Origin of the sequence: Microbacterium sp. NPDC059771 (assembly GCF_042732495.1) — a bacterium.
Classification (GTDB): domain Bacteria; phylum Actinomycetota; class Actinomycetes; order Actinomycetales; family Microbacteriaceae; genus Microbacterium; species Microbacterium sufflavum.
Genome location: NZ_JBHWHK010000002.1, coordinates 111,359 through 220,130 on the forward strand (window position 1 = coordinate 111,359; position 108,772 = coordinate 220,130).

General features: G+C 71.7%; 111 protein-coding genes (1 of these 111 only partly in view). 50 read left to right on the forward strand and 61 right to left on the reverse strand.

The window, feature by feature from the left end; genetic code table 11:
* The 4 genes in view from ACFV3I_RS14260 to ACFV3I_RS14275 are tightly spaced (at most 25 nt apart) and all read right to left on the reverse strand, a layout consistent with a single transcriptional unit that may run on beyond the window.
* A protein-coding gene (locus tag ACFV3I_RS14260) for a PLP-dependent cysteine synthase family protein (protein ID WP_136029448.1) crosses the window boundary here: on the reverse strand, positions 1-893 show its 5' portion. 166 nt of this gene lie to the left of the window's left edge; only the first 893 of its 1,059 coding nucleotides appear in the window; the start codon lies at positions 891-893; the stop codon falls past the left edge of the window.
* 25 nt (positions 894-918) lie between these two features.
* Positions 919-1,731 carry a GntR family transcriptional regulator gene (locus ACFV3I_RS14265; RefSeq protein ID WP_247982289.1) on the reverse strand — a complete coding sequence of 271 codons (813 nt, stop codon included), beginning with the start codon at positions 1,729-1,731 and terminating at the stop codon, positions 919-921.
* Positions 1,731-2,135, reverse strand: coding sequence for a D-ribose pyranase (gene rbsD / locus ACFV3I_RS14270; RefSeq protein WP_136029452.1), 405 nt, complete (start codon positions 2,133-2,135; stop codon positions 1,731-1,733). The genes ACFV3I_RS14265 and rbsD overlap by 1 nt, the downstream gene beginning before the upstream one ends.
* A 16-nt stretch (positions 2,136-2,151) precedes the next feature.
* Positions 2,152-3,114, reverse strand: a complete 963-nt coding sequence (locus ACFV3I_RS14275) for a ribokinase (protein WP_136029454.1) — start codon at positions 3,112-3,114, stop codon at positions 2,152-2,154.
* A gap of 118 nt (positions 3,115-3,232) precedes the next feature.
* Between ACFV3I_RS14275 and ACFV3I_RS14280 the strand changes: the two genes are divergently transcribed.
* Entirely contained in the window at positions 3,233-3,895 is a 663-nt protein-coding gene (locus tag ACFV3I_RS14280; RefSeq protein WP_378823337.1) for a transaldolase family protein, read from the forward strand.
* Between the two features lie 30 nt (positions 3,896-3,925).
* On the opposite strand, the gene ACFV3I_RS14285 is transcribed toward ACFV3I_RS14280, so the two are convergent.
* On the reverse strand, positions 3,926-4,603 hold the full coding sequence (locus ACFV3I_RS14285; protein ID WP_136044854.1) for a FadR/GntR family transcriptional regulator: 678 nt from the start codon (positions 4,601-4,603) through the stop codon (positions 3,926-3,928).
* 47 nt (positions 4,604-4,650) lie between these two features.
* Between ACFV3I_RS14285 and ACFV3I_RS14290 the strand changes: the two genes are divergently transcribed.
* Positions 4,651-5,541 (forward strand): amidohydrolase family protein, encoded by an 891-nt coding sequence (locus tag ACFV3I_RS14290; RefSeq protein WP_378823339.1) that lies wholly within the window; start codon positions 4,651-4,653, stop codon positions 5,539-5,541.
* Positions 5,542-5,715: 174 nt separating this feature from the next.
* Here ACFV3I_RS14290 and ACFV3I_RS14295 read toward each other — a convergent pair whose 3' ends face one another.
* Complete coding sequence (locus tag ACFV3I_RS14295; RefSeq protein WP_378823341.1) at positions 5,716-6,483, reverse strand: SDR family NAD(P)-dependent oxidoreductase; 768 nt, start codon at positions 6,481-6,483, stop codon at positions 5,716-5,718.
* A complete protein-coding gene (locus tag ACFV3I_RS14300) occupies positions 6,465-7,325 on the reverse strand; it encodes a fumarylacetoacetate hydrolase family protein (protein ID WP_247637841.1) in 861 nt (286 codons plus the stop codon). Before ACFV3I_RS14300 ends, ACFV3I_RS14295 begins: the two co-directional genes overlap by 19 nt.
* A gap of 122 nt (positions 7,326-7,447) precedes the next feature.
* Here ACFV3I_RS14300 and ACFV3I_RS14305 point away from each other — a divergent pair, with 122 nt between their 5' ends.
* The 3 genes from ACFV3I_RS14305 to ACFV3I_RS14315 are packed head-to-tail and all read left to right on the forward strand — an operon-like array spanning position 7,448 to position 10,131.
* Positions 7,448-8,743: an L-fuconate dehydratase gene (locus tag ACFV3I_RS14305; protein WP_136029466.1), complete on the forward strand. Its 1,296-nt coding sequence runs from the start codon at positions 7,448-7,450 to the stop codon at positions 8,741-8,743.
* The gene (locus ACFV3I_RS14310; RefSeq protein WP_247637839.1) at positions 8,730-9,695 is read left to right on the forward strand and encodes an aldo/keto reductase; all 966 of its coding nucleotides are present in this window, start codon (positions 8,730-8,732) and stop codon (positions 9,693-9,695) included. Before ACFV3I_RS14305 ends, ACFV3I_RS14310 begins: the two co-directional genes overlap by 14 nt.
* Before the next feature lie 16 nt (positions 9,696-9,711).
* Positions 9,712-10,131, forward strand: coding sequence for an RbsD/FucU domain-containing protein (locus tag ACFV3I_RS14315; RefSeq protein ID WP_247637838.1), 420 nt, complete (start codon positions 9,712-9,714; stop codon positions 10,129-10,131).
* 129 nt (positions 10,132-10,260) lie between these two features.
* On the opposite strand, the gene ACFV3I_RS14320 is transcribed toward ACFV3I_RS14315, so the two are convergent.
* The gene (locus ACFV3I_RS14320) at positions 10,261-11,262 is read right to left on the reverse strand and encodes a LacI family DNA-binding transcriptional regulator (protein ID WP_378823346.1); all 1,002 of its coding nucleotides are present in this window, start codon (positions 11,260-11,262) and stop codon (positions 10,261-10,263) included.
* 186 nt (positions 11,263-11,448) lie between these two features.
* On the opposite strand from ACFV3I_RS14320, the gene ACFV3I_RS14325 reads away from it, so the two are divergent.
* The 5 genes from ACFV3I_RS14325 (at position 11,449) to ACFV3I_RS14345 (ending at position 16,889) form a co-directional block, all read left to right on the forward strand.
* Positions 11,449-12,318, forward strand: a complete 870-nt coding sequence (locus tag ACFV3I_RS14325) for a sugar phosphate isomerase/epimerase family protein (RefSeq protein WP_378823347.1) — start codon at positions 11,449-11,451, stop codon at positions 12,316-12,318.
* 190 nt (positions 12,319-12,508) lie between these two features.
* Positions 12,509-14,011, forward strand: coding sequence for a sugar ABC transporter ATP-binding protein (locus ACFV3I_RS14330; RefSeq protein WP_136029476.1), 1,503 nt, complete (start codon positions 12,509-12,511; stop codon positions 14,009-14,011).
* Positions 14,011-15,045 (forward strand): ABC transporter permease, encoded by a 1,035-nt coding sequence (locus tag ACFV3I_RS14335; protein ID WP_206252545.1) that lies wholly within the window; start codon positions 14,011-14,013, stop codon positions 15,043-15,045. The genes ACFV3I_RS14330 and ACFV3I_RS14335 overlap by 1 nt, the downstream gene beginning before the upstream one ends.
* 158 nt (positions 15,046-15,203) lie before the next feature.
* Positions 15,204-16,208: an ABC transporter substrate-binding protein gene (locus tag ACFV3I_RS14340; protein ID WP_136029478.1), complete on the forward strand. Its 1,005-nt coding sequence runs from the start codon at positions 15,204-15,206 to the stop codon at positions 16,206-16,208.
* Between the two features lie 126 nt (positions 16,209-16,334).
* The gene (locus tag ACFV3I_RS14345; RefSeq protein ID WP_136029480.1) at positions 16,335-16,889 is read left to right on the forward strand and encodes a glyoxalase/bleomycin resistance/extradiol dioxygenase family protein; all 555 of its coding nucleotides are present in this window, start codon (positions 16,335-16,337) and stop codon (positions 16,887-16,889) included.
* Between the two features lie 125 nt (positions 16,890-17,014).
* Here ACFV3I_RS14345 and ACFV3I_RS14350 read toward each other — a convergent pair whose 3' ends face one another.
* The 9 genes from ACFV3I_RS14350 to ACFV3I_RS14390 all read right to left on the reverse strand — a co-directional run bounded on the left by ACFV3I_RS14350 (position 17,015) and on the right by ACFV3I_RS14390 (position 24,819).
* A complete protein-coding gene (locus ACFV3I_RS14350) occupies positions 17,015-17,560 on the reverse strand; it encodes a hypothetical protein (RefSeq protein WP_378823350.1) in 546 nt (181 codons plus the stop codon).
* A 224-nt stretch (positions 17,561-17,784) separates the two neighbouring features.
* Positions 17,785-18,324 (reverse strand): hypothetical protein, encoded by a 540-nt coding sequence (locus ACFV3I_RS14355; protein ID WP_378823351.1) that lies wholly within the window; start codon positions 18,322-18,324, stop codon positions 17,785-17,787.
* Positions 18,325-18,402: 78 nt separating this feature from the next.
* Positions 18,403-18,699, reverse strand: coding sequence for a putative quinol monooxygenase (locus tag ACFV3I_RS14360; protein WP_136029484.1), 297 nt, complete (start codon positions 18,697-18,699; stop codon positions 18,403-18,405).
* A gap of 48 nt (positions 18,700-18,747) precedes the next feature.
* Positions 18,748-19,716 (reverse strand): phosphotriesterase, encoded by a 969-nt coding sequence (locus ACFV3I_RS14365; RefSeq protein WP_136036283.1) that lies wholly within the window; start codon positions 19,714-19,716, stop codon positions 18,748-18,750.
* A complete protein-coding gene (locus ACFV3I_RS14370; RefSeq protein ID WP_136029488.1) occupies positions 19,716-20,675 on the reverse strand; it encodes a shikimate dehydrogenase in 960 nt (319 codons plus the stop codon). The genes ACFV3I_RS14365 and ACFV3I_RS14370 overlap by 1 nt, the downstream gene beginning before the upstream one ends.
* Entirely contained in the window at positions 20,672-21,637 is a 966-nt protein-coding gene (locus ACFV3I_RS14375) for a phosphoglycerate dehydrogenase (RefSeq protein ID WP_247637832.1), read from the reverse strand. Before ACFV3I_RS14375 ends, ACFV3I_RS14370 begins: the two co-directional genes overlap by 4 nt.
* The gene (gene xylB, locus ACFV3I_RS14380) at positions 21,637-23,127 is read right to left on the reverse strand and encodes a xylulokinase (RefSeq protein ID WP_247637831.1); all 1,491 of its coding nucleotides are present in this window, start codon (positions 23,125-23,127) and stop codon (positions 21,637-21,639) included. The genes ACFV3I_RS14375 and xylB overlap by 1 nt, the downstream gene beginning before the upstream one ends.
* A 9-nt stretch (positions 23,128-23,136) precedes the next feature.
* A complete protein-coding gene (locus ACFV3I_RS14385; protein ID WP_247637830.1) occupies positions 23,137-23,712 on the reverse strand; it encodes a glucose-6-phosphate isomerase family protein in 576 nt (191 codons plus the stop codon).
* Between the two features lie 132 nt (positions 23,713-23,844).
* Positions 23,845-24,819: an acetylxylan esterase gene (locus ACFV3I_RS14390; protein WP_378823354.1), complete on the reverse strand. Its 975-nt coding sequence runs from the start codon at positions 24,817-24,819 to the stop codon at positions 23,845-23,847.
* Positions 24,820-24,926: 107 nt separating this feature from the next.
* Between ACFV3I_RS14390 and ACFV3I_RS14395 the strand changes: the two genes are divergently transcribed.
* Positions 24,927-25,736 carry a DeoR/GlpR family DNA-binding transcription regulator gene (locus ACFV3I_RS14395; RefSeq protein WP_136029496.1) on the forward strand — a complete coding sequence of 270 codons (810 nt, stop codon included), beginning with the start codon at positions 24,927-24,929 and terminating at the stop codon, positions 25,734-25,736.
* 11 nt (positions 25,737-25,747) lie between these two features.
* Here the strand turns inward: ACFV3I_RS14395 and ACFV3I_RS14400 are convergent, their stop codons facing one another.
* The 6 genes from ACFV3I_RS14400 to ACFV3I_RS14425 form a co-directional block, all read right to left on the reverse strand.
* Positions 25,748-26,707 (reverse strand): substrate-binding domain-containing protein, encoded by a 960-nt coding sequence (locus tag ACFV3I_RS14400; protein WP_206252565.1) that lies wholly within the window; start codon positions 26,705-26,707, stop codon positions 25,748-25,750.
* The gene (locus ACFV3I_RS14405; RefSeq protein WP_378823356.1) at positions 26,704-28,965 is read right to left on the reverse strand and encodes an FAD-dependent oxidoreductase; all 2,262 of its coding nucleotides are present in this window, start codon (positions 28,963-28,965) and stop codon (positions 26,704-26,706) included. The genes ACFV3I_RS14400 and ACFV3I_RS14405 overlap by 4 nt, the downstream gene beginning before the upstream one ends.
* 64 nt (positions 28,966-29,029) lie before the next feature.
* Positions 29,030-30,439 (reverse strand): BNR-4 repeat-containing protein, encoded by a 1,410-nt coding sequence (locus ACFV3I_RS14410; RefSeq protein WP_378823357.1) that lies wholly within the window; start codon positions 30,437-30,439, stop codon positions 29,030-29,032.
* A gap of 10 nt (positions 30,440-30,449) precedes the next feature.
* A complete protein-coding gene (locus ACFV3I_RS14415; RefSeq protein WP_378823360.1) occupies positions 30,450-31,781 on the reverse strand; it encodes an ABC transporter substrate-binding protein in 1,332 nt (443 codons plus the stop codon).
* A 49-nt stretch (positions 31,782-31,830) separates the two neighbouring features.
* Positions 31,831-32,736 (reverse strand): carbohydrate ABC transporter permease, encoded by a 906-nt coding sequence (locus ACFV3I_RS14420; RefSeq protein ID WP_136029501.1) that lies wholly within the window; start codon positions 32,734-32,736, stop codon positions 31,831-31,833.
* On the reverse strand, positions 32,733-33,587 hold the full coding sequence (locus ACFV3I_RS14425; protein ID WP_205828223.1) for a carbohydrate ABC transporter permease: 855 nt from the start codon (positions 33,585-33,587) through the stop codon (positions 32,733-32,735). Before ACFV3I_RS14425 ends, ACFV3I_RS14420 begins: the two co-directional genes overlap by 4 nt.
* A gap of 331 nt (positions 33,588-33,918) precedes the next feature.
* On the opposite strand from ACFV3I_RS14425, the gene ACFV3I_RS14430 reads away from it, so the two are divergent.
* From ACFV3I_RS14430 to ACFV3I_RS14440, 3 genes are read left to right on the forward strand one after another with little or no spacing between them, the layout of a single operon-like run.
* A complete protein-coding gene (locus ACFV3I_RS14430; RefSeq protein WP_378823362.1) occupies positions 33,919-37,989 on the forward strand; it encodes an Ig-like domain-containing protein in 4,071 nt (1,356 codons plus the stop codon).
* Positions 37,980-38,585 (forward strand): SGNH/GDSL hydrolase family protein, encoded by a 606-nt coding sequence (locus tag ACFV3I_RS14435; RefSeq protein WP_136044535.1) that lies wholly within the window; start codon positions 37,980-37,982, stop codon positions 38,583-38,585. Before ACFV3I_RS14430 ends, ACFV3I_RS14435 begins: the two co-directional genes overlap by 10 nt.
* Positions 38,586-38,604: 19 nt before the next feature.
* Complete coding sequence (locus ACFV3I_RS14440) at positions 38,605-39,261, forward strand: GntR family transcriptional regulator (protein ID WP_136044536.1); 657 nt, start codon at positions 38,605-38,607, stop codon at positions 39,259-39,261.
* Positions 39,262-39,324: 63 nt separating this feature from the next.
* Here the strand turns inward: ACFV3I_RS14440 and ACFV3I_RS14445 are convergent, their stop codons facing one another.
* The 8 genes from ACFV3I_RS14445 to ACFV3I_RS14480 all read right to left on the reverse strand — a co-directional run bounded on the left by ACFV3I_RS14445 (position 39,325) and on the right by ACFV3I_RS14480 (position 47,772).
* Positions 39,325-40,134: an amidohydrolase family protein gene (locus tag ACFV3I_RS14445; protein ID WP_366626498.1), complete on the reverse strand. Its 810-nt coding sequence runs from the start codon at positions 40,132-40,134 to the stop codon at positions 39,325-39,327.
* 92 nt (positions 40,135-40,226) lie between these two features.
* Entirely contained in the window at positions 40,227-41,171 is a 945-nt protein-coding gene (locus ACFV3I_RS14450) for an aldo/keto reductase (RefSeq protein WP_136045051.1), read from the reverse strand.
* The gene (locus tag ACFV3I_RS14455) at positions 41,141-41,920 is read right to left on the reverse strand and encodes a ribonuclease activity regulator RraA (RefSeq protein WP_136029516.1); all 780 of its coding nucleotides are present in this window, start codon (positions 41,918-41,920) and stop codon (positions 41,141-41,143) included. The genes ACFV3I_RS14450 and ACFV3I_RS14455 overlap by 31 nt, the downstream gene beginning before the upstream one ends.
* A complete protein-coding gene (locus ACFV3I_RS14460) occupies positions 41,917-43,833 on the reverse strand; it encodes a hypothetical protein (RefSeq protein WP_378823365.1) in 1,917 nt (638 codons plus the stop codon). The genes ACFV3I_RS14455 and ACFV3I_RS14460 overlap by 4 nt, the downstream gene beginning before the upstream one ends.
* Positions 43,830-44,684 carry a carbohydrate ABC transporter permease gene (locus ACFV3I_RS14465; RefSeq protein WP_378823367.1) on the reverse strand — a complete coding sequence of 285 codons (855 nt, stop codon included), beginning with the start codon at positions 44,682-44,684 and terminating at the stop codon, positions 43,830-43,832. Before ACFV3I_RS14465 ends, ACFV3I_RS14460 begins: the two co-directional genes overlap by 4 nt.
* Positions 44,684-45,667 carry a carbohydrate ABC transporter permease gene (locus ACFV3I_RS14470; protein ID WP_206252580.1) on the reverse strand — a complete coding sequence of 328 codons (984 nt, stop codon included), beginning with the start codon at positions 45,665-45,667 and terminating at the stop codon, positions 44,684-44,686. Before ACFV3I_RS14470 ends, ACFV3I_RS14465 begins: the two co-directional genes overlap by 1 nt.
* 99 nt (positions 45,668-45,766) lie before the next feature.
* Positions 45,767-47,035 (reverse strand): ABC transporter substrate-binding protein, encoded by a 1,269-nt coding sequence (locus ACFV3I_RS14475; protein ID WP_378823368.1) that lies wholly within the window; start codon positions 47,033-47,035, stop codon positions 45,767-45,769.
* Between the two features lie 200 nt (positions 47,036-47,235).
* Positions 47,236-47,772 carry a CGNR zinc finger domain-containing protein gene (locus ACFV3I_RS14480; RefSeq protein WP_247637820.1) on the reverse strand — a complete coding sequence of 179 codons (537 nt, stop codon included), beginning with the start codon at positions 47,770-47,772 and terminating at the stop codon, positions 47,236-47,238.
* Positions 47,773-47,811: 39 nt separating this feature from the next.
* Here ACFV3I_RS14480 and ACFV3I_RS14485 point away from each other — a divergent pair, with 39 nt between their 5' ends.
* The 6 genes from ACFV3I_RS14485 (at position 47,812) to ACFV3I_RS14510 (ending at position 54,742) form a co-directional block, all read left to right on the forward strand.
* A complete protein-coding gene (locus tag ACFV3I_RS14485; protein WP_378823371.1) occupies positions 47,812-48,783 on the forward strand; it encodes a DMT family transporter in 972 nt (323 codons plus the stop codon).
* Positions 48,784-48,831: 48 nt separating this feature from the next.
* Positions 48,832-49,497 carry a GntR family transcriptional regulator gene (locus ACFV3I_RS14490; protein ID WP_136029526.1) on the forward strand — a complete coding sequence of 222 codons (666 nt, stop codon included), beginning with the start codon at positions 48,832-48,834 and terminating at the stop codon, positions 49,495-49,497.
* A complete protein-coding gene (locus ACFV3I_RS14495) occupies positions 49,494-51,020 on the forward strand; it encodes an MmgE/PrpD family protein (protein ID WP_136045048.1) in 1,527 nt (508 codons plus the stop codon). The genes ACFV3I_RS14490 and ACFV3I_RS14495 overlap by 4 nt, the downstream gene beginning before the upstream one ends.
* Positions 51,020-51,922, forward strand: coding sequence for a methylisocitrate lyase (gene prpB, locus ACFV3I_RS14500; protein ID WP_378802856.1), 903 nt, complete (start codon positions 51,020-51,022; stop codon positions 51,920-51,922). The genes ACFV3I_RS14495 and prpB overlap by 1 nt, the downstream gene beginning before the upstream one ends.
* 2 nt (positions 51,923-51,924) lie before the next feature.
* Positions 51,925-53,115: a bifunctional 2-methylcitrate synthase/citrate synthase gene (locus ACFV3I_RS14505; protein ID WP_378823373.1), complete on the forward strand. Its 1,191-nt coding sequence runs from the start codon at positions 51,925-51,927 to the stop codon at positions 53,113-53,115.
* A 148-nt stretch (positions 53,116-53,263) separates the two neighbouring features.
* Entirely contained in the window at positions 53,264-54,742 is a 1,479-nt protein-coding gene (locus ACFV3I_RS14510; RefSeq protein ID WP_136029535.1) for an MFS transporter, read from the forward strand.
* Positions 54,743-54,745: 3 nt separating this feature from the next.
* Here the strand turns inward: ACFV3I_RS14510 and ACFV3I_RS14515 are convergent, their stop codons facing one another.
* The gene (locus ACFV3I_RS14515) at positions 54,746-55,345 is read right to left on the reverse strand and encodes an antibiotic biosynthesis monooxygenase (protein ID WP_205812669.1); all 600 of its coding nucleotides are present in this window, start codon (positions 55,343-55,345) and stop codon (positions 54,746-54,748) included.
* Positions 55,346-55,749: 404 nt separating this feature from the next.
* Between ACFV3I_RS14515 and ACFV3I_RS14520 the strand changes: the two genes are divergently transcribed.
* The 4 genes from ACFV3I_RS14520 to ACFV3I_RS14535 all read left to right on the forward strand — a co-directional run bounded on the left by ACFV3I_RS14520 (position 55,750) and on the right by ACFV3I_RS14535 (position 60,233).
* Positions 55,750-57,249, forward strand: a complete 1,500-nt coding sequence (locus tag ACFV3I_RS14520; protein WP_136029537.1) for a CoA-acylating methylmalonate-semialdehyde dehydrogenase — start codon at positions 55,750-55,752, stop codon at positions 57,247-57,249.
* 17 nt (positions 57,250-57,266) lie between these two features.
* The gene (locus ACFV3I_RS14525; RefSeq protein ID WP_136029539.1) at positions 57,267-58,448 is read left to right on the forward strand and encodes an acyl-CoA dehydrogenase family protein; all 1,182 of its coding nucleotides are present in this window, start codon (positions 57,267-57,269) and stop codon (positions 58,446-58,448) included.
* The gene (gene mmsB, locus ACFV3I_RS14530) at positions 58,445-59,332 is read left to right on the forward strand and encodes a 3-hydroxyisobutyrate dehydrogenase (RefSeq protein WP_136029541.1); all 888 of its coding nucleotides are present in this window, start codon (positions 58,445-58,447) and stop codon (positions 59,330-59,332) included. The genes ACFV3I_RS14525 and mmsB overlap by 4 nt, the downstream gene beginning before the upstream one ends.
* Before the next feature lie 124 nt (positions 59,333-59,456).
* On the forward strand, positions 59,457-60,233 hold the full coding sequence (locus tag ACFV3I_RS14535) for an enoyl-CoA hydratase-related protein (RefSeq protein WP_378823376.1): 777 nt from the start codon (positions 59,457-59,459) through the stop codon (positions 60,231-60,233).
* A 94-nt stretch (positions 60,234-60,327) separates the two neighbouring features.
* On the opposite strand, the gene ACFV3I_RS14540 is transcribed toward ACFV3I_RS14535, so the two are convergent.
* The 3 genes from ACFV3I_RS14540 to ACFV3I_RS14550 are packed head-to-tail and all read right to left on the reverse strand — an operon-like array spanning position 60,328 to position 61,775.
* Entirely contained in the window at positions 60,328-60,771 is a 444-nt protein-coding gene (locus ACFV3I_RS14540; RefSeq protein ID WP_136029545.1) for a YdeI/OmpD-associated family protein, read from the reverse strand.
* Between the two features lie 9 nt (positions 60,772-60,780).
* Entirely contained in the window at positions 60,781-61,239 is a 459-nt protein-coding gene (locus tag ACFV3I_RS14545; RefSeq protein ID WP_378823378.1) for an SRPBCC family protein, read from the reverse strand.
* Positions 61,239-61,775: a MarR family winged helix-turn-helix transcriptional regulator gene (locus tag ACFV3I_RS14550; protein WP_136029549.1), complete on the reverse strand. Its 537-nt coding sequence runs from the start codon at positions 61,773-61,775 to the stop codon at positions 61,239-61,241. Before ACFV3I_RS14550 ends, ACFV3I_RS14545 begins: the two co-directional genes overlap by 1 nt.
* Before the next feature lie 173 nt (positions 61,776-61,948).
* Here ACFV3I_RS14550 and ACFV3I_RS14555 point away from each other — a divergent pair, with 173 nt between their 5' ends.
* Genes ACFV3I_RS14555 through ACFV3I_RS14575 form a run of 5 tightly spaced genes read left to right on the forward strand, consistent with a single transcriptional unit; the run spans position 61,949 to position 66,828 of the window.
* Complete coding sequence (locus ACFV3I_RS14555) at positions 61,949-62,725, forward strand: electron transfer flavoprotein subunit beta/FixA family protein (protein WP_378823380.1); 777 nt, start codon at positions 61,949-61,951, stop codon at positions 62,723-62,725.
* Between the two features lies 1 nt (position 62,726).
* Positions 62,727-63,698 carry an electron transfer flavoprotein subunit alpha/FixB family protein gene (locus ACFV3I_RS14560; RefSeq protein WP_378823382.1) on the forward strand — a complete coding sequence of 324 codons (972 nt, stop codon included), beginning with the start codon at positions 62,727-62,729 and terminating at the stop codon, positions 63,696-63,698.
* A gap of 2 nt (positions 63,699-63,700) precedes the next feature.
* Complete coding sequence (locus ACFV3I_RS14565; RefSeq protein WP_378823384.1) at positions 63,701-65,581, forward strand: cytochrome b/b6 domain-containing protein; 1,881 nt, start codon at positions 63,701-63,703, stop codon at positions 65,579-65,581.
* A gap of 54 nt (positions 65,582-65,635) precedes the next feature.
* Positions 65,636-66,382 (forward strand): hypothetical protein, encoded by a 747-nt coding sequence (locus ACFV3I_RS14570; RefSeq protein WP_136034426.1) that lies wholly within the window; start codon positions 65,636-65,638, stop codon positions 66,380-66,382.
* A complete protein-coding gene (locus tag ACFV3I_RS14575; RefSeq protein WP_136034428.1) occupies positions 66,367-66,828 on the forward strand; it encodes a nuclear transport factor 2 family protein in 462 nt (153 codons plus the stop codon). Before ACFV3I_RS14570 ends, ACFV3I_RS14575 begins: the two co-directional genes overlap by 16 nt.
* Before the next feature lie 16 nt (positions 66,829-66,844).
* Here the strand turns inward: ACFV3I_RS14575 and ACFV3I_RS14580 are convergent, their stop codons facing one another.
* Both ACFV3I_RS14580 and ACFV3I_RS14585 read right to left on the reverse strand, forming a co-directional pair.
* Positions 66,845-68,005 carry an NADH:flavin oxidoreductase/NADH oxidase gene (locus ACFV3I_RS14580; RefSeq protein ID WP_206252593.1) on the reverse strand — a complete coding sequence of 387 codons (1,161 nt, stop codon included), beginning with the start codon at positions 68,003-68,005 and terminating at the stop codon, positions 66,845-66,847.
* Positions 68,002-69,366: an MFS transporter gene (locus ACFV3I_RS14585; protein WP_378823386.1), complete on the reverse strand. Its 1,365-nt coding sequence runs from the start codon at positions 69,364-69,366 to the stop codon at positions 68,002-68,004. Before ACFV3I_RS14585 ends, ACFV3I_RS14580 begins: the two co-directional genes overlap by 4 nt.
* A gap of 120 nt (positions 69,367-69,486) precedes the next feature.
* Between ACFV3I_RS14585 and ACFV3I_RS14590 the strand changes: the two genes are divergently transcribed.
* Positions 69,487-70,521 carry an MBL fold metallo-hydrolase gene (locus ACFV3I_RS14590; protein ID WP_247982254.1) on the forward strand — a complete coding sequence of 345 codons (1,035 nt, stop codon included), beginning with the start codon at positions 69,487-69,489 and terminating at the stop codon, positions 70,519-70,521.
* Here the strand turns inward: ACFV3I_RS14590 and ACFV3I_RS14595 are convergent.
* From ACFV3I_RS14595 to ACFV3I_RS14615, 5 genes are all read right to left on the reverse strand, one after another.
* Positions 70,508-70,942 (reverse strand): nuclear transport factor 2 family protein, encoded by a 435-nt coding sequence (locus ACFV3I_RS14595; RefSeq protein ID WP_136045339.1) that lies wholly within the window; start codon positions 70,940-70,942, stop codon positions 70,508-70,510. The two genes, ACFV3I_RS14590 and ACFV3I_RS14595, sit on opposite strands and share 14 nt — an antisense overlap.
* Positions 70,939-71,382 carry a thioesterase family protein gene (locus tag ACFV3I_RS14600; protein ID WP_168387243.1) on the reverse strand — a complete coding sequence of 148 codons (444 nt, stop codon included), beginning with the start codon at positions 71,380-71,382 and terminating at the stop codon, positions 70,939-70,941. Before ACFV3I_RS14600 ends, ACFV3I_RS14595 begins: the two co-directional genes overlap by 4 nt.
* Complete coding sequence (locus ACFV3I_RS14605) at positions 71,379-72,122, reverse strand: SDR family NAD(P)-dependent oxidoreductase (protein ID WP_136034051.1); 744 nt, start codon at positions 72,120-72,122, stop codon at positions 71,379-71,381. The genes ACFV3I_RS14600 and ACFV3I_RS14605 overlap by 4 nt, the downstream gene beginning before the upstream one ends.
* Positions 72,123-72,199: 77 nt before the next feature.
* Complete coding sequence (locus ACFV3I_RS14610) at positions 72,200-73,798, reverse strand: NAD(P)/FAD-dependent oxidoreductase (RefSeq protein ID WP_206252598.1); 1,599 nt, start codon at positions 73,796-73,798, stop codon at positions 72,200-72,202.
* Positions 73,795-74,718: an alpha/beta hydrolase gene (locus ACFV3I_RS14615; RefSeq protein WP_247637807.1), complete on the reverse strand. Its 924-nt coding sequence runs from the start codon at positions 74,716-74,718 to the stop codon at positions 73,795-73,797. Before ACFV3I_RS14615 ends, ACFV3I_RS14610 begins: the two co-directional genes overlap by 4 nt.
* Before the next feature lie 81 nt (positions 74,719-74,799).
* On the opposite strand from ACFV3I_RS14615, the gene ACFV3I_RS14620 reads away from it, so the two are divergent.
* Positions 74,800-75,372 carry a PadR family transcriptional regulator gene (locus ACFV3I_RS14620; RefSeq protein ID WP_247637806.1) on the forward strand — a complete coding sequence of 191 codons (573 nt, stop codon included), beginning with the start codon at positions 74,800-74,802 and terminating at the stop codon, positions 75,370-75,372.
* Between the two features lie 30 nt (positions 75,373-75,402).
* Here the strand turns inward: ACFV3I_RS14620 and ACFV3I_RS14625 are convergent, their stop codons facing one another.
* Positions 75,403-76,182, reverse strand: a complete 780-nt coding sequence (locus ACFV3I_RS14625) for an SDR family NAD(P)-dependent oxidoreductase (RefSeq protein ID WP_136034058.1) — start codon at positions 76,180-76,182, stop codon at positions 75,403-75,405.
* 132 nt (positions 76,183-76,314) lie between these two features.
* Here ACFV3I_RS14625 and ACFV3I_RS14630 point away from each other — a divergent pair, with 132 nt between their 5' ends.
* From ACFV3I_RS14630 to ACFV3I_RS14650, 5 genes are all read left to right on the forward strand, one after another.
* Positions 76,315-77,541, forward strand: a complete 1,227-nt coding sequence (locus ACFV3I_RS14630; RefSeq protein ID WP_136034060.1) for an ABC transporter substrate-binding protein — start codon at positions 76,315-76,317, stop codon at positions 77,539-77,541.
* Positions 77,542-77,651: 110 nt separating this feature from the next.
* Positions 77,652-78,509 (forward strand): branched-chain amino acid ABC transporter permease, encoded by an 858-nt coding sequence (locus ACFV3I_RS14635; RefSeq protein WP_136034062.1) that lies wholly within the window; start codon positions 77,652-77,654, stop codon positions 78,507-78,509.
* 2 nt (positions 78,510-78,511) lie between these two features.
* The gene (locus tag ACFV3I_RS14640; RefSeq protein ID WP_136034064.1) at positions 78,512-80,329 is read left to right on the forward strand and encodes an ATP-binding cassette domain-containing protein; all 1,818 of its coding nucleotides are present in this window, start codon (positions 78,512-78,514) and stop codon (positions 80,327-80,329) included.
* A complete protein-coding gene (locus ACFV3I_RS14645) occupies positions 80,322-81,041 on the forward strand; it encodes an ABC transporter ATP-binding protein (RefSeq protein WP_136034066.1) in 720 nt (239 codons plus the stop codon). Before ACFV3I_RS14640 ends, ACFV3I_RS14645 begins: the two co-directional genes overlap by 8 nt.
* A 41-nt stretch (positions 81,042-81,082) precedes the next feature.
* The gene (locus tag ACFV3I_RS14650; protein WP_136034068.1) at positions 81,083-81,544 is read left to right on the forward strand and encodes an ASCH domain-containing protein; all 462 of its coding nucleotides are present in this window, start codon (positions 81,083-81,085) and stop codon (positions 81,542-81,544) included.
* A gap of 44 nt (positions 81,545-81,588) precedes the next feature.
* Here the strand turns inward: ACFV3I_RS14650 and ACFV3I_RS14655 are convergent, their stop codons facing one another.
* The 3 genes from ACFV3I_RS14655 to ACFV3I_RS14665 are packed head-to-tail and all read right to left on the reverse strand — an operon-like array spanning position 81,589 to position 83,431.
* Positions 81,589-82,071, reverse strand: coding sequence for a nuclear transport factor 2 family protein (locus ACFV3I_RS14655; protein WP_247982247.1), 483 nt, complete (start codon positions 82,069-82,071; stop codon positions 81,589-81,591).
* Positions 82,068-82,601 carry a nuclear transport factor 2 family protein gene (locus ACFV3I_RS14660; protein ID WP_247982246.1) on the reverse strand — a complete coding sequence of 178 codons (534 nt, stop codon included), beginning with the start codon at positions 82,599-82,601 and terminating at the stop codon, positions 82,068-82,070. The genes ACFV3I_RS14655 and ACFV3I_RS14660 overlap by 4 nt, the downstream gene beginning before the upstream one ends.
* Positions 82,598-83,431 (reverse strand): SDR family NAD(P)-dependent oxidoreductase, encoded by an 834-nt coding sequence (locus tag ACFV3I_RS14665; protein ID WP_136034075.1) that lies wholly within the window; start codon positions 83,429-83,431, stop codon positions 82,598-82,600. Before ACFV3I_RS14665 ends, ACFV3I_RS14660 begins: the two co-directional genes overlap by 4 nt.
* 72 nt (positions 83,432-83,503) lie before the next feature.
* On the opposite strand from ACFV3I_RS14665, the gene ACFV3I_RS14670 reads away from it, so the two are divergent.
* Together ACFV3I_RS14670 and ACFV3I_RS14675 are read left to right on the forward strand one after the other, a co-directional pair.
* A complete protein-coding gene (locus ACFV3I_RS14670) occupies positions 83,504-84,322 on the forward strand; it encodes an SDR family oxidoreductase (RefSeq protein WP_136034077.1) in 819 nt (272 codons plus the stop codon).
* The gene (locus ACFV3I_RS14675; RefSeq protein WP_378823390.1) at positions 84,319-85,539 is read left to right on the forward strand and encodes an acetyl-CoA C-acetyltransferase; all 1,221 of its coding nucleotides are present in this window, start codon (positions 84,319-84,321) and stop codon (positions 85,537-85,539) included. The genes ACFV3I_RS14670 and ACFV3I_RS14675 overlap by 4 nt, the downstream gene beginning before the upstream one ends.
* A gap of 15 nt (positions 85,540-85,554) precedes the next feature.
* Here ACFV3I_RS14675 and ACFV3I_RS14680 read toward each other — a convergent pair whose 3' ends face one another.
* Both ACFV3I_RS14680 and ACFV3I_RS14685 read right to left on the reverse strand, forming a co-directional pair.
* Complete coding sequence (locus ACFV3I_RS14680) at positions 85,555-85,986, reverse strand: hypothetical protein (protein WP_378823392.1); 432 nt, start codon at positions 85,984-85,986, stop codon at positions 85,555-85,557.
* Positions 85,987-86,058: 72 nt separating this feature from the next.
* Positions 86,059-87,660, reverse strand: a complete 1,602-nt coding sequence (locus tag ACFV3I_RS14685) for an AMP-binding protein (protein WP_247637801.1) — start codon at positions 87,658-87,660, stop codon at positions 86,059-86,061.
* A gap of 110 nt (positions 87,661-87,770) precedes the next feature.
* On the opposite strand from ACFV3I_RS14685, the gene ACFV3I_RS14690 reads away from it, so the two are divergent.
* Positions 87,771-88,382, forward strand: a complete 612-nt coding sequence (locus tag ACFV3I_RS14690; protein ID WP_136034085.1) for a TetR/AcrR family transcriptional regulator — start codon at positions 87,771-87,773, stop codon at positions 88,380-88,382.
* 12 nt (positions 88,383-88,394) lie between these two features.
* Here ACFV3I_RS14690 and ACFV3I_RS14695 read toward each other — a convergent pair whose 3' ends face one another.
* Complete coding sequence (locus tag ACFV3I_RS14695) at positions 88,395-89,168, reverse strand: CoA-transferase subunit beta (RefSeq protein ID WP_136034087.1); 774 nt, start codon at positions 89,166-89,168, stop codon at positions 88,395-88,397.
* Complete coding sequence (locus ACFV3I_RS14700) at positions 89,165-90,031, reverse strand: CoA transferase subunit A (RefSeq protein ID WP_378823394.1); 867 nt, start codon at positions 90,029-90,031, stop codon at positions 89,165-89,167. Before ACFV3I_RS14700 ends, ACFV3I_RS14695 begins: the two co-directional genes overlap by 4 nt.
* A gap of 90 nt (positions 90,032-90,121) precedes the next feature.
* Here ACFV3I_RS14700 and ACFV3I_RS14705 point away from each other — a divergent pair, with 90 nt between their 5' ends.
* Together ACFV3I_RS14705 and ACFV3I_RS14710 are read left to right on the forward strand one after the other, a co-directional pair.
* The gene (locus tag ACFV3I_RS14705) at positions 90,122-90,856 is read left to right on the forward strand and encodes an SDR family NAD(P)-dependent oxidoreductase (protein ID WP_205812726.1); all 735 of its coding nucleotides are present in this window, start codon (positions 90,122-90,124) and stop codon (positions 90,854-90,856) included.
* Positions 90,853-91,731: an aldo/keto reductase gene (locus ACFV3I_RS14710; protein ID WP_308194334.1), complete on the forward strand. Its 879-nt coding sequence runs from the start codon at positions 90,853-90,855 to the stop codon at positions 91,729-91,731. Before ACFV3I_RS14705 ends, ACFV3I_RS14710 begins: the two co-directional genes overlap by 4 nt.
* Here the strand turns inward: ACFV3I_RS14710 and ACFV3I_RS14715 are convergent.
* The gene (locus ACFV3I_RS14715) at positions 91,713-92,174 is read right to left on the reverse strand and encodes a VOC family protein (protein WP_136034090.1); all 462 of its coding nucleotides are present in this window, start codon (positions 92,172-92,174) and stop codon (positions 91,713-91,715) included. The genes ACFV3I_RS14710 and ACFV3I_RS14715 overlap by 19 nt on opposite strands.
* Positions 92,175-92,218: 44 nt before the next feature.
* Here ACFV3I_RS14715 and ACFV3I_RS14720 point away from each other — a divergent pair, with 44 nt between their 5' ends.
* Genes ACFV3I_RS14720 through ACFV3I_RS14730 form a run of 3 tightly spaced genes read left to right on the forward strand, consistent with a single transcriptional unit; the run spans position 92,219 to position 94,016 of the window.
* The gene (locus ACFV3I_RS14720) at positions 92,219-92,959 is read left to right on the forward strand and encodes an SDR family oxidoreductase (RefSeq protein ID WP_206252610.1); all 741 of its coding nucleotides are present in this window, start codon (positions 92,219-92,221) and stop codon (positions 92,957-92,959) included.
* Positions 92,959-93,576, forward strand: coding sequence for a gamma carbonic anhydrase family protein (locus ACFV3I_RS14725; RefSeq protein ID WP_378823397.1), 618 nt, complete (start codon positions 92,959-92,961; stop codon positions 93,574-93,576). The genes ACFV3I_RS14720 and ACFV3I_RS14725 overlap by 1 nt, the downstream gene beginning before the upstream one ends.
* Complete coding sequence (locus ACFV3I_RS14730; RefSeq protein ID WP_378823399.1) at positions 93,573-94,016, forward strand: nuclear transport factor 2 family protein; 444 nt, start codon at positions 93,573-93,575, stop codon at positions 94,014-94,016. Before ACFV3I_RS14725 ends, ACFV3I_RS14730 begins: the two co-directional genes overlap by 4 nt.
* Positions 94,017-94,036: 20 nt before the next feature.
* Here ACFV3I_RS14730 and ACFV3I_RS14735 read toward each other — a convergent pair whose 3' ends face one another.
* Genes ACFV3I_RS14735 through ACFV3I_RS14750 form a run of 4 tightly spaced genes read right to left on the reverse strand, consistent with a single transcriptional unit; the run spans position 94,037 to position 98,143 of the window.
* Positions 94,037-95,149 (reverse strand): acyl-CoA dehydrogenase family protein, encoded by a 1,113-nt coding sequence (locus tag ACFV3I_RS14735; RefSeq protein WP_136034098.1) that lies wholly within the window; start codon positions 95,147-95,149, stop codon positions 94,037-94,039.
* Positions 95,149-96,114, reverse strand: a complete 966-nt coding sequence (locus ACFV3I_RS14740; protein ID WP_247982243.1) for an acyl-CoA dehydrogenase family protein — start codon at positions 96,112-96,114, stop codon at positions 95,149-95,151. Before ACFV3I_RS14740 ends, ACFV3I_RS14735 begins: the two co-directional genes overlap by 1 nt.
* Entirely contained in the window at positions 96,114-97,283 is a 1,170-nt protein-coding gene (locus ACFV3I_RS14745; RefSeq protein ID WP_136034102.1) for an acyl-CoA dehydrogenase family protein, read from the reverse strand. The genes ACFV3I_RS14740 and ACFV3I_RS14745 overlap by 1 nt, the downstream gene beginning before the upstream one ends.
* Complete coding sequence (locus tag ACFV3I_RS14750; protein WP_136034104.1) at positions 97,280-98,143, reverse strand: enoyl-CoA hydratase; 864 nt, start codon at positions 98,141-98,143, stop codon at positions 97,280-97,282. The genes ACFV3I_RS14745 and ACFV3I_RS14750 overlap by 4 nt, the downstream gene beginning before the upstream one ends.
* Positions 98,144-98,252: 109 nt before the next feature.
* On the opposite strand from ACFV3I_RS14750, the gene ACFV3I_RS14755 reads away from it, so the two are divergent.
* From ACFV3I_RS14755 to ACFV3I_RS14765, 3 genes are read left to right on the forward strand one after another with little or no spacing between them, the layout of a single operon-like run.
* A complete protein-coding gene (locus tag ACFV3I_RS14755; RefSeq protein ID WP_136034106.1) occupies positions 98,253-99,419 on the forward strand; it encodes an acyl-CoA dehydrogenase family protein in 1,167 nt (388 codons plus the stop codon).
* Positions 99,416-100,204 (forward strand): SDR family oxidoreductase, encoded by a 789-nt coding sequence (locus ACFV3I_RS14760; RefSeq protein ID WP_378823401.1) that lies wholly within the window; start codon positions 99,416-99,418, stop codon positions 100,202-100,204. Before ACFV3I_RS14755 ends, ACFV3I_RS14760 begins: the two co-directional genes overlap by 4 nt.
* Positions 100,205-100,224: 20 nt before the next feature.
* Positions 100,225-101,376, forward strand: a complete 1,152-nt coding sequence (locus ACFV3I_RS14765) for an acetyl-CoA C-acetyltransferase (protein ID WP_136034111.1) — start codon at positions 100,225-100,227, stop codon at positions 101,374-101,376.
* A 78-nt stretch (positions 101,377-101,454) separates the two neighbouring features.
* Here ACFV3I_RS14765 and ACFV3I_RS14770 read toward each other — a convergent pair whose 3' ends face one another.
* Genes ACFV3I_RS14770 through ACFV3I_RS14785 form a run of 4 tightly spaced genes read right to left on the reverse strand, consistent with a single transcriptional unit; the run spans position 101,455 to position 104,871 of the window.
* Positions 101,455-102,528, reverse strand: coding sequence for a nitronate monooxygenase (locus tag ACFV3I_RS14770; protein WP_206252617.1), 1,074 nt, complete (start codon positions 102,526-102,528; stop codon positions 101,455-101,457).
* The gene (locus tag ACFV3I_RS14775; protein ID WP_206252618.1) at positions 102,525-103,274 is read right to left on the reverse strand and encodes a CoA-transferase; all 750 of its coding nucleotides are present in this window, start codon (positions 103,272-103,274) and stop codon (positions 102,525-102,527) included. Before ACFV3I_RS14775 ends, ACFV3I_RS14770 begins: the two co-directional genes overlap by 4 nt.
* Positions 103,271-104,116 (reverse strand): CoA transferase subunit A, encoded by an 846-nt coding sequence (locus ACFV3I_RS14780; RefSeq protein ID WP_136037418.1) that lies wholly within the window; start codon positions 104,114-104,116, stop codon positions 103,271-103,273. Before ACFV3I_RS14780 ends, ACFV3I_RS14775 begins: the two co-directional genes overlap by 4 nt.
* Positions 104,113-104,871, reverse strand: a complete 759-nt coding sequence (locus ACFV3I_RS14785; protein WP_136037419.1) for an enoyl-CoA hydratase family protein — start codon at positions 104,869-104,871, stop codon at positions 104,113-104,115. The genes ACFV3I_RS14780 and ACFV3I_RS14785 overlap by 4 nt, the downstream gene beginning before the upstream one ends.
* 153 nt (positions 104,872-105,024) lie before the next feature.
* Between ACFV3I_RS14785 and ACFV3I_RS14790 the strand changes: the two genes are divergently transcribed.
* From ACFV3I_RS14790 to ACFV3I_RS14800, 3 genes are read left to right on the forward strand one after another with little or no spacing between them, the layout of a single operon-like run.
* On the forward strand, positions 105,025-105,927 hold the full coding sequence (locus ACFV3I_RS14790; protein ID WP_378823404.1) for an SDR family oxidoreductase: 903 nt from the start codon (positions 105,025-105,027) through the stop codon (positions 105,925-105,927).
* Positions 105,924-106,706, forward strand: coding sequence for a MaoC/PaaZ C-terminal domain-containing protein (locus ACFV3I_RS14795; RefSeq protein WP_136034123.1), 783 nt, complete (start codon positions 105,924-105,926; stop codon positions 106,704-106,706). Before ACFV3I_RS14790 ends, ACFV3I_RS14795 begins: the two co-directional genes overlap by 4 nt.
* Positions 106,703-107,617 (forward strand): NAD(P)-dependent oxidoreductase, encoded by a 915-nt coding sequence (locus ACFV3I_RS14800; protein WP_136034126.1) that lies wholly within the window; start codon positions 106,703-106,705, stop codon positions 107,615-107,617. Before ACFV3I_RS14795 ends, ACFV3I_RS14800 begins: the two co-directional genes overlap by 4 nt.
* Here ACFV3I_RS14800 and coaE read toward each other — a convergent pair.
* Positions 107,592-108,224 carry a dephospho-CoA kinase gene (gene coaE, locus ACFV3I_RS14805; protein ID WP_240744653.1) on the reverse strand — a complete coding sequence of 211 codons (633 nt, stop codon included), beginning with the start codon at positions 108,222-108,224 and terminating at the stop codon, positions 107,592-107,594. The two genes, ACFV3I_RS14800 and coaE, sit on opposite strands and share 26 nt — an antisense overlap.
* 24 nt (positions 108,225-108,248) lie before the next feature.
* Positions 108,249-108,758 carry a GNAT family N-acetyltransferase gene (locus ACFV3I_RS14810; protein WP_136034128.1) on the reverse strand — a complete coding sequence of 170 codons (510 nt, stop codon included), beginning with the start codon at positions 108,756-108,758 and terminating at the stop codon, positions 108,249-108,251.
* Between the last annotated feature and the right edge of the window lie 14 nt (positions 108,759-108,772).

The window sequence follows — 108,772 nt, forward strand, 5'->3', positions numbered from 1 at the left end:
CGCATGCGGGCGATGAGCTGGAACGCACCGGAGAGGTTGGTGCCGGTGGAGCCGCCCGCCCAGTGCAGTGTGCGCTCGCGCAGCAGGCGGATCGCGGCGATCGAGCCCGCGTCGGGCACCTGGATCATCTCGTCGATCACGGTCGGGACGAAGGATGCCTCCACGCGGGGGCGGCCGATGCCCTCGATGCGGCTCGGGCGCCCGGCGGGCGGGTCGACGGTCCCGGCCCAGCCGTCGTAGAAGGCGGAGCCCTCGGGGTCGACCACCGCGATCCGGGTGTCGTGCCGGCGGTAGCGCACGTAGCGGCCGAAGGTCGCGCTCGTGCCGCCGGTGCCCGCACCCATGACGATCCACCGCGGGATCGGATGCCGCTCCTGGGCGAGCTGGCTGAACACGCTCTCGGCGATGTTGTTGTTGCCGCGCCAGTCTGTCGCGCGCTCCGCGAACGTGAACTGGTCGAGGTAGTGGCCGCCGCACACCGACGCCAGGCGCTGGGCCTCCGGCGACATGTCCTCCGCGCGGTCCACGAAGTGACAGGTCCCGCCGTAGAACTCGATCAGGTCGATCTTCTCCTGCACGGTCGACCGGGGTACCACGGTGATGAACGGCAGACCGAGCATCCGCGCGAAGTACGCCTCGGACACGGCGGTCGACCCGCTCGACGACTCCACCAGCGTCGTGTCCTCGCGGATGCGCCCGTTCACCAGCCCGTACAGCAGCAGCGACCGCGCCAGCCGGTGCTTGAGCGAGCCCGTCGGGTGCACCGACTCGTCCTTCAGGTACAGGTCGATGCCCCACTCGGCCGGCAGCGGGAACAGGTGCAGGTGCGTGTCGGCGCTGCGGTTCGCGTCGGCTTCCAGCAGGGCGATCGCGGTGCTGGTCCAGTCGCTCATGTCTTCGAGCGTAGTGGGGCTGCCCTCAGCCGACGGTACCCGCGGGCGAGGCCCCGCCGTCGCCGTCGACGTGCAGCAGCGACGCCTGCGACTGCTCCTGCTGCAACTGGAACTCGAAGCGCGAACGGTCGCCGCGGTGGTAGGCGATGAAGTACTCGATGGGCGTGCCGTCCTCGCTGCGGCTGACGCTGCGCAGCCGGAGCAGGGCCGAGCCGGCGCTGACGCCCAGGTGCTGCGCCTGCTCGTGCGTGGCGACGGTCGCCTCCGCGGAGCGCACGCCGTGCGTCGCCACGATGCCGTGCATCGCCAGCAGCCGGTACAGCGACGCCTCGGTCAGGTCGGCGCCGAGCGTGACCCCGCCGACGGCCTCGGGCATCCACGTGGTCGACAGCGACCAGGGCTCCCCGTCGACGTGCCGCAGACGCTCGAGCGCCACCACGGGAGAGCCGACCGGCACTTCCAGCGCCAGCGCGACCTCCTCGTCGGCCACGGTCTGCTCGTGCCGCAGCACGTCGCTGTGCACGTGCCCGCCGCGACGCTCCACGTCGTCGTACAGGCCGACGAGGGTGTGCACCAGGCTCTCGCTCGTGCGCGGGCGGGAGACGAACGTGCCCTTGCCCTTCACCCGCTCGACCAGCCCCTCGTGCTCGAGCTGCGCGAGCGCCTGGCGCACGACCGTGCGCGAGATGCCGTAGCGCTCGCACAGGCGGTGCTCGCCGGGCAGCGGGTCGCCGGGCTGCAGGCCGTCGCGGGCGATGCCGTCGATGATCAGCTGCCGCAGCTGGTCGTACATGGGGGCGGCGGAGTGGCGGTCGATCGCGTCCTCGACGGTGGTCATCAGTACGCCACCCCCGCGTGCAGGATCACGTTCGCATACGGGGTGAACTCGCCGGAGCGCACGAACGCCCGTGCCGTGCGGGTGCGCTGCTTGAACTCGACGTGCGGCACCAGCTCGATCTCGAAGCCCATCCCGGCGAAGCGCTCGCGCAGAGCATCCAGCACCTCCGGGCTCTTCTCCGCGACCTCCGCGGATACCGTGGCGCCCTCCACCACGAGCTCGGCGAGCACGGTGTCGAGCACGTCGAGGAAGGCGGGGGCGCCCGGGCGGTAGGCCAGGTCGATGCGCTCCGACCCCGGGGGGATGGGAAGGCCGGCGTCGGTCACGACGATCGTGTCGGTGTGGCCGGTCTCGCTGATCACCCGGGACAGGGCGGGGTTGATCGTGGTGGACGTCTTGCGCATCGGTGCTCCTGGCTGGTCAGTTCGCGACGGGGGCGGTCTCGCGCTCGGTGAGGAACGCGTCGACCTCGGCGCGGTGCGGAAGGCTCGGCGACGCGCCCTGCTTCGTGACGGCGAGGGCGCCGGCGGCGGTCGCCAGGCGCACGGCGTCGGTGAGGGTGCTGCCGCTCGCGAGGGCGGCACCGAGGTAGCCCGCGTAGGCGTCGCCCGCGGCCGTGGTGTCGACGGCCTCGACGGGGAACGGCGGGACGACCGTCGCGCCCTCCGCGGTGACCACGCACGACCCCTGTCCGGCGAGCGTGACGACCGCGGCGCCCACGCCCTGGGCGAGGAACCAGCGGCCCGCGCGCTCGGCCGACGCCGCGTCGGTCACCTCGATGCCGCTGATGAGCGACGCCTCGGTCTCGTTGGGCGTGACGATGTCGATGCTGCGCCAGAGGGCGGGCGGGAGCTCCGCGGCGGGGGCGGGGTCGAGGATCACGGTCATGCCGTGCTCCCGCCCGCGGGCCGTGATGTGGGCGGTCAGCGCCGACGGCGTCTCCAGCTGGGTCAGCAGGACGGACGTGGTGGGGGCGAGGGCGGTGAGCGCCTCGTCGATCTGCGCGGTGCTGAGCGCGGCGTTCGCGAGCGGCACCATCACGATGTCGTTCTGCGCCGACGCGTCGACGCGGATGTGCGCGATGCCCGTGGGGCCGGGGACCGTGCGCAGGTGGGTGAGGTCGACGCCGGCGGCCGTGAGCCCGTCCACCACGAGGTCGTGGAACAGGTCGTCTCCCACGCAGCCGACGAAGCTCGTGCGTGCACCGGAGCGTCCGGCCGCGACCGCCTGGTTCGCCCCCTTGCCGCCGAGCATGAGCGTGAACTCGTCGCCCAGGATGGTCTCGCCGCGGGCCGGCAGCCGACCGGAGAAGGTGGTGACGTCGGCCGTGACGCTGCCGACGATGACGACGCCGGTGCGGTCGCCGGGGTGTGCGGGTGTCATCTCGCTCCTGATCCTCCTCGACAGCGCGGGCGCTCCGGTGGCGTTGACTAGGCTCGGAGCTGTCATTACATTAGCCGAAACCGAACCTGTAACGACAGGTTCCCGCGAGGAGACCCCGATGACCCCGATCGCGCCCCGCCTGTACGTCGACAGCGCCGACGTCGACCGCGTCTCCCGGCTGCTCGCCGCGGGCGTGGTCTACGGGGTCACCACCAACCCCACGATCCTCGAACGGGGCGGCCGCACCGCCGCGGAGATCCCCGACCTCTACGCCCGATGGGTCGAGGAGGGTGCCCGCGAGGTGTTCTTCCAGACCTGGGGTGGTGACACCGCCTCCTTCCTGCGCAACGCCGAGGGCATCCGGGCGCTGGGCGACCGGGTCGCGGTGAAGGTCCCCGCCACGCCCGACGGCTTCGCGGCCGCGTCCGCCCTCGTGCGCGACGGGGCGACCGTGCTCGTCACGGCCGTGTACTCCGTGGCACAGGCCCTCGCGGGCGCCGCGATCGGCGCCCGGTACCTCGCCCCCTACCTCGGCCGGATGCGCGACGCGGGCGTCGACGGCGAGGTCGTGATCGCGCGGATGCAGGAGATGTGCGCGGGGACCGACTCGAACGTGCTCGCCGCGTCGCTGCGGTCGGCGGAGGATCTGGTCGGCCTCCGACGCGCCGGCGTGCCCTACTTCACCGCCGCCCCCGACGTGCTCGACCAGGTGCTGTTCAACCCGGTCAGCGACACCTCCGCCGCCGAGTTCGACGCGGCCATGGTGCGCCTGGGAGCCTGACCCGCCCCGCTCGCTCCGTCGCGGTGCGGCTCAGGCGGTCGCGGCCTGCCGCAGCCAGCGCTCCACGCCCGCGATGTGGGCCGTGGCGAGCGACGTGGCGAGAGCGGAGTCGCGCTGGGCGATGGCGTCGGCGATCGCGCGGTGCTCCGACAGCGTGCGCTCGACCGCGCCGCCCTCGGTGAGCCCTCGCCACACGCGAGCCCGCACGGTCTGGCTGCTCAGGTGCTCGATCAGGCTGGCCAGATAGGCGTTGCCCGCCATCGCCACGATGTCGCGGTGGAAGCGGATGTCGTGGTCGACGAGCTCCTCGATGCTCACGCCGGCGTCGATGCCGGCGACCTCCTTCTGCACGGCCGCGATCGCCTCCTCGCTGCCGAGCGTCGCGGCGAGCCCGGTCGCCTGCGACTCGAGCATCCGCCGCACCGCGAACATCTCCAGCATCGAGTCGTCGTCGTGCATGTCGACCACGAACGCGATCGCCTCGAGCAGCAGATGCGGCTCCAGGCTCGTGACGTAGGTGCCGTCGCCGCGGCGCACGTCGAGCACGCGGATCACCTCGAGCGCCTTGACCGCCTCGCGCATCGAGTTGCGCGAGAGCCCGAGTCGTTCGGACAGCTCCTTCTCCGGGGGCAGGCGATCGCCGGGCGCCAGTTCGCCCGACACGATCATCGCCTTGATCTTCTCGATCGCCTCGTCAGTGACAGCCATGGCGTCATCCTTGCACAGTGATCGGATGTCTACGGCAGGATGGGGGCATGCGCACCCTCGACTCGCACCTGCACCTGTGGGACCCGGAGGTTCTGACCTACTCGTGGCTGGAGGGGCCCCTCGCCGCGCGGTTCGCCGCGGAGGAGATCGAGGGCGCCCGCATCGACGGGTCGACCGAGGAGCGCGCGATCTTCGTGCAGGCGGGCACCGCGGTCGACGACGAGCTCGACGAGGTGCGGTGGGTCGCGGGACAGGCCGAGCGGCTCGGGGTGGTCGGCATCGTCGCGGGTGCCCGACTCGACCGCGGCACCGACACGACCGTCCACCTGGAGAGCCTCACGGCGGAGCCGCTGGTGGTGGGCGTGCGGCACATCCTGCAGGACGAGCCGGATGCGGTGGCGCTGTCGTCCGCGTTCGTGACGGGCGCGCGAGAGGTCGCGGCCCACGGCTGGGCGTTCGACGCGTGCGTGCGGTCGTGGCAGCTGCCCGACGTCGCGCGGCTGTCCGCCGCGATCCCCGAGCTGCGCATGGTGCTGGATCACCTCGGCAAGCCCGCGGTCGGCACCGCACACGCTCCGCTGGCCCCGACCGCGGAGTGGGAGCGCGACCTCGCCGAGCTCGCACGCCACCCGCAGGTGTACTGCAAGGTGTCGGGCCTTCCGGCGGAGGCGGGTGGTGACTGGAGCCTCGCGCAGCTCGAGCCGTTCCTGGACACCGCGGCCGACGTCTTCGGGCCGGAGCGCCTGATGTGGGGTACCGACTGGCCGGTCTCCGCGGTCGGCCGGGCCCGCACGGACGCCGCCTCGGACGCCTCGTCGACGTATCAGCCCACCGCCCGCAGCCGCTGGGCCGACGCGGTCTCGACGTGGGCGGACTCCCGCGGCATCGCCCGGGCCGCCCTCTTCCACGACACCGCCGCCGCGTTCTACCGCCTCTGACCCCCCCGCCCCGTCCGCCCCATCCCGTCGCGCGGTGCGCGTGCGATATGTCACCCCCGAAGCTCCTGCGCGGCACGTTTTCGATCCCGCACCGACTCCGCACGGCAGCCCACACGCGAAAGGGCCCGGCGTCTCAGGGAGTCGCCGGGCCCTCTCGTCGAGGAGGGTGCGAGGTCACTCGGGGCGGAGCCGCAGCTGCGCCATCCCGCCGTCCACCTCGAGGAAAGTGCCCGTGGTCGAGCCCGCGCCCGGTCCCACCAGGTAGGCGACGGCCGCGGCGACCTCGTCCGGGCTGACGAGCCGTCCGTGGGGCTGTCGTGCTTCGAGGGCGGCGCGCTCGGCCTCGGGGTCGGCGGCGGAGTCGAGCAGCCGCCCGACCCAGGGGGTGTCGGCGGTGCCGGGGTTCACGGCGTTGACGCGGATGCCCTCGCGCAGGTGATCGGCGGCCATCGCGCGGGTGAGGGCCGACACGGCGCCCTTCGACGCGGAGTAGAGCGCGCGCTGCGGGAGGCCGGTGGTGGAGGCGATCGACGCGGTGTTGCACACGGCGGCGGCGGGCGACTTCCGCAGCCACGGCAGTGCGGCCGAGGTCACGCGGGCGATGCCGGTCACGTTGATCGAGAGCACGCGCGCCCACTCGTCGTCGTCGTTCGCGGCGATGTCGCCCTGCGCGCCGATGCCGGCGTTGTTGACCACGATGTCGATGCGGCCGAAGCGCTCGGCGACCGCGGCCACGGCCGCGTCGACGCTCGCGCGGTCGGACACGTCGGCGGTGAACGCGGCGAAGCGCTCGTCGGCGTTCGTCGTGTCGCGGTCGAGCACGGCGATCGTGGCGCCGTCGTCGTGCAGTCGGCGGGCGATCGCCGCGCCGATGCCGGAGGCTCCGCCCGTGACGATCGCCACCAGGCCGTCCATCGTTCCACTCACTTCTGCGCCTCCCATGCCACGAACTCCTGTCGCTGCCGGCCGAGGCCGTCGATCTCGATCTCCACCACGTCGCCCGGGGCGAGGTAGGGGTACTTGCCCGACAGGGCCACGCCCTGCGGGGTGCCGGTGAGGATCAGGTCGCCGGGCTCCAGCGTCACGTACTGCGACAGGTGGTGCACGATCTGCTCGACGGGGAAGATCATGTCGCTCGTGTTCGAGTCCTGCCGCGGCTCGCCGTTGACGAAGCTGCGGAGGCCGAGGGCCCGGTGGTCCACCTCGTCGGGCGTGACCAGCCACGGTCCGGTGGGGTTGAAGCCGAACGCGATCTTGCCCTTCGACCACTGCCCGCCCGACACTGCCATCTGAAAGTCGCGCTCCGACACGTCGTTCGCGGCGACGAAGCCGGCGACGTGCGCCATCGCCTCGTCGGGGGAGTCGAGGTAGGCGGCGCGGGCGCCGATCACGATGCCGAGCTCGACCTCCCAGTCGGTCTTCTCGCTGCCGCGCGGAATCGTGACGGTGTCGTTCGGGCCGACCACGGTGTTCGGGGTCTTGAGGAAGATGATCGGGATGGTCGGCGGCTCGGAGCCGGACTCGGCCGCGTGCGCGGCGTAGTTCATGCCGATGCAGATGACCGCGCTGGGCCGGGCGATGGGGGCGCCGACGCGCATCCCCGCGGCGTCGGGCAGCTCGGGGAGCTCTCCGGCGTCGCGCGCGGCGGCGACGCGGGCGGCGACGTCTCCGGCGAGGAAGTCGCCGTTGACATCGGATGTCAGTGGGCGGAGGTCGAGGTAGCGGTCACCCTCCACGAGGACGGGGATCTCCGCCCCAGGGGTGCCGAGCCGCGCGAACTTCATGATTCTCCTGATCGTTCGGGAAGCCGCTCTGCGGCGGCCGGTATCGTTGACAGTATAGACATCGGATGTTTACACTCCAAGGGATCCGCACGGAAGAAGTCCCGTGCATGGAGAGGAATCCCGTGAGCCGTATCGTCGCCCTCGACACCACCGACATCCGCTTCCCCACGTCCCTGAGCCTGGACGGGTCGGACGCGATGAACCCCGACCCCGACTACTCCGCCGCGTACGTCATCGTGCGCACGGATGCGGAGGACGACATCGAGGGGCACGCGTTCGTGTTCACGATCGGACGGGGCAACGACGTGCAGGTCGCTGCGATCGACGCCCTCGCGGGGCACCTGGTCGGCCGGGAGCTCGAGCCGCTGCTCGACGACATGGGCGGCACCTTCCGCGAGATCATCGGCGACTCGCAGCTGCGCTGGCTCGGGCCGGAGAAGGGCGTCATGCACATGGCCATCGGCGCCGTGATCAACGCGCTGTGGGACATCAAGGCCAAGCGCGCGGGCCTGCCGCTGTGGCAGCTCCTCGCCCGGATGACGCCGGAGGAGCTGGTCGACCTGGTCGACTTCCGCTACCTCACCAACGCCCTCACCCGCGACGAGGCGCTGGACATCCTCCGCGCCGCCGAGCCCGGCCGCGCCGAGCGCGAGCAGCAGCTGCTCGCCACCGGCTACCCCGGCTACACGACGAGCCCGGGGTGGCTGGGCTACTCCGACGAGAAGCTCGAGCGCCTGGCGCGCGAGGCGATGGCCGACGGCTTCACGCAGATCAAGCTCAAGGTCGGCGCCGACCTGCAGGACGACATCCGCCGCTTCCGCAAGGCGCGCGAGGTCTGCGGCCCCGACTTCCCGATCGCGATCGATGCCAACCAGCGCTGGGAGGTATCGGAGGCGATCGAGTGGGTGAACGCCCTCGCCGAGTTCCACCCCGCCTGGATCGAGGAGCCCACGAGCCCCGACGACATCCTCGGGCACGCCGAGATCGCCCGCGGGGTGGCGCCCATCCGCGTCGCCACCGGCGAGCACGCGCAGAACCGCATGATCTTCAAGCAGCTGCTGCAGGCCGACGCGATCTCCGTCATGCAGATCGACGCCGTGCGCGTGGCCGGGGTCAACGAGAACATCGCGAACCTGCTGCTCGCCGCGAAGTTCGACGTGCCGGTCTGCCCGCACGCCGGCGGCGTCGGGCTGTGCGAGGCCGTGCAGCACCTGTCGATGTTCGACTTCGTCGCCGTCTCGGGCACGCGCGAGGGCCGGCTGATCGAGTTCGTCGACCACCTGCACGAGCACTTCGTCGTGCCGACCGACATCCAGGGCGGCTCGTACATGGCGCCCACCGCGCCGGGTACCGGCATGGAGATGAAGACCGACAGCATCGCCGAGTACACCTGGACGGGTGCGCATGTCGGTGCCTGACCGCCTGGCCGTCCCGACGCTCGGCTACGGTGCCGCGAACGTCGGCAACCTGTTCCGGGAGCTGTCCGACGACGACGCCTGGGCCGTGCTGGACGCGGCGTGGGAGAGCGGCATCCGCTTCTACGACACCGCGCCGCACTACGGGCTCGGGCTGTCCGAGCGTCGTCTCGGCGCCTTCCTGCGCACGAAGCCCCGCGACGAGTACGTGCTGTCCACCAAGGTCGGACGGCTGCTGCGCCCCAACCCCGACCACGCGGGCGGTCTCGACACCGCGAACGACTTCCACGTGCCCGACGACCTGCAGCGCGTGTGGGACTTCTCGGCGGAGGGCATCCGCACGAGCCTCGACGAGTCGCGCGAACGCCTCGGCATCGAGCGCATCGACCTGCTCTACCTGCACGACCCCGAGCGCCACGACCTCGACCTCGCGCTGGCGGAGGCCCTCCCCGCGCTGGAGCAGGTGCGTGCGGACGGCGAGGTGACCGCGATCGGCATCGGCTCGATGGTGTCGGAGGCGCTCGCCGCGTCGGTGCGGGCCGCGGACCTCGACCTCGTCATGGTCGCCGGGCGGTACACGCTGCTCGAACAGCCCGCCGCGGTCGACGTGCTGCCGGCGTGCCGCGAGACCTCGACCGGCATCGTGGCGGCCTCGGTGTTCAACTCCGGGCTGCTCGCGTCGAACGAGCCGCGGCGCGACGGACGCTACGAGTACGGGCAGCTGCCCGACGAGCTGTGGGACCGGCTGGTGCGCATCGCCGCGGTGTGCGCCGACCACGGGGTGCCGCTGCCCGCGGCCGCGATCCAGTTCCCGCTGCAGTCCGACGTGGTGCGCTCGGTGGTCGTGGGCGGCAGTCGCCCCGCACAGCTGACGCAGAACGCCGAGTACGCTGCGCGGGAGATCCCGTCCGCACTGTGGGAGAACCTCGCCGCCGAGGGTCTCATCCCCGCATGACCAGAGAGGAGCCGTCGTGCTCGAAGGAATCCACCCGCTGCTGACGGGCGAACTGCTGCTGCACCTCGACCGCATGGGGCACTCCGACGCCGTGGTCGTCGCCGATGCGCACTTCCCCGCGTGGGGGCTGGGCGCCCGGGTGGTCGACCTCCCCGGCACGACGACGCCCGAGGTCGTCGCGGCGATCCGCACGGTGCTGCCCCTCGACGATGCGCCCGGCCTCGACCTGATGGCGTCAGCCGACGGCGAGGTGCTCGACGTGCAGCGCGAGCTCATGGACGCGGCGGGCACGGCGGTCGACACGACCCGGTTCGTGGAGCGCTTCGCCTACTACGGCGTCGCGAAGGACGCGTATCTCCTGGTGCGCACGGGCGAGACCCGCAAGTACGGCAACGCCCTGCTCCGCAAGGGCGTCGTCGGCCACCCCTCCGCCTGACGATCGGTTCATGACTCAGGGGAACAGCGGGGACACCCGGCCTCCCGCGCGCTACCGGCGCCGGACGCGCCCCTTCTCCGGAGGTGTGACCCGGATCCGGCGCCCACGGTGCGTGCGGTGTGATGCGGGTCAGCGGCCGCGGGTGGATTCGCGGATGATGAGCTCGGCGGGGAACGGCGGGGTCGCGGGCGGGGGAGCCGCGGGGTCGGCGAGCTGAGCCAGCAGCGCTGCACCGGCCGCGCGACCGATCTCGTAGCCGGGCTGGCGGACGCTCGTGAGCGGCACGACGCTCTGGTGCGCCTCGGCCACGTCGTCGAAGCCGACCAGCGCGATGTCCTCCGGCACGCGGACGCCGTGCCGCAGCAGCTGTGTCAGCACGCCGAGCGCCACCATGTCGTTCGCGGCGAAGATCGCGTCGGGCCGTTCGTCCGCGGGTTGCGCCACGATCTCCGCGCCCGCGGTCAGTCCGTCCTCGGTGGCGAGGTGCCCGACCTCCCGCACCTCGACCTCCGCGCCCGTGCCCGCCGTGGCGTCACGCAGTCCCGCCAGGCGGTCGTTCGACTCGGTCACCGCGGGGTTGCCCAGGAAGAGGATGCGCCGCCGCCCGAGGTCGACGAGGTGCTCGCCGGCGAGCCGTCCGCCCGCGCGGTCGTCGAACAGCACGGAGGCGACGGTGGCGGATTCGCGGATCGGCCCGACCACGACGGAGCGGATGCCGCGATCGGCGAGTCGCTCCAGGCGCGGCACCACGTCGCCGAGCGGGTAGATGACGATGCCCTGCACCCGATGCGCCTCGAACATGTCGATGTTGCGCTGCTCGCGGTCGGCATCCCGGTCGCTGTTGCTGAAGAAGAGCGACCAGCCGCCCTCGCGTGCCACGTCGTCGACACCGCGGGACAGCTCGTGGAAGTACGGCAGCCAGGCGTCGAGGAGGATCAGCGCCAGGGCCTTGCTCGACCCCGCCCGCAGCTGCCGCGCCGATTCGTTCGGCACGAAGCCCAGCTGCTCGATGGCCGCCCGCACCTTCTCCCGGCTGCCCTCCCCGAGCACGTGGGGGTGGTTGAGGTAGTTGGAGACCGTCGAGGAGGAGACGCCGGCGAGGGCGGCCACGTCTTTCACGCTGGCGGGCATCGGTCTCCTTCGTCGATACGGGCCGAGGCGACCCCGGCGGCGACACCAGGCTAGCCGAGGGATTGGAACGTGCCAAGAAAGTTCTTGACAGGCCGTCGTCGTCGGACCTAACGTGTGTCGAACCCGGAATTGGAACGTGCCAAGTCCGGACGGCGACGGTGCCGCACACCCGCCGGGAGAGGTCTCATGAACATCGGCTGTCACGGACTCGTCTGGACCGGAACCTTCGACGCCGACGGCATCCGCCTCGCAGTGGAGAAGACGAAGCAGGCCGGGTTCGACCTGATCGAGTTCCCGCTGATGGACCCGTTCACGTTCGACGTCGCGGCGGCGAAGGGCGCCCTCGCCGAGCACGGTCTCGCGGTCAGTGCCTCCCTCGGGCTCTCCGCGGAGACCGACGTCACGAGCTCCGACCCGGATGTGGTCGCGGCCGGTGAGGCGCTGCTGCTGCGCGCGGTCGACGTGCTGGCCGAGCTGGGCGGGACCCACTTCTGCGGCGTGATCTACAGCGCCATGCAGAAGTACATGGACCCGGTGACACCGGAGGGGCTCGCGTCGAGCCGTCGCACGATCGCCCGGGTCGCCGACCACGCCGCCGAGCGCGGGGTCTCGGTGTCGCTCGAGGTGGTGAACCGCTATGAGACCAACGTGCTCAACACCGCGCGGCAGGCCCTGGCGTACCTGGCGGAGGTGGACCGCCCGAACCTCGGCGTGCACCTGGACACGTACCACATGAACATCGAGGAGTCGGACATGTTCGCCCCGGTGCTCGACGCGGCTCCGGCGCTGCGGTACGTGCACATCGGCGAGAGCCACCGCGGGTATCTGGGCACCGGCACGGTCGACTTCGACACGTTCTTCAAGGCGCTCGGCCGCATCGGCTACGACGGGCCGATCGTCTTCGAGTCGTTCTCGTCGGCGGTGGTCGCTCCCGACCTCAGTCGCATGCTGGGCATCTGGCGCAACCTCTGGACCGACAACGACGAGCTCGGCGCGCACGCCAACGCCTATATCCGCGACAAGCTCGTCGCGGTCGGCTCGATCCGGCTGCACTGAGCCGGGTCAGCGGCGACGGGATCCTCGGTCGAGATCAAGATGTTATTACAGGTCTTCCCGATCGAATGATCTTTAGATACATTTAGATACAACTTGCACCAGCCCGGGTGCAGGACGCAGAATTGATCCGATGTTTACGGCGGAATGATCCGCCAATCGCGAGACGACCTCCAAGGAAGCAGGTGAGCGCATGAGTGGACCCATCCTCAGGGTCGAGGGGATCAGCAAGGGATTCCCCGGCGTGCAGGCGCTGAAGGATGTGCACCTCGAGGTGCGCGAGGGCGAGGTGCTCGTGCTCGTGGGAGAGAACGGCGCCGGCAAGTCCACGCTGATGAAGATCCTCTCCGGCATCTACACCAAGGACGAGGGCACCATCACGTTCGAGGGCCGCGAGGTCGAGCTCACCAGCCCGCTGCAGGCGCAGGAGCTCGGCATCACGATCATCCATCAGGAGCTCAACCTGATGCCCGACCTCACCGTCGCCCAGAACATCTACGTCGGCCGCGAGCCCACGACCGGCCCGTTCCTGTCGGAGCGCAAGCTCAACGCGCAGACGGCGGAGCTGCTCCAGCGCCTCGGCATCCACCTCAACCCGCGACAGCTCGTCGGCGAGCTCACGGTGGCCGAGCAGCAGATGGTCGAGATCGCCAAGGCGCTGTCGTTCAACGCCAAGGTGCTCATCATGGACGAGCCCACCTCGGCCCTCACCGACAGCGAGGTCGAGACGCTGTTCGTGCTGATCGAGCAGCTCAAGGCGCGCGGCACCGGCATCGTCTACATCTCGCACCGGATGGACGAGCTGCGGCGCCTCGCCGACCGCGTGACCGTCCTCCGCGACGGCACATACATCGGATCACTCGACAAGGCGGAGATCACGATCCCGAAGATCATCGAGATGATGGTCGGCCGCGTGATCGACGAGGGGACCCGCCCGCAGGCCCGCGAGCACCTGAACGACCCGGTCGTGCTCGACGTGCAGGGGCTGTCGACGAAGACCCTCCTGAAAGACGTGTCGTTCCAGCTGCACAAGGGCGAGATCCTCGGGTTCGCCGGCCTCATGGGCGCGGGACGCACCGAGACCGCCCGTGCCGTGATCGGCGCCGACCACCGCGACGGCGGCACCATCACCATCGGCGGGCGCCAGGCGCGGATCGCCCAGCCCGCCGACGCGGTCAAGCACGGCGTGGGCTACCTCTCCGAAGACCGCAAGCTGCTCGGGCTCATGCTCGAACAGGACGTCACGTTCAACACCGTGCTCGCCTCGCTCGGCAGCTACGCCAACGGCATCGGCTGGATGGGCGACGGCAAGGCCAAGAACCGCACCAAGGAGTACGTGCAGCAGCTGCGCGTGAAGACCCCCTCGGTCAACCAGGTCGTCAAGCTGCTCTCCGGAGGGAACCAGCAGAAGGTCGTCATCGCCCGGTGGCTGATGCGCGACTGCGACATCCTCATCTTCGACGAGCCGACGCGAGGCATCGACGTCGGCGCGAAGGAGGAGATCTACCGCCTCATGCAGCAGCTCGCCGACAGCGGCAAGTCCATCATCGTCATCTCGTCGGAGCTCCCCGAGATCCTGCGCGTCGCGAACCGCATCGCCGTGTTCGCGAACGGGCGCATCACCGGGACGCTCCGCAACGAGGAAGCCAGCCAGGAGAAGATCATGCAACTCGCAGCCCACGGGGAGGAAGACTGATGAGCACCCCACAGCAGCCCGGAGGGTCGACGACGACCATCATCCAGACGGCCGTGAACGAGAACACCGACAAGCGCGACATCGGCGGATTCCTGAAGCGCCAGTTCCAGCAGTCGCTGGCCTTCGGCACCCTGATCGTGCTGGTCATCTTCTTCTCGATCGCCAGCCCCAACTTCTTCACCTTCAGCAACATCGCCACCGTGCTGCTGTCGACCGCGGTCATCGGCATCCTCGCCCTCGGCACCACGTTCGTCATCATCACGGGCGGCATCGACCTGTCGATCGGCACCGGCATGGCCCTGTGCGCCGTGATGACCGGCGTGATCGTCACCAACCTCGGCCTCCCCGTCTGGCTGGGCGTGATCGGCGGCATCGCGACCGGTGTGCTGATGGGCCTCATCAACGGCGTGAACATCACGTTCCTCCGCCTTCCCCCGTTCATCGCCACGCTCGCGATGATGATGATCGCCGGCGGCCTCGCCCTCGTCATCTCGAACGTCGCGCCGATCTACTTCTCGACCTCGGCGCCCGACTTCAAGAAGATCGCGCTCGGCGTGATCATCCCCGGCATCCCCAACGCCGTGCTGATCACCGCCGCCCTCGCGATCGTCGCCTACCTCGTGCTGTCGAAGACGCTCCTCGGCCGCTACACCTTCGCGATCGGCTCGAACGAGGAGGCCACCCGCCTCTCCGGTGTGAACACGCGCCGCTGGACGATCCTCATCTACATGTTCGCCGGGGCCTTCACCGGAGTCGCGGGCATCGTGATCGCCTCGCGCCTCGACTCCGCCCAGCCGCAGATCGGCACCGGGTACGAGCTGCAGGCCATCGCGGCCGTCATCATCGGCGGCACCTCGCTCCTCGGCGGACGCGGCTCGATCCTCGGCACCGTGATCGGCGCGCTGATCATGAGCGTGCTCGTGAACGGACTGCGCATCATGTCGATCCAGACCGAGTGGCAGAACATCGTCGTCGGCGTGGTCGTGCTGCTGGCGGTCTTCCTCGACTCGCTGCGCAACCGGCAGCGCACCTGAGACCAGGGCGGCGGCGAAACCCGTGCCCGCCGCCGCCCCCACCCGGCCCCGGCCGGACCCGCGGAGTCCCTCCGCACAGGCACCAGGAATGTCCCACAGCCGGCCCCGGCCGGCATCACACAGAACCATCCGGCTCGTACTCAAACAATGGAGTTTTCATGAAATTCGGGAAGAAGACCGCCTTCGCAGCCCTCGTGGCCGCTTCCGCGCTCGTGTTCGCCGGCTGTGCCGGCGGTGGCGGCGACGTCATCGAGGAAGGCTCCGGCTCCGGCAGCGGCAGCGGCGACGGCGAGATGTACATCGCGCTCGTCTCGAAGGGCTTCCAGCACCAGTTCTGGCAGGCCGTGAAGAAGGGTGCGGAGCAGAAGGCCGAGGAGCTCGGCGTGAAGATCACGTTCGAGGGCCCCGCCGCCGAGACCGAGATCGCGCAGCAGCTCGAGATGCTGACCGCCGCGATCGACAAGAACCCCGACGCCATCGCCTACGCCGCGCTCGACCCCGAGGCGTGCGTCGCCCCGCTCGAGCAGGCGAAGTCGAAGGACATCCCGGTGGTCTACTTCGACGCCCCGTGCGACGGCGACGTGGGCCTGAGCCTCTCCGCGACCGACAGCAAGGTCGCCGGTGCGCTCGCGGCCGAGCACATGGCCGAGCTGATCGGCGGCGAGGGGCAGGTCGCGATCGTCGGCCACTCGCAGATCAACTCGACCGGTGTCGAGCGTCGCGACGGCTTCGTCGAGAAGATCGAGTCGGACTACCCCGACATCGAGATCGTCGACATCCAGTACGGTGACGGCGACCACCTCAAGTCGGCCGACATCGCCAAGACGCTGATCGCCGCCCACCCCGACCTCAAGGGCATCTACGGCACCAACGAGGGCTCCGCGATCGGTGTCGTGAACGCCGTCAACGAGCTGGGCCTGGAGAAGGGCAAGATCACCATCGTCGGCTTCGACTCCGGCGCCGCGCAGATCAACGCGATCAAGGACGGCACCATGGCCGGCGCCATCACGCAGGACCCGATCGGCATCGGCGCGCAGGTCGTGCAGGCCGCATACGACGCCGCGAACGGCGACGACGTCGAGGAGTTCTACGACACCGGTTCCTACTGGTACGACAAGAACAACATCGACGACGACAAGATCGCCGCGGTGCTCTACGAGTGACACCCCGCTGAATTACGGAGCCCCTCGCCTTGCGGCGGGGGGCTTCGTGTTTCCGGGACGGGAGGATCATCAGGACAGGATCTGACCGCGGTGCACGGCATCCTGTGCGGAACGAAAGGATGCACCATGCCCACACCTGCTCCCGTTCCTGCCGGGTCGAACACCGTCAACCCCTTCCTCATGACCGACGATGCCGCCCGCATCATCGATTTCGTGATCGAGGTCTTCGACGCCTCGGATGTGCCCCAGGCGCGAACGCTCGACACCGACGGCCTGATCCTGCATTCCGAGCTGCGCATCGGGGACTCGATGATCACGGTCGCCGACCGCAAGCCGGACTGGCCGTTCACCCCCGGGTTCCTCCAGGTGTACGTCGTCGACGTGGAGGCAACGCTGGCGCGGGCCGTCGCCCTCGGCGCCCGCGTCGTGACCACACCGACCGACTTCTTCGGCGACACGCTTGCGCGGTTCGTCGACCCCTCGGGCAACCTCTGGTGGGTCTACCGGCACGCCGCCCAGGAGCAGACCGACGACACGAGCGGTGAAGACGAGGCCTGGTCCACGGATGGCGCCGACACCGCCGAGGACTGGTCGAGCTTCACATCGCCGGAGTTGGACTACATCCACGAGAGCCTGGTCCAGGCGATCGCATCGCTCCGGGACCCGCGACTGCCGAGCTGAAGAGATTGCAGCCGTGTTGTTGATCCTCGCGCAGGTGCCCGTTGCCGAGTCGAACCGCCCAGCGGAGGTCGAAGGACATCCCGGCGGTCTCCTTCGACGCTCCGTGCGACGGCGACGGACGGGAGTCAGCAGCCGGCTGCGGTGGGCTGCTCGTCGCACGTGTAGCGGACCAGAGCGGACGTGGCCTCGTAGATGCGGATGCTCTGGGCGGGCCCGGCGACCGAGAGCTCTCCCGCGACGGGGAACCAGCCGTTGCCCAGGTCGACCTCTGCCGTGTAGCGGACCGTGGTGACGGCGGTGTAGGTGCCGCGGTCGCGGTAGACGTGGCTCGTCGGAGTCGGGGTGAACTGCGGCTGGTGGGCGGCGGCCCAGGTGCGGCCCCCGGTGGCGGTGGTGGCGCTGGTGCCGTCGCCGAACGTGGTGTCGAACGCGACGGGGGTGAAGCGCACCGTGACGGCCAGGTCGAGGATGGTGCCCTGCTGCGTGTGCGCGGTCGCGGCGGTGACGAAGTTCGTCGGAAGCCCCGCGACCCCGACCCCACCCGGCTCGGCCGCCGTGGCGACCGGCTCGGGAGCGAACCGGGCGAGATCCGAGATGGTGAGCGGGTCGCCGTCGGCGCTGGTGACACGGACACCGTAGATCCCGCACGAAGCCTTGTACGGGTACGGCACAGTGGCGCACGGGTCGGCCGGCTTCGGCGCGGCGCTGCCGTTCTTCCGACCGCGGGGAGCGCTGTCGCCGCGCGGTGCGGGGGTGGTCTGGGTTGCGGTGACGGTGAGGTTGGACGTACCGACGGTCGATAGCCAGGCTGATTCTTCACCGCCACCCGGGGGTGGCGATGTCGGCGGAACGGTGGTCGTCAGAGAAAGCAGGGTAAACAGCGCCACTGTCGACGTCAGCATTCGAGCTCCTTGGTTGCATCGCTCGAAACGATCGCCAATCCTGTGCTCGTCAGCGCAGGCTTCAATTGCAATTCCAGCGCCTGCCGAGGCTGCCGGTCGGGCGACACGACGGACGCTCCGGTGGAATCCAAGACATCAACGTGCGACACGTCAATGCACAGTCTGGCGGTCACGTCCTCGCCGTCGTAGGAGATGGGGGTGAAGTGATCGAAGGTGGTCTCGCCGACCCGCCTCCATCCCTCTGCGTCGTAGTAGCTGTACGCCTTCTTGGCAGAGGAAAGCGCGTCTGCTCGCAACCACTTGTAGACGTCCTCGAATGTCCTCGCGTCGGTCAGTACGGTCGCATTGCCGGCGTCGTTGTAGGCGCGATACGTGGCCTCGGCGGCGGCGAAGGCGTCCTTCTTCGAGGCGAACAGCGGGGTCGGCGTCGGAGACGGGGAGGGTTTCGGATCGGCAGTGCAGCCGGTGAGCAGGACGAGGGAGACGGCGAGGGCGGCGAGGGCGCGCGTCGAAAGGGAGTGGGGACGAGTCACCGGGCCACGGTACGTCCAACGACGGGGCCCCGGTTCGCGTTGTCCACAGGAGCCGCGCGCGCACCTCGGACAGAGGGGTCAGACGCGGCGGAGGAAGGTGAGGATCGAGGCCGGCTCGACGATCAGCTCCTGCAGCGCGGCGTTGAACGGGACCCCGGCGGACGCCGCGAGGTGCTCCTGGAACGCGGCCTCGTCGCGGTACACCTCGTATACGAAGAAGCGGTCGGGGTCGTCGACGAGTCGCGTGGCGTCGAACACCACGTTGCCCTCCTCGGCGCGGACGATCTCGGCGAACTCCCGCAGGAGTGCGGCGACCCGGTCGGCTGCCCCGGGCTTCGCGGTGAAGACGGCGTGCAGGATGGTGGGTTCGGTCATGGGGGCTCCTCGGGTGGAGGCGACGAGACGGCGTCGGGCGGCGCGGTCTCAGTGGTCGAGGGTGAGCAGTCGTGCGGGCGTGTGCACGAGCATACGCTGCACGGCCGCATCGCCGACCGCGTCGCGCAGTCGCGGCAGGTACCGGTCGCCGAGGTAGGCGAGCCCGGGCATCCCGCCGTAGGCGATGTACCGCCTGCGCCGGGCGACGTCGCCGCCGAGCACGATGCGGTCGCCCGCGCCGCGTTCCACCACGGCGGCGGTCAGGGCCAGCAGTTCCGCGTCGGATCGGGTGCGCGGACGGGCGAAGCCGTCGTAGCCGAGGTGGGCGCCGCGCTCCGCGAGCGACACGTGAAGTCCGGGGTCGGGGTCGCGGTCGGCGTGGGCGAGCACGACCCGATCGCTCGCCACGCCCTCGGCCGCGAGCAGATCGAGCACCTCGTGCGCCGCCGTGCAGAACTCCAGGTGCACCATGACGGGGGCACCGGTCTCGCGGTGCGCGGCCGCCACCGCGCCGAGGGTCGTGCGCTCGAACGGGCTGATGCGCCAATAGTCGATGCCCGCCTTGAGCATCCCCGCGCGCACCGGGGCGCCCGTGGGCGAGGTCGCGACGGGCACATCGGGCGCGGCGAACACCGCGTCGTCGGAGGCGGGCATGCCGCGGGTGAGGTCCGCCACGAACAGCGCGGACAGCCGCTCCGCGTCCCACACCTGCATCGGGTGGTCGTCGCCGTAGTGGGCTTCGCGGTGCCGCCCCGTGGTCGCGACGATGCCCAGTCCGGTCGCCGCGCTGATGCGGACCAGGGCCTCCGGGTTCCGGGCGAGCCCGAACGGCGTGGCGTCGACCATCGCGTCGAAGCCGCTCGTCTGCAACGCCGCCGCCTCGTCGCCCGACGCCTGCTCGTCGTCGAGCTCGTCGCCCGGCAGCAGCGGCGACACCTGGAACAGGTGCTCGTGGTAGTTCACGCGCCCGAGCTCCGACGCGTCGACGTCGCCGAGCACCGTGCGCACGACGGGCATCAGCGCACCGACTCCGCTGCCGCGGCCAGCCGCTCCACGGTCTCGGGCGTCAGCTCCAGCTCGAACACGTCGGCCACCACCTGCGACCAGCCGTGGATGAAGTAGCGCCAGCCGTCGACCACGTGCAGGTCGCGCGACGCGCGCTGCGCCTCGGCCTGGTGCAGGAACTCCAGCGACCCGCGGTAGTTGAACTCCCACGCGTACGCGCCCGCGGGGAACACGACCGCGTCGCTGAGCGGCGAGCCGGGACGGTCCTTGCCGAGCCCCGTGGCGTTCGCGATCACGGAACCCGCGGGCGCCGCCGCCACCAGCGCATCGGCCTCCTCCGGCGTCTCCGTCACCACGTAGCGCAGCAGGTCGTCGGGGGTGCCGTGCTGGCGGTGCACCTCGCGCAGGTGGTCGAGCTTGTCCTGCGTGCGCGCGGTCACCGTGATGCGGGCGGGGGCGTCGGTGCGCTCCGCAAGGGCCCAGCTGAGCGCGGTGCCCGAGCCGCCCGCACCCAGGATGACGACCTCCGCCCCGGTGCGGGCGAAGTGGTCGGCGGGCAGGAAGTCGTTCAGGGCGAGGTCGACCGTGATCGGATCCTTCGCGCGGCCCGACAGGCGCGAGCCCCGCTTGGCGATGCTGGAGATCTCGGAGCACGACACCGCGAACGGGTCGAGCTCGTCGAACAGGTCGGACGCCGCCGCGTACACATTCATCTTGTGCGTGGTCACCAGGGCGCCCCGGTGGTGGGGGTCGTCGCGGATCTGCTCCACCATCGCGCGGTACTGCGCGGGGTCGGCGTCCATCGGCAGGTCGTGGCCCACGAGCCTGCGGGTCGGGAGGTCGAGGATGTCGGCCCAGAGCGGGAACACCTTCATGATCGACGACGAGGCGGTGGTCACGCCCACGAACCCCATGTAGTCGGCGGTGGCGGTGTCCGCGGCGGGTGCGGCGGTGTCGGCGGTGGTGGTCATCGCATCTCCTGGGGAACGGGCACGGGGTGGGCGGGCTCGGCGCCGCGCAGCACGGCGATCACGTCGTCGAGCGACAGGGAGCCCATGTTGTCGACGGCCTGGGTGGTCTGCGCACCGAGGTGGGGGGTGACGATCACGCGGTCGACGAGATCGGCCGCGAGCAGCGGACTGTCGTGGGCGGCGGTGTCGCCGTCGAGCGTGTCCGCCGCGTAGCCGGCGAGCGTGCCGTCGCGCAGGGCCTCGGCCACCGCCTGTTCGTCGACCAGGTCGCCGCGAGCCGTGTTCACCAGCGCCGTGCCGCGGCGCATGTCCGCGAGGCGCTCGGCGTCGACCAGCCGCTGTCCGCCCGGCGCGTGCAGGGTGATCACGTCGGCCGCGCGGAACAGCTCGTCGAGCGGGACCGGCTCCGCGCCCTGCGCCCGCACGAGCTCGACGGGAAGGAACGGGTCGGCCGCGAGCACCCGGGAGCCGAAGCCGCTCAGGCGCCGCGCGACACCCTGGCCGATACGGCCGAAGCCCACGATGCCCACGGTCGCGGCGCCGAGCTCGCGGCCGCGCCGCACACCCCAGTCGCCCGCTCGCACCCGGCGGTCGCCGTCTGGCACGAACCGGAGTGCCGCGAGCATGAGTCCCACCGCGTGGTCGGCGACCGCGTCGGCGTTGGCGCCCGGGGTGTTCGTGACGGGGATACCGCGCTCCCGGGCCGCCGCGAGATCGACGGCCTCGGTGCCCACGCCGTAGCGCGCCACCACCTTGAGCTTCGGTGCCGCGGCGAGGTGCGCCTCGGTCACGGGACCGGTGCCCGCGATCCACGCGTCGGCCCCGTGCAGCAGCGACCGCAGCTCGTCGAGGTCGTGATGCGCGGGCCCGCGGAGGATGCGGTGCCCCGCCCGCGCCGCGCGCTCCACCAGGTCGAGGTCGCCGTCGGAGAACGAGCGACTGGTGACGAGGATGACGCCCATCAGCGTGGCCGTCCGGCGAACCAGGGCGCGAGCGCGGTGTAGGCGTCGGCGAACCGGGCATGCCGTTCGGCGTACACCGCGTGCCGGGCGGGGTCGGGCGTGAACTCGGCTGTGACCTCGCTCAGCGCCCGCGCCGCCGAGAAGTCGGTGAGCCCGAGACCCACGGCTCCGGTGACCGCCGCGCCGAGGCTGTTCGCCTCCTCCACGATCGTGCGCCGCCGCACGGGAACGCCCCACACATCCGCGAGCACGGAGAGGTACACGTCGCTCTGGGCCCCGCCGCCCACCGCGTCGATGCGGTCGATCACGGCGCCCGACTCCCGGAACGCCTGGATGCACGTGAGCAGGTTGAACGCGGTGCCCTCCAGTACGGCCCGCACCAGGTGTGCCCGGCCGTGATGGCGCGCGAGACCCACGAACGCCCCGCGGGCGTCCGGGTCCCACAGCGGAGAGCGCTCGCCGAGCAGATAGGGGAGGAAGTAGAGGTCGTCGGTGTCGACGTCGGCCGAGGCCTCGGCGGTCAGGCGCCCGGTCTCGGGGTGCGCGGGATCGGGCGACAGCGCCTCCGCGATCCACTGCACCGACGCGCCGCCCGCCTGCATGGTGGCCGTCGGGACGAACGAGCCGGGCACGACGTTGTCGAACGTGAAGGTGCGCATGGCCGGGTCGTGCAGCGGGGCGTCCGCCGCGAACGAGATCCACGACGAGGTGCCCAGGCAGACATAGGCGCCGTCCTCGGGGGCCACGACGCCGGAGCCGACCGCGGCCAGGGGTCCGTCGCCGCCGCCCATCACCACGCGCACGCCGGTGTGCAGGCCCAGGGCCTCGGCCGCCGCGGGGGTGAGGGGACCTGCGATCTGCGTCGACTCCAGGATCTCGGGGAACAGGGCCGGGTCGAGCCGAGCGGCTGCCAGCACCTCGCTCGACCACGTGCCGGCGGCCTGGTCGTAGGCGTTCATGCCCGAGGCGTCGGAGCGGTCGGTGGCCAGGCGCCCGGTGAGCCGCAGCACGATGAAGTCCTTCGCGACGCACACCCGGCGCACGCGCGACCACACGTCGGGCTCGTTGTCGCGCACCCACATGATCTTCTCGACCGAGTAGGTGGGGTTCAGGCGGTGGCCGAGGATGCCGTACGCCCGCTCGGCGCCGAGCACGGCCTCGAGCTCGCGCTGCTGCGCACCGGCGCGGGTGTCGGCCCAGATGATGGCGGGACGCGCGGGCTCGCCGTCGCCGTCGAGCAGCACGGCGCCCATCATCTGTCCGCTCACCACGAGCCCCGCGACGTCGGAGGGTGCGGTGGCCGTGCGTGCGAGCAGGTTGCGGGTGGCGGCGACGACCGCGTTCCACCAGTCGTCGGGGTTCTGCTCGGCGATCCCGCCCGCGGCGAAGTGTGCGGGATACGGCACCGTGACCGCGGCGATCAGGCGGCCGTCGTCATGGTGCAGCGAGGCCTTGTTGCCGGTGGTGCCGAGGTCGTGCGCGATCAGCATGGCCGGAGCCTATTCCGCGTACGGGCGCAGGTCGACGCCGGACTCCGCACGGTAGGCGCGCGAGCCCATGCCGTGCTCCAGCACCCACCCGTAGTCGTGCCCCGCGCCGCCCGGGTAGACGGCGAGGAAGGCGTAGGGCTCGTCGCCGGTGTTGACCGAGCGGTGCGCCCAGCCCGGGGGGATGTAGCCGATGGTGCCGGGGAGCATGTCGAGCCACTCGGTGCGCTCGCCGTCGAACATGAGCAGTCCGCCGCGGCCCTTCAGCGCCAGGTAGATCTCGCCCTGGTGGTCGGGGTGCTGGTGGCCCTTCGTCATCCACAGCTCGCCCGACGTGTCGCCGGGCATGATCGTCGTGATCGACTGCGGCAGCTCGCGGTCGACCTCGGGCACGGGGGAGCTGACGACGGTGTAGACCACCGGGTCGTCGCCCGATGCGGAGGCGGCCCAGGCGTCGTGATCCCGGAACAGGCCCTCGAGGTCGGACATCCGCCGCGTGAGCGTGGGGCCCTCGGGGGAGAGCGTCAGCTTCTCGGCGTCGAAGGTGATGGCCATCGGCGGGATCGGCGGGGTCTGGTACTCGGGCATCGATGCTCCTCGGACGGGATGCTGCGGCGCTGCGCAACCTGTAATGACAAGCTCACTGTACCTGTTATGACAGGTTGCGTCCAGTGCTCGCGTGCGCGGACCCGCGTGCGCGCCTGCGGCATCTCCGGGCGCTCACCGGGCGAGCACGCGCTCCAGATGTTCCCGGCCCTCGCGGATCGCCGCCGCCGTGACGGCCGCCCACCCGGGGTACTCGGCGTGCCCGGCTGGGAGTACGGCGAGCTCGACCTCGCGGGCACCGGCGGCCACGGCGAACTGCCCCTGCGGCGGCACGTACTGGTCCCACAGGGCGGCCTCCACGCGCACCGGCATGCGCGCGAAGCCGATGCTCGTGGAGGAGTCGAACCAGCGCAGCACCTCCCGCGCCTCGGGGTGGCGGCGCACGTGCTGCCGCACGGTCTCGCCGCTGCCGAGGCACCGCACGGCGAGGCGCTCGTCGTACTGCCCGAAGCTCGGCACGATGAGCGTCGCGCCCACGAAGCGCTCGTCCCAGGGCAGCGCCAGCGCACCGATGCCGCCGCCGAAGCTCTCACCGACGTAGTACAGCGGCAGCTCCCCGACGAGGGCGGACAGGGCGTCGGCCGCCAACCACAGGTCGCGCGCGCAGAGGCCGAGCACGTAGCGCTCCGGGTCGTCGATGCCGGCGAGCACGTGCTCCGCGGTCGACTCGGGTGCGCCCACCCCGGCGTTGAGGGCGCCGAGGCCGCGGGCGACCGGGAAGATCGCCGCGAGGCCCTCGGGCACGCGCGCGAGGTCGACCTCCTCGCGGCCGCCGTAGCCGTGGCTGTGGACGACGCCTGCCCGCGGTCGCCCGTCGAGGGGCTCCACGACCCAGGCCCGCAGACGCACGCCGTCGACGCCGCTGTGCTCGACCACCGACACCCTCCGCCCGTGCTCGACCGCCGACGACAGCACGACGGGAGCCGCGTCCACCGCGGCGGTCTCACGGCGCCAGCGCCGCCACCGCTCCGCGAAACCCGGCGGCGCGGGCGCGGGCGGGACCGCGCGGAGGTCGGCCTCGGTGCGTCCGTAGCGGCCGTCGAACGCGGCAGCGGGGAACCAGGTGGCGTAGGGCTCGGGGAGGGTCATGCGACGTCGGGGATCCTGTTCCGGGAGTGGGGCGGGCGGGGGTGCGTCGACCGCGGCGGGCCGTGGGGGCGCGTGGCAGACTGGAGGCCCCACCGGAAGGAGACCGCGTGCTGGTCACGGAGCGACGCGAGCGCATCCTCGCCCTCACCCGCGACCGCGGTACGGCCTCCATCGGCGAACTCGCCGCCACGCTGCAGGTGAGCGAGATGACGGTGCGGCGCGACATCGACCAGCTCGCCGAGGAAGGCGCCGTCGAGCGCATCCGCGGGGGCGTGCGCGTGCGCGGCCCGCAGCGGCTGCTCCCGGCTCCCGCGATCTCGGACGAGCGGCGCGCGATCGTCGCCGCGGCCGCCGCGCTCGTGGAGCCCGGCATGGCCGTCGGCATCTCCGGGGGAGCCACCGCGCTCGCCCTGGCCCGCGCGCTCGTGCAGGTCCCCGAGCTCACGGTCGTCACCAACGCGCTCCCGGTGTCCGACCTCTTCTCGCCGCCCGAACGCGCCGACGCGCCCTACACGCAGACCGTCGTGCTCACCGGGGGCGTCCGCACGCCGTCGCAGGCCCTCGTCGGCCCCGTGGCCGTGCGCGCGCTCGAGCACCTGCACTGCGACCTCGTCTTCCTCGACGCACACGGCCTCGACGTGCAGGCGGGCATGACCACGATGAACCTGCTCGAGGCCGAGACGAACCGCGCGCTCATGGCCGCCGGCCGCGAGGTCGTGGTGCTCGCCGAGCACGACCGCTGGGGCGTGGTCGGTCTCACGACGGTGGCCGACCTCAGCGACATCGACCGTCTCATCACCGACGACGGGCTCGACGACGCGGCCAGGGAGGCGCTCGACGCCCACGTCGGAACCCTGCACCTCGCGCCGCGCGACGCCGGCGACGAGCGGGCGCTCGCCACGGCCCTGGCGGACTGAGTCCGCGACGGTCATCGAGCCGTGCTCGCCCGACGGACGAGCCGGGCATCGACGGTCACGTGCCGCACCGGGAGGTCGGCTCCGGGCGGGGCGGCGATCTGACGCTCCAGCTCGGTGAACGCGGCATCGACGAGCTTCTCGTGGTCGGGGGCGATCGTCGTGAGCGCGGGGACCGCGAAGCGCGCGGCGCGGATGTCGTCGATCCCCACCACCGCGACATCGGCCGGCACCCGTCGCCCCCGCGCCTGCAGGGCAGCGAGGGCGCCGAGGGCCACCGAGTCGTTCGAGCACACGAGGCCGTCGAGGTCGGAGATCGCGGCGGCCATGGCGCCCGCCACCCGCTCGCCCTCCTCCGCCGTGAACGCATCGACCTGCGCGGTGAGGACGGGGTCGGCGGGAAGGCCCGCGGCCGCGAGGGCCTCCAGGTATCCGGTGTGCCGCCGGTCCGCCGCATCCGAGGGGCGCGCGTCACGGCGCCCGACGAAGCCGATGCGACGACAGCCGACCGCCAGGAGATGCTCGGTGGCCGTGAACGCCGCCGCGCGGTTGTCGATCGTCACGTGCGTGAACGGGCTCACCTGGATGTGCTCGCCCAGCAGCACGAGCGGGCCCGGCGACGTGCGGCGGGTGAGGTCGGCCACCGTGAGGGAGCGCGGGATGTGGATGAGACCGTCGATCGGCGGCAGCCCCACACCGTTCGCGACGTCGATCTCGCGGCCGTGGTCGCCCTCGGTCTGGACGATGAGCACGGCGAGACCGCGCTCATCGGCGGCGCGCACGATGCGCGACCCCAGCTCGGCGAAGTAGGGCTCCTCCAGGTGCGGCACCGCGAGCGCGATGAGGCCCGTACGGGTGGCGCGCGCGGCGGGGAGCACGCGGCCGCCGGGCGAGGTGGTCACCTGCGGCCTCCTGGAGGGACGACGGTCGCCGCCGTGCCGGCGGATGCCCTTCACGTTAGCGCTCTCCGTCACGATTGCACCCGGAACGCGACGACCCTGGCCTCCGCGGCGCCGTTCGTGCGCTCCACCACGAGGCGCGCCGCGGTGAACGGCCCGAGGTCGGCGGGGAGCGTGTGCACCCGCAGTCGATGGCGGTTGTCGTGCTCCTCGGCGACCACGCGCCACTCGTCCGCACCGGGCGCCTGCACCTCGACACGGTAGTCGCGCACGAGCGGGGGCATCACCTCGTCGGGGCTGCGGTGGTGGTGCAGCGTGTTGAGCTCGAGGTCGACGTCGTCGTCGAACACCAGACGCACCTCCGCGGCCTCGACGGGGTGCTCCCAGTCCAGGCGGAGCCAGGCGGGCCCGTCCGCCGCGGGGTCCGACGCCCACAGGTGGGGTCCGCCGAAGGGCCGGTTGTACCCCGACGTCGCCCGCTCCGGGGCCAGCGCCTCCGAGGGCGGGCTCGTGCGGAACACGGGGCTGCGTCCGCGCAGGGGCTTCGTCGGCCACTGCACCAGCAGGCCGTCGCGGTCGACCTCGACGTTGCGGTCGTCGTTGTCGACGCGGTGCACCAGCGTGAGCACGCCGGGCGGCAGCGGAGACGTCAGGTGCGCGTGCACGCCGGGGGCGGCCCTCACCACGACGATCGCGTTCTGGGGCTCGTCCGGGGCGAACGGGGTGTCCGCGCGCACCCACGAGGGTCCGCCGGCCGGAACCTCCACCACGGTGCGGTGCTCGAGCCGCGCGGGCACGACGTTCTGCGGGCGACCCGTCGACCACACCTCGACGGTGACCTGCGTGTCGGCCTCGGCGGAGAGCAGGAGCTCGGTCGTCTCCAGTCGCGGATGCACCGGAACCACGATGCCGAGGTCTTCGACGAGCGCGTGCGGGACGGCGTCCGCGGTGGCGCTCGCTGCGGTGCCGATGGTGCGCAGCGTGCTGGAGGCGGTCACGGCCGCGGTGCGGGCGAGGTCGGAGTCGTCCTCGTTGGCGACGCCGATGAGGCTGGCGTCGGCGCGCAGCAGCGTCTGGCGCAGCTCCGCGCGGTGCTGCTCGTACAGCTCGCGCGGGGTGGCGTCGAACGCATAGCAGAGGGCGGCGGCGGTGCCCGCGGCCTCACCCATCGCGGCGCAGGTGGCCATGACCCGCGCGGCCCCGAACGCGATGTGCGTCGCGGAGATGTCGCGACCGGCCATGAGCAGGTTGACGACGTTGACGGAGTACAGCGACCGGAACGGGATCTCGAACACCCCGTCGGAGAAGCGCTGCACCGCGCCGGCGCCCGTCGCGTACATGCCCTCGGCGGGGTGCAGGTCGATGGACCAGCCGCCGAACGCGATGCCGTCGTCGAACGACGTCTGCTCCAGGATGTCCTGCTGGCGCAGCGTGTAGTCGCCGATGAAGCGGCGGTACTCGCGCTTGCCGGGGATGTTCCCGATCCACTCCAGGGTGAGGGTGTCGGCGTCGAACTCGCCGGAGTTCTTGATGTGGTCCCAGATGCCCAGGATCACGGAGCGCAGCTCGTCGCGGATCGCCTCGTTGTCGTCGACGATGTCGAGCGTGCCACCCCATTCGATCCACCAGTAGTGGGCGCCGCTGTCGCCGCTGCGGATGATGCGGGAGGACGGGATCGGCGTCGTCGAGATGTCCTTCGCGCTCTCGGGGGCGACGTACTTGACCGGGTGCCCGAGGTCCTTCGTGTAGAACAGCAGCGTCGAGCCGAGGAACTCCCGCACCGGCTGCTCGGGGGCCCAGTCCTCGCCGAACTCGCTCCTGCTCTCCTTGCCGAGCCGGTGCCGCGCTCCGACCAGGCGCCCCACCAGGCCGTCGCCCGTGCAGTCGATGAACAGCGGTGCACGGAACACCGTGCGGATCTCCGAGCCCATCGTCCACCCGGTGACCGACCGGACCCGACGGGCGTCGTCGGGTCCGGTGGCCTCGGCCTCGAGCACCTCGGTGTTGAGGAAGAGGGTGAGGTGGGGCTCCCGGCGCACGATGTCGAGCACCACGTCGTCCCAGTACACCGGGTTGCCCTCGGGGTTGCGGTACTGGTTCTCGCGGTACATCTCGCCGATGATCCCGGTTTCGCGCGCCCAGCGCTGATTGCCGTGCGCGGTCGCCCCGCACACCCACACCCGCACCTCCGACGAGGAGTTGCCGCCGAGCACCGGCCGGTTGTTGATCAGCACGGTACGTCGGCCGAGGCGGGCGGCCGCGACGGCGGCGCTCACTCCGGCGAGGCCGCCGCCGACGACGATGATGTCGGCTTCGACGGTCTGGGTGCGCATGGGGGTCCTTTCGGGGGTGGGGAGAGGGGTGCCGCTCAGAGGGCGGCTGCGGAGGCGGCGGTGGTCACGAGCCCGTGTCCGTGCAGCCGCCGGCGTCGCCGCGCAGGGCGGACACGATCGCGGCGAGGGAGGTGCCGCCCTGCTGCCCGTCGCGCGGCACCTCGGCGTGGCGGAGGGTGCCGCCGCCCGGAACCGCGGGTGCGCTCAGGTACACCACATCGGTGCCGTCATCGCGCGTGGCCGCCCGCAGGCGCTGCTGCCCGGTGACCGGGTCGCCGACGGCCTCGACCGCCCAGCCCGACGCGCCGGACGTGTGCGACAGCAGCACCGTCTGCGTGCGGGTCACCCCGCAGTCCTGCACCGAGATCACAGCGTAGACACGGGTCTCGGAGCCCGCGGTCGTGGTGTCCAGCGCGGCGATCGTCTGCACGCCGCTGCCGAGGGCGCCGGTGTCCACGAGGGTCTCGCTCGTCCAGGCCGAGCCGTTCCAGGTGGCCCAGCGGACGTCGAAGTCGTTCTCGGTCGTGTCGGCGTAGCGGTAGGTGACACCGACCAGCGCGCCGTCGGCGATCGCCATCTTCGCGGTCTGCACGGCGGGCACGGCGTCGCCGATGGTCTCGCCCTGCTCGTACCCGCGCCACACGACCGCCCCGGGGGTGTCCGGACGGATCGGGGTGGGCAGGGCCTGGCCGGCGACGTCGCGGAAGCCGCCCGTGGCCGGGTCGTACACCGCGTACGAGCCGAGGTGACGGTAGGGATCGGCGGGCCAGGGCCCCCACTCCCACAGCACGTGCACCCTGCCGTCGGCATCGACCTCGAGGTCGTCCGGGTAGAAGGAGTGGTTGACGGCGGCGGCGATCACGGTCTCGCGGGCCCACGTGCCGACGGCGGGATCGTAGTGGTACAGCACGCCGTCCCTGCGGGCCTGCGGGTCGGCGCCGACGCGGACCATGAGCCATACGTCCCCGTCCGCGCCCTGGGCGGTCACCGGGTACGAGATCGCGGCACCGGCGTCGGGCATCTCGGCGCTGACGTCAACGAGCGAGGTGACGTCGAACGGCGTCGTGGAGCGGAAGTACTTCCAGGGCTCGTGGTGCATCGACACGAACGCGTGGATGTGTCCGTTCCCGTCGACGGCGAGCGACGGCTGGTTGTGGCCGTTGTCGTCGTCGTACTCGGCGCAGACGCCCGTGGCGAGCTTCAGGCACCCCGAGGTCCACGTGCCGTCCGCGGTGCGCACGGCGACGTTCACCCGGTGCTTCGCGGCGACCGAGCCCGGCACGTTGTAGGCGAAGAAGGTGCGGTCGCCGACGACGACGAGCGGGTTCCACCAGCCGGACTGGTTGGAGCTGTCGACCGTGACGGGCAGGGTCTCGACGGTGGTGGTCGTGACGTCGGCCTGTGCGGGCACGGCGAGCGCGACGGCGGCGACCACGGCGGCGACGGCGGCGCCGGTCTTCGAGCGGAAGGACATGGCGGCGGCCTCAGCCCAGCAGCTTCTGCGCTTCGTCGCCGGCCTGGGACATGGCGTCCTTGGCGCTCTGCTGGCCCACGAGCACGGCCTGCACGCGGTCGGCGATGGCGGTCTCGATCTGCGCGTACTGGGGGAACTGCCAGAACGGGTTGGTGGTGGCGGTCGCGGTGATCTTCTCCGCGAAGCGGGCACCGAACGTATCGGACGAGACGACCTCGGACGTCTGGGCCTCTTCGGTCACGGGCGGCAGGCCCCGCAGCTCGTAGTCGCCGAGCACGGCGTCGAGGTCGCTCGTGGCCCACTGCCCGAAGTCGGCGGCGGTGCGCGCGCTGTCGCCCTCGCCTCCGCCGACGATCGCGATCGCGCCGCCCCAGACGAGCGCGCGCGGGGTGTCGCCCTTCTTCAGGACCGGCCGCGACTCGGGCACGAGCTTGGACGCGAGGTCCGGGTCCGGCGAGTCCTTGGTGACGGAGCCGCGGCCCACCGGGGCGTCGTCGTAGATGGCGGCACGCCCCTGCGCGAACAGGGAGCGGGCGTCGAAGCGGTCGACGTCGGCGGCGATGAGGCCCTGGTCGTACAGCGACTTGTACCAGGACACCGCCTCGATGCTCGCGTCGTCGCCGATCGTGACCTCGCCGTCCTTGACGAGGTCGCTGCCGAAGGTCTGCATCCAGATGAGGATGTCCTTGAGCTGGGCGGCCTTGGTGGAGGCGGCGTAGGGGATGAGCCCGCCGCCGAGACCCTTGAGCTTCTTCAGCGACGACTCGAAGTCGTCGACCGTGGTCGGGAACTGCGAGATGCCGGCCTTGTCGAGGATCTCGGAATTGGTGATGAGGCCGATCGCGCCGATGGTCCACGGGAACGCGTACTGCACGCCGTCGAGCTGAGTGGCCTCGAGGCTGGAGGCCGTGTAGCCGCGGTCCTTCGTGAGCGCCGAGACGTCTTCGAGCTTGCCGAGGGCGGCGAGGGAGGCGAGCCAGGCGACGTCGACGTGGGCGGCGCCCGTGAACTGCCCGCCGCGCACCTGCAGCATGAGCTGCTTGAAGTACTCGTTGTAGGGGAACGACACCTCGGTGATGCCGACCTTCTGGGCGCTGGTGTAGCCCTCCAGCAGGGCGCGGGTGGCCGGGGCCGCGGCCTCTTCGGTGAGCGACCAGCTCGAGAACGAGAAGTCGGTGGCCGTGAAGTCGCCGGTGCCGAAGGCGGAGCCGGCGGACGACGCGGGGCTGGTGGAGCCGCTGCCGCCGCCGCTCGGCATGCAGCCGGCGAGCAGGAGGCCGGCGGCGCCGAGCCCGGCGAACTGGAGGAGCTGGCGACGGGAGACGGTGGTGTTCTCGGACATGGGGGTGCTCTCTCTTCTTCGAGGGACTGCGGGTGAGGGGTGGTGCGGGTCAGCCCTTGACCGCGCCGGCGGTGAGACCGCCGACGAGGAAGCGCTGCAGGGCGATGAACGCGATGGCCACGGGGAGCGAGACCACGAGCGAGGCCGCCATGAGCTCCGGCCAGGCGGTCGACGCCTCGCCGATGAACGTGTTGACGAGGCCGGGCGGCAGGGTCTGCTTGTCGGGTCCGGCCAGGGTGAGGGCGAAGATGAAGTCGTTCCAGCCGCGGACGAACGCGAACAGTCCGGCGGCGATGAGGCCGGGGGCCGCGAGGGGCAGGACGATCGAGTGGATGATGCGCATCCGGGAGGCGCCGTCGACGCGGGCGGCCTCGATGAGCTCGTCCGGGATCGTGTCGAAGAAGCCCTTCAGCATCCACACGCACAGCGGCAGCGTGAACGTGGTGAACGACAGCACCAGCGCCGTGTAGGTGTTCAGCAGCCCGTAGGCCGAGAACACCGCGTAGAGGGTGATGAGCAGCAGCGCCTGCGGGAACATCTGCGAGGCCAGCACGAAGTACATGAGGCTGCGGCGCCCGCGGTAGCGGAACTTCGAGAACGCGTAGCCCATGTAGGCGGAGACCAGCACCGAGAGGATCGCGGTGATGACCGAGACCACGATGCTGTTGCGGAGGTAGCCGAACAGCGCGGGGTTGTTCGCGAGCGCGGCATAGGCCTCGAAGGTGATCTCCGTGGGGAAGAGCTTGGGCGGGTAGCTGAACACCTCGGTGCGCGGGGTGAGGGAGGTCGCGAGCAGCCAGTACACGGGCAGCAGCGCGAACCCGCCGAACACGACCACGGCGATCCAGGCACTGATGGTGGAGGCGCGGCGGTCGGCGCGGGCGCGGCGGCGCCGCGGGGGAGCGGGCGGGGCGGCGACGGCGGTCACCGTCTCCTCGGTCAGCACGGCGGTCATCGCTTCTCTCCCTTCTCGGACAGGCGGACGTAGACGACGACGAGCGCCATCAGCAGGACCATCCAGAGGAGCCCGATCGCGCCGGCGTGACCGAGGTCGAAGCCGTCGAACGCGGTCTCGTACACCGCCGTGGCGAAGGTCTGGGTGGAGCCGGCGGGGCCGCCGCCGGTGAGGACGTAGATGATGTCGAAGTGCTGGAAGTTCCAGATGAACTCCAGCAGGATCACGAGCCCGATGATGCCGCTCATCTGCGGGACCGTGATGGAGAAGAAGCGGCGGACGGTCCCGGCGCCGTCGATCTCCGCCGCCTCGTGCAGTTCGATCGGGACGGTCTGCAGGCCGGCGAGGAGCATGACCATCATCCAGGGGAACGACTGCCAGGTCTTCGCGACGATGACGGCGATCATGGCGGTGGTGGGGTTCGCGAGCCACGCCTGCGGGGAGTCGATGAGTCCCACGGTCTCCAGGGCCGCGTTGAGCACGCCGTAGTTGGCGTTGAAGATCCACATCCACAGGAACGACACGACCACGCCGGGGATCAGCCAAGGGATGAGCATGAGGCCGCGCAGCACCTTGGCACCGCGGATGCGCGTGTTGAGGGCGAGCGCGAGACCGAAGCCGATGACGAACGGCGCGATGGTCGTGCCGAGCGTGAAGACGAGGGTCTGCACGAGGAGCTGGACGAACTCCCCGGTGAGGACGTCGACGATGTTCTGGAAGCCGACGAACTCGCGTCCCGGTTCGACGAGGCTCTGCTTGTAGAACGCGGTGATCAGCGCGGTGATGAGCGGGTACACGACGACCGCGGCGAGGAGCGCGAGGCCGGGGGCCGTGAGGAGGAGCGCGAACATCCCGTCGGAGAGGCGACGGGGGCGGCGACCTGTTCCTATCTGTGAGGAAATGGTCTGTTCTGTCATCTAGGTCATCCTTGGCCTGGGGTGATGTGTCCGCACGCTCGCGGTGCGGTCTCGGGCTTCCTCAGTATTTCCGGCAGATTACGGGCTCGTCAACCGGAGAGCCCAAGAGTGATGAATTGGTATGAACTGTGAAATCTGTGAAGCGCTGCACATGCTTAAGAATCGATCCTTGATAGTCGATTATCGATTGGGTAGGGTCCTGTGCAGCCGCCCGCTGCGGCACCGCGCGAGCTCTTCGCGCGGGAATCGAGAGTTCGGAGACGCAATGAAGCGTGTGCTGGCAGGACTGGCCCTGGCCGCCGTGTTCGGATCCGCCCTCGGCGTCGCCCCCGCGGCGTCGGCCGCGGTCGACGACGACGCCCTCTACATCGCACCGGGGGGTGACGACGACGCCGCCGGAACCAAGGACGACCCGCTCGCCACCCTCGAGGGAGCCAGGGACCGCATCCGGGCACTCAAAGCCGACGAGCAGATCCCCGCAGACGGCCTCACGGTCTACCTGCGCGAGGGCGAGTACCCGCGCAGCGCCTCGTTCGAGATCGGCGAGCAGGACTCCGGTACCGCCGACGCCCCGATCACCTACCGCTCCTATCCGGGCGAGACCGCCACGCTCACCGGCGGTCGCGCGCTGCCCCGCGACGAGTTCGCGCCCGTCGAGGACGCCGCCGTCACCGACCGGATCATCGACCCCGCCGCCCGCGACCAGGTGGTCGCGGTCGACCTCGCCGGCCTCGGCATCACCGACTACGGCCAGCTCAGCCGCCACGGCTACTGGAAGGCCAACGACGTCAGCACCACCCCGCCGATGGAGCTCTTCATCGACGGCCAGGGCATGACGCTCGCGCGCTGGCCCAACGCCGACGCCGCCACCCCCACCGTGCAGATGGGCGACATCATCGACGTCGGTCCCGACCGCAACGACCCGGAGCTGCAGAACCGCGGCGGCACCTTCACGTACGGCTACGACCGGCCCCAGTACTGGACCCAGGCCGACGACGTGTGGCTGGACGGCATCTTCGGCTACAGCTGGGAGTGGTCGTACAACAAGATCGAGAGCATCGACACCGCGGCGAAGACGATCACCCTCCGCTACGGCGAGATGTCCGGGATCATGAAGAGCTGGTTCCCCGACTTCCACTTCGCGCAGAACCTGCTGGAGGAGCTCGACGCACCGGGCGAGTACTACATCGACCGCGCGGCGGGGAAGCTCTACCTCATCCCCAACGCCGCCTTCACGTCCGGACGCGGCGACGTCACCGTCACCACGCTCGACGAGCCGATGCTGCGCGCCGACGGGGCGTCGTACGTGAACTTCGACGACCTCGTCCTGGAGTACGGCCGCGCCACCGCCGCCGTGATCCTCGGCGGCTCCCACGTCACGATCTCGCACAGCGACATCCGCAACTTCACCGACGGCGGCGTGCTCATCAACTCGCCGGGGCGCTACACCTACGACGGCATCCCGGTGAACCGCGGCGGCCGCGACCACGCCGTCACCGACAGCCGGCTCACGCACGTCGGCGGCGTCGGCGTGGTGCTCCAGGGCGGCGACAAGACCACCCTCGAGCCGGGCCGCAACCGGGTCGAGAACTCCGAGATCGCCGACTTCGCCTACTACCACAAGGCCTACAACCCCGGTGTGATGTTCGACGGGGTCGGCAACGTCGCCAAGAACAACGAGATCCACGACGCGCCGCACCCCGGCATCATCGTGCACGGCAACGACCACCTCTTCGAGCGCAACGAGGTGTACGACGTCTGCAAGCAGTTCCACGACCTCGGCGCGATCTACATGAACTCCGGCAAGACGCCGCAGCAGCGCGGACACGTCTTCCGGGAGAACTACTTCCACGACATCGGCGCCGGCATGGCGGGCGTCGAGGGCATCTACGCCGACAACTTCACGTGGGACCTCACGATCGAGAAGAACGTGTTCGTCAACATGGGCAACGGCGCCATCAAGAGCGGATCCGCCGACTACATCGAGGCGCGCAACAACGTCTTCGTCGACGCCTACGCGCCCTACGACAACTACGAGCAGTGGATGGGCGACCACGAGGGCAACGTCGTCGACAAGGACTACATGCCCGCCTGGCAGCAGGTGTTCGCCGACAACAACGACTTCGTCGGCACGCCGTATCTGGAGAAGTACCCCGAGCTCGGGCACTTCTTCGAGGACGACCACTACTTCCCGGACCACAGCACGTTCGCCGAGAACGTGGTCTGGAACCCGAACCGCCCCCGCATGGCGGGCGTCAACGAGCACGGCGCCAAGGACGGCAAGAACCTGCTGAACTACGAGGACAACTGGGTGGCCGACGCCGACCCCGGGTTCGTCGACGCCGCCGGCGGCGACTACACGCTGAAGGCCGACGCCGCCGTGTTCGACCAGATCCCCGGCTTCGAGGCGATCGCGTTCGGCGAGATCGGGGTCGACGGACACATCGGCCAGACGCAGCAGCCGCAGTCCGTCCCGCTGGAGGACATCGCGTTCGACAGCGACTCGGTCACGATCGACGCCGGCGACCAGGTGCGCGTGCGCGCCGTGCCGCTGCCCTGGAACGCCGACGACACCGCGGTGACCTACGCCTCCGCCGACGCCGCCGTCGCGACCGTGGACGACACGGGCGTCGTGCTGGGCATGGGCCCCGGCACCACGACCATCACGGCGACCGCGAAGGCCGACGCCGCCAAGACCGCGACCATCGAGGTGATCGTGGAGGAGGGCGACGGCGTGCTGCACTTCACCGACTTCGAGTCGGGATCGAACGGCTGGGCGACCGACCCCAACCGCAGCATCCAGGCCGACGCCACGGGTGACAAGGTCTACCGGATCCTCAAGGGCGCGAACAGCATCCTGCCGCGCGACTTCACCGAGTTCGTGCTCGACTTCGACGTGACGACACCGGCGACGACGCCCACCAACGCGGGGCTCATCGTGTACGACCGCAACGGCAAGGGCGGCGGCTACATCCGCTTCCGTCAGGCCGCGGCCGGCCCGACCTGGACCATCTTCGACGACGCCTGGCAGGTGGTCGCCGAGAAGGTCGTGCCCGCCGAGCAGGGCCTCGTCCCCGGTGCGACCTCGCACGTGCGCATCGCGGTCCAGGACGGGCGGATCCGCATCTCCGTCAACGGCGCGATCGCCCTCGAGGGGGCCGATCCCGCGCCGGGTGCGGCCGGTCGCGTGGGCTTCTACGTCGAGAACTACCCGTCGCTGGACTTCGACGACATCGGGTTCTCCCTCTCCGGGGTGCCCGTGACCGGGGTCACCCTCGACGCCGACGCGGTGGCGCTCTCGGTGGGGGAGCGGCGGACGGTCGCCGCGACGGTCGCCCCGCAGGACGCCAGCGACGCCAGGGTGACCTGGACCAGCGACGCCCCCGCGGTCGCCACGGTGGCGGACGGCCGCATCGCCGCCGTCGCCGCAGGCACCGCGACCATCACGGCCACCTCGGTCGCGGACCCCGCGTTCAGCGACACCCTGACGGTCACCGTCGCCGACGCGGAGTACCCGACGACCCGGCTCGACGCGCAGCTGAAGGACCCCGCGGCCTGGAGCACATCCGACCACATCGCCGTCGACGACGCGGGCGTGGTGATCAGCGGCGAGGGGGTGCACGGCTACGAGGGCGAGCGCTTCGGCGACACGCTCCTGCAGTTCGACGCGGACTTCGGTGCCTTCTCCGGAGGGTGGTACGGCTTCCAGGCGCGGTCCGACCAGACCGGTGTGCCCGCGTGGCAGAACTCCAACACCGGGTACCTCGTGGTGATCAAGCAGGACACGATCGAGTTCCAGAGCTGGACCCCCGGTCAGACGATGCTCGACGCGATCCCCAACACCGTCATCGCCCCCGACACCTCGCACCGCATCGAGTTCGGCGCGATCGCGGAGGGCGAGGGCACGCGCATCGTGTTCCGGGTGGACGGCGTGACCGTGTGGAGCATGGTGGATGCGCGAGAGAACCTGCGCATCGGAGCGGACGGCTTCTTCAACGTGTACCACTACGGCAAGACGACGGCCCTCGCCGTGCGCCCCACGCCGCCGCCCGCGAGCGTGACCGGCATCTGCTGGGCCGCGGAGGCCGACCCCAAGACCCGCTACCTGCGCGGCGAGGAGCTCGACGTCACCGGGATGATCCTCGGGGTGCGCTGGAGCGACGGCACCCTCACGACGCAGCAGGTCACGGCCGATATGGTGAGCGGGTTCGACAGCAGCAAGGTGCGTCCGCACCAGACGCTGACCGTGACCTACGCGGGCGCGACGGTCGAGCTGGAGACCTCGGTCAAGCCCAAGCTCAAGGACGATGAGGAAGAGGTGCCCCGGTGCGAGTGACGTTCATCGGCGACTCCATCACGGATGCGGGGCGCGACCGTGCCGACCCCGACTCCCTCGGTGACGGCTACGTGGCCCTCCTCGCCCCGGAGCTGCGGGCGGCCGGCGCGACCGTGCGGAACCTCGGCATCGCCGGGAACCGGGCGCGCGACCTGGCCGCCCGGTGGGACTCCGAGCTCCTGCCGACCGCGCCGGAGATGCTGACCGTGTACGTCGGCGTGAACGACATGTGGCGACGGTTCGACAGCGACGACCCGACGTCGGCGGAGGAGTTCCGGGCGACGCTCGACCCGCTGCTGGCCGGCGTCGCCGGGGAGCGGGGCCCCCGCCTGATCCTCATGGAGCCGTACTTCCTTCCGGTGACGGAGGAGCAGCGCGAGTGGCTCGACGACCTCGACGGCAAGCGGGCGGTCGTGCGCGACCTGGCCGCGTCGCATGGCGCCGCCTTCGTGCCGCTCCACGAGGTGCTCACGGCCGCCGCCACACGGCGGCCGGTGGCGGAGCTCGCCCCGGACGGCGTGCATCCGACGCCGCGCGGATCGGCGCTGATCGCCGAGGCCTGGCGCACGGCCGCGTCCATTAGCGATAGTCGATAATGGACGTAGACTGATGGTCATGACGGATGCTCTGGGCACAGCGGGACTGCAGCGAGGACTGCTGTCGGATCAGATCTACGCGATGATCAAGGCGATGATCAAGGAGTCGACCCTCGCCCCGGGCGAGCAGCTCGTCGAGTCCCAGCTCGCGCGACAGCTCCAGGTGAGCCAGGCTCCCGTGCGCGACGCCCTCAAGCGCCTCGCGCACGAGGGGCTGGTGTCGCACGTGCGGCACCAGGGCAACTTCGTCGCGAGCTACTCCGCCGAGGAGGCCGAGCAGGCCAAGGTCGCCCGGGTCGAGCTCGAGGGCCTGGCCGGCCGGCTCGCGTGCGGCGCGCTCGACGCCGCTCGCCGCGACGAGCTCGTGTCGCTCATCGCGCAGATGCATGAGGCGGCCGAATCCGCCGACCTCGCCCGTTTCCGCGAGCTCGACTTCACGTTCCACCGCGCCGTGATCGAGGCGAGCGGCAACGTGTACCTGCCGCGGATGTGGGATCTGCTCGAGCCGAGCCTGCGGGTGATGCACGTGCTGGGCGACCCGACGTTCACCGGCGACTGGCACGAGGTGGCCGACTGGCACAAGGGGCTGCTCGACGTGCTCGACGCGGGCGATGTCGAGGCCGCGTCCGCGCTGTTCCGTCGCCACGCCGCCGGCACCCTCCTCGACGACGCCTGACCTTCCCGCGCCGTCCCGCGCGACTCCGTGCCAGCCGCCGCGCGACGAGACAGACGGCGGGGGTCAGGCGCCCGTGGGGTAGAGGCGGTCGGCGGTCGCAGACCAGAACGCCCGTTCCTCGGCGCCGGAAAGGCGGGGCAGCGCCGCGCGCGTCGCGGCGAGCACGTCCGCATAGCCGATGCTCCGCGTCGACATCGGCCAGTCGCTGCCGAACGCCAGCCGCTCCGCGCCGAAGAGGTCGAACGCCAGCCGTAGCAGGCCGCGCGATTCCTCCGCGCCGCGGGCCGAGAGGTCGAGCCCGGAGACCTTCGCCGACACCCCCGGCGCCGACGCGGCCTCGTCCAGTGCTGCCCGCCACGTGCCGTCGGCCGTCCGCGCTCCGAGGCCCAGGTGGCACACCACGATCGCGGTGCCCGGGTGCCGGCGGGAGAGGGTGGCGGCGGCGGGCAGCTGCTCCGGCCGGATCAGCAGCTCGAGCGCCCGGCCGGTCGCGCCGAGGTGGTCGGCGAGCGCGTCGAGGCCGTCCACGTCGGACAGGTCGGCGGCGAACTGGGGCACCGCCGCCCGCACGCCGACGACCGCGGGGGTGACGGCGACGCCGGTCGCACCGGCCGCTCGTCCGGGCGCGGGGGAGTACTGCAGCACCACGCGCCGCAGGAACGGGTCGCGCGCGGCGGTCGCGGTCAGCCACTCCGCCTCCGCCACGGAGTCCGCGGCCTGCACCGCGATTGCGGAGGCGACACCGGCCGCCGTCAACTCCCGTCCGAGCCCGACGGCGGAGGCGTGCCGCGGCAGGTCGAGGTCGTCGCGGAACCAGGGGATCGGCACGGCGTCCACATCCCAGACGTGCACGTGGGCATCGACGATCCGCATGTCAGGTCCCGTGCGGCGCCATCATGCGGCGACCGCGGCGACCGCGACGACCGCGGCGCCCGCGGCACGGGGGAGCCGCCGTCGCCGCCCGCTCACACGGCCTCCGCGTCGAGTGCATCCCACAGCGCCGCGGGGAGCGCGGCGTCGAGGCCGTCGACGAACGCGTGCACCTCGGTCGGCGTCCGCGCCCCCACGACCACCGCGTCGGCGCCGTGGCGCAGCGGGAACTGCACGGCCGCGTCGGCCAGCCGCGAGTCGTGCGCCGCACACACGGCCTGCAGTCGCAGCGCCCTCTCCTGCAGCGCGGCGGGCGCCGGCTTGTACTCGTAGAACGGCGAGCCGACCGGGTCGACGAGGATGCCGGAGTTGAACACCGCCGCCGCCAGGACGCCGATGCCCCGTGCCCGAGCGGTGGGGACGAGGCGGTCGAGCGCGGTGCGGTCGAGCAGTGTGAGCCGCCCGGCCTCCATCACCACGTCGAGCGGCACCTCGGCCACATAGCGCTCCAGCGGGTCGAGGCGCCCGAGCCCGACGCTGATCGCCCGCACCACGCCCTGGTCCCGCAGGTCGAGGAGGGCCGGGAAGGCCGTCGCGAACGCGGCCTCCACATCGAGGGGGTCGTGCAGGTGCAGCACGTCCACCCGGTCCACGCCGAGGCGGGCGAGGCTGCCGTCGAGGCTGCGGAGGATGCCGTCGCGGCTGAGGTCGACCACGGAATCGTGCCCGCTCACCGCACCGCGCACCGGGGCGCCTTCGGCGTCGACGAGCACCCGTCCCACCTTGGTCGCCAGCACGTAGTCGTCGCGGGGCACGCCGCGCAGGGCGAGGCCGAGCTTGCGCTCGCTCTCTCCCGAGCCGTACAGCGGCGCCGTGTCGAAGAACCGCACGTCGCGGGCGAGGGCCGCGTGCACGGTGTCGACGGCATCCGCGTCCGGCACCGGCGCGAACAGGTTGCCGATCGGGGCGCAGCCGAGCCCGGCGTCGTCGCGGGCGGCGACGGCCGGGTTCAGAGGACGGAGCTGCGGACGGAACGCCATGCCTCGTACTCCTCGCGGCTGTCGGGGGTCAGGGGGTAGTAGTCGCTCAGCCGGGCGCCCTCGTCGAGGCGCTTGCGGCTGAACACCTCCCACTCCTCATGATCCTGCGCGTCCTCGACCACCTGGGGCGCCATCGCCTGCGGGACCACGACCGGTCCGTCGTCGTCGGCCACGACCAGGTCGCCGGGCATGCACAGCGCACCGCCCACCGCGACGGGCACGTCGAACGCCCACGGCACGAGCTCCGACTGCGAGGCGTAGTGCGGGGTCGTGCCGGTCGACCACACGGGGATCCCGAGCTCGCGGATGCGGCCGGCGTCGCGGATGCGCCCGTCCACGACGATGCCCGCGCCGCCCTTGCGGGCGAAGTAGCGCGCGAGGATGTCGCCCACGCAGCCGGAGAAGCGGCTGCCGTACGCCTGGATCACCAGCACGTCCCCCGGCTGCACCGCTTCGAGCACGTGCCACAGGGCCGTGTGCCGTTCGGCGTACTCCTGGCCGTCGCCCGAGGCCATGTCCTCCCGCTGCGGCATGAACTGCAGCGTCAGGGCGGAGCCGACCACGCGCTGGCCGAGGCTCAGCGGCTCCGGTCCCTCGATGTAGCTGCGGCGGATGCCGAGGCCGTGGAGCTTGGCGCAGGCGGTCGCCGCGGAGATCGCGTCGAAGGAGTCGAGCACGTCGCGCGACGGCCGCTGGTACGCCGCCCCCCGCACGGGCAGGGGGAAGTCGGGTCGGATCAGGTCGCTCATGCGGCTCCTTCGGGGAAGAGGTGGCGCGGCGAGCCGGTCGCGCGCGCGATGGTCAGGTCGAGGTCGGCGAGGTGCGCCGGTGGCAGGGTCACGACGAGGTCGTCGTCGCAGGGGAAGGTGTGCGTGACGATCTCGCCCTCCGGTCCGGCGTACGTGCCGGAGGCGCCGGGCCAGCCCGAGGCGTCCTCCGCGGTCGCGGTCACCTCCACGATGCGGTCGAGGCCGAAGCGGCCGCCGCGCAGCCGCACGGTGCGGGTGTGCACGGCCGAGGTGTTCACGAGCTGCACGCCGATCCCGCGGTCGTCGAGGCGATGCACGAGCGCGGCGACGTCGGGCGGGAGCCCCGGCCGGCCGCGGTCGGCGTCCTCGTAGCGGAGCGCGGTGAACCCGAGCCCGCCGTTGTAGAGCACCTGCGGGGCCCCGGCGACGAGCTGCGTGAGCACCTCGGTCACGACGGGGTTGACGCGCTGCCAGAAGTGCAGGTGGGCGGCATCCGGATCGCGGTCGTCGGCGAGCATCATGGCCGTGCGCCGCGCGACCTGACCGAGCGCCATCTCGAGCGCACGCACCGGGTACTCCGGCAGGTCTCCGCAGAGATAGGCGAACCATCCGGCCTCGTGCCCGGCCTCCTCCTTGTCGCGGAACGGCGCGACGGGGTCGGCGGAGGAGGGGAGTCCCGCGATCGCCCGCTCCAGGCGGGTGCGGTCGGCGGTCGAGCGCGTCCACCACCACAGCCACAGCGGCAGGTCGAGCTGCAGCGGACCGAAGTCGAACCACCCGTCGGGTCCATAGCGGTAGGGCACGAGGACCCCGGGCTGCGTGGCTGCGGCTCCGAGCCGGGCCATCCAGCCGCCGCGCAGGCTGTAGGTCGAGTCGGCGACGGTGCCCGTGCGGCCCTCCGCGAGCACGGTGTCGAGCATCGTGCGCACGAGGTCGAGGGCGGCATCGTCGCCGGTGACGAGCGCGTGGTTGAGGGCGCCGATGAGGGCGCTCATGCCGACGGAGTGCAGTCCGTGCGGCCACGCCCACCCGTAGTGGCCGCCCCACCAGCGCCCGTCGTGGAGCTCGCCCACCGTGCCGCCGGGGCCGACGTTGTCGGGGAGCAGCCCGCCGTCGGCCCGTGTCCGCCACCCGTCGACGTACTGCTCGATCCAGTCGGCCGCGGCGGCGTCGCCGTCGTACAGCCACCGGTTCGCCGCGAGCGAGGTGGCGGCGAGGTTCACGGCGATGTCGCCCGCGGCGCGACGCTGCATCTCCTCGGCCATGCGGTGCGCGTTGTCCGGGTCGGCGAGGTCGTCCCAGGTGCGGATACCGTCGAGCCCGTGCAGGGGCAGACCGTAGGGTCGCATCTCGGCCCGGTCGGCCACATACGGCACGATCTTCTCGTCCAGGCCCGGTCGAGCGCCCAGGGCACCGTTGTGCGGTGCGCGGATGATGGTGTGCTCCGGGTCGTAGTTGCCCTTCGCGGGATCGGTGAAGAGCGCGGAGAACCGGGCGGCGCGCGCCGCGAACGCCGTGTCGGCCGGGTCGGCCTGGCAGATGCCCGCGAACAGCAGCAGCGACTCGCCCTGGTGGAACCAGTCGTAGCCGTTGTCGTACTCGTCGGCGAGCATGCCCGCCTCCGCGAGCTGCACCGTCACGCCCTCCCAGTGCCGCTTGGCGTCGGCCAGCACCTCGTCGGGCCCGCCGAGCAGGTAGAAGGCCGGCCAGTTGAAGAACGGCTCGTAGAGGTCGTCGACCCCGTCGCGGTCCACGAACTCGGCGACGCCGCGGAGGCGGCCGTCGGGGAGCGTGTACCGGTCGCGGAAGACGCGGCGGGCCTCCTCGATCTCGGCGAAGAGGCGCCGCTGCAGCACGGCCCAGGCCGGGATCGCCCGCAGGGGGCGGGTGAGCGGATGCGCGGGCACGGTCATCCCTTCGTCGCGCCGGCCACGAGGCCGCCGATGATGTGGCGCTGCATGACGATGAAGAACACCATCGCGGGCAGCACGGCGAGCAGCAGGGTCGGGAACACCTGCGTGTAGTCGGTGGAGAACTGCCCGACGGCGGCGTACACACCCGTGGTGACGGTGTAGATGCCGGAGCTGGGGCCGAGGATGATCTGCGGACTCACGAAGTCGTTCCACACGCCGATCGAGTTCAGCACCACCGCCGTCGCCACGACCGGCTTCATGATCGGGAAGACGCACGCCCAGAAGGCGCGGATCGGACCGGCGCCGTCGAGGGACGCGGCCTCGTCGATGTCGCGCGGCACGCTGCGCAGGTACGCGGTGAACAGGAAGATCGTCACGGGGAGCGTCGCCGCCGTCTCGAAGAGGATGAAGCCGGGGATCGTGTTGATCAGTCCGAGCACCCGCAGCACGAACACGACGGGGATCAGCGTGACCTGCCCCGGGATGAACAGGCCGGAGACGAAGAGCAGCAGCAGCCCCAGGTGCCACTTGGAGCGGCCGCGGGCGATCACGTAGGCGACCGGTGCGGCCAGGGCGATGCAGCAGAGGTTCACGAGCACGACGAACAGGAGCGTGATGCCGTAGGCCGCGATCACGTTGAACTTGCTGCTGGTGATCGCCTCCCACAGGTACTCGAACGTGAACATCTGCGGCGTGATCAGGAGCGGGTTCTCGATGATCTCCGCCTGCGGCTTGAAGGCGTTGATGACCATCGTGTACATCGGGATCAGCATGGTGACCGCCACGACGCCGAGGACGATCCAGCGGATCGCGCTCACCGCGAGCGCCGGCCGGTTGCGGGTCTGCTTCATCAGTCGGTCGCCTTCTTCTCGGAGCGGCGTCGCACCAGCGTGACGGCGAGACCGATGACCGCGGTGACGATGAGGAGGATCATGGACTGCGCGGCGCCGAACCCGAGGGCCGAGTTCGCGAACGAGTCCTTGAGGATCTGGTAGACGATCGTCTGGGTGGAGCCCGCCGGGCCGCCGTCGGTGAGGGAGAGCACCACGTCGTAGGCCTTGAGGAGCCCGACGAGGGTCAGCACCAGGTTCACCGTGAACACCGGCGCGATGAGCGGCAGGGTGATGGAGCGGAACTGCTGCCAGCGCGAGGCGCCGTCCACGGTCGCGGCCTCGTAGTACTCGGCGGGCACCGACTTGATGCCGGCGAGGAACAGGATCATGTTGAAGCCGAAGTGCGACCACACGATCGTGAAGATCACGCTCGCCTTCGCGAAGGTGGGGTCGGTGAGGAAGGGCATCGCGGGCAGGCCGACGGTGGTGAGGAACCCGTTGACGGCGCCGCTGGGGGAGAGCATCGCCGACCACAGGAACCCGATGATGAGGGCGCTGATGACGTACGGGTAGAAGAAGATCGTGCGCAGGATCGTGTTCGAGCGGCCGGGACCGGCGATGAGCGCGGCGATCGCGAGGCCGATGGCGTTGCAGAGGATCGTGCCGACCACGGCGATGATGCCGGTGAAGATCGCGGCCTGGGTGGAGCGGGGGCTGCGGAACGCCTTGATGTAGTTCTCCCAGCCGACGAACGTGAAGTTGAGGCTGTACCCGTTCCAGTCCGTGAAGCTCAGCACCGCGGCGAGGATCATCGGGATGACGAACATCGCCAGGAAGACGGCCACGGCGGGCCCTCCCATGAGGATGCCGGGGAGGCGGTGCCGCCACCGCTGCAGCGCGGAGCGCTTGCGGGGGGCGGGGGTCGAGCTCATCGGCGTCGATGGTCCTGTCGGGGCGGTCGCCGCGGCCGGGGGCGGCGCGGTCGTGGTGGGCGGAGTCATGGCGGCACTCTCGTTCTCGGTGGCGCGTTGGTGGGGGTGGCGCGGATGCGGCGCCGGGGAGGCGCCAGGGACGGATGCGGTCCCCGGCGCCTCGAGCGGTCAGCCGGCGTTCGCGGCGAACCAGTCGTCCATGGCCTTCAGGACCCGCTCGGCGGAGGCACCGCCGATGAGGGCCTGGGTCTGGGTGTTGATCTCGCCCGGGTAGCCGTCGGGGAGCGTGCGCTCGCCGTAACCGCCGCCGGTGGGGGTGTAGGCCTCGGCGGGCGTGTCGGCGACGATCTGCAGCAGCTCTTCGCCCAGCGGCGTCATGTCGTACTCGTAGCCGTCGCGGAAGTTGCCGTCGACCGCCAGCTGGTCGCTGACCGCGGTCTGGTCGGTGGTGAGGAACTCGACGAGCTTCGCCGCGGCGTCCTGATGCTCGCTGGACTTGAGGATCGAGTACGGGCTGGCGATGTTGGCACCCATCGCGGGCTGCTCGTCGCCGTCGAACGACGGGGCGCGGAAGACCCCGATGTCGGCCGACTCGGCGGCCTTGGCCTGCGTGCCGGCGAACCAGCTGCCCATCGAGTACACGGCGGTCTTGCCCGACAGGAACGCCTGCTCGGCGTCGGGGTACTTGATGCCGAGCGCGTCGGTGGGGATGTAGCCCTCGGACACCCACTCCGCGTAGGTCTCGACCGCGTCGCCGTAGGTCTCGCTGAAGGTGTCCTCGCCGGACGACATCTTCTGGAACCACTCCGGGTCCTCGGCGATGATCGTCGGCAGGCCGAGGGCCTGCAGCGTGTGGCTGCTCATCCAGTCGCCGCCGGTCTGGATCGGGGTCCACCCCGCCGCCTTCAGCTTGCCGAGGGCCTCGGTGAGCTCGTCGACGGTGGTGGGCAGCTCGGTGATGCCGGCCTCCTCGAACGCGGTCTTGTTGTAGAAGAAGAGGCTCTGCAGCTGCACGCCGATCCCGGCCATGTAGTTCTTGCCGTCGATCGAGTACTGGTCGGCGAGGGGACCGGACGAGGCCCACTCGTACCCGGACAGGTCGACGAGCTCGGGCGCGAGCTTCGTCGTCGGGGCGATCGACTGCACGACGTCGGGGGCGTCGCCGGCCGCGAGCAGGCGGGGCACGGCGGCCTCCACGCCCTCCGCGCCGGGGTTCTGGATGACGACGTCGATGTTCGGGTTGGCCTCCTCGAACGGGGCGACCAGGTCGTTCCAGAACTCCTCGGTCAGGTTCGGGGTGACGTTGACGAGCATGCGCACCTCGACGTCCTCCGAGGAGGAGCCGCCGTCGTCTCCGGCGGGGGTGGAGCAGCTGGCGAGGGCGAGCGCGGACACTGCCGCGATGCCGACGAGGGGGAGGAGTCGGGCCTTGATCATCGTTGATCCTTTCCTGATGCATGAGGGAGGGCCGCTGGCGACATTACACTAATCGATAATCGTTTCTGAAGAGCGCAGTCGATCCGCAATGAGCGCAGCGGGACGAAGGACGGTCGCTGCTCAGGGGCCGTGGAGCGAGATGGGCTCACTCGCTCAGGAGCTGCGCGAGACGGGCGCGGGCGACCGGCGAGGCGTCGGTGTCAGGCGTGTGCGCGCCGAGCGCGGTAGGCCGCGACCGCGTTGCGGTTCGCGCACGTCGTGGAGCAGTACCGCTTGGAGCGGTTGCGGGAGAGGTCGAGTGCGATCGCCTGGCAGGTGTCGTCCTCGCAGACCGTGAGGCGCGAGCCCTCGTCCGCGCGGATCACGTCGATGAGCGCCATCACCGTCTCGACGAGCACGCGCTCGGCGAGCGGCCGCTCGTCGTGCACCGCATGGAGGTGCCAGTCCGCTCCGTCGTGCCGCACCAGCCGCGGAGTGAGCTGCAGCTCGGCGAGGGCATCGTTCACGTGTGCGGCCATCTCGTCGCGCGGGGCGAGCAGCATCGCTCGCAGCCGCGGGCGGAGGGCGCGCAGGTCGTCGAGTTCCACGCCGTCGCGGTCGAGCCTCCCGGTGTAGGGGAACACCTCGAGGAACGTCTTCTCGTCATCGATGTCGACGAGGGTGTCGGGCTCTTCGGCGGAGTTCGCGAGCCAGACCGCCGCGCGCAGCGCATCCTCGGTGTCATCGGTGAAGACCATGTTGACATCTTACTCCGTCCGCGGGTAGCGTCATCGTCCATGCGCACCGTGGCCGATGACAGGAACCGCACGCGGAGCGGTGTGCGCCTCGGGCTCCCGCTGGCCGTCGCCGCCGCGTTCGCGTTCGGCTCCTCCGGGGCGTGGGCGCGCGGACTCATCGACGCGGGGTGGACGCCCGGCGCGGCCGTCACCGTACGGGTGGGGGTCGCCGCGCTCGTCCTGCTGCTCCCGACCCTCCTGGCGCTGCGGGGGCGGTGGCGCGCCCTCCGCCGCAACGCCGGGATGGTCCTCGCCTACGGGCTGCTCGCCGTGGCGGCCACTCAGCTCTGCTACTTCCAGGCCGTCGCGGTCATGGATGTCGGGATCGCGCTGCTCATCGAGTACACGGCTCCGGTCGCGGTGCTGCTCTGGCTGTGGGTGCGCCGCGGCGAGCGACCGACGCGGCGCAGCGTGCTCGGGGCGGGGATCGCCTTCGTCGGGCTCGTGCTGATGCTCGACATCGTCACCGGTGCGCAGGTGAACGTGGTCGGCGTGCTCTGGGCGCTGGGGGCGATGGTGGGGGCGGCGAGCTACTTCGTGCTCTCGGCGAAGGCCGACACCGGACTCCCGCCGATCGCGCTCGCCGGGAGCGGGCTCCTGCTCGGTGCCGTCGGTCTGGCCCTCGCCGGTCTGGTCGGGGTGCTGCCGTTCGCGTGGACGACGGCCGATGTCGCGTACCGCTTCGGCACGGTTCCCTGGTTCGTGCCCGTCCTCGCGATCGGGCTCATCGCGACGGCGCTCGCCTACGTGCTCGGCATCGTGTCCACGAGGATGCTCGGCTCGCGTCTCGCCTCGTTCGTCGCGCTCGCCGAGGTCGTGGCCGCCCTGCTGTTCGGGTGGCTGCTGCTCGACCAGCTCCCCGGCCCGCTGCAGGCGCTGGGGGGCGTGCTCGTGCTCGCCGGCGTGGTCGTGGTGAAGCTCGGCGAGCCGCGGGTCGCCGCGTCCGAGCCTATGTATACGAATACAGCCTGAACGCGACCGCGCGTCCACCTCGAGCGGGTTTATGTATACACTGAGGGCATGGTTCTCCCTGTCGAGCGCACGTCCGCGAGCGATCGCGCCTATGCGGCCCTCCTCGACGGCATCCAGTCGGGCGCCCTCCCCGCGGGGTTCGTGCTGGGCGAGGTCGAGCAGGCCGAGCGCCTCGGCGTCAGCCGCACCCCGATGCGCGAAGCCCTCCGCCGCCTCGCCGCCGACGGACTGGTGGTGCAGCAGTCCCCCCGGGTCACGGTGGTGGCCGCCCTCGACGCCGACGACATCCGCTCGCTGTTCGAGATCCGCCGCGCGCTGGAGGAGACCTCGGCCCGCCTCGCCGCCGCCCGGGGTGACGCCGATCTCTTCGCCGCCCTCGCCGACGAGTTCTCCCACGTCGACCTGACGCGGGCCGCGGGCCGCGACGCCTACTACGCCCTGATCGCCCGCTTCGACGCGGCGCTCGACGACGCCGTCGACAACGACTACATCGCCGCGGCCCTGCGCACCGTGCGCACGCACCTGGTGCGGGTGCGGCGCATGGCCAAGGACAAGCCCGCCCGGCTCGCCGCGTCGGCCGCCGAGCACCGCACGATCGCGCAGGCGCTCGCCGCGCGCGACGGCGACCTGGCCGCCCATGCCACGCACGTGCACCTGCACAACGCGCTCACCGGCATCCTCGACTCCCTCCCCGACAGCGAAGGACACTCATGACCGTCACCCACCACGTCCGCGTGCACGCCAGCTCCGAGAACCTCGCCCGCGAGGACCAGCTCGCGTGGAAGATCGCCGAGGTCGCCGTCGACCGGGTCGAGGTCGAGCAGCCCGTCGTCGACATGATCGTCAACCGCATCATCGACAACGCCGCCGTCGCCGCGGCCTCGCTCACCCGCGCCCCCATCGTGGCCGCCCGCGCGCAGGCGTTCAGCCACCCGGTGTCGACCGGGGGTGCCGGGGCGAACCTGTTCGGCGCCGCGCTCGACCACCGCACCAGCCCGGAGTGGGCGGCGTGGGCGAACGGTGTCGCCGTGCGCGAGCTCGACTACCACGACACGTTCCTCGCCGCCGAGTACTCGCACCCCGGTGACAACATCCCGCCGATCCTCGCGGTCGCCCAGCACGCGGGCAAGGACGGCCGGGCGCTCGTGCGCGGCATCGCCACCGGCTACGAGATCCAGATGGACCTGGTGCGCGCGATCTGCCTGCACCGGCACAAGATCGACCACGTCGCCCACCTCGGCCCGTCGGCCGCGGCCGGCATCGGCACCCTGCTCGACCTCGACGTCGAGACCATCTACCAGGCGGTCGGCCAGGCGCTGCACACCACCACCGCGACCCGGCAGAGCCGCAAGGGCGAGATCTCCACGTGGAAGGCGCACGCCCCGGCCTTCGCGGGCAAGATGGCCGTCGAGGCGGTCGACCGGGCGATGCGCGGACAGACCAGCCCGGCACCGATCTACGAGGGCGAGGACGGCGTGATCGCCTGGATGCTCGATGGCAAGGACGCCGCGTACGACGTGCCGCTGCCCGCCGCGGGTGAGCCGAAGCGCGCGATCCTCGACTCGTACACGAAGGAGCACTCCGCGGAGTACCAGGCGCAGGCGCTGATCGACCTCGCCCGCCGCCTCGGCCTCGCGAACCCGGCCCTCCGCGACCCCGCGAACATCGAGTCCATCGTCATCCACACCAGCCACCACACGCACAACGTGATCGGCTCCGGCGCGAACGACCCGCAGAAGTACGACCCCACCGCGTCGCGCGAGACCCTCGACCACTCGGTGCCGTACATCTTCGCGGTCGCGCTGCAGGACGGCGGCTGGCACCACGTCGACTCGTACGCCCCGGAGCGCGCGGGCCGCGCCGACACGGTCGCCCTGTGGCACAAGATCACCACGGCCGAGGACCCGGAGTGGACGCGCCGCTACCACTCGGAGGATCCGGACGAGAAGGCGTTCGGCGGTCGCGTCGAGATCCGCCTCACCGACGGCAGCACCGTGGTCGACGAGATCGCCGTGGCCGATGCGCACCCGCTCGGCGCGCGACCGTTCGCCCGCGCCGACTACATCGCGAAGTTCCGTCTGCTCGCGGAGCCCGTGCTGGAGCCGGCCGAGATCGACCGGTTCCTGGAGCTCGTGCAGCGCCTGCCCGAGCTCACGGCCGCCGAGGTCGCTGAGCTGTCGATCGTCGCGAAGCCCGGTGTGCTCGACGCCGCCCCGGCTCCCCGAGGCCTGTTCTGATGCTGTACTCCACCGTCACGCCCGCCGAGAAGCGGCGGCTGTTCCGGGAGCGCCTGTCCTCGGGCGAGCTGCTGCGGTTCCCCGGCGCGTTCAACCCGCTCAGCGCCCGGCTGATCGAGCAGAAGGGGTTCGACGGCGTGTACATCTCGGGCGCGGTGCTCTCCGCCGACCTGGGGCTGCCCGACATCGGCCTCACGACGCTGACCGAGGTCGCCGGACGCGCCAAGCAGATCGCGCGCATGACCGACCTGCCCGCGATCGTCGACGCCGACACCGGCTTCGGCGAGCCCATGAACGTGGCCCGCACCATTCAGGAGCTGGAGGACGCGGGACTCGCCGGCACCCACATCGAGGACCAGATCAACCCGAAGCGCTGCGGTCACCTCGACGGCAAGAGCGTGGTCGATCAGGACACCGCGATCAAGCGGATCCGTGCCGCCGCCGACGCCCGCCGCGACGAGAACTTCCTGATCATGGCGCGCACCGACATCCGGGCGATCGAGGGACTGGACGCCGCGATCGACCGCGCGAAGGCCCTGGTCGACGCGGGGGCCGACGCGATCTTCCCCGAGGCGATGCGCACGCTCGACGAGTTCGAGGCGATGGCGGAGGCGCTCGACGTGCCGATCCTCGCGAACATGACCGAGTTCGGCAAGAGCGAGCTGTTCTCGGTCGACCAGCTCCGCAGCGCCGGGGTGCGGATGGTGATCTGGCCGGTGTCGCTGCTGCGGATCGCGATGGGCGCCGCGGGCCGTGCGCTCGATACGCTGAACGACGAGGGGCATCTGACCTCGACGCTCGGCGAGATGCAGCACCGCGCCGATCTCTACGACCTGATCGACTACGAGTCGTACAACCACTTCGACTCCGGGGTCTTCAACTTCACCATCACGAAGGAGTGAGCATGACCGAGCCGGACATCAAGAAGGGCCTCGCGGGGGTCGTCGTCGACACGACCGCGATCTCGAAGGTCAACCCCGAGACGAACAGCCTGCTGTACCGCGGCTACCCGGTGCAGGAACTCGCCGACACGCAGCCGTTCGAGGCCGTCGCGTATCTGCTGTGGAACGGCGAGCTGCCCACGGGGGACGAGCTCGCGGCGTTCCGCCTGGAGGAGCGGCGGCACCGCGCCCTCACGCCCGAGGTGAAGGATGCGATCGACCGGCTGCCGCTGGACGCCCACCCGATCGACGAGGTCCGCACGGCGGTGAGCGTGATCGGCGCGGTCGAGACGGCCGGCATCCGCAACGTGCTCGATGCGGTCGGCACGCCCGAGGTCAACCTGGAGCGCAGCCTGCGCCTGTTCGCGGCCCTTCCGGCGATCGTCGCCTACGGGCAGCGGCGTCGGCGGGACCTGCCGGCGGTCGAGCCGCGGGACGACCTGGACTACGCGGCGAACTTCCTCTGGATGACGTTCGGCGAGGAGCAGGACCCGGTGGTGGTCGATGCGTTCAACCGCTCGATGACGCTCTACGCGGAGCACTCCTTCAACGCGTCCACCTTCACGGCGCGCGTGATCACCTCGACGCTCAGCGACCTGTACTCCGCGGTCGTCGGGGCGATCGGGGCGCTCAAGGGCCCGCTGCACGGCGGTGCGAACGAGGCCGTGATGCACATCTTCGACGAGATCGGCGCGGCCGACCGCGTGACCGAGTGGCTCGACAAGGCGCTGGCCGAGAAGCGCAAGATCATGGGGTTCGGTCACCGCGTCTACAAGCGCGGCGACTCGCGGGTGCCCACCATGAAGGCCGCGCTCGACACCCTGGTGCGCCACTACGACCGCCCGGAGGTGGCCGAGCTCTACGAGCGTCTGGAGGGCGAGTTCGTGGAGCGCAAGGGCATCTACCCGAACCTGGACTACCCGTCGGGCCCCGCCTACAACCTGATCGGCTTCGACACCCTGACCTTCACGCCGCTGTTCGTCGCGGCGCGGATCACGGGGTGGACGGCGCACATCCTGGAGCAGCAGTCGTCGAACGCCCTGATCCGGCCGCTCTCGGCGTACGTCGGAGCCGAGGAGCGGCACGTCGAGGGGTACACGCCGGACACCGCCGCGATCGAGGTGCAGGAGCGCCCGGAGGAGGCGTCGGCCTGACCGCCGCGAGCACGATCTGACAGCGCCGCCGAGGGTTCTCGGCGGCGCTGTAGCGTGATGGAGCCCTCGGGGTCAAGGCGATGCGGCGAATTCCCGGGCGGAGTAGAACCGGATGCGGGCCGTTCGCGCCCCGCACGAAGGAGGGTTCATGTCCGCATCCGAGGTCACCGTCAAGGAGGTCCGGTCGCTCGTCCCGGCGCGCATGGACCGGCTGCCGTGGTCGCGCTTCCACTGGATGATCGTCGTCGGCCTCGGCTTCTCGTGGATCCTCGACGGGCTCGAGGTGCAGATCGTCGCCGCGAACGGCTATGCCGAGACCCTCGGCATGGGCCCGGCCGAGGTGGGTCTCGCCGGCACGTGCTACCTGCTGGGCCAGGTGTTCGGGGCGCTGGTGTTCGGCCGCCTCGCCGATCGCCTCGGCCGCAAGAACCTCTTCCTGATCTCGCTGGCGGTCTACCTCGTGGGCTCCGCGGTGGCCGGTCTCGCGTTCGCCCCGTGGTTCTTCTACATCTGGCGGTTCGTCGCCGGCGCGGGCATCGGCGGGGAGTACGCCGCCATCAACTCCGCGATCGACGAGATCATCCCGGCGAAGTACCGCGGCCGCGTCGACATCGCGATCAACGGCACCTACTGGGGCGGTGCCGCCCTGGGTGCCGTGGCGAACATGTTCTTCCTCAACACCGACCTCCTGCCCGCCGACCTGGGCTGGCGGCTCAGCTTCTTCGTCGGTCCGATCCTCGGCCTGCTGATCATCTGGCTGCGTCGGCACATCCCGGAGAGCCCGCGCTGGCAGATGACGCACGGCCGTGAGGAGGAGGCGGAGCGCAACGTCGACGCGATCGAGGAGCGCATCCGCAAGGAGGGCAAGACGATCGACCCGGTCGACGAGGACAAGGCGATCACGGTCAAGGAGTATGGCAGCGTGCCGTTCCTGGTGATCGCGAAGGTGCTGTTCCAGAAGTACCCGCGTCGCACGCTGGTCGGCATCACGATGATGGTGACGCAGTCGTTCCTCTACAACGCGATCTTCTTCACCTACGCGCTGGTGCTCGAGAACTTCTACGACACCCCGCCCGCCTCCGCCTCGCAGTACTTCATCGTCTTCGCGGTCGGCAACCTCGCCGGCGCCCTCATCCTCGGCCACTTCTTCGACACGTGGGGCCGGCGCCGCATGCTGTTCGGCACGTACGTGCTCGCCGGACTGATCCTGCTGGTCAGCGCCTTCCTGTTCAACGCGGGCGTTCTGAACGCGGCGACGCACACGGCGTTCTGGTGCGCCTCGTTCTTCTTCGCCTCCGCCGGTGCGTCCGCCGCGTACCTGACGGTGAGCGAGATCTTCCCGCTGGAGCTGCGCAGCCAGGTGATCTCGTACGTCTTCTCCATCGGCCAGCTCGTCGGCGCGATCGCCCCGGTGCTCTACGGGGCGCTGATCGGGGCGAGCGCCGAGTCCGGCGACCGCGGCCCGCTCTTCTGGGGCTACGTGCTCGGTGCCGCGATCATGATGTTCGGCGGCGTGGTCTGCGGGGTGTTCGGGGTGAGCGCGGCGGGCAAGTCGCTGGAGGACATCGCGGATCCGCTGTCGCTCGTTGAGCCGGGGAAGAAGAAGGTCACGCCGGACGGCGCGTGAGCGTCAGCGGGCGAGCCAGCCGCGCAGGGAGCGGGTGACCCAGGGGAGCACCCAGTAGGTCATGATCGGCGTGAGCACGAGCGTGGTCGCGAGAACGCGCAGCCAGATCGGCAGGCCGTCCCATCCCGGCACCGGGCTCATGGCGTAGGTGAAGGCGAGGTTGACGGGGAAGAAGCCGAGCCAGATCGACACCGCCTGCTTCCAGCGCGGCGGCGCGGGGGCCACGGCGACCGTGGTCGTGCCGTCGGGCTCGACCACGGGGATGGAGCCGGTGGACGGCTCGTCGAACCACCCCTCGATGCCGGTGCGGCGCTTGGAGCGTTCGCTGCGCACGAAGCCCTCGCCCATGGAGAGCCACCAGGTGCGCTCGCCCGACTGCTCCCAGGCGGTCAGCGACTCCTCGCTCGCGAAGCGGTAGAGCATGTGCCACACCTGCGAGTCCTCGCCCGCGCGCACCCATCCCGAGCCGAGGAAGCCCGGGTACTTCGTCGCCAGGTTCACGCCGGTCTGCACCCAGGCGGTCGCCTCGGCGATGCGCTCGGGATCGACCTCGCGGCGGATGGAGACGGTGACGGGCTCGGACACGGGGGCGGTTGCGGACATGGTGCGGTCCTCGGGGGTGGGGGCATCGGGGTGCGGACGCCGGGTGGGGGCGCCAGGGTCGCGGCGCCAGCACGATTCTATTTCGACGGAGCGCGGCGGCGTCCGCACGGAGAAGACCCCCGCCGACCCGATTCGGCGGGGGTCACGCGGCGTTGGGGGCCGCGACGGGAGCGAGAGCGCTCACCGTGCGCACGGAGGACGCGATTACCCGATCCGGTCTGAGTCACTGTCCGTGCACCTGCAGTTGTAATCGGCCGAGGTGACGCGCGGGTGAACGGGGTGCGAACGGCGCCGCTCGGGGTGGGGACCGGCCGTGCGCGGAGATACAAGGACGTCCTCGTATTTTCACGGACGCCGGAGTAAACTCGCGATGTGCCAACGACGGCACGGAGGGATGTCACACAATGACCCGTACGATCCCGCACTTCGTGGGCGGAACGCTTCTCACCCCCGACGACGGACGCTTCGCCGACGTCTTCGATCCGAGCACCGGCGCGGTGCAGGCGCGCGTGCCGCTCGCCTCCGCCGAGGAGGTGCGCCGCGTGATCGCCACCGCCGAGGAGGCGCAGGCCGCCTGGGCCGCGACCAATCCGCAGAAGCGCGCGCGGGTGCTGCTGCGGTTCCTCGACCTGGCGCAGCGCGAGATGCAGTCGCTCGCCGAACTGCTGGCGAGCGAGCACGGCAAGACCGTGGACGACGCGAAGGGCGACATCCAGCGCGGCCTCGAGGTGATCGAGTTCTCCGCCGGAGCGCCCCACCTGCTCAAGGGGGAGTACTCCACCGGCGCGGGCGCGGGCATCGACGTGTACTCGATGCGACAGCCCCTGGGTGTCGTCGCCGCCATCACCCCCTTCAACTTCCCGGCCATGATCCCGCTGTGGAAGGCCGGGCCCGCGCTCGCCGCCGGCAACGCCGTGGTGCTCAAGCCCAGCGAGCGCGATCCTTCGGTGCCCGTCCGGCTGGCGGAGCTGTTCCTCGAAGCCGGGCTCCCGGCGGGCGTGCTCAACGTGGTGCACGGCGACAAGGAGGCGGTCGACACGCTGCTGAGCGACGACCGGATCCGCGCGGTCGGCTTCGTGGGCTCGACGCCCATCGCCGAGTACATCTACGCCACCGCGGCCGCGCACGGCAAGCGGGCGCAGTGCTTCGGCGGGGCCAAGAACCACATGATCGTGATGCCCGACGCCGACCTCGACCAGGCGGTGGACGCGCTGATCGGCGCGGGCTACGGCTCGGCGGGCGAGCGCTGCATGGCGATCTCGGTCGCGGTGCCCGTGGGGGAGGAGACGGCGGACGCGCTCGCGGCCAAGCTCGTCGAGCGGGTCGCCCAGCTGCGGGTCGGGCCCTCGCTCGCGGCCGACGTCGACTACGGCCCGCTGGTCTCGCGCGACGCCGTGGACCGCGTCACCGGCTACATCCAGCAGGGCGTGGACGAGGGGGCGACGCTCCTCGCCGACGGCCGCGGCTTCACGGTGCCAGGGCACGAGGAGGGGTTCTACCTCGGGCCGACGCTGTTCGACCACGTGACGACCGACATGGCGATCTACCGTGAGGAGATCTTCGGCCCCGTGCTCGTGATCGCGAGGGCCGCGGACTACGAGGAGGCGCTGCGGATGGCCTCGGAGCACGAGTACGGCAACGGCGTCGCGATCTTCACGCGCGACGGCGACGCGGCCCGCGACTTCGCCGCCCGCGTGGAGGTCGGCATGGTCGGGGTGAACGTGCCGATCCCGGTGCCCATCGCGTACTACACCTTCGGCGGCTGGAAGCGCAGCGGCTTCGGCGACCTCAACCAGCACGGCGCCGATGCCTTCCGCTTCTACACGAAGACCAAGACGGTGACGAGTCGCTGGCCCAGCGGCATCCGCGACGGCGCCAGCTTCGTCATCCCCACCATGCACTGAACGCCCGAGGAACCGACATGACCATGACCAGCGTCACCACCACCGCCGAGGAGCGCGAGGCCATCCTCGACGCCGTCCGCGAGTTCGCCGAGACCGAGCTCGCCCCGCAGGCCGCCGAGCGCGACGAGAAGCACCTGTTCCCACGGGAGTCGCTCAACCGCGGCGGCGAGCTCGGGCTCGGCGGCATCTACGTGAGCGAGGAGTACGGCGGCACCGGCCTCTCCCGCGTCGACACCGTCGCGATCTTCGAGGAGCTCGCCAAGGCCGACCCCGCGGTCGCCGCCTACATCTCCATCCACAACATGGTGGTGTGGATGATCGACACCTACGGCGACGACACCCAGCGTGCCGCCTGGCTGCCGCAGCTCACGGCCATGCAGGAGTTCGGCGGCTACTGCCTCACCGAGCCGGGGGTCGGATCCGACGCCGCCAACGTGGCGACCAGCGCCGTGCGCGACGGCGACGACTACCTGCTCACCGGCGTCAAGCAGTTCATCTCGGGGGCGGGCGAGGCGGCCGTGTACGTCGTGATGGCGCGGACGGGCGAGCCGGGAGCGCGCGGCATCAGCGCCTTCCTCGTGCCGGGCGACGCCGAGGGGCTGAGCTTCGGCGCCCCGGAGAAGAAGATGGGCTGGCACGCGCAGCCCACCCGGCAGGTGATCCTCGACGGCGTGCGGGTGCCCGCGGCCGCGATGCTCGGCGATGAGGGTCGCGGGTTCGCGATCGCGATGTCGGCGCTCAACGGCGGGCGCCTCAACATCGCCGCCTGCTCGCTCGGCGGAGCCCAGGCGGCCCTCGACCGCGCCGTGCAGTACGTGCACGAGCGGGTGGCGTTCGGGGAGCCGCTGGCCGAGAAGCAGTCGATCCTGTTCGCGATCGCCGACATGCGCACCGACCTCCAGGCCGCGCGGCTCATGGTGCGCGACGGTGCGGAGGCGGTGGACGCGAAGGCGCCGGACGCCACGATGCGCTGCGCCATGGCGAAGCGGTTTGCCACCGACGCCGGCTTCGACGTCGCCAACCGCGCGCTGCAGCTGCACGGCGGCTACGGCTACCTGCAGGATTACGGCATCGAGAAGATCGTGCGCGACCTGCGCGTGCACCAGATCCTCGAGGGCACCAACGAGATCATGCGACTCATCGTCGGCCGGGAGATGCTGCGGCCGGCGGGGTCGGCGTCGATGCGGAGCGCCTCATGACCCGCGTGGCCTTCCTCGGCCTCGGCCACATGGGCCTGCCGATGGCGAAGAACCTCGTCGCGGCGGGACACGAGGTGCACGGCTTCGACCTCGTGCCCGCGGCCGTGGAGGCGGCGCGGGCGGCCGGGATCCCGGTGGCGGCCAGCGGCGCGGAGGCCGTGACCGACGCGGAGGTCGTGATCACGATGTTCCCCGCCGGGAAGCACGTGATCGAGGCGTATCGCACCGAGCTGCTGGCGGCGGCGCGCCCCGGCACCCTGTTCATCGAGTCGTCCACGATCGCGGTCGACGAGGCCCGCGCCGCGCACGCGCTCGCGCTCGCCGCCGGTCACCGCAACATCGACGCCCCGGTGTCCGGCGGGGTCGTGGGTGCCGAGGCCGGGACCCTGGCGTTCATGGTGGGCGGCTCGGACGAGGACTACGCGGCGGCACTGCCGCTGCTCGAGGTCATGGGCAAGCGGATCGTGCACTGCGGTGGCTCGGGTCTCGGCCAGGCGGCGAAGGTCTGCAACAACATGGTGCTCGCGGTGTCGCAGATCGCCGTGGCGGAGGCGTTCGTGCTCGGCGAGCGGCTGGGGCTCGAGCACCAGGCGCTGTTCGACGTGGTGTCGCAGGCGTCGGGGCAGTGCTGGTCGATCACGACGAACTGCCCCGTTCCCGGTCCGGTGCCCACGAGCCCCGCCAACCGCGACTATCAGCCCGGCTTCGCGGGGGCGCTCATGGCGAAGGACCTCGGGCTCGCGCTGCAGGCGATCGAGCAGACCTCCACCGACGCGAAGATGGGCCGGCTCGCGCAGCAGCTCTACGCCGCGTACGCCGCGGGCGACGGGGCCACGCGCGACTTCTCCGGCATCATCACCGACATCCGCGACGACCGCGTGTAGCACCCCCGTCGCGGAGCACGGAGCGCCGGCGACGGGACGGCCGGTTCCCGAGCGGGAGCGCCGGCGACGGGCGAGCGACGCGACGGGCGATACTGAAGCAGGACCACGACGGAGAGGGAGACAGATGACCGAGTACGAGACGATCCTGGTGGAGCAGCGCGGACGGGTCGGATGGATCACCCTGAACCGCCCGCAGGCCCTCAACGCGCTGAACAGCACCGTCGCCGAGGAGGTCACGGCCGCCGCGCTCGCCTTCGACGCCGACGACGGCATCGGCGCGATCGTCGTCACGGGTTCGGAGAAGGCGTTCGCCGCCGGAGCGGATATCAAGGAGATGGAGGGGATGTCGGCGGCGCAGATGCGCGAGACGGATCACTTCGGGGCGTGGCGGGACTTCGCCGCCGTGCGCACCCCGGTCATCGCCGCGGTGTCGGGCTTCGCGCTCGGCGGGGGGTGCGAGCTGGCGATGATGTGCGACATCATCCTCGCGGCCGACACCGCGCAGTTCGGCCAGCCCGAGATCAACCTCGGCGTCATCCCGGGCATGGGCGGCACGCAGCGGCTCATCCGCGCGGTCGGCTACTACAAGGCGGCCGAGCTCGTGCTGTCCGGCCGCTTCCTCGGCGCGGAGGAGGCCGAGCGGGCGGGACTGGTGTCGCGCGTCGTGCCCGCGGCGGAGCTGCTGGCCGAGGCGACCGCGCTCGCGGAGGGCATCGCGGCGAAGTCGCTGCCGTCGGTGTACGCCGCCAAGGCCGCCCTCGACGCGGCCATGGAGACCACGCTCGCGGAGGGCCTCGCTCACGAGAAGGAGGCGTTCGCGGCGCTGTTCGACACGGCCGACCAGAAGGAGGGCATGGCCGCGTTCCGCGAGAAGCGCCAGCCCGACTTCCAGAACCGCTGACCCCGGTTCACGGCTCCTCAGAGACGCGGGACTGGCTGCGCGCGCCGCGCGGTGTGGCGCCGGTTCGCCCGGGGTCCCGAGGGGCTGTGAACGGTCAGCCGCGGAGACCGTCGAGAATCTTCGCGATCCGGCGGTCGCGCGTCGCCGGCTGCTTGGCCTCGGCGACCGCGCGCGCGTGCTCCTTGCGGGCGCTGGGGGAGAGGGCGTCGAAGGCCGCCCGCAGGGCGGGGTCGGCGTCGAGCGCCTCGGCCAGCGCGGGCGGCACGTCGACGGTGCGCTCGGCGGTGTCGAGGCGGATCACGGCGTCGACCTCCTGGTCGATCTCCACCCCGAGGTCGGCGCGAACCGCCTTGCTGAAGCCGATGAGGTTCTCGCCGCCCATGCGGGCCAGCCGCAGTCGCGCGGTGCGGCCGCCGATGGTGACGGCGACGGGGAAGCTCTTGCCGGCCCCGAACGAGGCGACCTGCTCGTCGGTGAGCTGGATCGCCGCGGCGGGACCGCGACCGGTGAGGACGGTGTGCAGGCGCAGTTCGCTCATGCCCAGAGGTTACGCCCGCCGCCCCTCGATCGCAGCGACCAGGGCGTCGTTGCGCTCGCGGATGAGCCGTTCCATGTAGCGGCCGAGCACCAGGGCGTCGACGAGGCGGCCGAGCGGCCCGAGGGGCGAGTGGAACGCGATGGTGTCGCGCATGAGGGTGCCGCGCGGATGCGGTTCGAAGACGTGCTCGTGCCGGAGGTCGCCGAACGGCCCGCGGAGCTGGCGGTCGGTGAACCGGGACGGCGCCTCGATGTCGAAGACCACGGAGCGCAGCTGGAAGGGGATCCCGAAGTGCCGCGCTCGCCAGGTCACCGTCGACCCCTCGGAGAAGCGGCCGCCCGCGGGTTCTTCGATCATCGTCTCGCCGTAGCGGGCCATCGACGCGAGGTGCAGGGCCGGGTCGAGCGCGGCGTCGAACACCTCCTGCGGGGGCGCGGCGACGACCGTCTCGATCACGAACCGGGGCATCAGAGGGGCTCGGGGAGGGGGCGGGGGTCGATGAAGTCCCCGGCGTCGCGGCGCATGCGGGCGACGATCGCGACCAGTTCGGCGGCGTCGTCGTGGCTCAGGCCGGGGTCGGCGAACACGTCGGCGTTGAGCGCGGCGGTGGCACGCTCGACCAGGTCGCGTCCCTCCGCGGTCAGTGCGAGCATCGCGGCCCGGCCGTCGTGCGGGTGCGGCTCACGCACGACGAGGCCGTCGCGGACCAGGCGCTCGGCGGTGCTGGTGACCGTGGTCGCATGCACCTGGAGGCGCGCGACGACGCTCGACAGCGGAAGCCGCCCGGTGCGGCTGAACGCGAGCAGCCGCAGCACCTCGTACCGCGCGAAGCTCAGCGCGAAGGGCTTGAGGGCCGCGTCGACCCGGGCGAGCAGCAGCTGCTGCGCGCGCATGACCGAGGTGACGACCGTCATGCCGTCGGCCGCATCGGTCCAGCCGTGCGCGACCCACTGCCGCTTGGCTTCGGCGAGCGGATCGACGGGGAGAGGGCGAGGGCGGACCACGTCTCTACGGTACCGGCGCGTCGCGGGTTGCCTCGGACGCGGTCGCGCAGGGCGTGGCTGTCGGTTATGTATACATTCACCGCGGATTCGCGGGCCGCAGCCGGGGGTTTCCTCGGTTTTTGGCTACATAGACCGCCATGCCGATAGACTCGCCGTGTCGTGAGGAGCATTCGATGAAGATCTTCGTCCTGGTCAAAGAGGTGCCGGACACCTATGGCGATCGCAAGCTGGATCTCGAGACCGGGCTCGCGGATCGTGCGGCCGGAGACGTCGTGCTCGACGAGATCACGGAGCGGGCCCTCGAAGTGGCCCTGAGCTACGCCGACAAGAACGAGGGCACCGAGGTCGTCGCCCTCACCATGGCACCCGAGGGGTCAACCGCGTCCGTGCGCCGCGCGCTCGCGATCGGTGCCGGTTCGGCCATCCACATCGCGGACGAGCAGCTCGCCGGTGCCGACCTGGGGCTCACCGCGGAGGTCCTCGCCGCGGCCATCCGTCGTGGCGCCCCCGACCTCGTCATCACCGGCAACCTCTCGACCGACGGCTCCGGCGGCGTGATCCCCGCCATGCTCGCCGAGCACCTGGGCTGGGCGCAGGCCACCGCACTCACGTCCGTGGAGATCACGGCGGACGGCGTCTCGGGCACCCGGGGTGCGGACTTCGGCGGACAGCAGGTCACGGCACCGCTGCCCGCCGTAATCTCGATCACCGAGGCGCTTCCCGACGCCCGGTTCCCGAACTTCAAGGGCATCATGGCGGCGAAGAAGAAGCCGCTGGAGGTGCTGACCCTCGCCGACCTCGACGTGTCGGCCGATCCCGCCGCCGCGCCCCGCACCATCATGACCGCGGTCGCGGAGAAGCCCCCGCGCGCCGCGGGCGTCAAGATCACCGACGAGGGCGATGCCGCCGACAAGCTCGTCGACTTCCTCGTGCAGAACAGGCTGGTGTGACATGGCGTACCCCGAGAACCCGATCCTCGTCCTGGTCGACCTCGACCCGTCGGGCAACGCCGCCAGCAGCACCGCCGCTCTGTTGGGGGCTGCGGCCGGCATCGGCACCCCCGTGGCCCTCGTCGTGGGCGGCGGGAAGGAGGCCGTGGATCAGGCCGCGGCCGCCGGTGCCGCCGTCGTGCTGACCGCCGAGGGCGATGCGACCGCGCTCACCGTGCCGCTCGTCGACGCCCTGCAGGCTGCGGTCGCACAGGTGAAGCCCGATGCGGTGCTCGTGTCGAACTCGATCTCCGGACGCGACGTCGCCGGTCGCCTCGCGGTGCGCCTCCCCGGTGCGCTCGCCGTCGACGCCGTGGGGCTCTCCCGCGACGAGGAGGGCGTCGTGGCCCACCACTCGGTGTACGGCGGGGCCTACCTCGTCGATGCGGCCGCGACCTACGGCACGCTCGTGGTCACGGTGCGGCAGGGCGCGGTCGACGCGCGGGCCGAGGCCGTCGCCTCCCCGCAGGTCGAGCAGCTGACGGTCGCCCCGTCGGGTGCGGTCGCGGCGACCGCCGGTCCGGTCGAAGCCGTCGAGGCCACGTCGACCCGGCCCGAGCTGCGGGGGGCGACCCGTGTCGTCTCCGGCGGGCGCGGCCTGGCGTCGAAGGAGAAGTTCGTGCTCGTCGAGGAGCTCGCCGACGCCCTCGGTGCGGCGGTCGGCGCCTCGCGCGCGGCCGTCGACGCGGGCTACATCCCCCAGTCGCACCAGGTCGGGCAGACGGGTGTCTCGGTGTCGCCGCAGCTGTACGTCGCACTCGGCATCTCCGGCGCGATCCAGCACCGGGCGGGCATGCAGACGTCGAAGAACATCGTCGCGATCAACAAAGACCCGGAGGCGCCGATCTTCGACGTCGCGGACTTCGGCATCGTCGGCGACGTGTTCACGATCGTGCCGCAGGTGATCGCCGCGCTCGAGGCGCGGAAGAAGTAGTCATGGCCACGCGGATGCTGCGACGCGGTCTGCCGCGTGTGCCCGGTGGCGAGCCGTGGCCGCCGGCCGACGTGTCCGTGGAGGTCGCGGATGCGGCCTCCGTCGGTGCGGATGAGGCGTCGGTGGCCCTCTCCGGCTCGCAGGCGCAGTCCGGGGCCGCTGTCGGTTCCGCGGCCGCGGAGGAAGGCGCGAGCGGTGTCGGCGTCGCGGCCGCATCGCCCGTGATCGAGACCAGCGCCGAGACGACCCCGCCGGCCGAGCCGAGCACGAGCTCCGCGGCCTCCTCTGTCGCCGCGCCGGCTCCCGCGACGGCCGCATCCGGGCCGTCGCGTCTTCGTCGAGGCCTGCCGCGCGTTCCGGGCGGAGAGCCCTGGCCGCCCGCGTCGGCCTCCGCCGGGCTCGGATCTGCGACCGGCGCCGAGCCCGCCCCCGTTCCCGAGGCCGCTTCGGTGACGGCTGCGCCCGGTGCCGCTGCTTCGGTGGAGGCTGCTTCGGTGGCGGCTGCGCCCGGTGCCGCTGCGCCCGGTGCCGCGGCACCCGCGGTCGCCTTGCCCGCCGAGGGTGCCGCGACTGATGCGCCCGGAGCCTCGATCGCGGACGGCGCGCCGTCCGCCCCCGCGACCACACCCGGCGCCGCGACGGTGCGCCGGGGTCTGCCGCGCGTCGCCGGTGGCGAGCCGTGGCCGCCCGCCGGGACCGTGCCGTCGTCCGCCGGGACCGTGCCGTCGGCCACCGGGACAGCTGCCGCTCCCGCCGCTGCTGCCGCTCCCGCCGCTGCTGCCGCTCCCGCCGCTGCCGCCGCTTCCGCCGCTGCTGCCGCTCCCGCCGCCGCTGCTCCTGCCGCTGCCGCTCCCGCACCCGCTGCCGCGACGCCGAGCACGACGGAGATCGTGCCGGCCGCCGACCTCGCGACGCCGCTGCCGTGGACGCGGACGGTGTGGAACGGCCGTGCGCCGCGTCACCTCACGACCGCTCCGGACACGGGTCGCCGCCGCCCGACCTGGACGCAGGCGATCGCGGGGCTCTTCGGTGCCGCGGCCCTGGGCGTGCTGGCCGGCGCGGCCGTCGCGCTGGTGCGGGCGCTGCTGAGCGTCCCGTTCATGCAGGACTTCCTGGCTGCGTTCCCCGGCGAGTACGAGCCGGCGATCCCGGTCGAGCCGGGCTTCGCGCCGTGGGTCAACTGGGCGCACTTCTTCAACATGTTCCTGATCGTGCTGATCATCCGCTCGGGGCTGCAGGTGCGCACCGAGAAGCGGCCGACCGTGTTCTGGACGCCGCGGAACAACCCCAAGGGAAAGATCAGCCTGAACCTCTGGTTCCACCAGGCGCTCGACATCCTGTGGCTCGTGAACGGCGTGGCCTTCGTGGTGCTGCTCTTCGTCACCGGGCACTGGGTGCGCATCGTGCCGACGAGCTGGGAGGTCTTCCCGAACGCGCTGTCGGCGGCCCTGCAGTACGTCTCGCTCGACTGGCCGCACGAGAACGGCTGGAACAACTACAACAGCCTGCAGCAGCTCGCCTACTTCGTGACCGTGTTCGTGGCGGCGCCGCTCGCCGCCGCCACCGGCTTCCGCATGTCGGGGCTGTGGCCGAAGAGGGCGGAGCGGCTGTCGAAGGCGTACCCGGTGGAGTGGGCGCGCGCGCTGCACTTCCCGATCATGCTGTACTTCGTGGCGTTCATCGTCGTGCACGTGGCACTCGTGATGCTCACCGGGTTCCAGCGCAACCTCAACCACATGTTCGCGGCGCAGGATGCGGCGACCTGGACCGGGTTCTGGGTGTTCGTGCTCTCGCTCGTCGTGATCGCGGGCGCGTGGGCGGCGGCGCGTCCGCTCGTGCTCGCCCCGATCGCGAAGCTCTTCGGGAAGGTCTCCGGTCGCTGATCGCCCGAGGCGAGCGGGTGTTGACAGGCCACCAAGCAAACGCTTGACTGGGGCGTGTCGCTGCCTCTCGCCTTCTTCTCCTTCGTCCGTCTCGACGACCGCTCACAGCACGCCGAGTACAACCGCTGGCATCAGCTCGACCACCGGCCCGAGAACCTCGCCCTGCCCGGCGTCGCAGGGGGAGACCGGTGGGAAGTGCGACCGACGGGTGATGGTCTGGCCACAGGGTCACTCGCCGGCGCTGTGGACTTCGTCGCCATGTACTGGTTCCGCGACCCGGTCGACGAGTCCGTCGCCGCGTGGGATGCGCTCGGGGAGGCCTCGTTCCAGTGGGGTCGCGGGCCGCTGCTCCCGGGCATCCAGCGCCCCCTGCTCGCGTTCTTCCGTCCGGTGAAGGGCTATGCCGCCCCGCGCGCTCTGGTGTCGCCCGACGTGCTGCCCTACCGCCCGAACCGCGGACTGCACCTCACCGCCACCCGCTTCGCCGAGCCGCATGGCCACAAGGCCCACGAGGCGCATCGGCGAGAGGACCGCGAACTCATCCCGGCCCTGCTCGACGTGGACGGCGTCGCCGGCGCCTGGACCTTCTCGTACAGCCACCCGCAGCGGCACTCCTCCCTGCCGTTCGACGAGAGCCCGGCCGATGAGCCGGGGTCCCTGCGCCTCCGCCTGCTCTATCTGGAGGACGATCCCGACCTCGTGACCCCGGCTCTGCGCGCCGTGGAAGAGCGGTTCCCCGGGGCGGGCGAGGTCGTTCTGTCGACCCCGGTGCACACGATCATCCCGTGGCAGGACTGGTGAGCGCCGATCTCGAACGGCGGCTGCGGGCGCTCGAGGACCGCGCGGAGATCGCCGAGCTGATCGCGCGGTACGGGCCCGCCGTGGACAGCGCGGACGCCGCCGAGGTCTCGGCGCTCTGGGCGGCGGATGGCACCTACCGCTTTGACGACACGGTTCTGGACGCGGACGGTATCCGGACCCTGGTCGACCTGCCGTCGCACCGCGAGTATCTGCGCCGCGGCTGCGCGCACGTACTCTCCGCCCCTCGGATCGAGATCGACGGGGACACAGCGGTGGCCGTGACGCACTCCGTGGTGCTGCTGCGCGACGGCGACCACTGGGAAGCGGAGCGGGTCAGCGCCAACCGGTGGGAACTGGTGCGCACGACGAACGGATGGCGCGTGCGGGAGCGCCGCAATCACCTGCTCGACGGGGATGCGGTCGCCAGAGAGCTGCTCGCTCCCTGAGTGCTCGGGCTCCGGCTCAGCCCTCGAAGCGCGAGAGCGGGGTCTCACCCGCGGCGGCGAGCCGGGCGAGCGTCCGCGCGCGCGGACCGAGGGCGCTGCCGAACCGCACGTCCCATCCCTCGTGGCTGTCGTCGCCGAGCGCCGCGCGCGCGTGATGCGGCCAGTTGGGGTCGTCGAGCGCCTCCCGGCCGAGCAGCACGAGATCGGCGTCGCCGTGGTCGAGCAGTCGATCGGCCTGCACGGGGTCCACGATCAGGCCCACCGTCGCGGTCGGCACCCCGGCCTCGTCGCGGATGCGGCGGGAGAAGTCGGCGTGGAAGGCGAAGCCGCGACGGACCCTGGTGTCCGTCGAGCGGTCGGTGGTGATGCCCCCGGACGAGGTGTCGATGAGGTCCACGCCCTCCGCGGCGAGGGCGCGCGCGATGCCGACCGTGTCGTCGATGCCCAGTCCGTCCGCGGCGCCGTCGACCGCGGACAGCCGGAACGACAGCGGGATGCCGTCGCCGATCGCCGACCGCACGGCGGTGACCACCTCGCGCGGGTAGCGGAGCCGGTTCTGCGGACTGCCGCCGTACGCGTCGGTGCGACGGTTCGACACGGGGGAGAGGAACGAGTGCAGCAGGTAGCCGTGGGCGCCGTGCAGCTCGACGAAGCGGAACCCCGCGGCGACCGCCCGCACCGCGGCGTCGTGCCAGTCCTGCACGGAGCGGGCGATGTCGGCCGCGGTGACCGCCGCGGGCACGGCGTGGCCCGGTCCTGCCGCCAGGGCGCTCGGGGCGTCGAGGGGCCAGGGGCCGTGGCCGACCGCGGCGTCGGTCTCGTCCAGGGGTGCACCGGCCCGCCACGGCTCGCGCACCGCTGCCCGCCGCCCCGCGTGACCCAGCTGCACCCCGGGAACGGCGCCCGCGGCACCCACGACCTCGGCGACCCGACCCCACCCCGGCACCTGCTCGTCGCTCCACAGTCCCGCGTCGAACGGCGAGATGCGGCCCCGCGGATGCACGGCCGTCGCCTCGGCGATCACGAGCCCCGCACCACCCAGGGCGAAGCGTCCGAGATGCGCGACGTGGAAGTCGGTCACGAAGCCCTCGCGGGACGCGTACATGCACATGGGGGAGATCCCGATGCGGTTGGGCAGCGTCACGGAGCGCAGGGTCAGTGGCGAGAACAGGGTCATGGCGACTCCGGGAGACGGGGGAGGCGGAGGACGGTGGCGAGCACGGCGGTCACGGCACCGCACAGCGCTGCGGCGCCGAAGCACAGCAGAAGCGCCTGCTCGGACAGGAAGGACGGATCGGCGGCCGAGGGCAGGGCGGTGATCGCGAACGCGAAGAGGGCGGCGACGACCGCGCCGGACAGCGTGCGGATGACCGAGTTCACGCCGTTCGCGGTGGCGACCTCGTCTGGAGGGACCGAGGCGGTGATGAGCGACGGCATCGCCGCGAACGCGAACGCCACCCCCGCGCCGACCAGTGCCGAGCCGAGCAGGACGGGCAGGGCCGCGCCGTGGAACAGCATCCGCAGCAGGAACGCCGCGGCCATGAGCGACGACCCCAGCAGCAGTGCGCGCTGCCCGCCGAAGCGGCTGATCACACGGGCGGCGAGGGGCGCGAGGGTGATCATCGTCACGGCGGACGGCAGCAGGAAGAGCCCGGCGGCGGCGGTCGTGGTGGCCAGGCCGTAGCCGGTCGCGGCGGGTGCCAGGGCCTCCTGGGTGGTGAGCAGGTGGTTGGCGTACATGCCGGCCGTCGCGAAGAACGAGGCCACGTTGATCGGCAGGATCGGTGCGCGCAGGCTCGTGCGCACGTCGATCAGCGGTGCCGGGTGCCGTCGCTCCCACAGCAGCCAGGCGAGCAGTGCCGCGGCCGCGAGTGCCGCGAGTCCGAGCGTCGGCATGCTGGCCCATCCCCAGTACTGACCCCGCGAGATGGCGAGCAGCAGAGCCGTGAGCCCGAGCGCGAGCAGCACGGCCCCGATGCCGTCGAATCCCCGCACGGGCCGCGTGGGGGCTTCATCGATGCGCAGCCGGATGAGCACGCAGAACACAGCGCCCACGATGGCGGAGCACCAGAACACGGCCGGCAGTCCGCCCCACGCGAGCAGCGGCCCGGCGAGCACGAGGCCCAGCGCGGAGCCCATGCCGAGCGTGCCGCTCATGAGGGCGATGCCGAGCACGGCGCGGCGGCGGGAGACGAGGGCGCTCAGGAGGGCGATGCCGATCGGCACCACGGCGGTGCCGAATCCCTGGAGCGCCCGGCCGATGAGCACCGCGAGGAATCCGGGCACGACGGCCGCGATGACCGATCCGGCGACGAGCAGCGCCATGGCCACGAGCAGCATCCGCCGGCGGCCGTGCAGGTCGGCGAGCCGCGTCACCACCGGTGTGCCGACCACCCCGGTGAGCAGGGTGACCGTGATGAGCCAGGACGCATCGGCGGCCGTGGTGCCGAGCAGGGCGGGCATGAGCGGCAGGATGGGCACGATGAGCGTGAACTGCAGGGAGGTCAGCATGCCGCATGCGGCGAGCAGTGCGACCACTGCGCGCTCGTGGCGCTCTCGTCCCGACTCCACTGTCACCGTCCCGCTCGCGGGACCGCGTCCCAGGCGTCAGGCTAGCCGGATCTCGTGAAATGAACAAGCGATTGCTAGGGTGGTGTCATGAACGCGGTAGCGGACGACGTGGTCCCCGTCGACGAGGCGGAGCGGACGGCGTGGGATCGCGGCGAACTGCGCCCGCCCGCCGAGATCGCCCCCGGCCTGTGGTGCATCCCGGTCGAGATCCCCGAGGGTACGCTGCCCGGCACGCTCGCCTACGCCGTGCTCGGCGGCGACGGCGTGCACCTGATCGATCCGGGGTGGGACACCCCGGGCAACCTGTCCCGCATCGAGGAAGCGCTCGCCGCCGCCGGCCGCGCGCTGTCCGAGCTCGCGACGGTCGTCGTGACCCACCACCACCCCGACCACCTCGGGCTTGCCGCACGGCTCCGCGACCGCACGGGAGCCCGCATCGCGATGTCGTCCGCCGAGCGTCGGGTGCTGGGTGTCGTGGTCGATCCCGCAGCCACCGACCCCGCGGCCTACCGCCATACGGTCGAGCGCTGGGGCGTCCCCCGCGATCGCCACGCCGAGCTCCTGGCGTCGTTCACGCGTCCGTCCCTCACCGGCGACGTGGAGCCCGACGTGCTGCTCGCCCACGGCGACGTGCTCGACCTCGGCGGGCGGCGCCTCGAGGTCGTCGCGACCCCGGGGCACACGGGCGGTCACGTCTGCCTCGCCGACCGAGAGGCGCGACTGCTGTTCACGGGCGATCACGTGCTGCCGCGCATCTACTCGGGTGTCGGCATCGGCGTGCTGCCGGGCGATGAGCCCCTGGGCGACCTGCTCGACTCGCTCGACCGCCTGGCGCCGTTCGACGCCTTCACGGTGCTGCCCGGCCACGAGTTCCGGTTCACCGGGCTGAGGGAACGGCGGGCTCGGATCGCGGCCCACCATCTGCGTCGCACGGCCGAGGTGGCAGCGCTGGTCGACGAGCTCGGCGACAGCCCGGTGTGGGAGTACGCGCAGCGCCTCACGTGGACCGCGGGATGGCAGGGGCTCGACGGATTCTGGCTGCACTCCGCGCTGCGGCAGACCGAGATGCACCGCGAGCTCGTACGCAGCGGCCGGGCCCGCGCGTGGCTCAGCCCCGGCTGATCACGCGTCGCCGCAGCAGCCAGCGGTCGCCGTCGCGCACGAACTCGTCGGCGTACACCCCCATCGCCGCGAGCACCGGCGCCCCGTCGGTGCCGCGGTAGTAGCGGAAGTAGGCGCGCGACCGCGCCCGGTCGCCGTCCACCTCGACCGCGATGCTCGACACGTCGTGCCGCGTGTGGGTGCCCGGGCCCTGGATGCCGGCCGCACGGCGCTCGTGCACGCCCGCGAGCAGCGCCGCCCTCCCGGAGATCGTCTGCACGTCCATCGGCAGGTCGGTCGCGTCGGTGAGGTCCCAGACCGCGTCCGGGGTGAAGCACCGCACGTACTCCGCGGGGTCTCCCGCGTCGGCCAGGTGGGCGATGCGGGCGAGCAGCATCGCGATCTCCTGACGGTCGCCGATCGTGCGCAGGTCGACGTTCATGCGGCACCCCCTCCCGCCCAGCGCTCCAGGTGCGCGCGCAGGTCGGCGGGGATGCGCACGGGCTCCTGCGCGGGGGAGACCGTCACGACCGTGTTCTCGGCGCGCGCGACCGGCACGTCGTCGTCGAGTCGGGTCATGCGGAACGCGAAGCGGAACGACGAGGCGCCGATGCGTCCCAGACGCAGGTCGATGCGCACCTCGTCGAACAGGCGGGCTGCGGCCAGGTACTCGCACGTCGTGGCGCGTGACACCGTCCACCACCCGAAGCGCTCGACCAGCGTGTCCTGCCGTAGCCCCTGCAGATAGAGGAACTCCGACTGCAGCGCCTCCATCTTCGGGAACCAGGCGGCGTAGTAGAGGATCCCCGCGGGGTCGGTGTCGGCGTAGCTGAGGCGGGTCGTGTGGGAGTGCAGCACCGGGCGCTCGGGCTCCGCGCTCACTGGGTGACCGTCCAGCCCCCGTCGACCGGGAGGAAGACGCCGTTGACGTAGCCCGCGAGCGGCGAGAGCAGGAACAGTGTGGCCCAGGCGATGTCGTCGGGCGTGGCCATGCGCTTCAGCGGAATGCGCGTGAGGACACGCTGTCCGGTCTCGCTGCTCGCGAACCCGGCGAGCCGCGGGGTGTCGGTCATCCCGGGCGCGACGCCGTTGGAGCGGAACTCGTGGGCGCGGTGGGCGGCGAGGTGGCGGACGTAGCCCATGATGGCGGCCTTCGCGGCGGAGTACCACGCGCTGTCGGTGCCCACGAGGTTGCCGGCGACCGAGGTGGTGGCGACCATCGCGGCGCCGGTGCCGGGACCGGCCGCCGCCCAGGCGTCGGTCACACGGCGCACGCTGCCCACGCAGATCTCCAGGGCACGGTCGAAGGGGAGTGTGGAAGCAGACGCGGGGCCGGCGTTGTTGTGCAGGTAGCGCACCGGGCCGAGGGTGGCGGCGGCGTCGGCGAAGCCCGCGGACACGGCGGCATCGTCCGACACGTCGGCCACCCAGGTGTGCACCGCGGGGGCGACCGCGCGCACCTGCGTCGCGGTCTCCTCGAGTCCCTCGGGGTTCAGATCCCACAGGCTCAGGGCCAGCCCGAGCTCGGCCGCGCGCACGGCGGTCGCCCGGCCGATGCCGCTGCCCGCGCCGGTGATGAGCACCGCGTCTCCCGTGGTGAATCCGAGGTCGATGGCACTCATCCCGCGCTCCTTTGCCCAAGCATTTGCTTGTTTGACTCTAGCGGCGAGGTCGTCCGAAGGCCAGCCCGACTCCGCGATCAGCGCGACGACAGCACGAAGCCGCGGAACCCGGCGGCGGCGACCTCCTCGCACCGGTCGATGTAGGCCTTGAAGCCGCCGATGTACGGCAGGAAGCCGCGAGCCTTCCCCGCGATGTTGGCGCCGGTGTACCACGAGGGTGCGGAGCCGAACAGCGTGCGGTCGGCGAGCTCGAGGGAGTGCGCCGTCCACGCCTCCGCCGCATCCGCGCGCGCCTCGATCGACGTGAACCCGCGGTCACGGCAGTGCGCGATCATCCGCAGCGCCAGGTCGCCCTGCTGCTCCGACGTCAGCGCCATGTTCGACAGCACGCTGGGGCTGCCCGGGCCGTTCAGCACCAGCAGGTTCGGGTACCCGGGCAGTCCGATACCGAGGTAGGTGGAGGGGAAGCCGCTCCAGTCCTCGCGCAGCGAGCGGCCCTCGCGGCCCCGGATGTCGATCGCCGTCAGGGCCCCGGTCATGGCGTCGAAGCCCGTGGCGTACACGATCACGTCGTGCTCGCGGTGCCGGGCGGCCGTGCGGATGCCGGTGGGGGTGACCTCGGCGAGAGGCTCCGTGCGCAGATCCACGAGCGTCACGTGCGGGGCGTTGAACGTCTCGTAGTAGCCCGAGTCCGTGCAGATGCGCTTGGTGCCCACGGGGTGATCGCGCGGGGTCAGCGTCGCGCGCACCTCGGGATCATGCACCCGCTCGGCGAGCTTCTCCTCGAAGAACAACCGCGCGGCGTCGTTGATCACCGGGTCGACCGTGAGGCCCTGAAACGCCTTCGCGAACAGCACGCCGCCGCGGGTCCAGCTCTCCTCGAACACCGCCCGCCGCTCCTCCTCGCCGGTCTCCGCGAAGGGCACGGGATGACTCGTCCACGGCGAGCCCGCGGCACCGTTCCACGACAGCTCGCGCCGTCGCGGTAGGGCCCGCTGCTGCTGTGCCCACTCCTCGTCGTCGATCGGACGGTTGAACGCGGGCACGCTGTAGTTGGCGCTGCGCTGATACACCGTGAGCTCGGACGCCTGCTCCGCGAGCAGCGGGATGGCCTGCACACCGGACGACCCCGTGCCGATCACGGCCACGCGCCGCCCCCGCAGGTCGACCGGGCCCTCGGGCCAGGCGGAGGTCTGCAGCACGGTGCCGGCGAAGGTGTCGCGCCCGGGGAGATCGGGCAGCTGCGGCTTCGAGAGCCCGCCCGTCGCCATCACCAGCCACCGCGCGGTCGCCGTCAGCCCGGTCTCCGTGCGCACCTCCCAGTGCTGCAGCCCCTCGTCCCAGGTCGCGGCGGACAGGCGCTGCCCGAACCGGTAGTGGCGGCGCACGTCGAAGCGGTCGGCCACGTGGTTCAGGTAGCGCAGGATCTCGGGCTGTGTCGCATAGCGCTCGGTCCATCGCCATTCGCGCTGCAGCTCGTCGTCGAACGAGAACGAGTAGTCGATGCTCTCCACGTCGCACCGCGCACCGGGGTAGCGGTTCCAGTACCAGGTGCCTCCCACGTCGTCGCCGGCCTCCAGCCCGAGCACGTCGAGCCCGGCCCGTTCGGCGTGGATCGTGGTGTACAGCCCGGCGAGGCCGGCGCCGACGACGAGGAGGTCGTGCTGGGTGGTCATGTCTGCTCCTTCGCAGGGGTGGGGGTGAGCGCGCGCACGTCGCTCCAGAGGAGGGCCGCGGCGGACGCGGCGGGGCCGTAGCCGGGGATCGTGAGGAATCCGTGGAACTGGTCGGGATGGTGTCGCTCGACCACGGGCACCCCGGCGGCGCGGAGACGCCGGGCGTACAGCGCCCCCTCGTCGCACAGCGGGTCGAGCCCGGCGGTCACGACGACGGCGGGCGGCAGATCGCCCAGGTCGTCGACCGCGAGCGGCGTGACGTCGGGGTGGACCCGGTCGGCGGTGTCACCGAGGAAGGTGCGCCAGTAGTGGGCGAGCAGCTCGGCGGTCACGAAGTACCCCGCGGCTCGCGTGCGATGGCTCTCCGTGGCCATGGCCGGGTCCAGGAACGGGTACAGCAGCACCTGGCCGACGACGGGGCTGTGGCCGCGGTCGCGGAGGGCGATCGCGGCGCCGGCGGCGATGTTGCCCCCCGAGCTGTCCCCTGCGGGGAGCAGCCCGTGCGGCGCGAGGCCCGCCGCCACCGCCCAGTCCGCGGCGGCCACGAGGTCGTCCCGGGCGGCGCCGGGTCCTGCCTCCGGCGCGAGCCGGTAGTCGACCGACACGACGATCGACTCCGTCTCCCGCGCCCAGCGCCGGCAGAAGCCGTCGTGTCCGGCGATCGAGCCGTGCAGAAAGCCGCCGCCGTGCGCGTACACGGTGGTGGGCGCGCCATCGCGGATCGTCGCGGGGCGGTACACGCGGATCGGGATCGGGTGCGTGCCGCGCGCGACCACCGCGTCCTCCGCGTCGGCGTCGTCGAGGTTCGCGGCGGGGCGGATGCGCGCATCCACGGCGGCGCGTCCCGCCAGCGGGTCCATCGTCCAGATCGGCGGGAACGTCGCGTTGAGCAGGTCCAGCATCCGGGTCGTCTCGTCCACCTGATCTCCTTCGATCGGCGTCGGTATGACTGTTAGTCATAGTACGATCAGGAATATCTCACTCAACGACGAGGAGGTCAAGTGACCGATCACGAGAACACCCCGGAGCTGCCGGAGCTGCCCGCCACGAGCTGGGCCGTCCTGGGCATCCTGTCGTTCGACACCGAGCTGTCGGGCTACGACGTCAAGCAGTGGGCCGACCAGAGCCTCGCGTTCTTCTACTGGGCTCCGTCGCAGAGCCAGATCTACACCGAGCTGCGCCGGCTGGAGGACCTCGGCCTCGCGGTCTCCCGGGTGGAGCAGACGCACGCCGCGAAGAGCCGGCGCCTGTACGCGATCACCCCGCTCGGACGCGACCACATGCGGCGCTGGACCGACGACGTGCCGCCCGAGCCGGTGGTGCTCAAGCACCCGCAGATCCTGCGCCTGTGGGCCGCGCACAACGGCGATCTCGACCGCCTGCGCGCCGCGCTCACCGCCTACCGCGACGAGGCACTGCGGACCGCTGAGGACGCGGGGGCGCACGCCAGGGGAGCCGAGCGCGAAGAGGCGTGGCGGTTCTCCGGGGTCGCCCTGGAGTGGGCGGAGCGGTTCAACCGCGACGAGGCCGCCCGCATCGACTGGCTGCTCGAGCGCCTGCAGGGCATGCGATGACGCCGGGCCGCGCGTGACCGTCCCCGGGGCTCAGAGCCCGAAGCCCCCGTCGACGTCGAGCTTCTGCCCCGTGATGAACCCGGCCGCGGGCGACGCGAGGAAAGAGACCGCCGCGGCGATGTCGTCCGCGGTGCCGAAGCGGCGCATCGGGATGTTGGCCATGGCCACGTCGAGCGCCCGCTGGTCGAGGTCGCCCGAGGCCATGAGGCGGGCCGACATGCCGTCCCACAGCATCCCGGGGCCCACGGCGTTCACGCGCACGCCGAAGCGGCCCTCCTCCGCGGCGAGCCCGCGCGCCAGTGCTTCCACCCCGCCCTTCGGGGCCACCGAGAGCCCGTCGCGGACGGGGTATCGGCGGGTGCCGGCGCTGGTCACGACCGTGAGCGAGCCGGACGCCTGGCGCAGGGCGGGCAGGAATGCCGAAGCGATCGTGAAGAAGCCCACGAGGTCGTCGTCCACCTGGCGGGCGAACTGCGCTACGGGGACCTTCGACAGGTGCACCATCGGCACGTGGGGACCGGCGGCGTGCACCACCGTGTGGATCGCACCGTGGCGCGCCACGAGGTCGTCCGCGAGGGCGCGGGCGGCCTCCTCGTCGCGCACGTCCAGGCGGTGCAGCTCGATGTCGGCACCCAGGGCCGTGCGCACCTCGGGGGCGGGCACGGAGCGGTGGGTGACGACCACGCGCATGCCCGCCGCGGCCAGGCTGCGCGCGATCGCCGAGCCGATCCCTCCGGTGCCTCCCGTCACCACGGCGACGCCGTCGAGGGGGGAGGGCTGGCGGGCGTCGATGCTCTGCTGAGTGTCCATGAGCGGCGAATCTAACAGCAGTTCCGTCATCAACCAAGCAATTGACCGGTTGGGCATTGTCCGGGTGATCCGAGTGTGATTTACTAAGCAAGCGTTTGGTCGCTCTAACTCAACGATGAGAGAGGTTCGGAAATGCGATTCAAGAGGCTCGCGGCAGTCGCCGCAGGGATCGTGGTGTCGTCCATGGCGCTCGCCGGCTGCTCCGGCGGCGATGCGGACGCCGACAACAGCGGCGGCGGGGACGCCGGGGGCGACCCGATCAAGATCGTGGTGCTGGGCGGCATGGGCGCGGAGGGCATCCTGGCGGACAACGCCACCACCGCCGTCACGGCAGCCCTCGCCTCCGTCGACGCCGTCAACGACATGGGCGGCATCCTCGACCGCGAGGTCGAGATCACGCATCTGGAGGACAACGCCGACCCGACCGTCGCCGTCACCAAGCTGCGCGAGTACATCGCCACCGAGGGCAAGCCCGCCCTCGTGATGAACTCCGGCCCTTCCACCATCACCGAGGCGATGCTGCCGATCCTCACGCAGAACCAGATCGTGTCGTTCAACATCGGCCCGACCACCGGCTCCGGCGACCCCTCGGTCAACCCCTACAGCTTCGACCTGAGCGCGTCCGTGCCCGACTACCTCGGCTCGTTCGTCGCCGAGATGGAGGATCGCGGCTACGAGGACGTGGCCATCCTGCACGGCTCCAGCGCCTACGGCGAGCTGTTCGGACAGCTCGGTGAGACCACCTTCGCCGACGCGGGCTTCACCGTCACCGGCAACGAGGGCTTCGACAACGCCGCGCTCGACATGACCCCGCAGCTGTCGGCGCTCCAGCAGGGCGACCCCGACGTGCTCGTTCTCGACGCCTACGGCGCCCCGCTCGGCTACGTGCTGCAGAGCCTCGAGAAGCTCGGCTGGGACGTGCCGGTGATGGGCAACTCCTCCGTCGCCGCGACCGGTCTGATCGCCACGCCCGCCCCCGACGGCGTGCTCGGCACCGATCAGGTGAAGAACCTCACCATGCAGGTGTACTCCAGCACCCAGTACAACCCCGACGACACCAAGGTCAACGACGCCGTGGAGCGCATGCTCGCCGCGGGCGACATCAAGTCGTCGCTGATCCTCGCGTACAACTACGACTCGGCGCTGCTGTTCAAGGCCGCCGCGGAGAAGGCCGGTGGCATCGACGACCCCGACGCCCTGGTCGAGGCGCTCATCGACCCCGAGGTGCAGAAGGCGGCCGAGACGGCGATCCTCGCCAACTACGCGTTCGAGAAGGACGCGCACAGCCCGCACGTGAGCCCGGACCAGTTCGCGTTCATCCCGCCGGGCGAGCTCGTCAACGGTCAGTTCCAGCCCTGACCCGGCCGGCGAGCGACCACGGCCGGCGGCTCGGATCCCCCGCGGATCCGAGCCGTCGGCACACGGAGCCCGCCGCCTCGAAGCCACAATGATGGAAGGACCCGACCGCAATGACCATCATCTGGTCCGGCCTCGCGCTCGGTGCGATCTACGCACTGGTGGCGATCGGCTACAACATCGTCTTCCTCTCCCAGAAGACCTTCAACTTCGCCCAGGCGGCGCTCATGATGCTCGGTGCGTTCCTCGCGTACGTCGGCATCGTCGTCTGGGGTCTGCCCTGGTGGCTCGTCGCGATCGGCGCGGCCGTGATCGTCGGCGGGATCGCCGCGCTGGAGGAGCGCGTCGCCATCCGACCGGTGAAAGACCCGCACAACCTGCTCGTCACCACGCTCGGCGCGTCGATCATCATGGAAGGCGTCGCACAGGTGATCTGGGGCGGTGAGCCCAAGCGTGTCCCCTTCTTCATGGGCGACCAGGTGCTCGAGTTCCTCGGCGGCCGCGTGTACCCCGTCGAGATCGCCCTGATCGTGCTCGTGATCGTGCTCGTGGTGGTGCTCACCCAGTTCGCGAAGCGGAGCATGACCGGCATCGCCCTGCTCGGCATGAGCGAGAACCGGGAGGCGGCCCAGCTGCGCGGCGTGAACGTGCGGCGCTTCGCCCTGCTGGCCTTCATCTTCACGGGGGTGCTCGCCGGGTTCCTCGGCGTCTTCGTCGGGCCCAAGACCTACGCGGTCGCGACCCTCGGCGCCTCGCTCGCGCTCAAGGGCTTCGTGGTGCTCGCCATCGGCGGCTTCGGGTCGCTGGGCGGCGTGCTGGTCGGGGGGCTGATCGTCGGACTCGCCGAGGCCCTCGCCACGCGCTACATCGGCGCGGACTACGCGGGGCTGACGGTGTTCTTCATCCTGATCGTGATCCTGATGGTCAAACCGACGGGGCTCTTCACCCGTCGCGTGGAACGGACGGTGTGACCATGGCCGCTCTCTGGCTGAAACTGCGTGCCGTCCCCGGGTGGCTCTGGCCGCTCGCCATCGGCGCGGTGCTGCTCGTGCTGCCCTTCCTGGGGCTCAACTACGGCGCGACCCGGCAGATCGAGCTCACGCTCATCCTCGCCCTCATCGTGCTCGGCCTGAACCTCTCGCTCGGCTACGCCGGCGAGCTCGCGATGGGTCAGGTCGCCATGTACGCCGCCGGTGCCTACGCGGCGGGTCTCGCCAACAAGGCCGGCGTGACCGACATCTGGCTGCAACTGCTGATCGGCGGAGGGGCCGCCCTGATCGTCGGCCTGATCTCCGGCATCCCCGGGCTCCGGCTCGGCAGCTGGTCGCTCGCGATGACCTCGTTCTTCCTGATCCTGATCGTCCCCGACGTGCTGTCGATCTTCAAGGAGGAGACCGGCGGTCGCAACGGCCTGGCCGGCATCATGCCCGCGACCTCCTTCGGGCAGATGATCGACGGGCGGACGTACTACGTGCTGATCGTCGCGATCGCGATCGTCGTGTTCGCCCTCATCCGCAACCTCGTCGTGTCCGACCACGGCACCGCCCTGCGCGTGCTCAAGCAGAGCCCCGTGCTGGCGTCGTCCATGGGCATCTCGGTCTTCCGCGCCAAGCTCACCGCGTACGCGATCGGCGCGGTGCCGGCCGGCATCGCGGGCGTGCTGTTCGCCAACCTCGACCTGTTCATCTCGCCGGAGGCGTTCGCGTTCTCCTTCGCGATGACGGTGCTCGCGGCGTCGATCTTCGGCGGATCCGCAAGCATCTACGGGGCGCTCATCGGCGCGGCCGTGCTGCAGTTCGGCATGAACCAGTCGACGAACTTCAGCAAGTTCGGCCTCATCATCTCCGGTGCGTTCCTGCTCATCGGAGGGGTCGCATTCACCGGCGGTCTCTCCGGGCTCGTGCGCAGCCTCGTGCGCAAGGCCGACATCGCTGCGAAGCGCAGGGTCGGCATCGAGCCCGTGCCCGCAGCCCCGGCCGACGTCGAGAGGCTCGACGGCGCCCTGCTGCGCACCGACGGTGTCTCGAAGGCGTTCGGTGGCAACCAGGCGCTCTCGAAGGTCTCGATCGAGGCGGCGCCGGGCGCGGTCACCGCGATCATCGGGCCCAACGGCTCGGGCAAGACCACGCTGCTGAACATGATCTCGGGGTTCTACCGCACCGACGCCGGCACGATCGAGCTCGACGGGCGGCCCATCCAGGGGCTCTCGTCGTATCGGGTCGCGCGGGCCGGAGTGTCGCGCACGTTCCAGACCCCCAACATCCCCGAGAAGCTCACCGTGTTCGAAGCCGTGCAGGCCGGGTGCTACGCGACCGAGCGCGCCAGCGTGTTCGCGTCGGTGCTGCGCCTGCCGTCGTTCTGGCGGGCGCGTCGGGAGAACCGCGCGGCGGCCGAACGTGCCCTGGCACTGGTCGGGCTGAGCGCGCAGCGCGACGAGCCGGCCGACTCCCTCCCGCTCGGCAACCGCCGCCTGCTGGAGGTCGCCCGCAGCCTCGCGGCCTCGCCCCAGGTCGTGCTGCTCGACGAGGTCGCCTCCGGCCTCGACGAGGACGAGCTGGAGGTGCTGGAGAGCCTGGTGCGCCGGCTGCGCGACGCCGGGATGACCGTGATCCTCGTGGAGCACAACTTCCAGCTGGTGCTGCGTCTCGCCGACGACATCTACGTGCTCGCCCAGGGCGCGGTCATGGCGCACGGCACCCCGGAGCAGATCGAGAGCAACCCGCGCGTGATGGAGGAGTACCTCGGCGTCACGGCGGAGACCAACGCGGCGGGAGGCGGCGACCATGAGTGACGTGCTGCTGGAGGTGTCGGCGCTGCAGACCGGCTACGGCGACCTGACCGTGGTGCGCGACGTGTCGCTCACGGTGCGGTCGGGAGAGATCACGGTGCTGCTCGGTCGCAACGGCGCCGGCAAGACCACCACGCTGCGTGCCATCACCGGATTGAACCGGGTCACGGGCGGGTCCGTCTCCTACCTGGGGGCGCCCCTCGCCGACGCGCCGCACAAGCGGGTCGCGCGCGGGATCTCCTACGTGCAGGAGGGCAAGAAGGTCTTCCGTGAGCTGACGATCGAGCAGAACCTGATCCTCGGCGGCTTCTCGCGACGCCTCGGCAAGCGCGGCCTCGCCTCCTCGGTCGACGAGATCTACCAGCTGTTCCCGATCCTCGGCAGCAAGCGGGCCCTCCCGGCTGCGAGCATGTCGGGCGGACAGCAGCAGATGCTCGCGATCGGGCAGGCGCTCATGGCGAAGCCGAAACTGCTGATCCTCGATGAGCCGAGCCAGGGCCTGGCCCCCGTGATCGTGAAGGAGGTCATGGAGCGGGTGCACGAGCTGAAGGCGACCGGCATCGGCATCCTCCTCGTCGAACAGGCGGTGCAGGAGTCCGTCGCGATCGCCGACGAGGTGGCCGTGATCGAGATGGGCCGCACGACGCTCGCGGGCGCCGCGGCCGACGTGTCCCTGGAGGATCTGCAGCGGGCGTACTTCGGCGCGGTCGCGTGACGGCAGGCGGTCCCGGGGGTGTCCGCCGCTAGTCTGGGCGGGTGGATGACGGTGCGGGGATCGAGCAGTACTGGCGCGACGCGAGGGCGGCGCTGCCGCACCTTCCCGAAGCGGTGCCGGAGGCATGGGCGTTCGGTGCCACCCCGGCGCACGCCGACGAGCTGCTCGCGCTGGTGCTCGCCGGTGTGAAGGTCGGCACCGCGTCGTCGCTGTGGGACTACGAGGCGACCGGCGACCCGCTGCCCGAGGTGGGTGAGCTCAGCATCATCCTCGACGGACGCGGGGAGCCGCGCGCCGTGATCGAGACGACCGCGCTCGAGGTCGTGCCGTTCGACCGGGTCGATGCCGTGCACGCCTTCGCCGAGGGGGAGGGTGACCGCACGCTGGAGCACTGGCGCGAGGTGCACGAGCGCTACTGGCGCACCCACTCCGAGAGCCCGCGCGGCTACGCCCCGGACATGCCCGTGCTCTGCGAGCGGTTCCGGCTCGTCCTCCCCGTCTGACCGGGGCCGCGCCTGACCGTGACCTCGCCCGACCTCCGCTCGGATCAGTCCGGCAGCACGGCCGCGGGCGGATAGCCGAGCACCGTTGTCTGTTCGCGTCCGAACGCCGTGGTGACGCGGTGGGCGATGCGCCAGCGACCGTCCACCCGGCGATACGCCACGTCGTAGTACCCGCGCATCGCCACGCGGGGTGCGCCCGGGTCCGCAGGGTGGTCGCCGTGGAACTCGAGGTGCACGCGGGCGGTCGCCCGGTCGCCGTCGAACCGCAGCTGCGGCAGGTGCAGGAAGTGGATGCCCGAGAACGGGGCGTCGCGGCAGAACGCCTCCAGCGCAACACGACCCTGTACGAACGTGACGGGCGGCGCGTCGCCTACGGGCCGGGACTGGTACACCCCGTCGTCCGTGAAGAGCGCGCTCCACGCGGCGCCGTCGCGTTCGTCGAACGAGCGCGCGTACGTCGCCTCCAGGTCGATGAGCTCCAGGCGGTCCTCCAGCAGCCGCAGCCGCCGTTCGATGTCCGCGGTCATGTCATCCTCCTCGCGCTCTCGGCTGTCGTCCGCACCCGCTCCCGGAACGCGGTGGAGGGGTCGTCCGGTCCTCGCCGTCCGCGTGGGCCGTCGCCCTCGGGATCGCGCAGGCGCCCGGCATCGGACCGGGTCCAGTCGCGCACCGCGAGGCGCTCGACGATCCGCCAGCCGTCCGGGTCGCGGCGCAGGTGGTCGAGGTAGCGGAAGCCGCTCGTGAAGTTGCGGGTCTCGTCTTCGGCCGGGGATCCCCAGTGCACAGCGGTGCCGGAGGTCTCCGCGTACGCGTGGTCGCCGAGCAGCTCGACCGTGTGGTTGGCGGTGAGGTGCGCAGTGCCGTCGAAGACCGCGGTCCGTTCGCGCAACCAGGCCACGTAGGCGTCGGCGTCACCGGAGAAACCGGTGTGGTGGTCGACGCCGTCCGTGGCATACACCGCACGCACCGCGCCCCAATCCGCCCGGTCGACCGCAGCACAGTAGCGGAGCACGAGGGCGTGGATCTCCTGACGATCGACCAGCTCCGCGAGGTTCATGCTCGATCCGGCAGGTTGGTCCAGCCGCGGCCCTCCGCGCGGCCGTACCAGCCGGAGGCGGCGAGCGTGCCGCCGTCGACCGGAATGGTGTGTCCGGTCACGAAGGCGGCGTCGTCGGAGGCGAGGAACGCCACCACGCCCGCGAAGTCCTCCGGTCGACCGAAGCGCCCGGCAGGGAGCCAGGAGCGCAGCAGAGCGGGGTCGCGTCCGGCGAGCATCAGCTCGGCCGGTGTCTGAGGGGTGTCGGCGAGGTCGGGGGCGATCGCGTTGACGCGGATGCCGGAGGGGCCGAGCTCGACCGCCAGGCTCTTGGTGAAGGCGGACACGCCGGCGTTGTAGGCGGAGTACACCGCGTTGCCGGGGATGCCGCGGAAGGCCTCCACGGTGGACACGTTCACGATGCTGCCGCGCCCGGCCGCGATCATTCCGGGCAGCAGGGCGTGCGTCACCGCGAACACGTGCCAGAGGTTCAGCTCGTGCAACCGCTGCCACTGCTCCGGTGGGCTCTTGGCGAAGAACGACTTCGCGGGGCGGAAGTCGCCGACGTTGTTGACGAGCACCTCCGCATGACCGTGCTGCTCCTGAACGTGGGCCGCCAGGCGGGCGACCGTGTCGTCCCGGGTGATGTCGCCGACGAGCGCGGTGCAGCTCCCGCCGTCTTCCTCGATCTCCGACGCTGTCGCCTCAGCGGCGTCGGCGTCGATGTCGACCAGCACCACGTGGTCGCCCTCAGCGGCGAAGCGGCGGCTGATGCCGCCACCGATGCCGAGCGCACCGCCGGTGACGACGATCGTGCGCGGAGAGCGGGGAGGTACGTCTTCGTGACCCATGCAACAAACCTAGCATTTGGTTGGTAGCATGGACAGGCCGTCGCACCGGAGCGCGGTACGGAGGAGTGCGCAGTGAGTCTGGTCATCGATTTCGCGGGGAAGGTCGTCGCGGTCACCGGCGGCGGTCGCGGTGTCGGCCGGGGCGTGGTCGACGCGTTCCTGGACGCCGGGGCCGAGGTCGAGTTCTGCGGGCGCTCCGAGCCCGACGGGGTTCCCGAGCGCGACGGGCGCCGCGCTTCCTTCCGCCCCGTCGACGTGCGCGACGCGGCGCAGAACGAGGCGTGGATCCGCGACGTGGCCGAGCGCCACGGACGGCTCGACGTACTCGTCAACAACGTCGGCGGCTCCCCCTTCGGCCGGTTCGAGGCGGGCTCGCCCCGCTACTTCCAGGCGATCACCGAGATCAACTTCCTCTCGGCCGCCGTCGCCACGCGTGCCGCGTTCGAGCCTCTGCGCGCAGCGAAGGGCAGTGTCGTCAACATCACCTCGATCAGTGCGCGCCGTCCGAGTCCGGGCACCGCCGTCTACGGGGCGGCCAAGGCGGCACTGGAGAGCCTGACCCGCAGCCTCGCCGTCGAGTGGGCCCCCGAGATCCGCGTCAACGCGGTCAGCAGCGGGCTCGTGCACACCGAGAGCGCCGCCGATCACTACGGCACGCCCGAGCAATACGCCGAGATCGCGCGCACCATCCCGCGCGGACGTCTCGCCGACCCCGCCGAACTCGGGGCCGTGTGCGTCGTGCTCGCCTCCCCCCTCTCCGCGCACCTCACCGGTGCCGTGATCCCGGTCGACGGCGGCGGCGAATGGCCGGCCTTCCTCGCCCACACCCCGAACGCCGACATCGTGCGGCAGGCCGACCGCCTGCCCGACTCTGGAGGAACCCCCTCATGACCGAAGCCGTCATCGTCTCCGCCGTGCGCTCGCCCATCGGCCGCGCGTTCAAGGGCAGCCTGAAGGACATGCGCGGCGACGACCTCGCGACGCAGATGGTGCGCGCCGCCGTGGAAGCCGTGCCGGGACTCGACCCCGCCGGGATCGACGACCTGATGATGGGGTGTGCGCAGCCGGCCGGTCAGCAGGGGTACAACATCGGCCGCATGGTCGCGCTGCAGCTCGGGTGGGACGGCGTGCCCGGCACCACCGTCAACCGCTACTGCGCGTCCTCGCTGCAGACCACTCGCATGGCCTTCCACGCGATCAAGGCGGGCGAGGGCGACGTGTTCGTGTCGGCCGGGGTCGAGGCGGTGTCGCAGTTCGGGTCCGGCAAGGCCGACGGCATGCCCGACACCAAGAACCCGCGGTGGGCCGACGCCGCTGCCCGCACCGCCCGGGACGCGCAGGACCCGGAGTTCGTGTGGTCCGACCCGCGCGCGCGCGGCGAGCTCGCCGACATCTACATCGCGATGGGCGAGACCGCCGAGAACGTGGCCTCGTTCCGCGGCGTCTCCCGGCGCGAGCAGGACGAGTGGGCCGTGCTCAGCCAGAACCGTGCCGAGGCCGCGGCCGCCCGCGGCTTCTGGCAGAAGGACATCACTCCCGTGCGTCTGACCGACGGCACGCTGGTCTCGGCCGACGACGGCCCCCGCGCGGGGGTGACCCTGGACGGCATCAGCGGGATGCAGCCCGTGTTCCGCCCGCACGGCACCGTGACGGCCGCGAACTGCTGCGCGCTGAACGATGGGGCGGCGGTGCTCGTGGTCATGAGCGACACCCGAGCCGCCGAGCTGGGGCTGACCCCGCTCGCTCGCATCGTGTCGACCGGGGTGTCGGCGCTGTCGGCCGAGATCATGGGGCTCGGTCCCGTGCAGGCCGTCGAGCGGGCGCTCGCCCACGCCCGCATGAGCATCGGCGACATCGACCTCCTGGAGATCAACGAGGCGTTCGCGGCCCAGGTCGTGCCGTCCATCGCGGACATCGGCATCGATCCGGAGCGCGTGAACGTCAACGGCGGCGCGATCGCCCTCGGCCACCCCTACGGCATGACGGGTGCGCGCATCACGACCACGGCGATCAACGCGCTGCGGGAGCGAGACGAGCAGTTCGCGGTCGAGACCATGTGCACCGCGGGTGGCCAGGGCATGGCGATGGTGCTCGAGCGCCTGAGCTGAAGCCCCGGATCCCGGTCAGGCCTCTTCGGCCTGGAACACGATGCTGTGATCCTCGCTGCCGCCGTCGCGCAGCAGCGTGAGGGTGAGCGTGGTGGGCCACGCCGCGGCGACCGGGAATCCCTGCACCCCCGCCGCGATGGTGGCGGACGAGCCGGGCGGGACCGTCGTCGAGCCCGTGGTGGGCCCGGTCATCCAGTCCAGCTCGGGTGACACCGCGACCGACCACGTCACGGTGATCGGCGTCGTCCCAGGGTTGCCGACCACCGCTCCCGGCCAGGTGAAGGTCGCGCGGTCGATGGTGACGGGCAGCATCTGCACCGCCGGGCGCGCGGTGGACGCCGCCGCCAGTGGCGCCGCGCAGGTCACCGCCACCACCGGTACCGTCCACACCGCCGCCCGCATCGCCGTGCGTCGCGTGATCCCCGCCGATCGGTCGTGTCCCCGCATCCCCGTCCTTCCCCGTGGCCGACCTCGAAGGCTACCGGCCGGGGGTCGCGCGGGCCAATCGACCGCGGCGGGTCAGGCGCGGTCGCGGAGCTCGGACTTGAGGATCTTGCCGGTGGCGTTGCGGGGGAAGTCCTCCACGAGCACGAACTCGCGCGGCACTTTGAAGTTCGCCAGGTGCCGGCGGCAGAAGGTCTCGAGTTCGGCGGCGTCGGGGCGCGGCTCCGCATTGTGCAGCAGCAGCACGTAGGCGCGGCCGACGGTGCCGAGCCGGTCGTCGTCCACACCGATCACGGCCGACTCGTTCACCGCCGGGTGCTTGCGCAGCGCGTTCTCGACCTCGGCGGGGTACACGTTGAAGCCGCCGACGATGAACATGTCCTTCAGGCGGTCGGTGATCTTGAGGCAGCCGTGCTCGTCGAGACGGCCGACGTCGCCGGTGTGGAACCAGCCGTCCGCGTCGAGCACGGCGTCGGTCGCGGCCGGGTCCTCGAAGTAGCCGAGCATCACATTGGGGCCGCGCAGCAGGATCTCGCCGTCCACGTCGACCCCCGCGTCGTTCCCCTTCTCGTCCACGACCCGGATCTCCACGCCCTCGACCGCGGGTCCGGTGGTCTGGGCCGTGTGCTCCAGCGACTCGCCGGGGCGGGAGAGGGTGGCGACGACGCACTCGGTGAGGCCGTACGCCTGGGCCACGGTCTCGAAGCCGAGCACGTTCACCATGTCGTGGAAGAGCGTCGCGGGGGCGGCCGTGGCCCCGGCGATCGCGAACCGCAGCGACGACAGGTCGTACTCGCTGAGGCGGGGGTGGTCGAGCAGCGATGTGAAGATGGTGGGCACGCCGGGCAGCACGCTGATGCGGGCGGACTGCACGAGGTCGAGCAGGCGGTCGGCGTCGAACACGGCCAGGGGGTAGATCGTGGTGCCGGCCATGAGCGACGTGATCATGCCCGCCTTGTAGCCGAAGCCGTGGAAGAAGGGGTTCACGACGGCGTAGCGGTCCTCCGGCGTGAGGCGGGCTCCGAGGCCCCAGGCGCGCGCGACCGACAGGGTCTGCCGGTGCGCGCTGAGCACGCCCTTGGGCACGCCCGTGGTGCCCGAGGTGAACAGCACGTCCATGATGTCGTCCGGACCGACCGCCGCGGCAGCCTCGGCCACCCGTGACGGTGCCACGGCTCCACCGCCGGCGAGGAAGGCGTCCCACGACAGCAGCCCGCCGGCACCGTCGCCGTCCAGGCAGACCACGGTGCGGAGGTGCGGGAGCCCGGGGAACACCGGGCCGTCCCCGCCGCGCTCGGCCGCTGCATCGCGCAGCATCTCGCTGTAGGACTTGCCGAGGAAGCCGTCCGCCAGCACGAGCGCGGTGGCGCGGGAGCGGGCGAGGATCTCGGCGGCTTCGTGACCCGTGAAGCGGGTGTTCAACGGCACGACCGCGATCCCGACCAGCTGGGCGCCGAGCATCGCGAGGATGAACTCGTACCGGTTGGGCGCCCAGAGACCGATGCGGTCGCCGGGCGCCACGCCCTGCGCCAGGTAGGCGCGGGCGACGTCCTCCACGCGGTCCCGCAGCTCGGCGTAGCCGATCGTCACGTCGCCGTCGACGATGGCGGGGTGATCGCCGAGCGCCGCCATCTCCGTGAGGAGGGCGGGGACCGTGGTGGCTTCCGAGACTGTCATGGACGTCCTTTCCCAGATCATGCGTACACTCCGAAGGGATGTTTCGGGAAACCGCTCGCATGCGGCACACTTGAGCAAGCGCTTGTGAGATTTTCTGTGAAGGAGCAGCAATGGCAACGACCAAAAGCGGAGGCCGCCAGGAGCAGAGCTCCGAGCGGCGCGATCAGATCCTCTCGATCGCCGCGCGCCTGATCGCCAAGCGCGGGTACTCCGCGACCACGGTCCGCGACATCGCCGACGAGGCCGGCATCCTCTCCGGAAGCCTCTACCATCACTTCTCCTCCAAGGAGGCGATCCTCCAGGAGATCCTGGGCAGCTTCATGACCGGGCTGCTCGATCGGTTCGAGGAGATCGTGGCCGAGGGCGGCAGCCCCCGCGACATCCTCGACAAGCTCATCGCGCACGCCTTCACGACGATCGAGAGCCAGCCCGACGCGGTCGGCCTCTACCAGAACGAGCTGTCGTTCCTCGGCCGCCAGCCCGGCTTCGAGTTCCTGCGCGAGAACAGCGAGCGCATCGAGGAGCTGTGGCTGTCGCAGATCCGTGAAGGGCAGAAGGTCGGCGTGTTCCGCGACTCCATCGACGCGCCCATCGCCTACCGCTTCATCCGCGACGCCGTGTGGTCCACGGTCGCGTGGTACCGGCCCGGCCGCGGGCACACCGCCGCCAGCCTGACCGACAACTTCCTCGACCTGCTGCACAAGGGCCTCCTCTCCGACTGAGCGGAGCCCGCGTCAGTCTGCGACCTCGCGGCTGCGGGTGCCGCGCGGGTCGAGCACGTCGCGGATCAGCCGCAGCTCCTCCGCGTCGGGCGTGCGCGTGAGGGGTGCGGCGCTCGCATCCAGCGCGAAGCCGGTGCTGTCCGCCACGAGCTGCGGGTCGACGCCGGGGTGCACCGAGAGCACCGTCACGATGCCGTCCGCGTCGAAGCCGAGCACGGCGAGGTTGGTGACGATCACGCCGAGGCGGTGGTGCTCCAGCCCGGCTTCGGCCGCACGGTCGGTGCCGACACCCGACACCATGTCCACCGACTCCACGAACACGCGGGGGCTGTGCCGGGCCACCCAGTAGTCCACACGGTGGTTGGCCGTGTTGCCCGGAGCCCCGCGCACGCCGATCAGCTGCTTGGTGGGGCGGTCCCAGTCGCCGATGAGCGAGATGTTCTGGTTGCCGTGCCGGTCGATCTGGCTGGCGCCCATCATGCTCTGGCGTCGGCCGGTCGCGAGGATGTCGAAGATGCGGCGGAACGGCGCCCACCCCTCGATCGTCGGTGCGGGGGCTGCGGTGTCGCCGGGCATCGGCGGACCGCTGAGGAAGAAGGCCTCGCCGTCGCTGAGCACCAGGTCGGGCGCCGTGGTGAGCTTGGCCAGACGGGCGCCGAGGGACGGGATGATCCCGACGGCGTGGGCGAGCACCTCGCCGGAGTCGCGGTAGGTGTCGGCGCAGGCCGCGACGCAGACCTCGGCGGTGGTGGCGACGGTCGCGGGCGTGGGGGCGACGGTGGTCATGACTCTCCTCGGTTGGCGTGGAAGCGGGCGACGGCGGCGTGGTACCCCGCCTCGTCGCTGTGCAGGTACGTGCGCGCGAACTCCGCCCACGCGTCGGGGTCCTTGGCGGATGCGGCGTAGTGCTTCTGGAACGCCTCGTCGCGGTCGTAGTCGGGCGCGCACGTGGTGAAGTGCGCCCCGCGTGGTGCCTCGACCACGGCGGAGGCGTAGAGGCGGCTGAACAGCAGCGTGTGGAACGAGCCCTCGTCGAGCAGTGCGGCGGTCGGCACGACCTTCTCGGCCGAGACGATCGTGCGCTGCGCGGCCATCGCGAACAGGTCGTCGAAGTACGGGTCGGGGCCGAGGTACTGCGCGTTGCCCTGTGGGTCGGCGCGGTTCACGTGCACGAGGGCGACATCGAGGGGGAGCGCCGGCATCGCGACGTACTCGGCGTCGGAGTAGGGGGAGCGGACGGTGCGCAGCCGAGGGTTCGCCGGGAGCACGTCGGAGCCGAGGCCCGCGCGGATCGGGAGGAAGTCGAGGCGGGCGTTCGCGGCACGCAGCCCCGCGACGAACATCCCCTCGTCGTACTCCTCGACCTCGATCGCCCCGCGCTCGCGCGCCCGCGTGAACAGCGGATCGAGCGGGATGCTGTCGAGCGACACGAAGCCGTAGACGAGGCGACGGATGCGCCCGGCCTCGGCGAGCAGCCCCACGTCGGGGCCGCCGAAGGCCACCACGGTGAGGTCGGTGATGTCGCGGCGCAGGATCTCGCGCACCAGGGCCATGGGCTTGCGCCGCGACCCCCACCCGCCGATGCCGACCGTCATCCCGCTCTCGAGGGTGCCGATCGCCTCCTCGATGCTGACCTGCTTGTCCGCCATTCCCGCTCCTTCGCGCGACCGACGCTAAACCTAGCGCTTGTTTGGGAATCACAGTAGCATGCCCGGGAGGGCGAGCAGCGAGGGAGCTGGATGATGCCGGAGCAGGCGCAGGATCGACCCGCCGACCACGTCGTGGTCACCGGGGGAGCGAGCGGGATCGGCGACGCGGTGGTGCGGCTGCTCCGCGAGCGCGGACTCACCGTGACGGTGTTCGACCTGAGCCCGAGCGCCCACGACGACGTGAGCTCCGAGGCGGTCGACCTGCGTGACGAGGCGGCGGTCGAGGCCGCGATGGAACGCGCCTGGCAACGCGCGCCCGTGGGCGGCGTGGTCGTGTGCCACGGAATCCGCGGGGCGTACATGCCCGCGCTGGAGATCGGCCTCGACCGGCTGCGGCTGCTGTACGACGTGCACGTCGTCGGGGCGCTCGCCGTGTCGCGGGCCCTCGTGCGGCGTCTCGATGGAGAACCAGGGTCGATCGTGATGGTGTCGTCGACCACGGCCTATCGCGGCTGGGCGAACCAGGCCGACTACGGTCCGGCGAAGGCGGCGGAGCGGCAGCTGATGGAGAACCTCGCGGTCGAGTGGGCGCCGCTCGGCGTGCGCGTGAACGCGGTCGCCCCCGGCCACACGCTCACCCCGATGGTGCAGGAGCTGGTGGCCGGCGGCTACGACCTCGCCGCGGTCGAGCGCCGCACGCCGCGCGGCCGTCTCGCCGATCCCGAGGAGATCGCCGCCGCGATCATCTGGCTGCTGCGCGATGCCACGCACGTGATCGGCCAGTGCCTGCCGGTGGATGGTGGCTGGACGGTCGTGGGCCGATGATGCCGCAGCGCGCGCTCGGCGACCTGCGGGTCTCGGCGCTCGGGATGGGCGCGATGACGCTCACGCAGACCCCGGAGTCGGATGTCGAGCGGGGCGTCCGCGCCGTGCACGCCGCGGTCGATGCCGGCATCACGCTGTTCGACACCGCCGACTCGTACGGACCGTCGAGCGAGATGGGCGTGAACGAGCGCGCCCTCGCCGCGGCCCTGCGCCGGCACCCCGACGCGAGGGACCGCGTGGTCGTCGCCACGAAGGGCGGCCACACGCGCGGGCCCGCCGCGACGTGGTGGGTGGACGGCACCCCCGCGCATCTCGCCGCCGCCGCGCGTGCCTCGGCGCGGCGTCTCGGACTCGACGCGCTCCCGCTCTACCAGCACCACCGGCCCGACGTGCGCGTGCCCTATGCGGACTCGATGGGGGCCCTGCGGCAGCTGGTGGACGACGGGGTCGTGGTGCGGGTCGGGGTGTCGAACGTCGACGTTGCGCAGCTCGACCTCGCCCGGGGCGTCCTCGGCGACGCGCTCGTGAGCGTGCAGAACGAGTACAGCTTCCTGGAGCGGTCGAGCGAGCCCGTGCTGCGGCGCTGCGAGGAGCACGGCCTGGCGTTCCTCGCGTGGGGTCCGCTCGGCGGCATGCGCCAGGCGAAGGCGCTCGGCGGGGCGGCGGCGCCCGTGGCCGAGGTGGCGGCGCGCTCCGGCGTCAGCCCGCAGCGCGTGGTGCTGGCGTGGCTGCTCGCACGATCGCCCGTGCTGATCCCGATCCCCGGTGCGAGCCGGCCGGAGAGCGTGCGGGATTCCGTCGCGGCGGTCGAGCTGACGCTGGACCCCGCCGACCTGCGGCTGCTCGACGGCGCCGGTCAGGCGGTGCCGGGATGAGGCTCCTGCAGCAGCTCGACCCGCACGTCGTCGGGCCCGAGCACGTACACGTAGCGGAAGCCGTCGAGCGGTCCGGCCGTCGCGGTCATGACCGCCGAGAGCGGGTGGTGGCCGAGCTCCGCCAGCCGCGCGAGGCTCTGCGCGATGTCGGGCACCGTGATCGCGGGGTGGGCAGCGCCGATGTGGCCGTTGTGCGGGTCGATGCGCGCAGCGTCGACCCCGCGGTACTCCGCGAGCTCCAGGAAGACGCCGTCGTCGAGCCGCACGAACGTGAGCAGGATCTCGGCACCGGGGCGTCCGGTCGCGGCCTCGACCGCGGGGCCGCTCTTGACCAGGGGGCCGGTCACCGTGCCGCCCGTCGCGGCGGCGTAGAACGCGGCGGCCGCCGCCGTGTCGCTCACGGTGATGCCCATGTGGTGCAGGCGCGGCATGCCGTCTCCCATCTCTCAAGCAAACGTTTGTTCGATTACTATCGCGGAGGAACCCCATGAGTGCAAAACCCGTCATCGACCTGACCGGACGCGTCGCCGTCATCACCGGCGCCGCCGGAGGGCAGGGCCGCTCGCACGCCGCTCTGTTCCACGAGCTCGGCGCCGACCTGGTGCTGACCGACCTCGACGGGGCGGCCGTGCAGGAGGTCGCGACCGCGTACGGCGATCGCGCGATCGGCCTCGCGCACGACGTCTCCTCCGCCGACGCGTGGGGCGCGGTCGCCGAGGCTGCGCGCGAGCGGTTCGGCCACGTGGACGTGCTGGTGAACAACGCCGGGTTCTGCCCCGAAGGACCGCTCGCGGAAACGGCCGAGCGCGTCATCCGTCTCACGCTCGACGTGAACCTCATCGGCCCCATGCTCGGCGTGCAGGCGCTGCTCCCGCTCCTGGGCGACGGCGGCTCGATCATCAACATCGCCTCGACGGCCGGGGTCGCCGGCTACGCCAACCGCGTGCCCTACTCGGCGTCGAAATGGGGGCTGCGGGGGGTCTCCCACGCGTTGGCCCGCGAGCTGGCGGGCAGCGGCATCCGCGTGAACACCGTGTGTCCCGGCGCCGTCGACACGCCCATGATCACCGAGGACACCCGGGCGGGGGTCGGGTTCATCTCACGCATCCCCATCCCGCGCGCGGGCCGGCCCGAGGAGATCTCGGCACTCGTCGCCTACCTCGCGAGCCCGGCCAGCAGCTACTGCACCGGACAGGACTTCGTCATCGACGGCGGTCAGGTCGCCTGATGCCGTCGTACGCGTTCGACGGCGTGGTTCCGGTGGTCGACCCGACCGCGTTCGTGCACGAGACCGCGAGCCTGATCGGTGACGTCGTGATCGGTCCCGGCTGCTACATCGGACCCTTCGCGAGCCTGCGCGGAGACTTCGGTCGCATCGTCGTGGGGGAGGGGTCGAACGTGCAGGACTCGTGCGTCATCCACGCGTTCCCCGGTGCGGACGCGGTGCTCGACCCGCACAGCCACGTCGGCCACGGGGCGGTGCTGCACGGCTGCCGCATCGGGTCGTTCGCGCTGATCGGCATCGGGGCCACCGTGCTCGACGGCGCCGAGATCGGGGCGGACGCGCTGCTGGGCGCGGGTGCCGTGGTCACCGGGGGCACCGTGATCCCGCCCGGGTCGAAGGCGCTCGGAGCCCCGGCGCGGGTGGTCGGGCTCCTCGACGACGACGCGCAGGAGTGGAAGCGGAACGGCGTGCGCATCTACCAGGAGCTCGCCCGGCGCAGCCGTGAGACCCTGGTGGCGGTGGAGCCGCTGCCGGCTGCGGAGCCCGACCGCCGACGCACCACCTGGGCCGCGGACGCCGCGACCCCGCTGCACCGTCGACGCGCGGAGGGACCCCGGTGAGCACGGCCGAGTTCACGGACTGGCTCGACATCACCCGCACGATCCTGCGGTACGGGCGCTACGCCGATCAGCGGAGGTTCGCCGACATGGCGTCGTTGTTCGTGCCGGACGGGCGGATGCTCCTGTATCGGCCGCGTGCCGGTCACCCGGCCGAGACGCCGCGGGGGACGGCGGAGCTGGTCGCGGCGTTCGAGGCCCTCACGGCCTTCGTGGCGACCAGTCACGCGCTGTCTCCGAGCGATGTGGAGGTGCGAGGCGACACCGCCCGGGTGCATACGGCCTGCCTGTCGCACCACATCCGCGAGACCTCGGAGGGACGCATGCGCTTCACCCTCGCCGACCGCTACGACGACGACCTCGTGCGGGTGGACGGCCGCTGGCTGTTCCGCGAGCGCCGCAAGTACACCGACTGGACCGAGACCACCCCGCTCCGCCGCTGAGGCCGCCGCCAGGGCTGCGGTCAGAGGCGTGCGAGGGCCCAGGGCTCGGCGGCGGCGCGGAGCTCGCGCGGGGTGCCGAACAGGGTGCCGAGGGCGTGCGCGCGCTTGAACACCAGGTGCGCGTCGTGCTCCCACGTGATCGCGATCCCGCCGTGCAGCTGGATCATCTCTCCCGCGACCCGGGTGAGCGCTTCCGAGCACACGGCCTTCGCGATCGTGGCCAGCTCCGCGCGGTCGGGGGCGCCGGACGCGAGGGCGTCGGCGGCCGCGCGCGACGCGGTGCGCGCCACCTCCACCCGCACGTGCAGGTCGGCCATGCGGTGCTTGAGCGCCTGGAACGAGCCGATGGGTCGTCCGAACTGCACCCGCTGCTGCGCGTAGGCCACGGTGTCGTCGAGGGCCCGCGCCGCTGTGCCCGCCTGCACCGCCGCGACCGCCGCGAGCGCGAGCGCCCGCACGTCGTCGAGCACCGCGGGATCGCCGTCGCCGAGCGGACGGGCAGGGACCCCGTCGAACCGGAGGGTGGCGAGCCGCAGGGTCTGGTCCATCGTCGGGTCGTCCTCGCGCGCGACCGCCGCGGCGTCGAGCACCTCGAACAGGCGCGGGCCGTCGGCGGTGCGGGCCACCGCGACCAGCACGTCGGCGGGCAGCCCGTCCAGCACGAAGCCCGCCGTGCCGGTGAGCGTCCACGCCTCCCCGTCGGCCTCGGCGTGCACGTCGATGTGGTCGGGGGCGAAGCGTCCGGACGGGTCGGCCCACACGAGCGCCGCCGCCGACGATCCCTCCGCGATGCCGGGCAACAGTCGGGCGGACGCCTCCGCATCGCCCGCGGCCAGGATCGCCTGCGCCGCGATCGCGACCGAGCCGAGGTACGGCGACGGCGCGAGCGCGTAGCCGATCTCCTCCAGCGCCAGCTGCGCCTCCCGCAGTGTGAAGCCGGCGCCGCCGTGCTCCTCGGGGACGGCCATGCCGGCGATGCCGATCTCCTCGCAGAGCAGACGCCACAGGTCGGCGTCGAACCGTTGGTCCGACTCCAGGGCCCGACGCGTCGCCGCACTGTCGGCGCGTTGGCTCAGGATCCCGCGCACGAGGGCGACGAGCTCCTGCTGATCCTCATCGGGTTCGAAAGACATCACCGCTCCTTCGGAAGGATGTCGCGGGCGATGCGCGCCCGATGGAAATCCGGCGTGCCCCACGCCGCGGACAGCGCGGGCGCGAGGCCCAGCCAGATCCGCAGCGTGTGCTCGGCCGTGTAGCCGATCGCGCCGTGCACCTGCAGCGAGGTGCGCGCGGCGCGCAGCGCGGCGTCGCCCGCGGCGACCTTGGCGGCCGACACCGCCCGGTCCTCGTCGGGCTCGTCGGCGCGCAGTGCCGCGTTCCACACGAGCGGCCGCGCGAAGCTCAGCGCGATCCGCACATCCGCCAGCTGGTGCTTGAGCGCCTGGAACTCCCCGATCGGACGGCCGAACTGTTCGCGCACCTTCGCGTACGACACGGCCTCCGCGAGCAGCCGCTCTCCCGCGCCCACGAGCAGCGCGGCGGCGGCGAGGGCTGCTTCGTTCAGGGCCGCGTCGAGGGCGCCGGGCACGAGCGGGGTCGAGGCTCCCGTGGGGGAGAGCCGGGCGAGACGCCGGGTGGGCGCGACCGAGGTCAGCTCTGCGCCCGGCTCGCCCTCGTGCAGCGCGTCACCGCGGACGAGGTAGCGGTGCGTGGCCACGGCGGCGTCCACGGCGGCGGGAGCGACACCGTCGACCGCCGCGGTGGCGATGGCTCCCGCGGCGAGGGCCTGCCGCGTCCCGTCGTCCACCAGGGAGGGCAGCAGCGCGACCGTCTCCAGGTAGGGGCCGGGCACGCCGTGGTAGCCGAGCCGCTCGAACACCACCACCAGGTCGCCGAGGGTGCCGCCGAAGCCGCCCGCCTCCTCGCTCACCCGCAGCCCCAGCAGCCCGAGCTCGGCGAACTGCGCCCACAGGGCGAGCCCGGGGGCGGTGTCGCCGTCGGCCCAGGCACGTGCGACGTCGGCGCCGCCCGCGCCCTCCACGATCTCGTCGATGGCCTCCGCGAACGCGGTCTGTTCTTCCGTGGGCAGGAACCGCATCAGGCGCGCCTTCCGTCTCCGCCGCGGGGGAGTCCGAGGATCCGCTCCGCGATGATGTTCCGCTGCACCTCGTTGGTGCCCGCGTAGATGGGACCGGCGAGCGCGAACTGGTAGTCGTCGACCCAGCGCCCGCCGTCGACCGCCGACTCCCCGCGCAGCTCGGACTCCGGTCCCAGGATGCGCAGCGCGGTCTCGTGGATGTGCACGTCGAGCTCCGACCAGAACACCTTGTTGATGCTGCCCTCCGCGCCGACCGCACCACCGTCGAGCAGGGTGCTCACGGTCTGCCACGTGAACAGCCGGTAGGCCTCCGCGCCGATCCAGGCGTCCACCACGGCGTCATCCTCGCCGGTCGCGCCCCGCTCGGACTGCAGTGCGATCAGGCGGTCGGTCGCGGCGAGGAACCGTCCCGGCGCCCGCAGCGACAGTCCGCGCTCGTTGCCCGCGGTGCTCATGGCCACGCGCCATCCGTCGCCGGGAGCGCCCAGCACGTCCTCATCGGGCACGAACACGTCGTCGAAGAAGATCTCGGCGAACCCGGTCGTGCCGTCGAGCTGGGCGATCGCCCGCACCGTGATGCCCTCGGCGTCCATCGGGAACAGGAAGTACGTCAGGCCGCGGTGCCGCTGCGCTTCGGGGTCGGACCGGAACAGGCCGAACCCGCGGTCGGCCCACACCGCGCGCGAGCTCCAGATCTTCTGGCCGTTGAGCACCCATCCGCCGCGGTCGTCGTCGCGGCGGGCGGTGCTGCGGATCGCGGCGAGGTCGCTGCCCGCTCCGGGCTCCGACCACGCCTGCGCCCAGATCAGCGAGCCGTCGGTCATGGCGCGCAGGTACCGCTCGTGCTGATCCGGGGTGCCGTGCTCGAACAGGATCGGCGCGAGCAGGGAGATGCCGTTCTGCGCCACCCGGGTCGGGGCGCCCGCGCGGTAGTACTCCTCCTCGAACAGCACCCACTCCGTGATTCCGGCGTCGCGGCCGCCGTACTGCTCGGGCCAGGAGACGACGGACCAGCGGCCCTCCGCCAGCTCGGCCTCCCACGCGCGGTGCGCCGCGAAGCCCTCGGCCGTGTCCATCGAGGGCAGCGGTGTGGACGGCACGTGCTCGGTGAGCCAGGCGCGCGCCTCCGCGGCGAAGGCCTCCTGCGCGGGGGTGAGGTCGAGGTTCATCGGGATGCTCCGTCCGCGGTGTCGGCCTTGATGGTGCGCACGTCCACGCCGCCGAGGGAGTCGCCGCCCACCTCGGCGTTGTGCGCGTGGGCGGCGTGGTGCAGCCCGAACACGGAGTCCATGCCGGGGCGCAGGCCCTGCAGATCCTCCGCCTGGTTCACGGCCTTCTTCGCGAGGGCGAGCCCGAGTCGGGGCATGCGGCCGATGCGCTCGGCGAGCTCGAGCGTGCGCTGCTCCAGCTCGGACGACGGGACGACGTGGTTGACCATGCCGAGTTCGTGCGCGCGGGCGGCGGGCATCCGGTCGCCGGTGTACAGCATCTCCTTGGCCGCGCGGGGGTTGGTCACCCAGGGGTGTGCGAAGTACTCGACGCCGGGGATGCCCATCGCGACGACCGGGTCCTGGAAGAACGCGTCGTCGGAGGCGACGATGAAGTCGCACGACCAGGCGAGCATGAGCCCTCCGGCGATGCAGGCACCCTGCACCATCGCGATCACGGGCTTGGGGATCTCGCGCCAGCGGCGGCACATCCCCAGGTAGACCTCGGACTCGCGGGCGAAGCGGGAGTCGACGCCCTGGGCTCCGACGTGGTCCCACCAGATGACGGCCCTGCGCTCGAAGCTCTGGTCGATGTCGCGCTCGGGGGTGCCGATGTCGTGCCCGGCGCAGAAGTGCTTCCCGTTCCCGCCGAGCACGATGACCTTCACGGCGTCGTCGTCCACGGCGCGGGTGAACGCGGCGTCGAGGGCGTAGGTGACCTTCGAGTTCTGGGCGTTGCGATACTGGGGGCGGTTCAGCCGGATGATCGCGGTCGCGCCGCGCACCTCGTAGGTGACCACGGCGTCCGAGTCGTCGGTCATGGCGGGTTCCTCTCTGAACTCCCGGGAGCGAAACCAAACAATCGCTTGGTTTAGTTTGATACTATACGGGAACGGTCCGCCGAAGACCACGACTCGATGAGGAGCACAGATGGACGCGACGCAGCACGACGCGGACGAGCGATTCCGCGCCGAGATCCGCGGCTGGCTGGAAGAGAACCTCACCGGTCGCTTCGCCGCGCTGCGCGGCCGCGGCGGCTCCGGTCGCGAGCACGAGGACTTCGAGGCGCGCCTGGAGTGGAACCGGCACCTGGCCGCTGCGGGGTGGACGTGCGTGGGCTGGCCGGTCGAGCACGGCGGCCGCGGACTCAGCATCGCGCAGCAGGTCATCTTCCACGAGGAGTACGCCCGCGCCGACGCCCCCGCCCGCGTGAACCATCTGGGGGAGGAGCTGCTCGGCCCCACCCTCATCGCGCATGGCACGCCCGCGCAGCAGGCCCGCTTCCTGCCGCGCATCGTCGCGGTCGAGGAGCTGTGGTGCCAGGGCTACTCGGAGCCGGGCGCCGGATCCGACCTCGCCGCGGTGGCGACCAAGGCTCAGCGCACGGGCGACGAGTGGTCCGTCACGGGGCAGAAGGTGTGGACGTCCCTCGCGCAGCACGCCGACTGGTGCTTCGTGATCGCCCGCACCGAACCGGGATCGAGCCGCCACCAGGGTCTGTCGTATCTGCTCGTGCCGATGGACCAGCCCGGCGTCGAGGTGCGCCCGATCCTGCAGCTCACCGCGACCAGCGAGTTCAACGAGGTGTTCTTCGACGACGCCCGCACCGATGCCGACCTCGTCGTAGGCGGCGAGGGGAACGGCTTCCGCGTCGCGATGGCGACCCTCGGCTTCGAGCGCGGCGTCTCCACCCTCGCGCAGCAGATCGCGTTCCGCCGCGAGCTCGACGCCGTGATCGAGACGGCGCAGCGCACCGGCGCGATCGACGATGCCGTGATCCGCGACCGGCTCGTGCGCGCCCGCATGGACCTGGAGGTGATCCGCCAGCACGCCCTCCGCACGCTCGGCGGCGCCCAGGGCGACGGCGCCTCCGTCGCGAAGCTGCTGTGGTCGAACTGGCACCGCGCGCTCGGCGAGCTCGCGATGGAGGTCGCCGGACCCGAGGCCCTGCGGGTCGGCGCGGACTACGCGCTTGACGACCTGCAGACGCTGTTCCTGTTCAGCCGCGCCGACACGATCTACGGCGGTTCCGACGAGATCCAGCGCACCGTCATCGCCGAGCGCGTGCTCGGCCTACCCCGAGAGGCCCGCCCATGAGCTCTTCCGCCCCCGCCTACGTCCCCGGTCACGGCCTGCTCGACGGGAAGCGCGTCGTCATCACGGCCGCCGCCGGAGCCGGCATCGGTCAGGCCGCCGCGGTCCGCTGCCTGGAGGAGGATGCGGCGCTCGTGGTGCTCGGCGACACGCACGCCGGCCGCCTCGCCGAGACGCAGAGCGAGCTGGGTGACCGTTTCGGCGCCGACCGCGTGCGCACCGCCGTGTGCGACGTGACCGTCGAGGACCAGGTCGCCGCCCTCCTCGACCTCGCGGAGGACGGCGGCGCGATCGACGTGATGATCAACAACGCCGGGCTCGGCGGGTCGGTGTCGATCCTCGACATGACCGACGAGCAGTGGGACAGGGTGATCGACGTGACCCTCACCGGCACGTTCCGGTGCCTGCGCGCGGTCGGCCGCCGCATGGTCGCGGCGGGCACGGCCGGCGTCATCGTCAACAACGCGTCCGTGATCGGCTGGCGCGCGCAGGTGGAGCAGGCCCACTACGCCGCCGCGAAGGCCGGCGTGATGGCGCTCACCCGCAGCGCGGCGATGGATTTCGCGCCGCACGGCATCCGCGTGAACGCCGTGTCACCGAGCCTCGCGATGCACCCGTTCCTGGAGAAGGTCACCTCGCCCGAGCTGCTGGAGCAGCTGAAAGCGCGCGAGGCGTTCGGCCGGGCCGCGGAACCCTGGGAGGTCGCCAACGTCATGGTGTTCCTCGCCAGCGCATACTCCTCTTATATGACCGGCGAGGTCGTCGCCGTCAGCAGTCAGCACGCGTGAACCCGGAGAGAAGGAACACCATGGCAGAGGCATACATCGTCGACGCGGTCCGCTCGCCCGTCGGGAAGCGGGGCGGCTCGCTGTCCGGCATCCACCCGGCCGACCTCGGCGCGCACAGCCTGAAGGCGCTCGTGGAGCGGACGGGCATCGACCCCGGCGCGCTCGACGACGTGATCATCGGCGCGACCGACACGATCGGAGGACAGGCGGGCAACGTGGGTCGCTCCGCCGTGCTCGTCGCTGGCTTCCCCGAGCACGTGCCCGGCGTCACGATCGACCGGCAGTGCGGTTCGAGCCAGCAGGCCGTGCACTTCGCCGCGCAGGCCGTGATGAGCGGGACCAGCGACCTGGTGATCGCCGGCGGTCTCCAGAACATGTCGCAGCTGCCGATCTCCTCGGCCATGGTGGCCGGAGAGGCATACGGCTTCACCACGCCGTTCGCCGAGTCGCCGGGCTGGCAGGAGCGCTACCCCGGGCAGGAGATCTCGCAGTTCGTCGGCGCGGAGATGATCGCCGAGAAGTGGGACATCACGCGCGAGGAGATGGAGCGGTTCGCGCTGGAGAGCCATCAGCGGGCGGCCAGAGCGCAGGACGAGGGTCGGTTCGACGGCGAGATCGCCCCGCTGAACGGGCTCGACCGCGACGAGGGCGTGCGCCGCGACACCTCGCTCGAGCGCATGGCGGGCCTGCAGACGCTCACCCCCGGCGGACGGCTCACGGCTGCCGTGGCCTCGCAGATCAGCGACGCCTCAAGCGCGGTGCTCGTCGCGAGCGCGCAGGCGGTGAAGGACCACGGGCTCACGCCCCGCGCGCGCATCCACCACCTGTCGGTGCGCGGCGACAGCCCGGTGTTCATGCTCACCGCGCCGATCCCCGCCACGCGGTACGCGATGGAGCGCACGGGCATGAGCCTCGACGACATCGACCTGTTCGAGGTGAACGAGGCCTTCGCGTCGGTCGTGCTCGCCTGGATGCGCGAGACCGGGGTGCCGCACGAGAAGGTGAACGTGAACGGGGGCGGCATCGCCCTCGGTCACCCGATCGGCGCGACGGGCACCCGTCTCATGACGACGCTGCTGAACGAGCTCGAACGCACCGGCGGTCGCTACGGTCTGCAGACCATGTGCGAGGGCGGCGGTCTCGCCAACGTCACCATCATCGAGCGCCTCTGAGCTGCGCATCCGGGCCTGACGACGGACGACCCGCGGATGGCGTGCGTCCGGGCCCCGGGGGGCGCGGCTCCCCGGGGCTCAGGCGAGGACGCAGGAGGCGGCGGCGCGGAGGTGGGCCACGGCGTCGCGCACCACGCGGTCGACGAGCTCCTCGCAGCTGGGGAGGTCGTCGATCAGCCCCACCACCTGGCCGGCGGCGAGCATGCCCGCGGAGGTGTCGCCGTCGACGAGCCCGGCCTTCAGCAGCATCGGAGTGTTCGCGGCGAGGGTCATCTGCGTCCAGGAGCGCCCGGTCGCCTTCTTCATCGACACGGCATCCCGCACCAGCTGCGGCCAGCTCAGGCCGCTCAGCTTCTTGAACTCCCACGACCGGCGCAGCGTCGGCAGCAGGCGGGACACCCCGCTTCCGCCCTCCAGCCCCTCCACGAACTCGGTGCGCAGCAGGCGGTGGGGCATGCCGTCGGCCTTCGAGGTGACGACCGTGCCGTCCAGCCCGAAGTCGAGGTATCGCCGCTTCACGGCCTCGGGCACCGAACTGTCGCTCGTGAGCAGGAACCGCGTGCCCATCCCGACCCCGGCGGCGCCGTACGCGAGCGCGGCGGCGAGACCCCGTCCGTCGTGGAAGCCGCCGGCCGCGATCACGGGGATGTCGACGGCCGCGACCACCGAGGGCAGCAGGATCGAGGTGGGCACGGCGCCGGTGTGACCGCCGCCCTCACCGCCCTGCACCATCACGGCGTCCGCACCCCACGCCGCGACCTTCTCGGCGTGCCGCACGGCCCCGATCGAGGGGATCACGACCACGCCGTGGTCCTTGAGTCGCTCGATCAGCTCGCGTCGTGGGGCGAGAGCGAAGCTGGCGACCTTCACGCCGTGCCGGATGAGCAGTTCGACGCGCTCGGTGGCATCCCCGGCGTCGGCGCGCAGGTTCACGCCGAAGGGCCGGTCGGTGCGCTCGGTCACCTCGATGATCTGCCGTTCGAGCTCGTCGATGGTCATGGTGGCGGAGGCGAGGATGCCCAGCGCTCCGGCCTGCGCGGTGGCGGTGACCAGGCGGGCGCCGGCGACCCAGCCCATGCCGGTCTGCACGATCGGATGGTCGACGCCGGTCAGGCGCGTGAGCGGCGTGGAGAGCTGCGGGGGCGTGGTCATGATGCGATCACCTCTCGGTCGCGGAGTCCGCGGGGGTCGAGACGCTCGCGCACCAGGCGCAGCTCCTCGGCGGTGGGCTGCCGGGTCTCGGGGACGCCGGCGGGGATGTGCAGCGGGAAGCCGGTGGCCGCGACCACCCGGTCGAGGGTCACGCCGGGGTGCAGGCTGACGAGGGCGACCGTGTCGCCGGGGCCGGCCAGGTCGAGCACCGCGAGGTCGGTGACGATGCGGCGCACGTCGTGGAAGCGGTGGGCCCCGGCCGTGCGCGCCCTGGCCGGCCCGACGCCCGTGACCACGTCCACCCGGTCCACGAACACGCGCGGGCTGTGGCGGGCGACCCAGTAGCTGGTCGCGTGGTTGACGGTGTTCGTGGCGGCGGCCCTGGCGCCGAGCAGCTGCCGGGCGGGACGGTCGCGGTCGCCGATCGCGGACAGGTTCTGGTCGCCGTGGCGGTCGAGCTGTGCGGCCCCCATGATCACGTGGCGGCGACCGCGGGCGATCAGCTCGAACAGCTGCGCGTAGGGGAGCGGCGCCTCCGGCTCGCGGAACGGCTCGTCCACGGCGGGGGTGTCGGCGTACAGGGTGGCTTCGCCGTCGCTGAGCAGCAGGCCGGGCGCGTGCGTGAGCCGCGCGAGCCGCACCCCGACGGTGGGCACGATGCCGACGGGGCTCGCGAGGATCGTGCCCGCGCCGCGGAAGAGGTCGCTGCACGCGGCGATCGCGACCTCGGCGCGCGTGGCCGTCATGGTGTCGCCGCCTCACTCGTCCGCGGGGCGAGCTCGCCCGCCCGGAACCGGGTCAGATACGCCTCACGGTCCGCGGGCGAGGCGGCCGCGGCGGCGTAGGCGCGCTGCCCCTCCTCGTCGCGGTCGTGATGGGGCGGATGCGCCGTGAACCCGGCTCCGCCCGGGGCATGCACGATCCGGTCGGTGAGCGTGCGGTCGAGGAAGCGCGCCGTGGGGCCGAGCCCCGTCCACAGCGCGGCGGTGTCCACCACCTCCTCCACGCTCACCACGGTGTGCGCCGCCGCGCCCGCGAACAGGTCGTCGAAGAACAGGTCCGGCCCGAGGCACACGGCGGTGCCGGCGGCGTCGGCCCGGTCGAGGTGGAGCAGGGCGAGGTCGAGGGGCACGGCGGGCATCGCCACCAGCACCTCGGCGTCGGCGTAGGGCGATGTGATCGTGCGGATCTGGGGGTTGCGGCTGACGGCGTCCGAGCCCGCCCCCGCCCGGGTGGCCTCGAAGGGCAGGCGCCGGGCGGCGGCGCGGAGTCCGGCGACCAGCATCGCCTCGTCGTACTCCACGCTGCACACCGCGCCGGACTGCCGGGCGTCCGCGAAGTAAGGGTCGATCGCGATGCTGTCGAGCGAGACGAACCCGTGCACGATCTCGGACGCCTGGCCGGTGGCGCAGAGCAGGCCCACGTCCGGTCCGCCGAAGCTGACGATGCGCAGGTCGCGCGCCCCGGAGAGCACGATCTGCCGCACGAGGGCCATCGGCTTACGCCGTGAACCCCAGCCGCCGACGCCGATCGTCATGCCGTCGCGGATCAGCGGCGCGAGATCGGCGGCGGATCCGGCGGTGGTCATGTCGTCAGGTTCTCGCCGGTCGCGACGAACGCGTCGCGGTGCTGGTCGGCGACGCCGGCGAGGTTGAGCTCGAACGTGAAGCCCTGCTCGAACCGGTAGCTGCGGTTGACGTCGATCGGGTCGATGCCGTTCAGCGCCTCCTTGGCGGCGCGGATGACGCGCGGGTCCTTCGCGGCGATCTCCTCCGCGAGCGCGAGCGCGGTCGCGTCGAGGTCGGCGCGTGGCACCACCGCGTCGACGGATCCGAACTCCGCGAGACGCTGCGCCGTCACCGTGCGGCTCGTGAAGTACAGCGAGCGCAGCAGATGCTGCGGCACGAGGCGGGCCAGGTGGGTGGCGGCGCCGAGCGCGCCGCGGTCCACTTCGGGCACGCCGAAGGTCGCGTCGTCGGAGGCGACGATCACGTCGCTGTTGCCGACGAGGCCGATCCCGCCGCCCAGGCAGAAACCGTTGACGGCGGCGATGACCGGAACGGCGCACTCGTAGATGGCCTTGAACGCCTCGTAACAGCCGCGGTTGGCGCCGAGGATGCCGGAGAAGCCCTCGATGCGCTGCATCTCCTTGATGTCGACGCCCGCGTTGAACCCGCGGCCCTCGGCGCGGAGGATGACGACGCGGGTCTCGGCGTCGGCCGTGGCCTCGCGCATCGCGGCGGCCACGTCGAACCACCCGGCGACGGGGAGTGCGTTCACCGGCGGGTAGTCCATCGTGACGGTGCGGACGCCGCGAGGGTGCAGGGTGGAAGTGATCGTCATCGGACACCTAACCTAACGTTTGCTCAAGCACCCTAGCAGTTGCTTGGTTATCGACGGAACCCTCACCGTGCATTTGCCCTAGCAATTGCTTGGTTGGTATGCTCGGGCGCATCCCACCCGCGTCCGCCGACGCCGCTCGAAGGAGAGTCGACCATGGCAGGAATACTCGAAGGCCGCGTGGCCGTCGTCACCGGTGCTGGTCGCGGCCTCGGCCGAGAGCACGCGCTGGAGCTCGCGCGCCAGGGGGCGAAGGTGGTCGTGAATGACCTCGGCACGACCCTCGACGGTGACGGCGTCTCGGTCGGTCCGGCGCAGGAGGTCGTCGAGCTCATCGAGGCCGCCGGGGGAGAGGCGATCGCGAACGGCGCCGACATCGCCGACTTCGCGCAGGCCGGGGCCCTCGTCGAGCAGGCGCTCACGGCGTTCGGACGACTGGACATCCTCGTGAACAACGCCGGGTTCGTGCGCGACCGCATGCTGGTCAACGCCGGCGAGGACGAGTGGGACGCGGTGATCCGCGTGCACCTCAAGGGGCACTTCGCGCCGCTGCGCCACGCGAGCGCGCACTGGCGTGCCGAGGCCAAGGCCGGGCGGCAGCCGGTCGCCCGCGTCGTGAACACCTCGTCCGGCGCCGGGCTCCAGGGCAGCATCGGGCAGGCGGCCTACTCCGCCGCGAAGGGCGGCATCGCCTCCCTCACCCTCGTGGCCGCCGCCGAGCTGCAGCGGTACGGCGTGCACGTCAACGCGATCGCCCCATCCGCCCGCACGCGCATGACCGAGGGGCCCTTCGCCGACGCGATGGCCGCGCCCGCGGACGGCTTCGATCGCATGGACCCGGCGAACGTCTCGCCCGTGGTCGCATGGCTCGCCAGCGCGGACTGCGACGTCACCGGCCGCGTGCTGGAGATCGAGGGCGGCCGCCTCTGCCTGGAGGAGGGATGGCGGCACGGGCCCCGGCGTGACCGGGATCGGCGGTGGGACGCGGCCGAGGTCGGCGAGGCGGTGCGGGCCCTGGTCGCCGAAGCTGCTGCCCCCGAGCCGGTGTACGGCGCATGAGCGCGGGCGACTGGGCCGGGCGCGACCTCGGCGAGCGGACAGTCGGCTACGACGAGCGCGACGCGATCCTCTACGCGCTGTCGGTCGGGGCCGCCGCGACCGACCTCGATCTCGTGTTCGAGGACCGTCTGCGCGTGCTCCCGTCGTTCGGGCTGACGCTCGCGCAGTGGGCGCCCGACGTGCTCGCCGAGGCGGGGGCGTTCGACGACCGCGCCGTGCACGGCTCGCAGACGCTGGAGGTGCACCGGCCGCTGCCGCGCTCGGGCGAGCTGCGGCTGTCCGCCCGCGTTGGCGACGTGTGGGACAAGGGTTCCGCGGCCGTGTTCGACGTGATCGTGGAGTGCGCCGAGTTCACCGCGACCTGGTCACTGTTCGCGCCCGGTGCGGGCGGGTTCGGTGGGGGACGGGGCCCGGCGCGGGCTGCCACCGACGAGCGACCGGTGGGTGCGACGGCCGCCGTGACGACGTTCCCGACGCAGGCCGCCCTGTACCGGCTGACCGGCGACCGCCACCACATCCACATCGATCCCGCGGCGTCCGCGCGGATCGGGCAGACCGTGCCGATCCTCCAGGGGCTGTGCACGCTCGCCGCCACCACCCTCGTCCTCGCTTCCGAGCAGGGCGCGCATCCGGCCGACCTCCGCTCGCTACGGGGCCGGTTCAGCGGTCCGGTCATCCCGGGCGATGTGCTCGAGGTCGAGTCGTGGCACGGCGGCGACTTCGAGTTGCGGCGCGACGGGACGCCCGTGATCTCCGACGGCCGGGCGGTGTTCGCATGAGCCGGGTGCTGGTGGTCGGCGCGACCGGGATGATCGGCAGTCACGTCGCCGCCGACCTCGCCGCGCGCGGTGACGCGGTGACCGTGATGGCGCGGCGCGAGCCGTCCGAGCGCGACCCCCGGGCCATCGCCGGGATGCCGCGCCTCCGGGGCGACTACACCGACGCCGGGTCCGCCGCGCTGCTCGACGGTTTCGACGCGGTCGTGTTCGCGGCGGGCAACGACATCCGCCACGTGCCCGCCGCGCAGGAGGACGACGCGTTCTGGGAGCGCACGCAGAGCGTCGGGGTGCCGCGCTTCGCCGCGCTCGCGAAGACCGCGGGCGTCGGCCGGTTCGTGCAGATCGGCAGCTACTACCACCAGCTGCACCCGGAGTGGGCGGAGCGGATCCCCTACGTGGCGGCGCGGCGCGACGCCGACGAGCGCACCCGCGCCCTGAGCGACGACGGTTTCGCGGCGATCACCCTGAACCCGCCGTCGATCGTCGGCGCCGATGAGCGCGGCCTGCGGCGGTTCGCCCGCATGATCGCGTGGACGCGCGGCGAGCTCGACGAACCCGCGCTGTTCGCCCCGCCCGGCGGCACCAACTACCTGTCGGTGCGCTCGCTCTCGCAGGCCGTGCAGGGCGCGCTCGATGCGGGCGAAGGCGGGCGGGCCTACCTGGTGGGCGACGCGAACCTCACGTATCGCGACTACTTCCAGCTGCTCGCCGACGCCGCCGGCAGCGCGCACACGATCGAGGAGCGCGACGAGGAGCATCCGTTCCAGCCCGACCGCTTCATCGTGCAGGGCCGCGGCGCGGTGATCGCGTACGAGCCGGACCCCGCGGAGACCGCCCTGCTCGGCTACGACCGGGGCGATGTCGAGCGCGCGCTGGCGGAGATCGTCACCGCGGCGGACGCGCAGCGCTGAGCCGCTCCCACAGCACGGCCGTCGCGGCGAGAGTGTCGGCGAGGGTGCCGTCCGTGCGCAGCACCTCGTTGGCGATCGCGATCCGGTCGGCCTCGGCGCCCTGTGCGCGGAGCCGCCGCTCGGCCTCGGCCGCATCGTGCCCCCGCTCCTCCCGCAACCGTCGCAGGCGCATGGCCTCGGCGGCCTCGACCGTCACGACCCGGTCGTACGTCCAGGGCAGGGGGGCGGTGGTGCGGCTGAGCAGCGGGATCTCGTGCACCACGACACCCGGTTCGCGGCGGGCCTCGGCGATGCGCGCAGCCACCTCGGCCAGCAGAGCCGGGCGCAGCAGGGCGTTGTAGCGGGAGAGGAGGGCGGGATCGTCGAACACGCGTGCCGCGACCGCCGCCCGGTCGAGAGACCCGTCCGCCGTGCGGACCTCGGCCCCGAGCAGCGCCGTGATCCGGTCGAGCAGCGCCGCGCCGTCCGTGGTGCCGGGATCGACGATGGCACGGGCGGCCGCGTCACCGTCCACGATGCGGGCACCGTGCGCGGCCAGGGCGCGCGCGACCGTGCTCTTCCCCGCGGCGATCCCGCCCGTGAGTCCGACCAGGATCGCCGCCGTCACGAGGGTTCTCCCGGTCGCGACGCGTCAGGGACGGACGAAGCGGACCTCGGTGAGCGTCTCGCCGAGGAAGGGCTCGGTGTGCGAGGCGCCGTCGAGGTGGAAGCCGTTGCGCGTGTAGAAGCGGTGCGCGCGGGGGTTGTCCTCCGCGACCCACAGGTAGAGCGGCTCGTCCTTCTCGACCGCGGCGTCGAACAGCTTCTGGCCGATGCCGGTGGAGTGGTACGCGTCGAGCAGGTAGATGAAGTAGAGCTCCCGGAAGGCGGGGGCGTCCTTGTCGCGGGCGGGGCCGGAGCCGACGAAGCCGACGATCTCGCCGTCGACGAGGGCCGCGTTCATCTTGAAGTCGGGGCCCTGGGCGGCCCAGTGCGTCCACAGCTCGGCCATGCGGCGGGGCGAGACCTTCTCCAGCGCGGCCTTGCTGATCAGGTGATCGTAGGTCTCGTGCCAGCACTGCGCGTGCACGCGACCGAGGGCTTCGGCATCCACATCACGGACCGGACGGACGATGACTTCGGGCTGGGCTTCGGCGCTCATGCGGTGACTCTACG

Coding starts and splice junctions, on each gene's coding strand:
- ACFV3I_RS14450 (WP_136045051.1), bottom strand. CDS start 41,171: ATGGCGTTCCGTCCGCAGCTCCGTCCTCTGAACCCGGCCGTCGCCGCC.
- ACFV3I_RS14515 (WP_205812669.1), bottom strand. CDS start 55,345: ATGTCCGCAACCGCCCCCGTGTCCGAGCCCGTCACCGTCTCCATCCGC.
- ACFV3I_RS14595 (WP_136045339.1), bottom strand. CDS start 70,942: ATGAACGTCGACCTGCGCACGATCGGCGACCGTCAGGAGATCGCGATG.
- ACFV3I_RS14415 (WP_378823360.1), bottom strand. CDS start 31,781: ATGTCCGAGAACACCACCGTCTCCCGTCGCCAGCTCCTCCAGTTCGCC.
- ACFV3I_RS14765 (WP_136034111.1), top strand. CDS start 100,225: ATGGCAGAGGCATACATCGTCGACGCGGTCCGCTCGCCCGTCGGGAAG.
- ACFV3I_RS14455 (WP_136029516.1), bottom strand. CDS start 41,920: ATGAGCGACCTGATCCGACCCGACTTCCCCCTGCCCGTGCGGGGGGCG.
- ACFV3I_RS14690 (WP_136034085.1), top strand. CDS start 87,771: ATGGCAACGACCAAAAGCGGAGGCCGCCAGGAGCAGAGCTCCGAGCGG.
- ACFV3I_RS14560 (WP_378823382.1), top strand. CDS start 62,727: ATGGCGTACCCCGAGAACCCGATCCTCGTCCTGGTCGACCTCGACCCG.
- ACFV3I_RS14280 (WP_378823337.1), top strand. CDS start 3,233: ATGACCCCGATCGCGCCCCGCCTGTACGTCGACAGCGCCGACGTCGAC.
- ACFV3I_RS14265 (WP_247982289.1), bottom strand. CDS start 1,731: ATGACCACCGTCGAGGACGCGATCGACCGCCACTCCGCCGCCCCCATG.
- ACFV3I_RS14405 (WP_378823356.1), bottom strand. CDS start 28,965: ATGCGCACCCAGACCGTCGAAGCCGACATCATCGTCGTCGGCGGCGGC.
- ACFV3I_RS14770 (WP_206252617.1), bottom strand. CDS start 102,528: ATGACCACGCCCCCGCAGCTCTCCACGCCGCTCACGCGCCTGACCGGC.
- ACFV3I_RS14760 (WP_378823401.1), top strand. CDS start 99,416: ATGAGCTCTTCCGCCCCCGCCTACGTCCCCGGTCACGGCCTGCTCGAC.
- ACFV3I_RS14495 (WP_136045048.1), top strand. CDS start 49,494: ATGACCGTCACCCACCACGTCCGCGTGCACGCCAGCTCCGAGAACCTC.
- ACFV3I_RS14360 (WP_136029484.1), bottom strand. CDS start 18,699: ATGACCGAACCCACCATCCTGCACGCCGTCTTCACCGCGAAGCCCGGG.
- ACFV3I_RS14725 (WP_378823397.1), top strand. CDS start 92,959: ATGCCGTCGTACGCGTTCGACGGCGTGGTTCCGGTGGTCGACCCGACC.
- ACFV3I_RS14630 (WP_136034060.1), top strand. CDS start 76,315: ATGCGATTCAAGAGGCTCGCGGCAGTCGCCGCAGGGATCGTGGTGTCG.
- ACFV3I_RS14540 (WP_136029545.1), bottom strand. CDS start 60,771: ATGAGCGAACTGCGCCTGCACACCGTCCTCACCGGTCGCGGTCCCGCC.
- ACFV3I_RS14505 (WP_378823373.1), top strand. CDS start 51,925: ATGACCGAGCCGGACATCAAGAAGGGCCTCGCGGGGGTCGTCGTCGAC.
- ACFV3I_RS14745 (WP_136034102.1), bottom strand. CDS start 97,283: ATGAACCTCGACCTCACCCCCGCGCAGGAGGCCTTCGCCGCGGAGGCG.
- ACFV3I_RS14720 (WP_206252610.1), top strand. CDS start 92,219: ATGAGTGCAAAACCCGTCATCGACCTGACCGGACGCGTCGCCGTCATC.
- ACFV3I_RS14295 (WP_378823341.1), bottom strand. CDS start 6,483: ATGGGAGGCGCAGAAGTGAGTGGAACGATGGACGGCCTGGTGGCGATC.
- ACFV3I_RS14710 (WP_308194334.1), top strand. CDS start 90,853: ATGATGCCGCAGCGCGCGCTCGGCGACCTGCGGGTCTCGGCGCTCGGG.
- ACFV3I_RS14780 (WP_136037418.1), bottom strand. CDS start 104,116: ATGACCACCGCCGGATCCGCCGCCGATCTCGCGCCGCTGATCCGCGAC.
- ACFV3I_RS14375 (WP_247637832.1), bottom strand. CDS start 21,637: ATGGGCGTCATCCTCGTCACCAGTCGCTCGTTCTCCGACGGCGACCTC.
- ACFV3I_RS14735 (WP_136034098.1), bottom strand. CDS start 95,149: ATGTCTTTCGAACCCGATGAGGATCAGCAGGAGCTCGTCGCCCTCGTG.
- ACFV3I_RS14440 (WP_136044536.1), top strand. CDS start 38,605: ATGACGGATGCTCTGGGCACAGCGGGACTGCAGCGAGGACTGCTGTCG.
- ACFV3I_RS14470 (WP_206252580.1), bottom strand. CDS start 45,667: ATGACTCCGCCCACCACGACCGCGCCGCCCCCGGCCGCGGCGACCGCC.
- ACFV3I_RS14655 (WP_247982247.1), bottom strand. CDS start 82,071: ATGACCGCGGACATCGAACGGCGGCTGCGGCTGCTGGAGGACCGCCTG.
- ACFV3I_RS14310 (WP_247637839.1), top strand. CDS start 8,730: ATGTCGGTGCCTGACCGCCTGGCCGTCCCGACGCTCGGCTACGGTGCC.
- ACFV3I_RS14520 (WP_136029537.1), top strand. CDS start 55,750: ATGACCCGTACGATCCCGCACTTCGTGGGCGGAACGCTTCTCACCCCC.
- ACFV3I_RS14665 (WP_136034075.1), bottom strand. CDS start 83,431: ATGGGTCACGAAGACGTACCTCCCCGCTCTCCGCGCACGATCGTCGTC.
- ACFV3I_RS14740 (WP_247982243.1), bottom strand. CDS start 96,114: ATGCGGTTCCTGCCCACGGAAGAACAGACCGCGTTCGCGGAGGCCATC.
- ACFV3I_RS14365 (WP_136036283.1), bottom strand. CDS start 19,716: ATGCCCGTCGTGCGCACGGTGCTCGGCGACGTCGACGCGTCGGAGCTC.
- ACFV3I_RS14475 (WP_378823368.1), bottom strand. CDS start 47,035: ATGATCAAGGCCCGACTCCTCCCCCTCGTCGGCATCGCGGCAGTGTCC.
- ACFV3I_RS14775 (WP_206252618.1), bottom strand. CDS start 103,274: ATGACGGCCACGCGCGCCGAGGTCGCGATCGCCGCGTGCAGCGACCTC.
- ACFV3I_RS14535 (WP_378823376.1), top strand. CDS start 59,457: ATGACCGAGTACGAGACGATCCTGGTGGAGCAGCGCGGACGGGTCGGA.
- ACFV3I_RS14320 (WP_378823346.1), bottom strand. CDS start 11,262: ATGCCCGCCAGCGTGAAAGACGTGGCCGCCCTCGCCGGCGTCTCCTCC.
- ACFV3I_RS14800 (WP_136034126.1), top strand. CDS start 106,703: ATGAGCCGGGTGCTGGTGGTCGGCGCGACCGGGATGATCGGCAGTCAC.
- ACFV3I_RS14715 (WP_136034090.1), bottom strand. CDS start 92,174: ATGGGAGACGGCATGCCGCGCCTGCACCACATGGGCATCACCGTGAGC.
- ACFV3I_RS14290 (WP_378823339.1), top strand. CDS start 4,651: ATGCGCACCCTCGACTCGCACCTGCACCTGTGGGACCCGGAGGTTCTG.
- ACFV3I_RS14640 (WP_136034064.1), top strand. CDS start 78,512: ATGGCCGCTCTCTGGCTGAAACTGCGTGCCGTCCCCGGGTGGCTCTGG.
- ACFV3I_RS14325 (WP_378823347.1), top strand. CDS start 11,449: ATGAACATCGGCTGTCACGGACTCGTCTGGACCGGAACCTTCGACGCC.
- ACFV3I_RS14785 (WP_136037419.1), bottom strand. CDS start 104,871: ATGACGATCACTTCCACCCTGCACCCTCGCGGCGTCCGCACCGTCACG.
- ACFV3I_RS14660 (WP_247982246.1), bottom strand. CDS start 82,601: ATGAACCTCGCGGAGCTGGTCGATCGTCAGGAGATCCACGCCCTCGTG.
- rbsD (WP_136029452.1), bottom strand. CDS start 2,135: ATGCGCAAGACGTCCACCACGATCAACCCCGCCCTGTCCCGGGTGATC.
- ACFV3I_RS14510 (WP_136029535.1), top strand. CDS start 53,264: ATGTCCGCATCCGAGGTCACCGTCAAGGAGGTCCGGTCGCTCGTCCCG.
- ACFV3I_RS14545 (WP_378823378.1), bottom strand. CDS start 61,239: ATGCCCCGGTTCGTGATCGAGACGGTCGTCGCCGCGCCCCCGCAGGAG.
- ACFV3I_RS14420 (WP_136029501.1), bottom strand. CDS start 32,736: ATGACCGCCGTGCTGACCGAGGAGACGGTGACCGCCGTCGCCGCCCCG.
- ACFV3I_RS14300 (WP_247637841.1), bottom strand. CDS start 7,325: ATGAAGTTCGCGCGGCTCGGCACCCCTGGGGCGGAGATCCCCGTCCTC.
- ACFV3I_RS14285 (WP_136044854.1), bottom strand. CDS start 4,603: ATGGCTGTCACTGACGAGGCGATCGAGAAGATCAAGGCGATGATCGTG.
- ACFV3I_RS14680 (WP_378823392.1), bottom strand. CDS start 85,986: ATGCGGGGACACGACCGATCGGCGGGGATCACGCGACGCACGGCGATG.
- ACFV3I_RS14810 (WP_136034128.1), bottom strand. CDS start 108,758: ATGAGCGCCGAAGCCCAGCCCGAAGTCATCGTCCGTCCGGTCCGTGAT.
- ACFV3I_RS14705 (WP_205812726.1), top strand. CDS start 90,122: ATGATGCCGGAGCAGGCGCAGGATCGACCCGCCGACCACGTCGTGGTC.
- ACFV3I_RS14370 (WP_136029488.1), bottom strand. CDS start 20,675: ATGACCACCACCGCCGACACCGCCGCACCCGCCGCGGACACCGCCACC.
- ACFV3I_RS14625 (WP_136034058.1), bottom strand. CDS start 76,182: ATGGACACTCAGCAGAGCATCGACGCCCGCCAGCCCTCCCCCCTCGAC.
- ACFV3I_RS14465 (WP_378823367.1), bottom strand. CDS start 44,684: ATGAAGCAGACCCGCAACCGGCCGGCGCTCGCGGTGAGCGCGATCCGC.
- ACFV3I_RS14490 (WP_136029526.1), top strand. CDS start 48,832: ATGGTTCTCCCTGTCGAGCGCACGTCCGCGAGCGATCGCGCCTATGCG.
- ACFV3I_RS14685 (WP_247637801.1), bottom strand. CDS start 87,660: ATGACAGTCTCGGAAGCCACCACGGTCCCCGCCCTCCTCACGGAGATG.
- ACFV3I_RS14755 (WP_136034106.1), top strand. CDS start 98,253: ATGGACGCGACGCAGCACGACGCGGACGAGCGATTCCGCGCCGAGATC.
- ACFV3I_RS14700 (WP_378823394.1), bottom strand. CDS start 90,031: ATGGCGGACAAGCAGGTCAGCATCGAGGAGGCGATCGGCACCCTCGAG.
- prpB (WP_378802856.1), top strand. CDS start 51,020: ATGCTGTACTCCACCGTCACGCCCGCCGAGAAGCGGCGGCTGTTCCGG.
- ACFV3I_RS14635 (WP_136034062.1), top strand. CDS start 77,652: ATGACCATCATCTGGTCCGGCCTCGCGCTCGGTGCGATCTACGCACTG.
- ACFV3I_RS14605 (WP_136034051.1), bottom strand. CDS start 72,122: ATGAGTGCCATCGACCTCGGATTCACCACGGGAGACGCGGTGCTCATC.
- ACFV3I_RS14645 (WP_136034066.1), top strand. CDS start 80,322: ATGAGTGACGTGCTGCTGGAGGTGTCGGCGCTGCAGACCGGCTACGGC.
- ACFV3I_RS14580 (WP_206252593.1), bottom strand. CDS start 68,005: ATGACCCTGTTCTCGCCACTGACCCTGCGCTCCGTGACGCTGCCCAAC.
- ACFV3I_RS14750 (WP_136034104.1), bottom strand. CDS start 98,143: ATGACCGACGACTCGGACGCCGTGGTCACCTACGAGGTGCGCGGCGCG.
- ACFV3I_RS14795 (WP_136034123.1), top strand. CDS start 105,924: ATGAGCGCGGGCGACTGGGCCGGGCGCGACCTCGGCGAGCGGACAGTC.
- ACFV3I_RS14610 (WP_206252598.1), bottom strand. CDS start 73,798: ATGACCACCCAGCACGACCTCCTCGTCGTCGGCGCCGGCCTCGCCGGG.
- ACFV3I_RS14330 (WP_136029476.1), top strand. CDS start 12,509: ATGAGTGGACCCATCCTCAGGGTCGAGGGGATCAGCAAGGGATTCCCC.
- xylB (WP_247637831.1), bottom strand. CDS start 23,127: ATGCTGATCGCGCACGACCTCGGCACCACCGGCAACAAGGCCTCGCTG.
- ACFV3I_RS14340 (WP_136029478.1), top strand. CDS start 15,204: ATGAAATTCGGGAAGAAGACCGCCTTCGCAGCCCTCGTGGCCGCTTCC.
- ACFV3I_RS14410 (WP_378823357.1), bottom strand. CDS start 30,439: ATGTCCTTCCGCTCGAAGACCGGCGCCGCCGTCGCCGCCGTGGTCGCC.
- ACFV3I_RS14485 (WP_378823371.1), top strand. CDS start 47,812: ATGCGCACCGTGGCCGATGACAGGAACCGCACGCGGAGCGGTGTGCGC.
- ACFV3I_RS14445 (WP_366626498.1), bottom strand. CDS start 40,134: ATGCGGATCGTCGATGCCCACGTGCACGTCTGGGATGTGGACGCCGTG.
- ACFV3I_RS14675 (WP_378823390.1), top strand. CDS start 84,319: ATGACCGAAGCCGTCATCGTCTCCGCCGTGCGCTCGCCCATCGGCCGC.
- ACFV3I_RS14335 (WP_206252545.1), top strand. CDS start 14,011: ATGAGCACCCCACAGCAGCCCGGAGGGTCGACGACGACCATCATCCAG.
- ACFV3I_RS14390 (WP_378823354.1), bottom strand. CDS start 24,819: ATGACCCTCCCCGAGCCCTACGCCACCTGGTTCCCCGCTGCCGCGTTC.
- ACFV3I_RS14275 (WP_136029454.1), bottom strand. CDS start 3,114: ATGACACCCGCACACCCCGGCGACCGCACCGGCGTCGTCATCGTCGGC.
- ACFV3I_RS14460 (WP_378823365.1), bottom strand. CDS start 43,833: ATGACCGTGCCCGCGCATCCGCTCACCCGCCCCCTGCGGGCGATCCCG.
- ACFV3I_RS14695 (WP_136034087.1), bottom strand. CDS start 89,168: ATGACCACCGTCGCCCCCACGCCCGCGACCGTCGCCACCACCGCCGAG.
- ACFV3I_RS14565 (WP_378823384.1), top strand. CDS start 63,701: ATGGCCACGCGGATGCTGCGACGCGGTCTGCCGCGTGTGCCCGGTGGC.
- ACFV3I_RS14555 (WP_378823380.1), top strand. CDS start 61,949: ATGAAGATCTTCGTCCTGGTCAAAGAGGTGCCGGACACCTATGGCGAT.
- ACFV3I_RS14385 (WP_247637830.1), bottom strand. CDS start 23,712: ATGCCCGAGTACCAGACCCCGCCGATCCCGCCGATGGCCATCACCTTC.
- ACFV3I_RS14430 (WP_378823362.1), top strand. CDS start 33,919: ATGAAGCGTGTGCTGGCAGGACTGGCCCTGGCCGCCGTGTTCGGATCC.
- ACFV3I_RS14790 (WP_378823404.1), top strand. CDS start 105,025: ATGGCAGGAATACTCGAAGGCCGCGTGGCCGTCGTCACCGGTGCTGGT.
- ACFV3I_RS14525 (WP_136029539.1), top strand. CDS start 57,267: ATGACCATGACCAGCGTCACCACCACCGCCGAGGAGCGCGAGGCCATC.
- mmsB (WP_136029541.1), top strand. CDS start 58,445: ATGACCCGCGTGGCCTTCCTCGGCCTCGGCCACATGGGCCTGCCGATG.
- ACFV3I_RS14345 (WP_136029480.1), top strand. CDS start 16,335: ATGCCCACACCTGCTCCCGTTCCTGCCGGGTCGAACACCGTCAACCCC.
- ACFV3I_RS14425 (WP_205828223.1), bottom strand. CDS start 33,587: ATGTTCGCGCTCCTCCTCACGGCCCCCGGCCTCGCGCTCCTCGCCGCG.
- ACFV3I_RS14480 (WP_247637820.1), bottom strand. CDS start 47,772: ATGGTCTTCACCGATGACACCGAGGATGCGCTGCGCGCGGCGGTCTGG.
- ACFV3I_RS14590 (WP_247982254.1), top strand. CDS start 69,487: ATGAACGCGGTAGCGGACGACGTGGTCCCCGTCGACGAGGCGGAGCGG.